Here is a 108,585-nt window from a genome sequence, read left to right as displayed (position 1 = left end):
CCCCCGTTAGCATAAGCAGGAGTAACGGTAATGGTAGCCGTAACCGGTGCAGTACCGGTATTGACAGCAGTAAAAGAAGCAATATTGCCTGAGCCACTGGCAGCAAGGCCGATGGAAGGAGCATTGTTCATCCAGTTATAAGTGATAGCTCCCCCTGTTGTCGGACTGGCAAAGTTTACCGCTGTTGTCAAAGCATTATTACAAACCACCTGGTTAGGAACAGCCGTCACGGTAGCGGTCGGGTTCACGGTTACCACATAATTAAAAGCAGTACCCGTACAACCATTGGCTGACGGAGTAATGATATAGGTTACATTCACAGGTGAAGTAGTAGTATTGATCAAAGTTTCTGTGATGCTGTTAGCTGTCTGTCCTGTTACCGCAGCATTACTGACTCCGGTTACTGCAGCTCTGCTCCAGGTATAGGTTGTTCCGGTCACCCCGCTCGTGATATTATAGTTTTGTGCAACACCGCTACATTGAATGTTAGTTGCTGCACTGGTAACAGTTGGGGTAGCTGACGCAACTACTGTTACCGTTTTTGTAACAGGAGAGCAATTTGTATTATCGGAAACAGAGACTGTATACAAGCCTGCTGTAGCTACAGTAGGTGATTGTAAGGATGACGTGAAACCATTTGGACCAGTCCAACTATATGTATAAGAAGGATTGCCACCTGTTGGCGTTGCTGTTAAGGTAACACTAGTTGGGCCACCCGAACAAATAGTAGGATTGGAAGGTGTTATAGCAAGGTTTAAAGATGGATAAGAGTAAACTCTTATTGTATCAGATACAGATCCTGAAGAGCAGCCATTAACTGAGCCAGTAACCTTATAATCGATATAAGAGGGAGCTCCGGGAGCCGTAGTAACAGAAACGGTATCGCAACCTGTAGTGCAACTTAGATAGGAGTTATAAGCACCCGTTGTTCCGGGATAAATGGATGTCCAGGTAACTGAACTTTTCTGCATGCCTTGCACACCCATCTTCCCGGCACAGTTTCCATCTGCTCTTATTGCAATATCAGCAGATCCCGAATATCCCCGGCTGGCTGACAAAGTATAAATCGGTTGATCATTGCCGGTTTTGCAAAAGGTGATGGAAAAAGTCGGCACCCCGGAAACACAAAGTTTAGTGCCTAGGGATGTAGCAGGACCACAATTAACCTGGTAAAAAGCTGAATTGCCTGTTGGAGCAGGATTTGCAACATCAAATCCAAGTTGGGTAGAAAGGGGATTAACAGTAACATCAAACTTAATACAATTTGATGAATTACAGAAAGCTCCATTTCTCGAAATATTGGTAATATTCCAATTGGTATCGGGTTTAGCAGAAAGGTCAACAGCAAAAACGGAAGTTTGAGCTTTCGATCCATTGGTAAAGAAGGCAAGTAAAAGAATGCAGAAAAGCAATAGATAATTAACTTGCCTCATGAGTGGTATTGCCAGAATTTTTTCAATACAGACAAAGGCTTTCAAGCTTTGCTAATAATAAGAACAAAGTTTAGCTTGTCTTTATGTAAGGGTTTTTATAAATCATTTTTAATTAATGTGTGGCGCAAGCACACAGTACTTTTATTGTGATATAACGAAATTTCAATGAAAAAAGTATAATCGAATCAAAGTATATTTAAAACATTTTAAAAAGAAAGAAAGCTTTTATTTGAATCGTTTGCAAGAGTTGCTAGTGATTTATGAGGAATATTTTGAAAGGAAATTATTGCAATTTGCAGTTTTGATTAAAGCTAAAGCAGGGAAATGATGATGTAGATTTATGAAGAAATAGAAGTCGGGCACTAGTGATAATAGGTTAGCAATTATACTGAAACTATACGTACTTATTATTTACTGTGTACACTTGCCATAGCATAGCTTTAATTCTTTTTTTTAATAAAACTTTTTAATTTTTCACTTTAATCGATTGTAGTTAATTAAGTTTTTAGAAATACTATAACTTGAGAAGAAAGCAGATATCTGACAAGGCTTAAAATCGTTTTAATAACAAAGAGAGTATTTTCAAAAGCTTTTATTTTTCAAACGCAAAATGCAAGGTTAGTCAATAGACAAAAGAATGATTTCAGCAATTTTTTCAATTTCTTCCACCGTGATAATAAGGGGGGGAGCAATACGCATACAATTTGGTGCAAACAAAAACCAGTCGCTCACCACTCCTCTTTCAATGCAACGGTTAATGGTTCTATGACAGATTTCAAGATTATCAAATTCAAGTGCAAGCCATAGACCTGCAGAACGAACAGTATTTATTTTTTTATGTTTAAGCAATCTAAGAAATAACTGTTCTTTGTTCTTAACTTCTTCGATCCAGTTATTTTGCAGTAGGACTTTCATAGCCGCCATACCTGCAGCACAACTTACGGGGTGACCGCCAAAAGTTGTAATATGACCAAGAACCGGATTGGTGGTTAAAGAATTCATTAATTGAATATCAGCAATAAAAGCACCAAGCGGCATTCCTCCGCCCAAGGCCTTACCAAGTAGCAAAATATCCGGCACTACATCGTATTGTTCAAAAGCCCACAGACTTCCTGTTCTTCCAAAACCTGCCTGTATTTCATCAAAAATTAGTAAAGCACCGTGTTCTGCACATTTTTTTTGCACGCATTTTATCCATTCAGGTATCGGCTTGTTTACCCCGCTTTCTGCCTGTACAGTTTCTACTATTACACATGCGGTATTATCATCAACAGCATTTATTAATGTATCGCTATTATAATCATAATGAAAAATATCTGGTAATAAAGGCCTGAAAGCATTTCTCCAATACTCATCTCCCATTACGCTTAGTGCACCTTGGGTGCTGCCGTGATACGCTTTGTTGCATGCAATAATTTTTGACCGGCCCGTTACTCTTTTAGCCAGCTTCATTGCACCTTCTGTTGCTTCAGCACCGCTATTGGTAAAGTAAACACTGTTTAAAGAAGCAGGGAGATGGTCAGTAAGCATTTTTGCATATGCAACCTGTGGCGTTTCAATAAATTCTCCATAAACTATTAAATGCATGTACTGATCTACCTGGTCTTTTACAGCCTTAATAACCTTGGGATTGCTATGACCAATATTGCAAACGCTAAAACCAGAGATGAGGTCTATATATTCTTTACCATTTACATCCCACATTTTTATGCCCGCAGCCTTTACAATTTCCAAACCTATTGGAGCAGGAGATGTTTGTGCTACATGACTTAAAAATAACTGCCTGTTGTTCATAAAAAGTTGAAGATGTACAATGATGTTTCCATCACAATATAGGCAAATGTATGTAGAGGAATTGTTTTGTTGACAAATCGAAGTATGGACGTTGATGGAAGGTTAACAGAGTTCGGTACAATTTATTATCTTCGATTAGATATGTTGATATTCAGTATTATCGTATCAATTCAATAATTACCAGGACGGTCTAACAAGAGTCAACCTTCAACTTCTGTTTATGGCTTTAATTCTTTCTGTAAATGATAAAATGCCTGAACTTGGTTCCGGATGTTTTGTAGCGCCTAATGCCACTATAATAGGAGACGTAATCATGGGCGATGGATGCAGCGTATGGTTTAATGCAGTTATACGTGGCGACGTAAACAGCATAAGAATGGGTGATAAAGTAAATGTTCAGGATGGTGCGGTCATACATTGTACATATCAAAAGAACCCTACAAATATCGGTAACAACGTCTCTATCGGACACAATGCTATTGTGCATGGGTGCACTGTAAGTGATAATGTGCTGATAGGAATGGGAGCTATAGTAATGGATCGTTGCGTTATAAACAGTAATACGATTATAGCTGCAGGAGCAGTGCTTCTCGAAGGTACAATTGCAGAGCCGGGAAGTATTTATGCCGGTGTGCCGGCTAAAAAAGTTAAAGACATTTCCGAGGAAAAAATCAGTGGCGAGATTGACCGTATTGCCAACAATTACATTAGATACGCTTCCTGGTTTGAAAGATACAATGCCTGCAACGAACATAATAATTCCGATACTTTTTTATAAAATCGATTTTTAAATTTTTCCTGAATTTGTCTTTTTATCACTATGGTAGAATTATCGCAAATACAAGCAAATCCCTGGAAAAAGCTAGTAGTAAAGATTTATGAAAAGATAAGTCCGCTGTTTTCAATCGTGTCGTGTTGCAGGATATTGGATGCAGGGTAGGAAAGGATTTTGAGCGAGATCGACAGGATTTTAAAGTCATCAAAAAAAGAAGAAAAATTTCAAAATTGACCTAAAACTTGTATCGATATTCGAAAGTGATTTTCAATAACTTTTGTCTTCCATTGTATCTAGGATCGTGAGGTAACTTACGTATCTATCTACGTGAATTTGTCCTTTATCTAAAGCATCTTTTATCGCGCAGCCCGGTTCATTTATATGCATACAATTATTAAATTGGCAATTATTTAATCGTTTTCTCATCTCTGGAAAATAATGCGAAAGCTCCTGCTTCTTTATATCAACAAGTCCAAACTCCCTCAGTCCCGGTGTATCTATCACCTTACCTCCAAACGGCAGATCAAACATTTCGGCAAAAGTAGTAGTGTGCATTCCTTTGCCACTCCAGTCACTAACTTCTTTTGTTCGTAAACTCAACTCTGGGAAAATTGCGTTTATTAGCGAAGATTTTCCTACCCCGCTATGGCCGCTTAGTAATGTTATTTTATCAAATAAAAGATTTTTTACCTCATCTATGCCCTGGTGGTTTACTATGCTGGTAAGAAGAACTTTATAACCAATATTTTCATAAATGCTTTTTAATTCCTCAAACTTTTCAAATTCCTTTTTACGATAAACATCTGCTTTATTAAAAACAATAACTGCAGGCAGATGATAAGATTCACAAGAAACAAGGAATCTGTCAATAAATCCCTGAGATGTTTTAGGGTCTCTTAAGGTTGCAAACAAAAGGCTCTGGTCAAGATTTGAAGCAACAATGTGGTGTTGGTTTTTGTTGTGCGGGGAAACCCGGGCGATATAATTTTTACGGTCATAAATTTTGGTAATGGTTGCAGTACTCTCCAGCTCATTTTCCAGTTCCATTTCTACAATGTCACCTACAGCAATAGGGTTTGTAGACGTTAATCCGCTGATTTTTAAAACACCTTTTATCCTTGCATTAAATAGCCGTCCGTCCTCATTTTTTGCTATATACCAGCTTCCGGTTGATTTATAAATAAGCGCCTTCATGTAATCGAAGTTAAGGCAAGAGGAAATGGTTTTTCACCAAAAAGGCGACTTTTTGGTTTTTAGCAATTAATACTATTTCCGAAAACTTTATTCTTTTGTGAAGGAAACCAAGAGAAGCAGACTAGCAAAATGGATAAAATATTAAGTTCTTTCCGATGATATTACCCCTCTTTCGAGCCCACATATCGACGTTGAAAAGATAAACTAAAATGCCCAACTAAAAAGCCGGGCATTAAAAATATTTCTTTTGATGGTATTAGAAATCGAGGCCTAAAGCAAAGTACCACATAGGTTTTCCATTAAATATTCCATCCATTGGCCAGGCTGCATCTACCTTTAAAAAATATCCTAATATGGTGCTCCTTGCTCCAAAACCATATCCGCCTGCAAATGGCCCAATGCCACCAGCCTTTGTCTTTAGGGTTATAGGATTATTGGCATCTCCGGTTGTGTATGTAACACCTGGTCTTGCCCACTTATCATATTTGCCATTCCATGCAGTACCTAAATCAAGGAACTGGATCAGTTGAAAATTTCTAAGGAAAGCATTATTTATAGGTTTATTAATCAGTGTTGAAAAGACAGGGAGGCGAAGTTCACTGTTCATCACGAAAGCATTGTTACCGTTGGCAACGTTTTGCTTAAAGCCCCTAAGATTAACAGCCAGGGTTTGGAATGCATAATTTTGATCAGGAGCTGGCCGGTTTGCATTATTAAATTTCGGGCTTAGCCATCCATCTACGCCGCCTAAATAATAGATAAGTTTGCGATCTCCCCAACTAAAATCTGCAGCAGCACGAACTGCCCAGATAAAGTTTCGGTAAATGGGTAAATAATGCCTGGCATCGAAACCAAAGTTGTATGTATAGCCGGCGTGAACACTGTCATTAACAGGCATATTGATATCCATATACACTTTGTAGCGCAACCCATGCCATATATTCTGTGTAGGATTAATGGTGTTATCATGAACATACTCAATTCTTCCTAACGCATACTGTGTAAGGATATCAGGATAGGCAAGACCATATTGGTCAGGTACTCCTTCCCCTCCTCCAAAATAATGAAAAGGCTTTACTATCGTTCTGTCACGGCGGTAAGCGATTGTTGCACGTAAACTTTTTACTTCATTCAACGGGTAGCTACCATTAAACTGGTAAATATTTGTATTGAACTGTGCATTGTAACCTTCGCTCGGATTTGAGCTTAAACCCACTCCTCCGTGATTGATTGTTCTGTAGTAGGTTAAGCCCCAGTCGAAGCGTTTTCGATAATTCTGAAATCCAAAAAGGTATTCATTATCCCTCAAATTGGTACCCAGCCTAAAACCGCCTATAAATTTAATGTCTTCCATCAGGTCACTTACACTTGCTCTGAATGTGAAGTTTAAATTTGAACCATTGCCTAATTGTATTGGGCCACTACCTCCTGCATAAGGCTGATAGCGGTTTATGAGAATGTTATTGGAAACTCCGCTAACTATGTAGTCATTACTAAATTTAAGCCTGTAATCAAATAGCCTGGAGCGTTGCAAAACAGTTTGCTTTGGTACTTCGTACACTTTATATGCGGAAGCAGCAGAATCTTTCTTTTCATTTTCAAATTCACTTTGAAAAACAGGGCTGGTGTTTGCAGCAGTTGTATCTGTACTGTTATAGATAGTGGCCTTTCCTTCTTCTGCTCTCCTCTCAGCTATTATTTTTTTGAGGTATTCGGTAGGCCGTGCATTTACATTTCTTTTTCGTAATGCAATAGAATCTACTTTCAGCTTATATAAAAATTTAGTATCTCCCTGCCGCGTTACTTCGCTTACCTGCCCTCTGTCTCCTGCAATTCTTGTCTCAAGAAGGCTGCTCTGGTAGTTTGTAATTGGAAAGGTATACGTAGAGTCTTTAGTAACCTGGAACATGCTAATGCTATCGGGCTCATTTTTCTGCCACGCAACCAGTGTCGAATCAAGATCTTTATCAGAAGGATTGTGTAGAACTTCATCACCTATATAGAACAATGTATCAAGACCTTCTCTCTGAGTCGAGAAAAAGCCCGCCCACCGGTTGCCCACGCCATTTTCATCTGAAACAAACGTAAAATGGTTCACATTGTATTGCATGGGGTATCGGGCATTGCCATACTTTAAATTCGTTAACTGGGTTATCTGTTTCTTAGTCAGATAGTCAAGAAGAAATATATTATAACGGTTGTTGCTGGGCAATACTGTGTCGCTGCTGGGTGCATCAGGCCCAGGACGATTACTGGCGAAGATGATTCCTGTTTTGTTTGGAAATGATACGAACGATGCATCAAGATCGTCATAAACGTCATTAGTAAGCTGTTCTAGTTTGTTTGCTTCTATTTTATACGTGAATATATCGGTATGACCATTTTTAACAGCCGTTAATAGAAGAGTATTTTTGTCAAGCATAAACTGAACATCGAGAATCTGATCAAGGCCCTCTATCTCCTGTTTGTAGTTCTTGTAATTGGCAATAACATCATAGACAAACATTTTTATTTTTCCATTTTCCCAATATATTACTGCTACTCTTGTTCCCTTGCCGTCCCACGCCATTAAAGGGTAATTGGGGTTTATTTCTGTTTTTTGTGTTCTTACACCGTATTTAAGTAGCGTCTTAGCCAACTCGTAATTTTCATAATAACCCACAGAGTAGATGCCCTTGTTGTACTGTGCCACTACATAATTAAAACTGCGGGGATTTGGATTTGCCTGGAAGCGAAAAAAATCTTTTCGGTTGTTTACATCTTCGGTTACTGCAATCGTTCCTTTAGGCACATTTCTCCGTTGACGGATATCTTTAAAATATTTGTCCTGCTCGTAGCTCATAAAGTCAGAGAGAAGTTCTTTAAACTTCTTTTTCGCTATTCGTTGTGATGCACTGTTGAGACTTTTATAAATGCGTGTGAGGTATAAAAAGTAACCGACATTCTCCTTTTTGTATTTTTCATCCACATAGTACCAAAATGCAGCTCCTGCCAGTAAAGGCTTATCAAAAGCGAACTGGTAAAAGTTTTTGTAACTGTCTCCAAGCATTGCGCTTTTCAAATCATTATCTTTTCGAGTGCTCCATCTCTCGGCAATGTAACTTACATAACCGTCCGTTAGCCATTGCGGCAGGTCAAGCAAGGCGTGATTACTTGCAAATTCTCCTATATCTTCTCCAAATAGTTGGTTCTCAAGTAAAGTACGGGCAATTCCTTCTCTTATCTGCCGTTTAAGATCAGCATGATTACCATTAAAATAAATGACCATTTTATTATTAACCAGCTTAGTCATGCCGCCTCCCTCTACATTCATGAGGTCAGTACCAAGACCAATATTAGTGCTCCGATAATCATTGTAATTGTTGTAAACTACAATATTTATGCTTCGCTGAAGAGAGTATTCGACCTGAGTCTCAATTCCCGGCAGTTCCTGCTCCGCTACCTGCAAAACGTATTTGCCCAGTTCAAGGCCTCCCTGATTAAAATAAGTGTTGAAATTAGGCGATTGATAAAATTTCCAAATAAATTTTTTGTGCTGTATCCTGTTCTTGCCAAATTCGACTGCATTTACCTGTGACATTGCGGTAAAAGAAAAAAGACAAAAACCAATTAAAGCGATTATTCTACTGCTCATACTATTAACTTGCATCTCCAATTTTTAAAGTTTTAAAATTAGATAAAAACATTGTAATCTTCCTTAAATTACATTTATGTTAACCGTTAAGATTTTTACTTTTAATCCGACTGCAGAAAACACATATATAATTTTTAATGAAGTAAAGGAAGCAATAATTATTGATCCCGGATGCTATTTTGATGAGGAAAAGCAAAAGGTAAAAAATTTTATCCAAAGAAGTGGTTTGCAACCTGTTCAGCTCTTAAACACCCATTGCCATTTAGATCACGTTTTTGGCAATAAGTGGATTTTTGAAACCTATGGTCTTGAATTATTCATACATCCAAACGAAGAGCTTGTTCTGAATTTTGCTCCGCAGTCAGGACAGATGTGGGGATTGCCGTTCGAAAATTACGATGGCCCTCTTCATTTTCTTGAAGATGGTGATATTATAACACTCGGTGATCATGAACTGCAGGTTTTGCTTGCTCCGGGGCATTCACCCGGAAGTATTTGTTTTTACGACGAAGAAGACAAATTTGTAATAGGAGGCGATGTATTGTTTAAAGAAAGTATTGGTCGTACAGACCTTCCCGGCGGCAATCATGCAGCCCTGCTCGAAAGCATACGAAATCAATTATTTGTTTTACCGGATAACGTAAAAGTATATCCAGGCCATGGGGAAGCTACAACCATAGGATACGAAAAAACGCATAACCCTTTTTTACATAGCTAGAGAAATATTACCATGCTTTTTCCAAGATTGTAAAACCAGCAATAGAATATGTGATAGAAAAATGAGATTACAGAAAAAGCCTGGTAAAGGTTTTTGGGGGCAGTAAGTGACAACAGCTTTCAACAGATGCCTAAGCCCAGACCCTTAAAAAGCAATAGTGAACAATTTTTACATAAAATTCGGTTATTCTATTTTCTCAATTCATTGGCAATTAAAAGATTTTTATTTGCCCTACATTCGCTTGTAAGTTTTTTGTAGTAAATTCTATATGCATGAAGAAATTTCTTCTCTTTACGGGTGTATGTATTTTTTCTTTCTTTTCTGTTAAAGCCCAGGTATTAGATTCTATGATAAAGGTGTACGCTGACCAGGTTCCTGAACAAAAAGCGTATGTGCATTTTGATAAAGACCTATACATGGCCGGCGAAACCATTTGGTTTAAGGCGTACTTGTTTTCTGGTTTTAGCCTAGCGGTAAACAGTAAAAATTTTTATGCTGAACTTGTAAATGATAAGGGAATAGTTTTGCAGCGAAAAGTGTACCCGATAACCGAGTCGGCAACTGCAGGAAATTTTGATCTTCCTGATTCCTTGCCGGCAGGAAACCTTATCTATCGCGGCTATACCACCTGGATGCTCAATTTTGATACAGCATTTATTTTTCAAAAAACTATTCCCATAGTTGATAGGAAAGGATTAGCTGATAATCACAAATCTATCACTCCTGCTGCAAAGACAACATTATTGCAGTTTTTTCCCGAAGGCGGTAATTTGGTCAATACACTAGAATCGGTGGTCGCTTTTAAGGCTAATGATGAATATGGTATGCCAATTTTTGTAAGAGGAAATATAGTAAATAGTAAAGGCACTGTAATCACTTCGTTTTCTGCAGAGCATGATGGTATGGGGAGTTTTGCTTTTACGCCTCAGGCTAATGAGAATTATAAGGCTACATGGACTGATGCTGCCGGAACCCAGCAAACAACACCTTTGCCTCAGGCAAAACCACAGGGATGTGTATTAAAAATGTCGGGGCTGGGAAAGAAGAAAGTTTTTACTATAAACCGCACACAGGATGTGCCGGCAGAATGGAAAAATGTAAATATAGTAGCATTGCTAGGACAGCAAAGGGTGTACAAAGCTAAAGCGAACCTCGAAACCACCTTGGCTACAAGCGGTGCTATTCCTGTCGGAGACTTTCCATCAGGAATATTACAGGTTACTGTTTTTTCAGAAAGCTGGGAGCCAATAGCTGAGCGGATAATTATGATTAATAACGACAACTATAAATTTGATGCAAAGCTCAACACCCCCGAGTTAAATACAAATTTCAGGGCAAAAAATACTTTTGAAATTGCAGTAGACGATACACTTCTTTCAAATCTTTCTCTCGCAGTGACAGATGCCGCGATAGGTAGGCAAACGTATGCCGATAACATTTATTCGCGAATATTACTTACGGGCGATATTAAAGGATATGTAAATAATCCCGCTTATTATTTTTCTGATACTTCTGATAGTGTAAGCGCTCACCTTGATCTCGTAATGCTTACACACGGCTGGCGAAGGTATAACTGGAGCAACCTTGCCGGAGGCCGGAAACCTGCTTTAAAATATCCAAACGAATCATTTTTATCTTTGGAAGCCAGAGTGTTTGGGGTAACAACTGCCTCTCCTCTCAGGAGTGATGAGGAGATACTTATTTTTCTGCAGCAAAAAGATTCTTCCACCCAGTTGTTGCAGTTGCCAAAAGTAGGTGTTGATAAATTTTCAATTCCTGACATTATTTTTTATGATACTGCTACCGTCCACTACCAGTTTATGAAAGATAAAAAAGCGGAACAGGAAATGAGTGTTGCTTTTGCAAATAACCTGTATAAGGGGGCGAAAAAAATAAATGTTGCCAACAGGCCTGTAAGTATTCAATTAGATACTTCGATTCTGTCAAGAACAAAATTTCTTGCAGACAAGCTTGCAAAATATGGTAGTAAGTTTAACGCAGGCGGAACTGTATTGCAAACGGTAACTGTAAAAACAAAAGTGAAAACGAGACTGCAGGAGCTGGAAGATAAATACACAAGTGGTTTGTTTGAAGGCGGTGATGGCTATTCCTTTGACCTTGCAAACGAACCCGTAAGCGGGATGTATGATATATTTACTTATTTGCAGGGAAAAGTTGCAGGTCTTCAGATAACCGGAACAGGTGCTAATGCTACTGTTAGCTGGCGCGGTAGTGCAACTTCGCTTTTTTTAAATGAAATGCCGGGTGATCCAAGTATGCTTTCTTCGGTTAATATTAATGACATAGCATACATAAAAGTTTTGCGCCCTCCTTTTATGGGAAGTTTTGGTGGTGGTGGTGCCGGTGGCGCTATCGCTGTGTATACCAAAAAGGGTAGTGATGTAAAACCAACCCCCGGAAAAGGCTTAGCAAAAACTATTGTAACTGGTTACTCTTCTGCAAAAGAATTTTATTCGCCTGATTATAAAGACTTGTCTGCCTCAGCCGATGTTGCGGCGGATTATCGTTCTACCCTTTATTGGAATCCTGCAATTTTAACTGATAGTACCAGGAAAAAAGTAAGAGTTGAATTTTACAATAATGATATAACAAAAGCATACAGGGTTGTACTGGAGGGTGTAAATGAAGTTGGCAAAATGGTTAGGATAGAAAAGGTTATACAACAGGGAAAATAACACCAAATAAACGCTGCAATGTCTACAATACTTATAACGGGTGGTACAGGATTAATTGGTTCTGCTCTTACTGACATGCTTACAGCAAAAGGGCATAAGGTTATTATCTTAACAAGAACTGAAAAAACTTCTAAAAGCAACAATATAACTTTTGCAACATGGGATGTAAAATCGCAAAAAATAGATGAGAGCGCTATTTCATCCGCTGATTATATCGTACATCTTGCGGGTGCAGGTGTAGCAGATAAAAGATGGACTAGCGACAGAAAAAAAGAAATAGTAGAAAGTCGCACGCAAAGCGGAGCTTTATTGGTAAAAGCGTTGCAACAGGTACCTAATAAAGTAAAAGCAGTTATCTGTGCATCGGCAATAGGTTGGTATGGGAAAGATGAAAACCGCTCACCTAAGAAAAAGGCTTTCACCGAAGACATGCGTGCGGATAAAGAATTTTTAGGTGAGACATGTCGGCTGTGGGAAGAAAGTGTCGAGCCTATAAAAGAAGTTGGTAAGCGTCTTGTAAAATTGCGTATAGGGATTGTGCTAAGTAATGAAGGAGGTGCGCTTCCCGAATTTAAAAAACCCGTGAAGTTTGGAATAGCAGGTGTACTTGGCAGCGGAAAGCAGGTTGTAAGCTGGATACATATAGAAGACTTGTGTCGAACGTTTATATATGCAATTGAAAATGAAAACTTAGAAGGCGTTTACAATGCAGTAGCACCTACACCGGTAACCAACAAAGAACTAACCTTGCTGCTGGCGCAAAAAATGAAAGGAAGATTTTTTGTGCACCTCCATGTGCCGGTATTTGTTTTAAAAGTATTGCTTGGAGAATTGAGTGTTGAAGTGCTAAAAAGCGCAACGGTAAGTTCAGAAAAAATAAGATCGGCTGGTTTTACTTTTCTTTATCCTTCAATCGAAAGTGCTTTGGATAATCTTATTCGATAAATTCTATTTTCAAATATTAAATTAATTCTTTTTCAACTTCAATGTGAAAGACCCACCTCCGAACCATGAAAAACGCACCTCCAAACCGCGAAAGACTCATAAAGAAATTTTTCGGTCTTTTTTCCGAAATGTGACGTTATCCTTCTTCTGATTTACACTTACTAGATATTAAAAAGGTTATCTCACTATTGAAATAACCTTTTTAATATCGCTGTTTCAAAACCGTTTGGTCTTATTCTACTTTTGCGTAAATCTTTCCTTCGTTGATCGTCACTTTTTGACCTGCACCATTTACTGCTGTTCCACTAAATGTACCGGTTATAATTTTAGTTACCGGATCATACGTTTTGATGTTTATCTGAATATTTACTGCCGGTGTTACTGTGTAATCCGCTTTAAAGTAAGGTGCTTTAGTTGTGTCAGTACTGTACAAGTAGAAATCAGCATTCGCGGAATCCGTATTATAAGTTCCCGTTTGAATGGTACCGCCCGGAAGTAAAATATCCATTTGGAATAATGAATCAGGGCCCGGATAAGAGAATCCATAAAAACTTAGTGCAGTTGCATTATTAAGTTGGGGAACTGTGTGTGTAAAGGCTGAGTCGATAAAACCGTGATAAAAGTTTAGTCCATCGCTAAACTGCCATGCAGAGTCTTCGCCAGGAGGCGTGGCAGATTTTACAGGAACAGTAAAGTTGCACGAGTTGCCTCCTCCATTTAAAGGAACATCGGTATTGCCTGCATTAATTGGAGTTCCTGAACCTTGCAGGACAACTGTTTGCACTCCCGTTGAAGTAAATACTCCTTGTCCGCTAAAGTTCATTCCATTACTGGTCACGGTAGATATAGAATAAGTTCCCACACTGTCTACATTTACCTGTATCGATACCAGGTTTGTTGAATTTAGAACTACCCCTTCTTCATAATCTCCTTGTACATCTGCATTTGAACAAGTATTTGGAGCGCCGGCCAGTGTATAAATTGCCGTTTCTCCACTGTTAGTGCCAGTTGTAACTGGAATCTGAAAAGTACAAACGCTCGAGTCAAAAGAAACTGAAAAATTTGTTAGCTGAGAAGCAATCGGTTTTCCTATGCCTGTTAGTTTAATAGTCTGAATGCCCACATCTTTTACAGATCCTGTAGCAGAAAAAGAAAAGCCATTTGAGGTATCTGTAGATATTGTATAAGTGCCGGGTGCGGAAAATCGAACCTGTACCATCACAAAATTGCTGTCTGCGAGCGTACTGTCAACGTAATAGCTACCATTAACGGTAACAGGCAGGCAATTGCCTGTTGTATCCTTTAAAGAGCCGGCAGCAGGACTTCCAGTTTCAAAGCTGAATTCTTTCTGACATGCTGCGAAAAGAAGGATACCACCCATCAATATTATTAAATACCTTACTACTTTCATAAAACAAATAAAAAGTTTTTTACTTAAAGTTTCTTCGTGATCAATTATTTACAATAGTAAGAATAAATGTAGCAGTTCACTAACCTTACCTCTTTCTAAATATTGCTCCCCAAATATATTTATAAGTATTCCAATTAATGGAATCGAGCTGACAATTCCTTAAAACAATTTATTTTTTATGATCCGACACAAAAACCTGATGCAAGGCCGGCAATAACTCAGGTAAGGCCGATTGTAACTTAAAAAAATTTCTTGTTTCTTAAACTAGAATATCTCCCACCTTTTGGCGTAAATAATATCATTGTTTCCCAGATCTATTTTTATTAAACCAATATTCTTTGCATAGAAATAATTAATAGCTCCCTGGCTTTGATAAATACCGGTTTGGTCAGAAGCAAACATATACTCCCGTTGCACCTGTATTACGCTGTCAACTGTTACAGAACCCATTGTTAGTGTGCTGTTAACAGCTTCTATGGTGAACTTTATTTTTGATTTTCCGGTAATTGTTCCTGAGGTTACAATTTTTTCAGGAGATTCCCAGGTGCCGTTTACCGGTAAGCTGTCATTTAGGAAAGCATAATCAACTTTTTTATCCCCTGCCTGAGGGCCGTTTATTTGAAAAAGAAGGTCGGGATATCCGTATTCGAAGTATTCCACACCCTTTTTTCTATAATACGAAGTATCGCTGTCAAGTGAGCCGTAGTTGTTAATAAACATGCGATAATTATTAGCCAGCCAATGTCTGTCCTTTTCATTGGATCTTACATTAATTGTGTCAGAAGTTTTACTATTGGCATACGTCCAGTTACTATAATCAGTAGTAGGAAAATAATCTCTTGTTTCTACCGGGGCAGCTGTTGTTGAATCAGTAACGTTTATCGAAAACATACAAACAGAAGTATCAAAAGTAACTGCAAAATTGGTTTGTTGCATAAGAGCAGGGTTTCCTGTTCCTTTTAACGTAATGCTTTGCAATCCTGAGTCTTGCATGACACCTGAACCTTCAAAAGAAAAACCATTTGAGGTATCGGTAGATATTTTATAGGAGCCAGGCGAAGAAAAATTAACCTGAACTACCACAAAATCACTATCGGTTAAAACGCTGCCTTTTACATAGTTACCCATAATGGTCGCAGGAAGACAATTACTCGAATTGTCTTTTAAAGAACCACTGGCTACACCTTGAAAGCCTATATTTTCTATACTCAGTTCTTTTTGGCACCCTGCAAAAAGATACACACTTCCCACTATTACTGCTAATCGTTTTACTGCTTTCATAAAATATTGTATTTGTACTTATGCATTTGATGTTATCAAATGCTATTGGATTAATTGATGTGAGAAAAGGTATACTAAATTCTAAAAAAGGCGAATATTAAATAAAATAAGTTGCCATATGCTCTTTATATAAAAAAGAGTTTGCGGCCGTGTTTGTCACAAACTCTTTTTTATATTAGTTATAGTTACTATTAATAATAAATCTCCCACCTGGAAATGTAAAGTGTAACAGGAGACGGGTCTGATGTTTCAGCTTTAATGAAACCAATATTTTTTGCATAGTAAAAATTGGCGGTAGCTGCTGTTTGATATACTCCTGTTGCTGACGGAGCAAACATATATTCCTGCTTAACTTGTATAACGCTATCAATAGTGGTGTTGCCAATGGTAGTTTGTATGTCTTTCCCTTCAATAGTAAACGTGATTTTTGCATTTCCCGGTGTAGAAGCGAGGGTGGCATTTATTTCAGGAGACTCCCATGTAGTGCTGACAGGAACATTATCTTTTAAGAAAATATAATCTGCTTTACTATCTACAGTATCGTAAATCTTAAACTGATTAAAATTGCCATAGGTATAATACAAACCATCCCCTTTTCTATAATAACTTGTATCAATAACTCCAGCCTGCTGAGAAATGAAAGTTCGATAAGTATTGCCTGCAATAGTCGCATCAGTTCCGAAAACAGCTGTGTGAATACTATCGGATGAGGTACTGCCGTTTTGAAACTGGTAGGTCCAATTGCTGCTATCTGAAGTAGGAAAATAATCTGCGGACGTTACAGGAGTAACTATGGGGGGAGGGAGAGTATCGGTAACATTTATTGAGAACATACAAACACTGGTGTCAAAAGCAACTGAAAAATTGGTCTGTTGAACAAAGATAGGTTTACCCGTACCTTTTAGCCTGACACTTTGCAAACCGGTAGTGAATGCATAACCTGAATCTAGAAAAGAAAATCCGTTTGAGGTATCTGTAGAAATTTTGTATTTACCTGTTGCAGAAAAATTAACCTGTACCTCAACATAATTACTGTCGGTCAATATACTGTCTTTAACGTAACTCCCTTTAATAGTAACCGGCTGGCAATTGCCAGACTCGCTTTTTAAAGTACCAGTGGCAGATCCCAGAGGTAATCCATTTTCAAAGCTTAATTCTTTTTTACATGCTACAAAAAGAAAAATACCTCCTAATACTATTGCTAAATATTTTACTGCTTTCATAAAACGAAGAAAAAAGTTTTTTTTCAAAAGATTTTTCTAAGCTATAATATTTATAACATTGATAACAAAACCAGGCTGTTAATATAAATGCATAATTTAGATTACTAAGCCGCTATTGTTTTTTTGATCATCGCCTTTTGCAATAGAACTAATATTTGATAGAGTAGTTACAGCAATTTTAGTAAGGGCCTCGCGGGTAAAAAAGCCCTGGTGAGCGGTAATCAAAACATTTGGAAAACTTATTAAAAGGGATATAACATCATCATCAATGATTCCGGCTGATAAATCTCTGAAGAACAATTTTTCTTCCTGCTCATACACGTCTATTCCTAGATAACCCAGCTTACCAGATTTTAGCCCTGCTATTGCAGCCTTTGTATCAACAAGGCCCCCGCGGCTTGTATTAATAAGCATAACACCAGGTTTCATCAAATCAATCGTTTCGTTATTGATTAGATTATATGTCTGTTCATTAAGAGGAGAGTGGAGAGAAATAATGTCACTTTCTGCAAGTAAATCCGTCAGAGGCAGATATTGAACTCCTGCTTCTTCGAGTTCTTTATTAGCAATAAGATCAAAAGCAAGAACGCGGCAACCAAAGCCCATCATAATTTTACAGAACGCCTTCCCGATATTTCCGGTACCTATTACTCCTATGGTTTTGCCATGGATGTCAAAGCCTAATAAACCATTTAGCGAAAAGTTTTGTTCACGTACGCGATTGTAAGCTTTATGGGTTTTTCGATTTAATGTAAGAATCATGGCAACAGCATGTTCTGCAACTGCCTCCGGTGAATAGGCTGGTACGCGGCAAACTTTTATATTGTTTTCTTTAGCGGCATTTAGATCCACATTATTAAAACCTGCGCACCGCAATGCTATTATATGAACCCCTTTTGAGGCAAGAGATTCAATTACATTTTTTGTCACCTTGTCGTTTACAAATACACAAACGGCTTCACTTTTCTTTACAATATCAACTGTAGATTCGTCTAAACCAGCTTCAATGAATTCAAGTTCAAAACCAAAATCCTTATTGTATTTAATAAAAAAATCTTTATCGTAGGGCTGGGTTGAAAAGAATGTTATTTTCATGCTAACGATATAAAAAGATGAGTACTCTGACACTCGTTCTTTAGTAAATCAAAATATTACTAATGGTGAATCAAGTACAAAAGATTGCTTAACAATTATCACTGGGTACGCACAGAAACGATAACTGTTAAGAAATTATTTGAAGAAAAAGGTTTTATAACAGCAACAATAGCAAAAAAAGATTAACGATTTACAAGAGAATCTGCTTGTGGTGCAACTTGTTTTTCCTTTGCTTCCTGCTCTTCTTTTTTTGCCTTCTTTTTAAAAAAGCCTTTTAATAAAAAATTATGCTGCAAAGCTTCCAGGTTATCATCCAGCTTTTGACTGCCTGTTTGTAGGTTTCTCAGTGTGACTCTTATGTCTGCTGCTGCATCTTCATCATGGAGTAACATGCCTACCGGCGTATTCCTGTTGTTTAAGCTATTGTTAAGACCGTTAGTTGCGTTGTTTAAATTATTTACCACGCTATTGGCAGTTGCCGATACTTCCTGCATTTGATCGGCTGTTGTTTTTAGCCTGTTAAAAACTGTGGTATCTGTTACTAAATCGTTTGCAAGTGTACCTTTTTTGTGAAGGCTGGCAGCATAATCAGCAACGGACGAACTAATTCTTTGAGCATTAGACGAAGCTTTTTTTAATAGCACCATTGACGCCTGAAGGTCATCAATTAACTTGTCATCTGTTAGCAATCTTCCTGCTGTTCCCTTTCCTTCTGCAATTCCTCTGCTGACAACTTTAAAGTCATTTGTAATCTCGAGCAAGTTTTTGTTATTCGACTGCAGTGTACTCATCATTTCATCCGGATTAGGTGCTTTTTCTACTCCCAGCATATCGCCATTTTCGACAGGCGGCGATTTCGAGACCCCGGGATAGATTACTATTATTTTATTTCCAATCAATCCATCTGAGCTAATTCTTGCCTTCGCATTTTTACGAATATATTCCTGAGCTGTTTCTTCTATATTCATATCTACCTCTACCTGGGCATTTCCGTAAAAAGATATTTTCTTTACCGTTCCTATTTTTACGCCTGAAAACCAGATATTGTTTCCTTTTTGCAAACCATTTATATCATCAAAAATGGCCCTTACAGTTATTGATTTGTCAAATGTTTTGTGTTGGCCGCCAAGTGTAAGAATAGTTATCACAAATATTACAACTCCCAGCAGTACAAAAATACCAACTATAACTGCTCTCGTATTTTTTGTTGATTTCATTTTTTATTCAATAAAATTATAATTATAAAAACTTTTTATTCTTTCCTCATTACTGTTAAACACTTCATCAAAAGTTCCCTGTTTTATAAATTTTCCATCAAGCAACATAGCTACTCGGTCGCCGGTAGCTTTGGCACAGGTCAGGTCATGTGTAATGATAATAGAACTTGTTTTAAATTCTTCCTGTACTTTATTAATCAGGTTGTTGATCTCTATACACGTTATCGGATCTAAACCCGCGGTCGGTTCATCATATAACATAATTTCCGGACGTAAAATAAGCGTACGTGCGATTCCGATGCGTTTTCTTTGCCCCCCCGAAAGTTCAGAAGGCATTTGATGTTTTGTCTGAATAAGGCCTACTGCATCCAACACCCTGTCTATCGCATCCTCCACTTCTTTTCTTGATAGATGTTTTTGGTTTCGCACAAGTGGAAATTCAAGATTTTCTCTAACCGTCATGCTATCATACAAAGCGCTGCTTTGAAAAGAAAATCCCAGTTTCAGCCGCAATTCCTGCAATTGACGATCGTTCAACCTGTCTACTTCCTGTCCCAACACTTTTACTGTGCCACTGTCCTGTTTCAACAAACCAGAAATAATTTTAATTAAAACGGATTTTCCTGTGCCTGAGCGGCCAAGTACCACCACGTTTTCTCCTCTATAAAGATCAAGGTCTATGCCGCGTAATACATGGTTGTTTCCAAATGATTTGTAAACGTTTCTTATTACAATTACTGCTTCTTTTTCGTTAATCCTGTCTGTAGCTGGCTTCTCCATTTACTTTACTGTCATTTTATAGAGTTAGCTATTTGCACAATAAGTATCTCTTCCACAAAAATTAAAAACATAGAAATAACTACAGATGAGTTGGCCGCCCTTCCCACCCCTTCAGTTCCTGATGTTGCGTGGTAACCTTTATAGCAACCGACAATGCCAATGGTAAAACCATACACAATAGATTTTGTCAAAGAAGCAAAAATATCGAGAAAGGAAATTTTTTGAAATGCCTGTTCAAAAAATGAAACAAAGCTTGTCATTTCGTTTACATGAACATTAAGGTACGAACCAAACATTGCCACACCTCCCGTATAACACATAAGCACAGGGATCATAAATGTAGTGGCAAGCACCCGGCTGACCACCAAAAATTTAAATGGATTGACAGCTGAAACTTCCATTGCATCTATCTGCTCTGTTACTTTCATCGAACCTATTTCAGCTCCAATATTTGATCCCACTTTTCCTGCAGCGATCAATGCAGTTACAAGTGGAGCAAGCGCCTTTATAATGGCTATTGCCACAAGGGATGGTAACCATGAAGTAGCGCCAAACTCAGCAAGAGACGGCCGTGATTGTTTGGTAAAAACCAGGCCGGTAATAAAACCGGTTAATGAAATCAGCGGAAGAGAATTGTACCCTATCTCATAGCATTGCCGGATGATTTCTCTTCCCTCGTAAGGAGGCTGTAAAACTTCTTTAAAAAATCTCAGGACAAATTTTGAGGCGTCATAAAGATTGATAAAAAAGGTATCCATCCGTCGCGTAATCACATATTCTCTTGGTGGCTTTACATTCATATCCTTTATATGTTATACTTTATCAGATTGCGAAAGTAACGTATCGGTTTTATCTTTTGTACTATCATTGATTACGGTAACTGCAAATTCCACTTAAGTAAGGCGATTTTTAAATATTGATACAACTTTTTGTACTTTGGTTAAACATGATTGCGTCGCATTTCTTTCACCTGCAAACACTACCACCAGGCTTTTTTCAGCCATATTTGCTGTTACGTGGATTCTGTAGTAAAAAAAGAGAGCCGTAAATGAATAAAAGTATTTAAAATTAAAAATTGAGCTATTTTATGTTATAATCTCTTTTCTGTAAATATTTCAAACAATTGTAAAGCAAGATTGTAGTAAAACTTCCACATTACATAGAGCAATTTTCTTTTGCACCTTGATCTTTTTCTTTCATTTAGACATCTGATATAATTTTTTTATAATGTTGTCTAAAGTGTAATGAGGTGGCCAAAAGATAACCATAGCAGAAAGTTTTGTAGTATTCGCCACAGAAATATTAAAAATTCATATCTTCTCAGCAAAAAAAATAATTATCTTGTTCTGGAAGGAACTAAAGGTTGAAGATCCAAAGTTATAACGGCGAAAAAAAACTTATAAATTTTGTTGGCTAAAGCAATAATATGAATAAAGAAGAAATTGTTCAATACGTAAAAGATCACCCGTCAGGAAAAGTAAAAATCGCCGTTACAGACATTGATGGTATCCTGCGGGGAAAATATATTTCCGTAGAAAAGTTTCTCTCAGTAATCGATTCAAATACCGGCTTTTGCGATGTTGTTTTTGGGTGGGATGCCGCAGATGTTGCTTATGACAATGTAGAATTTACTGGCTGGCATTCTGGTTATCCTGATGCTCTTGCAAAATTAGATTTGTCTACTTTTAGAAAAATTCCCTGGGAAAATGATATTCCGTTTTTTTTAGCGGAAATAATTGATAAAAGTGATCAGCCCTCTTACGTTTGCCCAAGACAATTATTAAAAAGAGTGTTGAGTGATGCGAAAAACGCCGGCTACACACCTTTTTTTTCCCAGGAATTTGAATGGTTCAATTTTGCGGAAACACCACGAAGTGCTAACGAAAAACAATTCAGAAATCTCACTCCGCTTACTCCTGGCATGTTTGGATATTCCATTTTGCGCAGCACCTTGCAAAATCCTTTTTTTACCGACATTTTTCAATTACTAAAGAAGTTTGATGTGCCGTTAGAGGGGTTGCATACAGAGACAGGCCCCGGCACTATTGAGGCGGCTATTGTCTATTCTGAAATTACAGAGGCAGCAGACAGGGCGGTATTATTTAAAACTGCTGTAAAAGAAATTGCTTATAAGCATGCTATAATGGCAACATTCATGGCAAAGATTAACGAAAATCTTCCGGGTTGCGGAGGGCACGTACATCAAAGCCTTTGGGATGATACAGGTAAGACAAATCTTTTTTATGATGAGAAGGATAATATGAAAATGAGCGAAATAATGAAATATTATATCGCCGGGCAACTGCATTGTCTTCCTTATATTCTTCCTATGTTCGCTCCCGTCATAAATAGTTTTAAAAGGCTGGTAGAAGGAGCCTGGGCGCCGACTACTCTTACCTGGGGTGTGGATAACCGAACGGTTGCTTTGCGGGCATTGCCAGGCAGTAGCAAATCATGCAGGTTGGAAACTCGAGTGATTGGCTCAGACGTAAATCCGTACCTGGCAATGGCCGCAGCGCTGGCATCGGGCTTATACGGAATTAGAAATAAACTTGATCTTAAACAGGCTGCTACTACGGGAAATGGCTATAAAGATTTTTCTAATGGAACTCTTCCCAAGACGCTTGATGAGGCTACACAAATGATGAAACATTCAAAACTTGCAAAAGAAATATTGGGAGAAAGTTTTGTTCGCCATTTTGTTCAAACGCGCGAATGGGAATGGAAACAGCATCTGAAAGCAGTTACAGATTGGGAGTATAAAAGATATTTCGAGATTATTTAAAATAAGTAGAAGGTTTAGGTATACGAGAAAAAAACTTTTTATCAAACACCTCAACCTCACAACTCACCCCACAGTCAAACTACTGTATCATGATCTTCGATAAAATTTATCAGTACAATTTCCCGACAACAATTCTGTTTGGTGCCGGAGCGAGCAAAGAATTGGGAGATTATTTATTGAAAAATAATTTATTAAAACCCCTTATCATAACAGATAAGACCATAGCACAATTTGATTTTTTTAAAGAAATTATCTATGGGCTGAAAAGGAAGAATATATCTGTAGAAGTATTTGATGACATTCATAAAAATCCGGTAAAGTCTGACGTATATAAAGGAACAGATGTATATGATATTTCTCGGCGAGACTGCATTATAGGAATTGGTGGAGGTGCTGCGCTGGATGTTGCAAGAGCAGTTGTACTGCGGGTAAACCACCGTGAAGATCTCTTTAAATATGATGATCTCATTGGCGGAGATGTATATGTAACGAATGATGTTCCACATTTTATCACTATTCCAACTACAGCCGGCACTGGCAGCGAAGTCGGCAGAAGCGCCATCATTGCGGATGATGAAACGCACCAAAAGAAAATCCTTTTTTCACCAAAATTATTAGCCAAAATCGTATTTGCCGATCCTTTATTAACATTAGACTTGCCACCATTTATTACTGCTGCTACAGGTATGGATGCCTTGACCCATAATATGGAAGCATACCTTGCCAAAATGCCTCATCCTTTGTGCGAAGGAATTGCATTGGAAGGCATTTCGTTAATCAGCCAATCTTTAGAAAATGCGGTAAACAGGCCTGACTTAGAATCGAGAAGCAAAATGCTCATTGCGTCTATTATGGGTGCGGTTGCTTTTCAAAAAGGACTTGGAGTTGTTCATTCGCTTGCTCATCCACTTTCATCTCTTCTTGATACTCATCACGGCCTTGCCAATGCTGTAAACCTTCCATACGGAATGGAATTTAACATAGAGGGCTCTGAGTACAAGTTTAGGAAAATAGCAAGGACGTTGGAATTAAAAGATGAAACGGGAAAAGCTGTAGTAGAATATTTGTTTGATCTTAATGCAACAATAGGCATACCTCATAAGCTAACAGATATTGGTGTAAAGCAAGAACATATAGAAATGCTGGCTGACCTTGCCGTGGCCGATTTTGCTCACCCCAACAATCCCAAACCGGTAACAAGGGAAGATTTCAGGCAACTGTATAGTCGGGCTTTATAAGGAATGATTATATGCTATCTTATAGCGAATTAGTTTTCCTGAAGGCGTTGTTGAGAAAATTGGTTAAACATGCGGTTACCTTTCTAATCCATACTTACTAATGAAAAAGAAAATCGGCATCAGTTTCACTGAAATGAATTTTAAACGTTATTGGAATTGGTTTGATCAAGAAGATTTACAAAATGATGTAGAACTGGTTGAGTTGTCATTTGAAAAAAATAATACAGAAGATATTTATACCTGCGATGGATTTATATTGACAGGAGGTGTTGATGTGCATCCAGAGTTTTATTCTGGTTCGATGGAATATGATAACAAGCCAGATGAATTTTTACAAAGAAGGGACAAGTTTGAAGAAAAGATCTACAAATATTCTCAGGCGGGTATTAAGCCATTATTAGGAATATGCAGAGGTTTGCAATTGGTAAATGTTTTACAGGGAGGAAAGCTGATTCAAGACCTGGAACTAAGAGGAAATGAAAAACATCGCCGTGAAGCAGATACAGATAAACAACACGCTATAAGAATTGAAAGCGGTTCCCTGCTTTATGGCATCACTCACGCTCGCGTTTGTAATGTAAACAGTGCACATCACCAGGTTGCAGATCCTGGGGCTTTAGGCGATAACCTCATGGCAAACGCATATGATTTTGATGAAAAAATAATAGAAGGATTGGAATTTAAAGATAAAAAAAATAAGGCTTATATGTTGTGTGTACAATGGCACCCCGAGCGAATGGATGACCAGGAAAGTGTTATGTCTAAAAACATAAAAGAAAGTTTTTTAGAAGCAGTAAAAAACAGTATTTAAACAACTATTATGCAAATCATTAACCCGGCGACAGAAGAAATTATAAAAGAAGTAAAAGAAGATACAAAGGAAAGTTTATTCGAAAAGCTTGAATTATTAAGAGGTAATCAACCGGAATGGCAAAAAGTACCAATTGCCGAAAGGGTTAAAGTCCTCAAAAAGTTTTCTGACCTAATAGAAAAAAATATTGAAGATCTTGCTTTGACTTTAACAACTGAAGTCGGAAAACCATTGCAGCAATCACGCAATGAAATAAATGGCGCCAGGAAGCGTATAAAGTGGCTTGCAGAAAATGCAGAAAAATATTTATCTGCCGAAACAATGACTTTCGAAGAAGGAATGGAGGAAAAAATCGTTTATGAACCACTAGGTGTCGTCTGCAATATTTCTGCATGGAACTACCCTTATCTTGTTGGTATAAATGTATTTGTTCCGGCACTGCTTGCCGGGAATGCGGTCATGTACAAACCTTCGGAGTACGCAACGTTAACCGGACTAAAAATTGAAAAACTTTTAAAAGAAGCCGGCGTTCCGGAAAAAAGCTTCCAGGTAGCGGTCGGCGGGAGAGAGGTGGGCGAACAATTGTTGGATCTGCCCTTTGACGGATATTTTTTTACCGGCTCTTATAAAACGGGCAAATATATTTATGAAAGAGTCGCCCCTAAAATGGTTGTATGCCAGTGCGAATTAGGTGGCAAAGATCCGCTGTACGTAGCAGACGATATAACGGATATAAAAGCCGTTGCAGCAGGCACTGCTGACGGCGCTTTTTATAATAACGGCCAAAGTTGCTGCGCGGTTGAACGTATTTATATCCATGAAAAAGTGTATGATAAATATGTTGAGGAATTTACAAAAGAAGTGAATTCATGGAAAGTAGGATTGCCAACTGAAGAAGGAATTTATATTGGTCCACTTACCCGGAAGGGTCAAATTGATTTACTTACACAACAGATCGAAGATGCATTGAGACAAGGGGCAACTCTTGAAACAGGGGGGAAACGTATTGATAGAGGTGGATATTATTTTGAGCCGACCGTTCTTACAAATGTTAATCACGACATGGCTGTTATGAAAGATGAATCATTTGGACCGGTTATTGGCATTATGAAAGTGCAAAATGATGAAGAGGCAATTCGCTTTATGCAGGATACAGAATATGGATTAACTGCTGCTGTATATAGTTCAGATAAGGCAAGAGCAGAAAAAATATTGGAACAAATAAATGCGGGAACGGGCTATTGGAATTGTTGCGATAGAGTCAGTCCCGCTCTTCCCTGGAGTGGCAGAAAGCACTCGGGGTTTGGAGCTACTCTATCCCATACAGGCTTGCGCACATTTACAAAGCCTAAAGCCTTTCACTTAAGAAGTTAAAGTGAGAGCACAATCCTAGTTTTATCCCCAACGCAGCAACTACTGTTTGATAATAAAGTATGCATTTGCAATTAATTTAACTTACTAAACGCGCTGCAAATGCATACTCGGTTAAAATTTATTGTAAGGTAATCTTAAGGAACTTTTTCGAAACTAGTGCCGTAATCATCCGCTTTATCAAATTTAATCTGCATGTAAGTAGTATTTCCGGAGGTGACCATCGAGTAATAATATTTTTGCGTTAATCCTGGGCTTGCCACTTCCTGGTCTGTTGCATCCCTGTCCACTTTCAGTGTTCCATTTTGCCAGCCTTTGTAATGAGCTTTACAAGCGTGAAAAATAAATGATTCATCATCCAGAAATTCTACGGTACCTATTGCTTTGGTGGCTGTTTTTGCATTTACCCCTGCGTTGGCCAGGTAGTAAAACTCAGCGTTTTTGCCATCATTTTCAAAATGAAATAACTTGCCGCTCTGAAATGCATTGCCAACATATTCACCCGTGTAGGCATCTACTATTTGTGTAGATGAGTTGTATCCATTTGCCCAGTTTCCTACTAGTTCAGCCGGTACTGAAGAACTGGGCAGATTACAGGACACAGTATTGCCCGGACTTTCATCATTTTTTTTGCAACTGGAAAAAAATACTAACACAAGAATACCAATCAATAAAAAATTCGATTTCATGATTTTATAATTTTTTTATTTTTTAATAAATACACCTTCTATTTTTATTTTTTAATTAAAAGGTGAGTGCAAAAAAATAGATAAAAGCAAGGTGTTGAAATAGCATCTTTATGTGGTTGGTACAAGCGGTAAAGTCAGTGAGAAAATAGAGGTAGATTTTAAAGGAAGAGTGGACTAATTACTCTTAAAAGGAATACTAAATTTGAGATAAAAATAATTATGACGAGATAAGGCAATAGCTAAGCCTTTAATTGAACTCACGGAAATGCTGTTGTAAATGGTTAGAGTTGCTGCACTAAAATCTCAGGTGTCTTACCGTCAAGCCATTATTTTGCAACTGCTTTAATGAGTCTATACCAATGTTCAAATGTTTATCTACAAAGGTTTGAGTTACTTCCACATCGCTTTTTTCGGTCTTTACACCTTCAGGTATCATGGGTTGGTCGCTTACCAGTAATAGTGCACCAGTAGGTATTTTATTGTAAAACCCAACGGTAAAAATAGTGGCCGTTTCCATATCTATAGCATAGGCGCGAATGCGCTTAAGATATTCTTTAAATTCGACGTCATGCTCCCATACCCGTCGGTTCATTGTATACACTGTGCCTGTCCAATAATCCACCTCGTATTCGCGTATAGTAGTTGAAATTGCTTTTTGCAAAGCGAATGCAGGTAAAGCAGGCACCTCCGGGGGAAAATAATCATCTGATGTACCTTCTCCTCTTATCGCAGCTATTGGCAATATCAGGTCGCCTATTTTATTCCTTTTTTTCAGTCCGCCGCATTTGCCTAAAAACAATACCGCTTCAGGTGCAATTGCCGCAAGCAAGTCCATTACAGTTGCTGCACCCGGGCTGCCCATACCAAAATTTATAATGGTAATACCATTAGCTGTTGCGCATTGCATTGGCCTGTCTTCACCTACTACGTGTACATCGTGCAAAAAGGCAAACATTTTTACATAGTTAGAGAAGTTAGTAAGCAGAATATACTTTCCAAAATTTTCAAGCTTTTCACCTGTATATCGGGGTAACCAGTTTTTTACAATTTCTTCTTTTGTATTCATATTTGTTCTTTTCGTTTCTTAATTCCACACCGCAACAGGATTTAGTAAATTTAGCAAATACTTTTGTTAGATGATTAACATACAGTTTCCCCCACATGCTTTTAAAATAAAAAAAGAAAAAGGGAAGGAAATAATTTTTGATGAATGTAGAAAACAGTGGGTTTTACTTACTCCGGAAGAATGGGTACGCCAAAATTTTTTGCAGTATTTGATGCAGGAAAAATCATATCCTGCTTCGATGATTGCTGTTGAGCGAGAAATTATGCTGGGTGATGTGAAGAAGCGTTTCGATATTGTTGTCTTTAAAAATACTAAACCCTGGCTGATTGTTGAATGCAAGGAAATGCAGGTAAAATTAAATGAAGATGTTATAAGACAAATACTTAATTATAATATTACTTTACAGGTAGAATATCTTGTTATCACCAATGGGACCTCAACTTTTGCCTTACATGTGCAACAGGGAACATTTGAATGGTTGCACAAACTTCCGGATTTTTAAAAAATGAAAATATGGCTGACATAGAACGCCAAATAGAAGAACTGACAAAGCAGTTGGCTGAGCTTCGAAACCGGCAATTGCAGCTGAATGATGAATTCGTTTTGTTAGAGAAACAATTAGAAAGCCTCAAAAATCTTGTACAGCCCCATCCTCAGCCTCAAAGTGTAATTGAAAAACCTGCTGATGAAATATTCGCTTCTTCAGAATCTCAAAAACCATATATTGATAAATTTCGGCGAGACGTTCAGAATAAGCCGTCTCATCAACAAAACCAGGTATTTCACATAAATACCCAAATGGAGGATTTTATAGGAACAAATGTGATAAGTAAAATTGGTATACTGGTTACAATAATCGGCGTTTTTATAGGGGCTAAATATGCAATTGATAATGAACTAGTCAGTCCGTTTATAAGGATTATGGCGGGTTATTGTATGGCTGCTGCATTAGTAATTGTTGCAGTTCGCCTCAAAAAAAAATACGAATATTTTAGTTCGGTATTGACTGCAGGCGGATTAGCGGTTGCCTATTTTATTACCTACATAGCTTTTAGTTTTTACGGTTTATTGCCTATGTGGCTGGCATTTGTTGCAATGATTATAATAACAGGGGCATCAGTAGGTATTGCGCTATGGTATAACCAAAAAGTGATCGCTTTAATAGGTCAGGTTGCTGCCTACGCCATTCCGTTCTTGTTGGGAAATAAAAGCGGTAATGTGTTTGGTTTATTTGCTTATATATCTTTGATTAATATCGGTCTTTTGGTTTTATCTTTTAAAAAAGAGTGGAAGCTTTTATATCATATTGCCTTTTTTCTTACCTGGTCAATTTACCTTTTTTGGTTATTTACCGGAACACAGGTGAGTAAAAAATTTTCAGCAGGACTGTTTTTCTTAACCGCCACTTTTTTTACTTTTTACATAACTTTCCTTTCATATAAAATTTTTAAGAAAGAACAATACAGGTTAGGCGAAATAGGCATTTTGCTATTAAATGCGTTATTTTATTTCTTTCTCGGTGTCTTTTTAATTGAAGAAAATTTTCAGAATATTCATTTTCTCACTTGGTTTACCATTGCAAATGCATTTCTTCATTTTGCAGCAGGCTATTGCATATACCGTTTGAAGCTTGCCGATACTTCTGTATTTCAATTTGTAACAGGCCTCGGTCTTTTATTTTTTACCATCGCAATCCCAATTGAGTTAGATGGAAGTTGGGTCACGCTACTTTGGACAGTCGAAGCAACTACTTTGTTTTATATAGCCACCGCTAACCACCGCCATGTATATTTAGAAATTGCTTTTCCGCTTGTTATTATTGCTGTATTGAGCCTCATCCAGGATTGGTCAGATAATTATTCCTATCTCTCAATACCTAATGTTGTTTCCGGCTTTTCTTCGACACCTTTTGCAAACGTAGGCTTCTGGCTTTCTATGTTTGTTTGTGGTTGCATTGGTTACATGGCTTTCAGTGCCCAAAAAACTTTTTCAGGCATAAAACCCTTTATAGCCATCTTTTTTAATAAGGTCGTTCCTTTGACCTTTTTGTTCCTTGTTTATTTTGCTTTTTATAATGAAATAGATTTTGCCTGGCACAATTCAATAACCCGTCACGAGCTTAAGCACGTTACTTACCGTACAAAACAGATGGAAGTTTACCGCTCTCTTACATTAATCATATTTTCATGTTTGTATTTTGCAACATGGTTATTTATAAATGAACGATGGGTTAAAAAGGAAAGTCTTCATCATTTGCTGTTACTTATGGCAGCGATTGTAAATGTGATATTTCTTGCAAGAGGTTTATATTTAGCCGGAGAGTTACGTGAAAATTATTTAAAGGCTGCTTCTGGCAACTTCGGTACCATTCTTTTTGTTCGATATCTGTCCTTTGCCGGTTTAGCTTTTCTTTGGTTAAGCATATATTCATCCATGACAGCTTTCAGAGCTGCTTACTCGTTACAGGTTGCCTTTTCTTCTTTCTTCAACCTTACTTTCCTTACTGTTATTTCAAATGAATTTATACAGTGGATGGATTTTGCCGGCTACCAAAATCAATATAAGTTAGGGTTAAGTCTTATTTGTGGAGCTTATGCATTAACACTCATTTTTTTCGGTATTATTAAAAAGAAAAAGCATTTACGTATATCCGCTATGGTTCTTTTTGGCATCACTTTACTTAAATTGTTTTTTTATGACCTTGCATCTTTATCCACTATTTCTAAAACAATCGTGTTGGTGTTGTTAGGAATACTTCTTTTATTTGCTTCGTTTTTGTATAACAAGTACAAAGATTTTCTTTCAGGAAAGGAGGAAGTTTAGAAAAAGTGATAATACGTTTACAGCAAAAGATGTAGTGCTTTAGCAGTTAGTTTTTATAGCTTTATCGTGGTTACCTTGCTTAGTATAGGTTTCAAAACTTTCTGGTTAACTTTAGTTTTTCGAGTTTTTTATGTGAAAAATCTCGAAAATGTTAGCTTAGATACTTTTTTCTTCTAAATTTCGTTTATAGAAGCAGCTTTATGATTTTATATGTACTCTATTATTAGCCGGAATTTTTTGTGGATTCCAGTAATCGTAGCCAGGTTATTTATACTGTTATATAAGTCATAAAAATTATTTGATAATCAACATAAAGTCGTTAGTATGTAATAAAATGTTACTCAAAACATTTTAGAATTGTAAAAGAAGCAAAAGAATATCAAGACATTAATATCTGCCAAAAGCATTTTTAGTCTGACTTTAAAATATTCTGCTATTTTTACAGCTTAACTTTAAAACGTACTAACGTAAATAAACAAACACCTTGTGTCGATGAAACAACTAACAGTAAAATTTTCTGCTGCTTTATTATTTGCTCTGTCGTTAACCACTCAAGTAAAGTCACAGGATAACAATACCATAAATGTAGTTACTTCTGCTGTTCCGTTTTTGAGGATATCGCCCGATGCCAGGGCTGGTGGAATGGGTGACGTTGGTATTGCAACCGCACCCGACGCCAACGCTTCGTTTTGGAACCTCGGCAAGGTGCCTTTTGCTAAAAGCCGTACCAGCGTTGCTATGACATATACTCCATGGTTAAAAGACCTGGGATTAACCGATGTATACCTTGCATCGCTAGCCGGTTATCACCAAATTGATGAGGAGCAGGGGATATCCGGCTCCATTCGTTACTTTAGTCTTGGTAATATACAGTTTACCGATTTTGCCGGAAATGACCTGCAATCATTTAGGCCACGCGAGTATTCTATTGATCTCGGATACAGCCGTAAACTAAGTGAGTATTTAGGTGCTGGTATTTCTCTAAAGTATATTAACAGTAATCTCGCCGGCGGACAAGCAGTGAACGGTGTGCAATATAAGTCAGGTAAAGCAGTGGCTGCAGATCTGTCAATATTTCATTCAGGAGTAAATGCTGACGGTCAGGGTTTAAACTGGGGAATTGCACTGAGTAATCTCGGTTCAAAAATTTCTTATACAAGCGACGCGCAACAAAAAGATTATATTCCTGCCAATTTAGGATTAGGGGTTGCCTATACCTGGGTGTTTGATGAAACCAGTAAATTTACAGGAGGGCTTGATATCAATAAATTAATGGTTCCCACTCCTCCGGCTTTGACAGACGATTCAACTTTGTCAGATTATAGGAATAAAAGTGTAATAAGCAGCTGGTTCAGCAGCTTTGGAGATGCGGGTAGTTTCAGTAATGAACTGAAAGAATACCAGGTTTCCGTTGGAGGTGAGTATGTATATAATGACCAGTTTGCTTTACGGGCAGGTTACTTCTACGAAGATAAACTGAAGGGTAACCGTAAGTATTTCACACTAGGCGCAGGTTTAAAATACAATGTTTTCGGTCTAAATTTCTCTTACCTGGTTCCTTCGGGTAATGGTGTTACTCGTAATCCATTATCAAATACATTGCGCTTTAGCCTTGTATTCGATCTTGATAATAATAATTCAAACGGCTTAGGTTCAACCGCTCCATAAACGGTTTATATAATTTGATTACGCAAAAAAAGCGAAGGAACACTACCTTCGCTTTTTTTGTATAAATGTTACAGCAAAATTTAATATATGTTTAGAATAGGTTCAGGAGTTGATTTTCATCAATTGGTCGAAGGTAGAGAGCTGTGGATAGGAGGAGTGTTGATACCCCATACTAAAGGAGCTTTGGGTCACAGTGATGCAGATGTGTTATTACACGCCATTTGTGATGCACTTCTCGGCGCTTTATCACTCGGAGATATTGGTGCACATTTTCCTGATACTTCATCAGAGTTTAAAAATATCGACAGTAAGATTTTGCTGCAACGTACATATGCATTGGTACAAAACGAAGGTTATAAATTGATTAATGCAGACACTACACTTTGCCTGGAGGCGCCGAAAATAAAACCATTTGCAGTTAAAATGCAACAGGTAATTGCTTCTATTTTGCACGTTTCTGAAAAAGACATTTCTATAAAAGCTACCACTACTGAAGCTATGGGGTTTGTGGGCAGGCAGGAAGGTCTGGTGGCTTATGCTACCGTATTGCTTCAAAAGGTTGTTTTTTAACAATCCCCTGTATAACTTATAAATTTTCTCTTCATCTCAATAATTACATTTGCTGGAATGGATAAACTCGTTGTTAATATCATAAACCGTTCGGTAAACCCGCTTCCATCTTATGCAACCGAAGGCTCATCGGGTATGGATCTAAGGGCGGATATTGAAGCGAGTCTGACACTGCAGCCACTTGAAAGAAGGCTGGTCCCTACAGGATTGTTTATTGAGCTGCCAACAAATTACGAAGCACAGATACGTCCTCGCAGCGGGTTGGCTATAAAACATGGTATTACCTGCCTAAACAGTCCCGGTACCGTTGATGCTGACTATCGTGGCGAATTAAAAGTAGTATTGATAAATCTATCAAATGAGCCGAACATTATTCATCCCGGCGATCGCATTGCTCAAATGGTTATTCAGAAAGTTGAAAAGGTAGTGTTAACGCAGGTAAATGAATTGAATTCTACTATAAGAGGCGAAGGAGGTTTTGGCCATACAGGTAAACAGTAATAAGATGATGAAGATTGCATCCGTATTTATTTTTTTATTAGTAACAATTTCAATGTTTTCATGCAAAACTGCAGGAAAATTGCAAAAAACAACCGGGGTTATTTCAAAGGTTGATACAACTCCTGTTGCTGTCACTGATACGCTGAAAACAGTGGACTCTGCGGAACTTATAAAAGAAGTTTATAACAAGGCTATAAAGAATAAAATTGATTTTAATACGTTTAATGCGAAAGCAAGAGTAGTTTATAACGATAAAGATGGAGGAGATGAAGCAACGGCCTTTATAAGAGTGAAAAAAGATTCTGCTATATGGCTTTCTTTAAGAGGACCTTTAGGGATAGAGGGATTCAGGGTTTTAATAACAACTGACAGCATAAAAGTTATGAACCTTCTAAAGAAGTATGTTCAGTACCGCAGTATCGATTTTTTGCAGCAGCTAACAGGCCTTCCATTAGATTTTACTGCTTTGCAGGATATTGTCGTTGGAAACCCTGTTTTTATTGATAGTAATATAAGCTCCTACATGTCAGACAGTAATCATTTACAAATATTAATGACAGGAAAACTTTTCAAACATCTTGCTACTTTAGATAACAACGATTACAAAATTGTGGAAAGCAAATTAGATGATCTTAACGATGAGAATCGAACATGCGATATTGCCTATAGTGGATATGATAATACCTCAGGTGTTCCATTTTCAACTGAAAGAAAAATATCGCTGGCGGATCAGTCGAAACTTAACATCGATCTTAATTTTAAACAATACGTCTTTAATCAGCCTCTGACATTTCCATTTAACATTTCTGAAAATTATAAAAGGCTGTAATGAAACAAGTTGTTATATTAAATAATTTAATAAATAGCCAGGAATGATTAAAAGAATTATTTTTCTGTTCCTTTTTACCTCATTTGCTTCCTGCCTGTTTGCGCAGGAGACCAAAGAGGAATTGCAGCGTAAACAGCAGGATTTACTGAAGGAAATCAGAGATTTAAATCAAACCCTGAAAAATATTCGCAGCAGCAAAAATAAATCTTTAGCAAACTATAACCTGGTTAAAAGAAAGATTGCCGCACGTGAAGAGTTGATTCAAAATATCAATAAAGATATGCGTTTACTGGACAAGAACATATCTCTTAATACCCAGGAAATTGACAGGCTAAAAAAACAATTAGATACTTTAAAGCAGGAATACAGTAAGAGCCTTGTTTTTGCTTACAAAAACAGAAGCAGTTATGACTATCTCAATTTTATTTTTTCAGCTGCAACCTTTAATGATGCCGTAAAACGAGTAACTTACCTCAGAAGCTACCGGCTTTATCGCGAACAACAGGTGGACAATATCCTGAAAACGCAGGAATTGATAAGCCACAAAATCGCGACTTTAAACAATAGTAAAAATGAAAAAAACCTGGCGTTACAGGATCAGAACAAACAATTAACGGACCTTGAGGAAGATAAAAAAGAACAAAACAATGAGGTAAATAAGTTAAAAAGCCAGGAAAAAGATTTAGCCGCTCAGATAAAAAAGAGAGAGAATGACCGCAGGCAAATGCAAAGCGCTATAAGTGCCATTATTCGACGTGAGTTGGCAGAGGCGAGGAAAAAAGCAGAAGCAGTTGCCCGGGCAAAAAGAGCTGCGGAGGAGGAGAGAAAAAGAAAACTGGCAGAGCAACGCCGTTTGGAAAAACTACAGCAGCAAAAAGAACAGCCAAGCGTAGCCAGCAATACCACCCCTGAAAAACCTTCGCCAGAAGCTACAGCACCGGCTGAAGAGGAAGCTGTAACAGGTGTAGCCACCGGCAAGCCTAAAACCGATAGGGTTTACAGCGATCTTGAGAGTACAGATGAAGGCAGAGCCCAGTCTATTAATTTTGAAAGTGGAAGAGGACGGCTGCCGTGGCCTGTAGATGCAGGTATTCCCACTATACATTTTGGTTCTTACACAATTCCGGGTACTGTGCTTAAAGGGAAAAGTGATGGTTTATATATTTCTGTTCCTGTAGGAGCTTCTGTAAAAGCAATTGCAGACGGTGAGGTTTCTTCCGTGTATGATTTAGGCGGCGAGCAGGCGGTAACTGTAAGACATGGTAAGTATTTTACAACTTACAGTCATTTGGCTTCTGTAAACGTAAATCAAAATCAACAGGTAAGACCAGGTACGGTTGTAGGTCACGCTGCCGCTAACGATGCAGGTGAGGGTGAAGTATTGTTTATGGTAATTAATGATAAAAGTGTTTTTTTGAACCCGGAACAATGGCTTAAGAAAAAGTAAGACTTTCAGTGACCACAATAAAAAAAGAGGTTGACCCTTAGTTTTGGGTCAACCTCTTTTTTTATTGCATCATATGACGAGTATGAGTAAACCTATTCTCACCCATTGATTAAGCATTAATATTGCCTCAGGCAGGCAATTTGCTACAAATCATACTGCAAAAACGGCTGTACAATTTCTCGTAAACAGGAACAATGTTATGTATGTCAAACTTGCACGCCTGCTCATAAGCGTTCTTTTTAAAATCGGAAAGCATTTCATCATTACTAAGAATTGCTATTGCATTTCTGCTCATGTCTTCCACATCACCTATGTTTGATAGGTAACCTGTCTTGCCATGAATGTTTATTTCAGGCAGGCCGCCCGCATTAGTACTTATAACAGGCATTCTTGCTGCCATTGCTTCAAGTGCGGCCAGGCCAAAACTTTCATACTCAGAAGGCAAAACAAATAAGTCACTGACTACCAAAATTTCTTCCATCTGCTCTTGTTTGCCCAAAAAACGTACGTCATCAGTAAGTCCATAATCTTTCACCAAATCTTCCATTGGCGGACGTTCCGGTCCATCACCCACCATCAGCAATTTTGCACCCATTTGTTTCCGCACTTCTGCAAAAATTTTTACTACGTCCTGCACCCTTTTTATTTTTCTGAAGTTAGACGCATGCACCAGAATTTTTTCTCCGTTTGGAGCAATTACCTGCCTGAATGCATCAATGGGTTTTTTGCTAAACCTGGCCACATCTACAAAATTGTGTATTACATCTATTTCTTTTTCTATGGCAAAAGACCTGTAAGTTTCCATTCTCAGGTTATCGCTTACCGCAGTAATCGCATCACTTTCGTTTATACTAAATGTTACTACAGGTGCATACGTTTTGTCTCTCCCAACAAGCGTTATATCCGTACCATGAAGCGTAGTAATAACAGGAATGTTCTTACCCACTTTTGCAACAATTTGCTTTGCCATATATGCGGCAGAGGCATGCGGAATAGCATAATGCACATGCAAAAGGTCGAGATTGTGATGTAATATTACATCCACCATTGTACTTGACAGTGCCACCTCATACGGGGGATAATCGAAGAGGGGATATGTAGGAACACGCACCTCGTGATAATAAATATTAGCACTAAAAACATTTAGCCTGACAGGCTGCTGATATGTAATAAAATGAACAGAATGTCCCTTATCTGCAAGTGCCTTTCCTAATTCTGTGGCGAGAACGCCACTTCCCCCAAAAGTGGGGTAACATACAATACCTATACGCATTTAGAGGTTGATTTTTTAAAGTTACCGGTAGAAGTCGGCTGTTTCCAGATGTTGTACTAATCCTGCCGGATTTTTTTATCCGGCAATAGAATTCCTACCCTGCATCCTTGCGTCGCACACTTGTACCGTAGAATCGATTGCATCAATTTTTATTATATGCAAAAGCCTTTCCACTACAATTATCTGCTAAGTAACAATAAAAATTCATAATAGTTTATATACTTGACCTTAAGCACCAGCAGTCGCAGTTACTAAACCTGCGAATTAAAGTTCTAAATGAAAAATAATTGGTCTCGGTTACCTTAATTTTTTTTATAGCTTAAACCGCAGATTATCATCATGAATGATTTTTTGTGCAATTTATTATTAAAGTGAAAATATTTTAAATATATTCTTGTCTGGCAATAAAATTACCTAAATTAAATGCGTCTATAAATTATATGACAACTGAAAAAATAATTAACAGTGGAGATCGCTATTTAAATAGGATGGCATTACTGTTGTAACACTACTATTATTTTTACGTTATGGGTTATGCATGACCTTGAGCCACGCTGTCATCCACCTCATCATCTACTTTGTTAGACTGGGCAGCTGGTTTTTCGGGAAGAATAACAACAGGCACATGTGTACGGAACATCATTTCCTTAATGTCGCTTTTTACAAAAAGCCTTTCAAAAATATTATGTTCATGCGCAACCATCGCAATCAAATCAACATTATGTTCTTTTACAAATTCATTCATAGCATGTGCAACGTCGTTGTTACTTACAAATTCGAAAGAAGGATGTAATTCCCGACAATGCCATTTTACCCGGGTTGGCCGCATTAACCTTTCGAGAAATTCATCCATTCCTTTTTTTATAACTCTTACTACGTACATGGTCGCGTTGCATTTTATGCCAAACTCTTCTAATGGGTCTATTATACGTACATCAGTCTCATCGCCTATATCGCTTGCAAGAGCAATGCTTTTAGGAGGGGCGAAACGTGCATGTTCGGGTACAATTATTAATGGCACGCAGGGTTTGCGACTTAGTGAAATAGCAGTACTGCCAAATATTTTTCGTGCAATGCCACCACCACCTCTCATGCCGGTCACGATCCACTTTGCCTTAACTCTCTTTGCAACCCATTTAATAGTTTCTGAGGGCAGTCCTTCTTCAACAAAATATTCTACATTAAGCGTTTCTGCACCCTGTAGGTCCTGTATTTCCTTATGCAAAAGCTGGTTACTTTGTTCCTTCAATTCTTCCCCCGTCATTACTACAACCGTATCTGTTGCTGATAATATAGGTTCGCAGACATGAAGAAGTGCCAGTTTTGCCTGAAGAAATTTAGCCAGTTCTACTCCATATACCATTGCATTGTGTGAAGCGGGGGAAAAATCTGTTGCAATTAATATAGTTTCCATTACAGAATGATTTTAATTTCAAAGCTATTATTACCCGACATTTTTTTAACTAACTCCCGTTAGTCCGAAAGCTGATTTAAATCATAAGAACTCATACCACGCATCATAAATACACTAAAAGAGACTTTTTAGCTTTGATTACAATTTAACTTCTCAATTTTTCTTGATATGAAAAAAATAGTATTTGTGTGCGACGTTAATAATTTTCCATCAGGTGCTTTTAAATTTGTAGAAAACTTAAATGAAACTGAGGCTCTTTTATTGACAGGCGCTTTTTTTCACTCCGCCAATTTTGATGTGGTAGCCCCTGCAACTGTTGAATTTGCCCCTGAACCTATACTTGCTTTTACAGATACAGACATTAAAGCTGTCAATAGCAGCATTGAAAAATTTGAACAAAAATGCAAGCAAAATGGAATCGAGTATCGTGTACATGAGGAGAGTGACGTATTTAAACTCGATGACTTTATAAAGGAGACACGATTTGCAGATGCTGTTGTAATGAGTGAACAACTTTTTTTTAGTCATATAGATGTTGATCAGCCAAATAGTTTTATGAAGGATGTTTTGCATTGTTCCGAATGTCCATTGCTGGTAATACCTGAAGATTATAGCCCCGTTACGCATATTACTATTGCTTATGATGGAAAAAAGGAAATTATGTTTGCTATAAAACAGTTTTGTTACCTGTTTCCTCAATATACCCAATTGCCAACTGATATAGTATATTGGGTTGACAAAACAGATGATGAAATACCAGACCTAGACTACCTGGAAGAATTTGCCGGTCGGCATTTCTCAAACCTTAATTTTAAAGAGCTCTTTTTTGACCCGAAACAATATATAGCGGACTGGTCACGCAAAAACAAAAACACCATCTTTATCTCAGGCTCCTACAAAAGGTCTGGTCTGTCGTCGATCTTAAAGAAAAATTTTGTTGAGGATATGATAAAACACCCGTCTGCAATACTATTTATTGCACATAATCGCTAAAACCGTTTATTGTATGATCAAAGTAATAGCCGCCTTAGATGCTCTAAAATTGTCAGAAAGTACAGTTGATTATTCTGTTTACTTCGCTAAAGAATTTAATGCACATATTGTTGCAGCTTTCCTGGAAGAGATGGTATATCATGCAAGACCAGAGGCGGATGAGGATTACGTATTTACTGATTGGTCGCAAATGGATACGCTTGTGAAGAAAGAAGAACAGTTACGGGCTGTGTCTAAAAAAAATGTTCAAACAAGGTTTGAGGCTGAAGGAGTAAATTATAATATTCATCGTGATAAAACATTCGCACTTAAATCTTTACTGCGTGAGAGTCATTATTCTGATATGATATTGATAGATGAAAATGAAAAATTTTCTAACTGGGATTCTTCAAAACCCAGTTTGTTTATGAAAAATCTATTATCAGATGCTGATTGTCCTGTGATTGTTGTTCCTGCAGAGTTTAAACCCATTGAAAAGTTTGTTTTTGCTTATGATGGCAGCCCTTCATCTGTTTACGCTATCAGGCAATTCAGTTATCTTTTTCCGGCTACACCGTTGAAGGAGGTAGAAATACTAATGATTACAGATGATAAGCATTCAAACCATTTTCCAAATCAACATTTGCTAAAAGAATTACTGAAGAGAAAGTATGCTACAGTTCTTCAGTCAATTATTAAAAGCGACCATACCGATGAAGCATTAGTAAAACATCTGCAGGCAGAAAATAAAAACTGCATGCTTATACTCGGCGCTTACCAGCGCAGTTCTTTCTCAAGATGGCTCTACCAGAGTATCGCTGATTTGCTGATAGCAGAAGTTGAAATTCCTTTGTTCATAGCACATAAATAAATTTATTATGAACCCTGCTCAAATACTAATAGCATATTTTATTTCAAACCTTGTTGCTATTACATTTTTTTTCATAAGCCTTAAGTGGAAAGAACTTGCACGGGTTTTATTTGCGGCGTTATTCATTTGGGCTGCCTGGACGAACTGGACCGGTGTTCGCAAAACTCCAGACTTTTATCTTGGCTTTAGCCAATATGCTATAGGATTTTACCGCGATATCATCAACGGCATTTTTTCGAATTACATTACCCCTATTGTATCCTTTATTGCTGTTTGCCAACTCTTTATTGGGCTGGGACTCCTTTCGCGCGGCGTTATCTTTAAAATTGCCTGCTTAGGGGGAGTGATTTTCCTTGTTGCTATTTCCCCACTTGGCATTGCATCCGCTTTTCCAAGTGGTATAATCTGGGCAGCGGGTTTGCTGGTTCTTTACAAATACCCCTTTAATAAAAATATTTTTCATAATAATTGGGTTGTGTAATTGGTGTATATAAAAATCGATTTTGGACGTGGCGATGCAATTATTATTTTGAGCTTTTCTTGCGTCTTACACTTGTACTTTCAAATCTTAGCGCCTCTTTTTTTCCTCACTTCCTTTCTCTTATAGAATCAACGAAAAGCTGACGAATGTCATAAAACATCTTTTTCCGTGTCATAATAAAAAATTGCATGAAACGATAGTTTTGAAGCAAACATTTAAACAATAAAATACAGGTTATGAAAAAGATCCTATTTGTCTGTGATGGTAAAAATTTTTCAAAGGCGGCTTTTCAATTTGTAAGTTCTCTTTCTGAAAATGAACCTTTTTTATTGACCGGAGCTTTTTTTCATTCTCTTAATTATGGTCTTGTCATTCCCAACACCTTTGCTCCTGATGCAGGTCCTTATTTGTCTTATACAGAGGAAGAAAACGATGCATTTCTACAAGGAATAAAAGAATTTAAAGAATACTGTGAAAAAAATCAGATCGAATACAGAATTCATGAGGAAAGTGATACGTGGGATATTTCTGATCTCGTAAAAGAATCGCGGTTTGCCGATTTTATGGTAATAGGTGGCGCAGCATTTTTCTCTAATTTGAGCGACAGTGAAGCAAAATCTGTTCTTCAGCAAACGCTTCATGCAGCAGAGTGTCCGATAATTGTAGTTCCTGATAAGGTGGAACCAATTAATGAAATTGTATTTGCATACGATGGAAAAAAAGACAGTGTTTATGCCCTTAAGCAGTTTATTTATCTTTTTCCACAGTACTGCGAATTAGAAACAACAATTGTATACTTTAATGATGAAGCCGATAAGGAAATACCTGACCTGGAGTACATTGAAGAATTTGCGGCAAGGCATTTTAAACTATTGAATTTTGAACATTTAAACTTTTCAAAGAAGACTTTTTCTTTTTGGATAAATACACATAAAAATGCCATGGTTATTACAGGCGCTTATGACCGGCCTGGTTTATCTATGGCCTTCAAAAAAAGTTTTGCAGACGATATCATTAATAGCCATACTATTCCCATTTTCATTAGTCATCTATAACAATAAAACAGCAAATCTTCCTTTGCTGTAGATGGCAGAATTGTACCAATAACTTACATATATAAACCGAGTTTTTATGATACCTGTAATAAAAACGTTTTCTGAGATTTCAATAAATGATATTGCCTTGGTTGGCGGTAAAAATGCTTCTTTGGGTGAAATGTATAGCAACCTGAGTAGTAAAGGCGTTCATATTCCTGATGGTTTTGCTATTACTGCTGAAGCGTACAGAATTTTTCTTAATGAGAATAATATTCAAAGCCCTCTATCAAAGATTTTCGAAAAACTTGACACCAGGAATTTTTCAAATTTAGCCGAAACAGGAAAGGCTGCGAGGCAATTGATACTTGAAAATCCTCTGCCACATAAACTGGTTGTAGCAATAAAAAATGCCCATTACCAGCTTTGCGGTGAGGATGAAAATATTTCCGTTGCGGTACGAAGCAGTGCGACAGCCGAGGATCTGCCTTCGGCCAGCTTTGCGGGCCAACTTGAAAGCTTTTTAAATATCAGGGGAGAAGATGCGCTGGTAAATGCGGTTCATAAGTGCTTTACTTCATTATTTACCGACAGAGCGATTTATTACAGGCACGAGAATGGCTTTGGAAATGTGGATATTGCAATATCTGTAGGTGTTCAAAAAATGGTGAGGTCAGATCTTTCTTCATCTGGCGTAGCATTTACTCTTGATCCTGATACCGGCTTTGACAATGTGGTAGTGATAAACAGTATTTACGGATTGGGCGAAAATATTGTACAGGGACAATCAACTCCCGATGAGTTTATCCTTTTTAAGCCACATATTGATACTGCTTTCAATCCCATTATCAACAAAAAAATTGGTGGAAAAGAATGGACCATGATTTATCCCTCAGATAGTTCAAATTACAATAAACCCGTTGTAAACATTGCTACTGCCGACGATAAAAGAAAATCGTTTTCGGTAAATGAGAACGATGTAAAAAAACTTGCTTCATGGTGCGTCACAATAGAAAAACACTATGACAAGCCAATGGATATTGAATGGGCAAAAGATGGAATTACCGGCGAGCTGTTTATTGTGCAGGCAAGACCGGAAACAGTACAGGCAAAAAATAAAAACCAGGTTTTTATAAATAATTATGTCATTTTAAAGAAGGGACGAAAGTTAACCGAAGGAATAGCATTAGGCGAAAAAATAAGTGCAGGAAAAGCAAGAATTATAAAATCTCCAAAAGATGCCGATTTATTACAGCAGGGTGAAGTATTGGTAACTGACATAACTACTCCCGACTGGGATCCTATAATGAAAAAGGCAGGCGCAATTATTACCAACAAAGGAGGCAGAACGAGTCATGCAGCTATAGTTGCACGTGAACTTGGCACTGTTGCAGTAGTAGGTTGTGGCAATGCAACTGAGGTAATAAAAGACGGCCAGGAGATAACAGTAAGTTGTGCCGAAGGCGTTACAGGTTTTATTTATGATGGTAAAGCAGAATGGACAGTTTCAAAAGAAAGTATTTCTTATGAAACTATGCCTGATGCCAGCCCTATGTTTATATTAGGAGACCCTTCGCAGGCATTTCATTTATCATTTTTACCTAATAAAGGTGTTGGTTTGTTACGAATGGAATTTCTGATAATGCACGATATTAAAATTCATCCATTGGCTTTAACGCGGTTTGAACAAATTAATGATGAAAAAGTAAAAGGAGAGATTAGTGAACTAACTTTTGGTTATAGCAACAAAAAGGAATATTTTATTGAAAAACTTGCACAGGGAGTTGCTACTATCGCTGCGGCTTTTTATCCGAAAGATGTGATTGTCAGAATGTCTGATTTTAAAACAAATGAATATAGCAACCTAATAGGGGGAAAGCAATTTGAACCTGCTGAGGAAAACCCGATGCTAGGTTTCAGGGGCGCTTCCCGGTATTACAACCCCATGTACAAAGATGGGTTTGAATTGGAATGTGCTGCCATGAAAAAGGTTAGGGAAGAAATGGGATTTACAAACGTAAAACTGATGATACCATTTTGCCGAACAGTAGATGAAGGTAAAAAGGTAATTGCCGTAATGGAAGGTTTTGGGCTTAAGCAAAGAGCAAATGATCTTGAAATATATATGATGGTCGAAATACCAAGTAACGTTTTATTAGCCGACCAGTTTGCAAAAGTTTTCGACGGTTTCTCAATTGGTTCAAATGATCTAACTCAGCTTACACTCGGGCTCGATCGAGACTCCAATTTGGTAAGAGATATATTTTCAGAGAAAGATCCTGCAGTCAAGCAACTTATTTCTAAGGCAATAAAATCAGCAAGAAATAATAAAATTAAAATAGGCCTTTGTGGACAAGCGCCTAGTGACATGCCTGATTTTGCTGAATTTTTAATTGAAGAAGGCATTAACAGTATTTCATTTAATCCCGATGCCCTGCTTACCGGTATTGACAATATGCTGAAGGCAGAAGATAAAATAAATAGAAAGCGAAAAGAAGAGCCTTTATTGCAACCTGTCGGTTTGCATGCTTAAACATTTATTTTCCAAATGCTTTCTTTTAAAAAAGACCTTGATAGTAATGGTACATATAGGGCGTACGTAAGACAAACTAAGCTGCAAAGATCATAAAACAAACGACTTTGTAATATTGATTTTTTAATAGCAGATTCACTCCAAACGCTTTAAACAGAATAATTAAATAATGCCGGCCGGAAGAAGTTTTTTCATGCTGCTTCTTTTAATGAACACAGTCATCATTAATCCATTTCAGATTATAGCTCAAAATACAGTTACAAACTATGCCGGCTATACTATTAGTCTAAGGGACCAACTAAACAAAATAGGTACCAATAACTTTTACCATGGCAAAATGGTATATGAGTTTTATGAGGAAAATGAATTGAAATGGTTTTCCTCCTATTCAAATTCTGCTAACAGAAATAATTTACTTAATCTTCTGGCAAACGCTGACTTATATGCTTTAAATCCCGGTTCTTATCACTATACCTTTTTAGAAGCGAAAAAAGTATTGACCAATATAGAAGATACGATTAATGCAGAATTATTTTATACAGATGCAGCACTTTCTTTTATGCATGACCTTGCGTATGGTGGTGACTATAATTTTGTGCAATACAACGCGGTTAAATATCATCCTGATAACCTTGACCTTATTTCTGCTTTGCGCCTTGCCTTAACCAGTAAAAATTTTGTCGGTAACTTAATAAGAGTTGAACCAACGGGGGATAAGTACAATTGCCTAAAACAGGAATACGTGCGTATGCTTGCCTTGTATAAGCGCCAGGATTTTAAGGATGTTGTGATAAGGAGTAAAGAAGTAAAGTTATCTAACGTAAATCTTGTAATTAAGCTGCGGCAACTTGGTTATCTTAATGAAGCAGACACTACGATTAAAGGTTTAGCGGCTGCTTTAGAAAAATTTCAACGACAATATTTACTTCCGGTACAATCTTCAATTAAAGATTATAGTCTTAAAATTTTAAATGAACCTATCGAGCACAAGCTCGAAGCCCTTAGGTGGAACATACGCTGGTACAGGTGGCTTAATTTGATGAAAGACAGGAAATTCATTTCTATAAACATACCTGCAAACCGTTTAACTTTTTTTGATAGTGGTATTACAAAGCTAGAAAGCAGGATGGTGGTGGGAAAAACGTCTACCCCAACCCCAACCTTAATAAGTGAAATTAAAAACGTTATTTATTACCCCTATTGGAATGTTCCATATAGTATAGCTACAAAGGAAATATTGCCCGTGTTAAAAAGGAATAGGGGCTACCTTCAGGTACTGGACCTTGAAGTATTGTATAAGGGTAATGTTATTGCCAGCAGTGGCATTAACTGGAGCGCATATAGTGTTTCAAATTTTCCTTTTCGATTAAGGCAAAGGCCTGGTTGTAATAATTCCCTGGGCCGTTTAAAATTTGATTTTGACAATCCATATCATGTCTATATTCATGATACGAATGTGAAGCTGGGTTTTCTTGCAAAAAGAAGGTTTTTTAGTCATGGCTGCATGAGAGTTGAAAAGCCATTTGAATTAGCGGTTGCATTAGGTGTGCCGCCTGAAAAAATAGATTTGTCAGAATGCTTGGAAGATAAAAAACCTGAAATAATACCGTTACCAAAGGCCGTTGCCGTGTTCGTGATATACGCCACGATAGACGTCGTTAATGGTGAGCTGCAATGGCATGATGATGAGTATCATAAAATTAGAAAGTTGAAGTGAGAGTACTTGCGGTGTGTTACTGCTCCTGACAACACGGCACCCATTTTTGAATTGATTGACAATTAAAATTGCTAGTAGGAAAATAATAGTTTTAAAAAAAACTTATCTCACCTCAATAAGAGCAAATTGCATAACAGTACCAGATTTGTTTGAAAGTGTAAATGGTTCATCTGGTTCTATCCAAAAAAATGAACCTGGGTCTAATGAAAAACTTTGTTCTGCACCTTTCTTTGTCATCGATATCATTCCTTTATTAATTGCAGTCAATACAAAAGCAGACGGATGTTCTTTGATGGCGACCTTCCCAGACTTTTGTAGTTCTATTTTATACGTTCTTGCCCATGGTTCATCTACTACTAACTTAGCGTAGGGTAGTACTAAAGGTTTTCGCCCAAATCCCGAATCTTCAGATAGGAGCTCAACATCCATAACGTGAAAGGTTGTACTATCATTATTCCAAACCCGGTGAATTTTAGTATGCGGTTCCTTCAGATTTTCAAACCATATACTACCTGCACTTGACGCACCTTCCACCGGCTCTCGATGAATGAGTTGTGATGTTGTATTGGTTTTTGTAAAACAGATAAAAACAGACGGTGTTGAATGTAAATGATATTGCGTGGTGTCCCCGGGCGGCAACAGCACGTTCAACAGTCTAACCTTATCGTTTTCAAACACGACATGGTGGCGCGGCTCTTTGCTTACCGGCACTTGCGCCTTTACATAAAAAGTTAGCAACGGCAAATAAAAGAACAGAATGCATTTTTTCATTCTTGAAGTTAACATTTAACAGAAAGAGTTTTTAGTATTTTATAAGCAAAGGCAGCCAATATTAAATATGTAGGCAAAATGTGTCAAAAAAAGATGAAGCTTACAAGAAACTGAAGAGTTATATTTTTTAAACAGACTGACTTTTTAGTTTAGTGAAAAATTTTTGGACTTATTGCGGGTCAAAGACATCCATCAATCCTGTTGATTGTCTTACTTGCACGAGGCATGAAACAACAAGTTAATATTGGGTTAGTTGGACTGATTAAAAAGAAGAAGGACGTGAAGTGGCAAAATGGTAAAAATGTTTTATTTTCCTTTATCTGTAAAATCCATCCAAAGTATTAATTGTAGTTAGAGTTATCCGGCAAAGCAATAAGCACAGCCTTGTTCTTGTGCCCGGCCTACAGCCCACACACCAGATGGAACTATTTGTATCCCCGGCAATATACCAGCGGTCCATTCTTTTTTAATTTCCGCAGCATTTTGATTCATTTTTTCAGCAAACACTGCGCTATGTACTGTTATCGCCATATCGCAAACGCAAAAAAGAACACCGCTAGCCTGTAATTCATTAATACCTATAGCAACATTGCCAATACCAGGCACTTTAAAATCACCGGGTTTCGGTTTCCAGAATGGATTGCGAACAGAAGATGCCTGAGAAACAGGATCAGTTACTTTAAAAGCATCGCCAAATTTATATTTTGCCCACAGATTATCTTCCATCGCAAAAGGAATAGCATCATGGCGCAAAACCACTACCACACTATTTTCCTTTTCAGGAGTGCCTGTCTTCTCGTTGGTAAGTAAAAAAACTTTCGGCCACGCAAATGGCAACATTTCATTTGGTCTTGTTGCATCAAATACGATCCTGTGTTTTCCTTTTATTTGTTTAAACCACTGATCAGGATCTTCTGCATCATAAAATTCATTAGAAAAAGTTTCTGCCCCGGCGTTGAGTGAAGTGAGAGAAGCCGCACTGATGGCAGCAGCGCCGGTTGCGAGAGTACCAAAAAAATGACGTCGCGATGTTTCCCGCATAACTGCGTCTCGCTTAACAAATTGTTTTTTCATCATAATTTGTTTTGGTTGAGAAAAGTATAAAAGAACTAACGTATAAAAATACAAAAAAATAGGAAATTTATTTCGACATTGCCTAAATAAGTAGCGGCCGGCGGATTATGATTGTTGGTATATTGAAAAAGAAAGTTCTATCGTTTATAAGAAATTAAAAAGTACAACATTGCTACTATCCCTCATAGTCCTTTTCTTGTTATGAAATTATTGTAAAACAGGGCAAAGGTGTGACTATATAAAAGTTAACGCGTTACTACGACTTCTTATGTTTGTCCAAAGGTTAAGACGTAAAATCAATCTTATCAATGTCCTCGTGACTCTCCGCTTCCATAACTTCTGTGTGATGTTCCTGCTCTTCCGCCAGGGGAATTTATAGTTCGTTCGGTTATATGAATTTGCGATGAACTTTCTGTTGGTTCGTTATTATCTGTGCCAGGACCGCTGCTTGTTTCATCAATCAGTTTTGCGTCTTCAGGTATTGCTTCTTTATTGAAGCCTGCAGTAGCTAGGGCTGTAAGCAAATCGTCTGCTTCATATTCTTCGTTAAGCGTCTCACGCAGCAGTTCTGCGGCCTTTGGCATATGTAACTGATGGGCGTAGGCTATGGCTGTACCATAACTACTTATTTCATAGTGCTCCATTTTTTGTATGAAAGCTATTATAGCCCGGTCTGTTACATCTTTTTCAACTCCTGCCTCAAAAGTATTATTAGCTTCCTCAATAAGGCCATTCATTCCTTTACAAACATGTTCCTTGTTTAATTGTACTTGTTGTTCACTATCATTTTTGTTAATGAGTGAGACCACTTTTTCAAGTCGCTCTTTTTGCTCTTTTGTGACCCTTAAATGATGATCAAGTGCATTTTTCAATGAACCATGTTGAGCTTTTTCTATCATAACCGGCAATTCTGTCAACATGTAATTTTCAGATGCATATAAATTTTGCAGCTGATAGATGAACAGATCTTTAAGATTTTGAATCATAACCTCTTTTACTACAAATTATGGAAAAAATTATGCCCGTTATCATAAAGTTCTGGTTTGGCTTGGCAATAATTGATGGGTTGATAAATACAAAAAAAGCTATAAGTTCAAAACTTATAGCTTAACATCATTTTTAAAATTCTCCTGCTTTTTAATTGAAGGAAGCTTAGGTGCAGATCACACATTTTCCTTAACCACTTTCATATTTTCAGGATCCCATGAAATAATTTTCTTTTGGAAATAGCTATCATTACAAGCCAGGGCGGGAGCCGCAGCCCGGAAGCCAAAAACAGCGTCTTCAACAACAGGTTTACCCGTTCTCATAGAGTCGAAAAAGTTGGTAACGTGTGCCAAATGCTCGTTGTAACCTTGAGGTTGTTTGTAATCAATATCGGGTTTGGTGGGTCTTTTCATATCTTCTGCAGACCATTTCTGTTTATAGCGAGCCTCGAGTGCATCCTGCATTGCTTTCGGATAAGTGCCTAGCGCGTCCCATCCGCCAATGCCAGGTGCCTTTGACATAATACTGTGATGAACCTTTAGTCCATCATTTGTCAATTCCATTGTTCCTTCTTCACCGACCAGTTTAATCATTTCCTGTCCGCCTGTTCCGCTTACAAAATTTACCTGCAAGGTTAGCTGAAAGGCTGGATGAGTTGTTGTTTCAGGATATTGGAGTATGCCAGTCATAACATCAGGCACATCGCGTCCGTCTTTCCAGTAAGAGAGCTGGCCCGATGAAAAGATTTTTGTTGGTCCCAGAGAATCTGTAATAACATGAGTGCCTGAGAGCAGGTGTACAAAAAGATCACCTGCAACACCGGTTCCAAAATCGCGATAGTTGCGCCACCAGAAGAACTTTTTAGGATCGTACGGAATTTTATGCATACCTGCTATATATCGATCCCAGTCTACAGTTTCAGGAGATTCATCCAATGGCATTGTGTACTCCCACGCACCGAGTGCGCTCTGCCGGTCATACACTGCATTCACCATATTCAGCTTTCCTATTTCACCTGCTTTATATAATTCATGCGCTTTTGCATATACAATGCTGCTTACCCTCTGGCTGCCAACCTGCATTGTTTTTTTGCTTGCACGTTGTGCTTCCACGACCTCTAAACCTTCGCTAATCTTGTGCACCATCGGCTTTTCACAATATACTGCCTTACCTTTTTGCAGCGCATCCTTTGTTATGCGTGCGTGCCAGTTATCTGATGTGGCAATAATGACTGCATCTATATCTTTTCTGCCGAGAAGATCGCGGTATTCTTTGGTGGTATAAATGTCTTTTCCATACAATTCTTTTGCATTTTCCAGCCTGCCACTGTAAAGGTCACAAACTCCCGCCAATTCAACTCCCGGAACCTGCAAAGCAGAGTTTACATCTGCATGTCCCTGGATGCCAAAGCCAATAACACCGACCCTTATCTTGTCATTAGGCGATATTGTTTTATCATATAAAAGAATTCTTTCTTCTGCCTTTTCTGCTGAGGCAAGGGCTGCCAGCGGTCCTGCTGTAAATAATAAACCTGTACTTCCGATTTGTTGTAAAAATTTTCTTCTCGAGGATAAACTTTTGTTAGCCATGCATGTTCGTTTGACAAGTGATGTTGATTATTATTATTAATTTTTTTCGTTAGAAATTTGAAAGTTAAGAATAACAGTGAGTGAAAAAGCGAAAACGGTAAAAATAATTAGTTTTAACAAAATTGTTTTTATTGCATAAACCTTTTAAGTGGTAAGAAAATTATGTGATCAAATGTTCATCAAATCCTGCTTCAACAAGTTGCTTGTACGCTTCCCATACGTCTGAAGGAATTTCTTGGTAAACCTGGAAGCCCTTATCCGCATACAACTTAATTCTCTGCAGGTCTCCTACCATTATATTAATAACCTGTTCTTGTGGTATTTCATTGGTTGCATAATCTTCAAAAGATATTTGCGGAGAAGTGACGATCAGCTTTTTATCAGGCCAGTGCTTTTTAAAAGTTGCAAAACTTCGTCGTTCCATATAAGGCTTCTGTACAACAATAAAAGAATCAGGATGAAGATTATTCTTTTGAAGAAGTTGTTGGGTAAATAAAATATTTTCTCCTGTATTGGTTGATTTATTTTCGATCAGGATATCTTTTTTCGGAACACCTTTTTTTATAGCAATTCCGGCAAACAAGTCTGCCTCAGTTTCGCTCCACAGCCCTTCTGTTAACCGACCCAGGCCTCCTGAAAAAATTATCCTGGGAGCCCACCCTTCAAGATATAATTCTGCTGCCCGTTCTGCCACTCTCGTATCATGGCTGCCTAGTACAAGTATGCAATCTGCTTTTTCTATTGTATTATTTACGTGATGATAATTCCATAATTTTTTGGCTAAAGCAAGTGTTTCTTTTGTTGTCATATGTACTTTCATGTGAAATAAAAAGTTATTGAGTAATAGATAATTTTAATTGTTTTATTGCGTTTAGTTTATAAAAAAATGATGAACAGTTTAAAGTGGTAAGGTATGATGTATGCATTATTTTAACAGTTTTAATATAACAAAAACCTAAAAGAGGGACTATTATAACAATTTGAATATAAAACATTGTAAATTAAAGCCGATTTTGCACTCAAAATTTTGAACCCCGTGATGTACAAACTTATTTCCTTTCTGCTTCTTGTATTTGTCTTACAAAATCTGTTAGCACAAACCAATAAAGATAAAGATATAGAACAGATAAAAGCAGCCAGAAAAGCATCTAATGAGGCAATTCAAAAGCATGACCTGGCCGGGATTGCCCATCCGATGATTGAAGACATGGTATGCATTTTCGGAAATGGTCATACGTATATTGGAAAAGACAGTACTATTTCTATTTTGAAACAACGTTTTGACACTATGCCGGATCTTGTTTTTGTACGCAATCCTTTTGTTATACGAATAAGCAATAATGATACGCTTGCCTGGGAAAAAGGAACCTGGAAGGGTTTCAGAACTGATCGTAAAATACGCAGTTCTTCCGGTGGAAATTATGCCGCCATGTGGTGTAAGCGGAACGGTGTCTGGAAAACAAGATCGGAACTATTTGTTGCACTTACTTCTAATTATCCTTTTTAATAATTGACGAAGAAATTCTTTCAGGAGATTATGCTTTTGATAAATACCTAAAAAAGGTTCTTTCAACAAGCTTTATTGTTTTACATTCATTTTATTATAAAAATACTTTTTTTCTTTTTGGAAAGGCAGTGCTTTGCCAGTTTAGAGTTTTGGAGGTGCCGGTTTAAACGGTTTATCAAAGGCATTTGCTCCATGCACTTTTAGTTTTCTGCGGTAAACCTTTTGGCCACATGATACATACATCGTATCAAAATCAGTTCCGCCAAAGCAAAGATTAGAAGCTTGACCTGAAGGCACAGGTAAAATAGCGTTCACCCTTCCCATCTGATCAAGTACTTGTATGCCTAACCGCGAGGCAACATATACTCGTCCTTCCCTGTCACACTTAACACCATCACCCCAGGCGTTTACTTCAATATCTGAAGGGTGAAGCCAGCCGTACCGTTGCTTATTTACCAGCATGCCATCAGGCTGTACCTGGTAAACCCACACCCAGTGAGTTGCAGACTCTGTAACATATAATTGTGTTTGATCAGGTGAAAGGGCAATGCCATTAGCAAATTTTAATCCTGCATCCACTTCTTTTTTGGGTTCATTTGGCTTTATTAAGTATAGCTTAGATGGCTTTTCAGATCCATCAGGTGCTGTAACATAAATGTTTCCATTATTGGCAACAACAAGATCATTCCCGCTTATGTCGTCTGTCACCACGTGTTCCTTTCCCGCTGCATCGTAGCTAAGGATTTGTTTCGTTTCACCTGCGACAACATACCGCCTTCCATCCCCGCCGAATGCTGTTCCACTTGCTTTTTTAGCATTAAGAGGTAATGCAGTCAATTTTCCATTCAAACCAATTTTGTAAGTTTTTGAATTGGGAATATCGTGGTAAAAGACTTCACCTGCTGCATTTGTTGCTGTGCCTTCCGTAAAAGTATATCCCTGGCCTACAAGTTCCCAATCATTGCCAGGAATTAAAATGTCGTTTAAAAATTGATTTTTAGAATTTCCCGCATTAACAGGTTTTGGCCAGTCTTTCCACAACCACCGCATGGCCGAAGGAAAAATTGCCGTGCCGTGCTTCCCGTTGTGTTGCCCTTCACCCCACACATGTTGTACCTCGTAACCTGAAAATGATAAAGCCCGCTCCATTGTCTCATTCGCTTTCCACCAATCTCCGCCATAAATATTCAGATCATTTTTGCCATCCTGCAAAAATACTCTTACTGGTTTTGGTGCATATTTTCGAATAAGCGTAGGGTAATCATTTGCTCCACGTAGTCCTACATACGTTCCTATTGCACTGAAAACTCTTGAGAACTCAGTTGGCCGTTCCCATGCTGCAGTAAAGGCACAAACGGCTCCACTGCTAGATCCACCGATTGCCCTGTCATTCCCACTTTTAGAAAGTTTTATTACCCGGCCATCGCTTGCTTTTTGTTTTTCGACTTCTGGTAAGATTTCCTCTAACACAAAACGGGCGTAAGAATCGCCCAATCCATCGTATTCAAAACTGCGGTTAAAACGATCCGGTGCAGTTGAAGAGTCTAAAGCTTTTACTATGCCGGGATTTATAAAGACACCGATAGTTACCGGCATCTCTTTATTATAAATGAGATTATCAAACACTACAGGAGCTTTCCACTGCACACCATCCTGGTTTATATAAACACAAGCAGGTTTTTCGGGCCGGTATTGTGCAGGAATATACACCCAATAGTCACGTGATGTACCCGGAAAAATTTTTGAATTGGAGAATGTAAACTGCAGCACTTCACCCTTTGGAACACCGGCATGTTCCACTGACGCAGAGTCTTCGGGATAGGTTTCCGAGGATGTTTGTGCAAAGGTTGTAATTTTAGCAAGGAGTAAAATTATCAGCAACGCATTTTTCATTGTAGTTGATTCTTTATGTTTTCGTCAGGGTTAGATAAAACGGATTAATAAATATAATGCTTGCACCTCTAATTAAAGTTTTTTTTAATCCCGATCTATTTTCTGATTTTTCTTTATAGAAATAATATTTTTCGGAATAGAATTTGTGTTCTTGCTGAATTAGAGAAAATCTCCAACTCCTGTGATGGCAATAGCTGTTTTTAAAAATAGCATTCAATATTTCTGATATTAGCCCGAACTTCTATATTAACCAAAAGTCTGATGATTTTTTGCCGGCCTGTCCCTCTATGGGAGAGTTAGCCCGAGCATTGATATTTTAAGAAAAACTTTATCAAAACGTTGATAAACAAAAATAACCGGAGAAATATTTTAGAATATATTTGAAGCCTTATGAAAAAACAACACCGCTATTCAATTATTTCAACAATTCCATTTTTAATTTCACTATTTGCTTCCTGCATCCAGGCACGTTCAGGCGAAGAGAAAAAAGCGCTTATTAGTAATGATAGTGCTATCGTAAAAAGTGAACCGGTAAAAAAAGTACTTGACACGGCTGCTTACGATAAAATTATCAATGCATTGGCCAACAGTGACACTACTGGTAAATGGCCAGTTAAAGCTCCTTACCCGTTGCCCGGCGCAATTTTGCCTTATAACCGGATTGTCGCTTTTTATGGCAATCTTTATTCGAAAAAAATGGGCATTTTGGGCGAGTTACCTAAAAAAGAAATGCTAAAAAAACTACAGGGAGAAGTTGCCAAATGGCAGGCGGCTGATACTTCACTTCCCGTTATTCCGGCGTTGCATTATATAGCCGTTACCGCACAGGGAAGTGGTGGCAAAGATGGCAAATATCGCTACCGTATGCCTTTTAATCAAATAGATACGATAGTAAATTGGGCAAAGGAAATAAATGCATTGGTATTTGTAGACATACAAGTTGCACATAGCACTATAAAGGAAGAGGTGCCACAATTAGAAAAATATTTACAGATGCCAAATGTAAATCTTGGAATCGACCCCGAATTTTCATTGAAGAACGGGGAAGTGCCAGGAACTAAGATCGGAACATTTAACGCTGATGATATAAATCACGCTGTTGATTACCTGGCTGATATAGTAAGGAAAAATAACCTTCCACCAAAAATTTTAATTGTCCATCGCTTTACCCAGGGAATGGTCAGAGGGTATGAAAATATAAAAAAATTACCAGAAGTGCAGGTAGTGATGGATATGGATGGTTGGGGCGATAAAATATTAAAAAGGTCAACCTATCTCCGTTATATCTATAAAGAACCAGTTCAGTTTACCGGGTTTAAATTGTTTTATCATAACGATACTAAAACAGGTGCTGATCAACTATATACACCGCAAGAACTATTGAAATTTACCCCAAAACCTATTTATATACAATATCAATAAATTTTGAAATCTTTCTTATAAAACGTAATAAGAATTTATCGACATTATTTGAGAAAGAGATGCTAACAAAAAGCATCTCTTTTTTTGTAGATGCCTCAATAATAATTTTCTTGCCCAATTCAATTGCTTTATATAACTCTTCAAAAAGAGATGATTAAAACTTTCTGTACTGTAAAAAAGTTATAGCTATTTTTCTTTTTTCTTATCATTTTATTATTCCAGGAACTTATTTAATTATACATTTTTTGGATTCAACCATTACACGCGCATTTAGCTTTTGTTGGGACGCTCCGTTTTGACGTAAGTAATTCTCCCGAGCATTGGAAAACCACTTTATAACTTTGCAATGTATCTTTAGATTACTCCTATTTAAATTTCGTCAATGAAAAACATATCAGTAGTCGGCGCTGGCACTATGGGTAATGGTATTGCTCATGTTTTTGCTCAAAATGGTTTTAAAGTAAATCTTGCAGATATTTCGCAGGCGCAATTAGATAAAGCTTTATCAACGATAAGCAAAAACCTTGACAGGCAGATAGCGAAAGGTGCACTTTCTGAAGAGGCAAAAAGTTTCACTCTTACTAATCTTACTACTACAACTTCCATAGTCGAAGGGGTAAAAGATGCAGAACTCGTAGTAGAAGCGGCAACAGAGAACCTTGGATTAAAACTCGATATTTTTCGGCAATTAGACCAAGCTGCACCTGCTGACTGCATTCTCGCGACAAACACTTCATCAATTTCCATCACCGCCATTGCCGCAGCAACGCGACGGCCAGAATTAGTGATCGGAATGCACTTTATGAATCCAGTTCCCGTAATGAAGCTGGTTGAAATCATAAGCGGATATACAACTAAACCAGAAGTGACAGCGAATATTGTTGAATTAAGTAAATCCCTCGGCAAGGTTGCGTGCGTGGTGAACGATTATCCCGGGTTTATTGCCAACCGAATATTAATGCCTATGGTAAACGAAGCAGTTTATAGTTTGTATGAAGGCGTTGCGGGAGTGGAAGAAATAGACACAGTAATGAAATTGGGAATGGCACATCCGATGGGCCCGTTGCAGCTAGCGGATTTTATTGGTCTTGATGTTTGTCTGAGTATTCTCAATGTTTTATACAAGGGGTTTGGAAATCAGAAATATGCTCCCTGCCCGCTGCTTGTAAATATGGTTGCTGCCGGCTACAAAGGCATGAAGTCAGGCGAAGGGTTTTATAAATACTCCCAGGGAAGCAAAGACCTGGTAGTGAGCAAACGATTTACATAAACATTGTTTTGACTTCTCTATATAGGTCATGACAGCGGCCATTAATAATAACGGGACAACCCAAAGGAATTCTGTTAGTTTTTACCTACATTCTATAATTTCTTCATTAAGTATCGCTTCGTAACCTCGGCGACCAATGCATATGTTAATGCTATGCCCGTAATAGTTATAAACACCCTTGCAGGTAAGGGCTGCAGGTCAAAAACAGATGCAAATGGCATGTAAGGCATTAACGCTGCTATAATTAACATAGTCGTTGTTGCTGCTAATAAATATTTTGAGGGTTTGCTTTTAAAGAATGGCCTTTGTGTACGAATGATTAAAAGAATAAGCGTTTCGGTAAAAAGGCTTTCCATAAACCAGCCGGAACGAAATTGCTCGGGACCGGAGTGAAAAACATGTAGCAATACTACAAATGTAATTACGTCAAACACCGAACTTTGTAAGCCGAAAATAATCATAAAACGCCTGATGTACTTGAGGTCCCATTTCTTAGGTGCAGTTGTTAACTCTGCATCTACGTGGTCTGTAGCTATTGTAAGCGCGGGTACATCAGATAAGAAATTATTAAGCAAAACCTGTGTAGCAAGCAATGGCAAAAAAGGTAACATTGTTGATGCGATAGCCATGCTGAACATGTTTCCAAAGTTAGCGCTCGTACTGACAAATATGTATTTCATTGTATTCATAAATGTATTTCGGCCTTCCTGCACTCCTTCACTAATAACGTTTAAGTTGTTTTCTAATAACACTATGTCGGCAGCTTCTTTGGCAACATCTACTGCGTTGTCAATAGAAATGCCGACATCTGCGGCATGCAGCGCATTGGCATCATTTATTCCATCGCCAAGGTATCCTACCGCATAACCTGCTTTTTGTAATGCTTTTATGATACGCTCTTTCTGGGAAGGTTCTACCTCTGCATACACATCTACTGAAGTTACTTTGCGTGAAAGCGCTTCATTTGACATTTTAAGCATTTGTGCTCCTGTAAGTATCTCTGTTACATTAAGGCCAATTTGAGTAGAGAGGTGTTTTACAATAAGGCTATTATCCCCGCTAATTATCTTTAATGTTATCCCAAGATTTCTTAATGCTGAAATAGAAGGGATAATGCCCTTTTTAGGTGGATCGGATAAAAGAATGAAACCTAAGAATGTCATACCTGTTTCATCGTCTTTTGTTATAACAGGGTCGCTGGTTACATCTTTATAAGCAACAGCAATGGTTCTGAACCCCTGGCTGCTATATTTTTCAAAATTGCTGTCAATGTTTTCTTTTACTGTAATAATATCAATAATGGTTTCACTGTTTTTTTCTGCATTTACACACACTTCCAATATATTTTTTACAGCTCCTTTTGTAATCATAATGTGCCTGCCATTTTTGTTTACAACAATACTTAGCCGCTTACGGATAAAGTCATAAGGAACCTCATCTACTTTAGCATAACCACTGATGTCTGCCGTTGTTACGTTTCTCAATGCGTCATCTATGATATTAAAAAAACCTGTTTCAAAAACAGCATTTAGTCGGGCAAATAATAACACTCTATCCGAAGGTGTTCCTTCAATACCCAAAGCGTTGTTTATTTTTACTACTCCCTCTGTTAAAGTACCTGTTTTGTCGGAGCAGAAGACGGTCATTTCTCCCAGGTTTTGAATAGCGCTTAGCTTTTTTACAATGACCTTTTTTGCAGCTAGCCGTTTTGCGCCTGCTGCCAAAGTAATGGTAACAATGGGTGGAAGTAATTCGGGTGTTAAGCCAACAGCCAAAGCAAGGGAAAATAAAAGAGAATCTATTAATGGTTTATGAAACAGGATGTTGAAAATAAGAATCAGGATAACGAAGACTATGCTCAGGCGCAGCAGTAAGTAACCGAACTTTTTAATACCTTTTTCAAAAGATGTTTCATTAACTGTATGAGCCAGAGAAGTGGCTATTTTGCCAAGTTCTGTATTGTCACCGGTATTTACAGCAAGCACGGTAGCCGAGCCGTTGATAACATTGGTACCTTTAAAAACCGAATTGTTTACTTCTGCTAACGTAACATCTGCTTTGCATCGGCCCGCAAATTTTTCCGCAGGAAATGATTCTCCTGTTAATGCAGATTCATTTACATGCAGGTCATTTTCATTGAGGATAAGCGAATCTGCCGGAATAATGTCACCGGCATTCAACACAATAATATCTCCGGGAACTACTTCTTCTATCTTTATTTCCTTTTCAATGTTGTCTCGTTTTACAATTGACTTGCTATGTACCAGTTCTTTTAATTTCTCTACCGCATGGCCTGCATTTCGTTCCTGAATAAAACCAAATATGCCTGTAAGAAAAAGTATTGAAAGTACAATGAAACTATCGGAGTATTCACCTAATATAAGAGAAAGAATAACCGCAAATATGAGCAGTAAAACAAGGGGATTTTTATACTGGGCTAATAATAGTAAAATATCCTTTTGCCATGGATAAATATTGAAAGTTTTTTGTTGTTGTTGCCGCAATCGAATTAATGCCTCTTTATTGGTTAGGCCATCTGGTGTCGTATTTAGTTGTGGCAGTAATTTGCCCTTTTCTATACTCCAGAATTTTTCTATTGGTTGTAGTAACACAATATTTGTTTAGCTGATATTTAAACTACTCCTGCATTACTTGCTCACAAATCCACCAGCACCGATACTGACTGACAGGTAAAAGCAATTATTTGAATAAAAAGGCTTGTTATATAATCTTACCCAATCATCATTTCTCCAGTTATTACTGCTGTAAGAAGTTCGATAGCCTGCTCTTATTCCAAGTATTAAACCTCCATATCTTTTTTCATTGGGGTTTACTTTTGTAACAATAATATCTTCGTTAATTCCTATATCCAGCGTTGGGCTAAGCAATATCTGATTTATAGTATTTAGAGATTTTCCATTAACTTTATTATAGGTCGCCAACACAATTCCTGTAGCTCCCATCCCAATAGAAGGATAAACCCAGTATTGTTTGTTTTCCTTCACTATCCGGCCCAATCTGATATGGGTCGACCCTATAAAAGGTTCTGCGTAAGAATTGGTTGCAAAAGAATAATCAGGCTGCTCGCCTGAATATCCGTCCCAGCCAAGAATAAGATTACCTGTGCGGTAATATGCTTCTACACCCATTATCAAGTAATTGTTGTTGAAATGAGGTGTGCCACCGAGGGCTATTTTTTTAAAAATGTTTGAAGACCGTGGGGCATATAGATAACCTGTTTTAAAAAAAGCTGCACCACCTTTAATTTGTGCATCTGTTATAGTAATTGACATTGCTATAATTAATAAAAAAGTAATAATCTTTTTCATAACAATAATTTTAGAGGAGACTTGATTCCTTTATGACTGCCGTGAAACGAATATTTTTGTATTTGGAAAAGCTTATTCATAATTCTTGATTATTCGTAATATTTTTATCTAAGGTTGTAATAAACAGGCAGTAAAAAAATGACTAACAGCACACAAGAAGATGATGTACATCATCGGGGATTCAATCGCCTAAACCTAGTTTAGCCTACAAATTTTTCTCCTGCACGCCGTTGCTTTAGAGGCTATATTAGCTAATACTTTCAGTATGCAAAATGTCTACGATTTCAAAGGATTGCGATCAGAAGAAGTGAGTGCTTCGAGAATAAAGAATGGAAAAAACGTTCTTGAGTTAAGTGAGGATAGGGTTTTTTTGCATGTAATAAAGGAAGTGGTGCTGGAACCAATGTTTATTTTGCTCGTTGTTTCATGTACTGTTTACTTCATGTTGCATGAGCAGCGTGAAGGGTTGATTATGCTTACTTCCATCTTCATTGTTGCCGGCATTTCTTTTTTCCAGGAGTATCGTAGTCGCAATGCTATACACGCATTAAGAAAGCTTTCTTCTCCAAAAGCAACTGTGATAAGAGACGGAGGACAGATGCAAATCGTGATTGAAGAAATTGTGGTGGATGATGTATTGCTGGCTGAAGAAGGCGAAGTGATACCTGCAGACGGGGTTATTTTATCTTCTAATGATTTTTCGGTAAATGAATCTATTATTACCGGGGAATCTCTTTCTGTTTATAAAAGTAATGATGGCAGCAACAATGTTTACAAAGGCACCCTGGTTACAAGTGGCTCCGCTTACATCAGAGTTTTGGCGGTTGGAATTGCCACCACGTTTGGAAAGATAGGCTTATCATTAGAGCAAATCGAAGTGGAAAAAACACCGCTACAGGTTCAGATAAAATCATTTGTTAAGTACATGGTTTGGATTGGAGCGGTAGCGTTCTTACTGGTCGTAACTTACAACACAATCGAATCAAAAAGTTTACTGCACGGGTTAGTACATGGTCTTACGTTGGCCATGTCTATATTGCCGGAAGAAATACCTGTTGCATTTAGTACATTCCAGGCGCTTGGGGCCTTCCGTCTATTAAAAAAAAATATTATTGTAAAGCAACCTCAATATGTTGAAACTCTAGGTTCAGCAACTGTTATTTGTGTTGATAAAACAGGTACGCTTACCGAAAACAGAATGGAGATTGCCTTTATTTATGATGCGGATACTAAGGCTTCTTATGACTTAAGTTCTGCCACTGTATTTCCTAATCGTGTACTTGAGTATGCCATGTGGGCAAGCGAAACGCAACCATTTGACCCGATGGAAAAAGAGATTCATAATTATTATGAAAAAATGTTTTCGATAGATAAACGACCTGAGTATCAGCAGGTGCACGAGTATTCGCTGGAAGGCACGCCTCCCATAATGACCCATATTTTTAAAAACAAGCACGAGGACGTTATAATTGCTTGTAAAGGTGCTCCTGAAGGCATTTTAAGACAGTCAACATTGTTGGAAGATGATAGGGAATTAATTGCAAACCAGGCTAAACTGTATGCAGAACAAGGTTTTCGTGTATTGGGAGTGGGGAAAGGCATTTTTAAGGATAACAATCTTCCTTTGACCCAGGAAGAGTTTAGGTATGAATTTTTGGGTCTGATTGCTTTTTATGATCCGCCTAAGGAAAATATAAAAGAGACACTCGATATATTCTATAAAGCAGGCATAAAAGTAAAAATGATAACAGGCGACTATGCGGCAACAGCACAGGCTATAGCTCGTCAGGTCCATTTTCAGGGATATGAAAATTGTTTAACAGGACAAGAAATTGTAAGCTTTTCTGCTGATGAACTTCGGGAAAAAGTAAAGACAGTTAATATCTTAGCGCGTATGTTTCCCGAAGCCAAGCTGAAAATAATTGAGGCATTAAAAAGCAATGGTGAAGTGGTGGCAATGACAGGTGATGGAGTAAACGATGCACCTGCTCTAAAGGCCTCTCAAATTGGAATTGCGATGGGAAAGCATGGCAGTGAAGTAGCACGCGGAGCTGCTTCGCTTATCATTACAGATGATGATCTTTTTCACATGACGGAAGCAGTTGCCTTAGGCAGAAAAATTTATGATAATCTTCATAAGGCTATACAATACATTGTTTCCATTCATATCCCTATCATACTTATTGTAACAGCACCATTGATTTTAATGTGGAAGTATCCTAATATTTTTACACCTGTACATGTTATATTTTTAGAAATTATTATGGGCCCTACCTGTTCCATTATTTATGAAAATGAAGAAATGGAGAAAGGTATTATGTTTCGTCCGCCAAGAAAGCTTACGTCAGTATTCTTATCTTTCAGGCAGCTTTCGATGAGTATTATACAGGGATTGGTAATAGCTGCAGGTTGCCTCTTTATCGGCTATTATTTTATGCGGCAAAGTGATGAAACGACAGTACGCACAGTGGTTTTTATTACCTTGTTGTTCAGCAATATTTTTCTTACACTTGTTAACCGGTCTTTTTATTTTTCTATAATAACTACTGTCAGGTATAAAAATAACCTCGTTCCGGTAATCATTATCTTAACTGTATTGCTGATTGCATCTTCGCTTTATCTTCCGTTTGGAAGAGAATTATTTAATTTACATCCATTATCAATAGAAAACCTGGCCGCATGTGTAATGGTTGCGTTATTTTCTACCTGCTGGGTCGAAATATTTAAATGGACAAGGAGAAGAAATAAACAGCCTCTTTAGCTTTTATAAAATAAATAATAGAAATGGTTTTTCAGAAATGAATCGCTTTGGCAGGTAGTCAGTTGTCTTCTATTCTCCTTTCGCTACCTGGTTGTTTATAAATTCCAGTACTTCCTGTCGTATATCTTTAAAATTGTCTTCAAATGATTGCAAATGTTGAAAGAAGTTTTCTCCATTTTTTATTCCATTTGTTTCATTTTTATTTTTTCGATCTTGTTTACCCGTTAAAACTATTTCATCCAAATCGAAATTTTTACGAAACTCAGCCAGGTTTTGCTCTTGATGGTTAAGCTGGTGTTTCAAATGCTCCACTTTCTTTTTTATCTCAGGAGAAGCAGACGTTATCGCCACTTCATCCAGGTTATGCTGCATTATCATTATTTCGTTATTATAAAAATCAAGATTTACAAGGTCTCTTCTCTCATTTTCATGTGACAGTGAACTTTTTCGTTCAAGGGAATGCTCTTTCATGATTTTGAAATTTTATCAAAAGTATATTTCATTCCAAATGTTCGCCTATGACATAGGTCATACAACAGGTTGATACTCCTCACAGGATTTTGCTTGAAAGAAAAAGGATTGAAAAAAATTAAGAAGAAGGATGAAAAATATGAATTTGTTGTTTTTCCTTTAAGATAAGACCAATTGCTGCAAGCGAAGACAGTGGCAAACTTATATCTTCTGTAAATCCAAAATGAATGCTGGCAGTAAATCCGATTATTGACCAAATGAAGGGTATAATTAACAGGTAAAGAGGAAAATGATTTTTAATCACAAGAAAACAACCGAAAGTAAAAATGGTAAGTGGGCAGGGTAAGCCAAAAGTGGGAGTTTGAGGATAAATATGACCTGAATAATAACTAAGTACAGGATAAATTATTAATGCAAATGCCATCATGCAAACTGCAATCACTCTAGCCATTGCCTCGTCTGTTTTAAATGACAAATTATTTTTTATAACTCCGGCTATTAGAAATAAGAATCCTTGTAATATAAATAAGCCCCCAAATAAATACGCGGCCTTATTAATTGCTGTAAAGAAAACGATATGATAAATGAGTCCTGATCAGATCCACAAAAAGGAAAGGATAACGGATACAATTTTACCCGGCATTTCTTCTTTTGCTCAATAATAAAAAGACTAATACAGTTGCTAAAAGGTATAAAACAATCTGCATTGGCCATACCTGTTTGTTGTATTTTTCAAACACTTCTAAAAACTCCTGCAATGAAAATGGGATTTTCATAAACTTTTTTTGTAAGCCGGTTTTGTAATTCAATTACTATAGCAAGGGGTAATGCTTAATCAATTTTTGCTTTTACCCAGTCAGCCACTACCCAGTTTTTCCCTTTTTGTATTATATCGTGTCCTTCTTGCTCTAGCAGCATTGCTTGCTTTTCTAGGCCTCCCGGGTATTTTTCATTTATTATACCACCTTCTTTTAACGTTCTCCAATAAGGAGTAACTTTTTGCCCCGCCTTCAAATCTTCCTGGGCAGCATTAGCTGCGATCCAGGAAAAAATGCCGGTCGTAATAGGACATCCTATTGTAGCATCATGAGCTTTGGCTATTCGGTCTCGTATTTGATTAATAGTGATGACTTTTCCTTTTGGAACTGTTTTCATTATTGAATCCACTTCCAATGGAGAAGGAATAGCGATGGTTCCTTTGCCCCATCGCTTTTCCTGTTTTTCCGTTATTGCTTTTACTTTCGGAAGGTCTTTGCTATCCAATAATTTTTCCTTCCATGTTCTTTTGGTTTTCATTTTATAAAAAGCTTTTTAAAATTTCTATAAAAGGATAAAGGTTTTATGAAAACAAAAAGTGTTTTAGCAGATTCAAGAATCGTTACAACAAAAAGTGCAAAAGGATATTTTTGGATTGAAAAAATATCCTTAATTCCTTTTTTTTGTACTACGCCTTTAATCCTTTGTATTGTTCTTTTCTTCTTTTTCTCCGGCCCATCCAGCGGCCTGTTACAAACGCAAGTGCGGCCATGGTAAGTAACTGTTTTGTTGCATTTGCAGGTATAAAACGTGTGCATTTATCTGTTACTTCATATACACCTTTTGCTGTAGCGTACATGCCGCCGCCAGCACCTGCACCTTCGCCTTGCTTATTATCGTCGGCCCCTGTGCTACTATTTACCATTTGCTTGACTTTGCCATTTTTATGGCCGTAGCCGCCGCCTAGTCCCATGGCAATTTGCGCCACCGGAATAATAGTTTTGCCTTGAGTGGTTATAGGTTCTCCATATACATTTTTAACTGAAGCATTTTGTCCAAAACGCGCAGCAAGCGTTTCTAAAAAAGCATTATTTTCCATTATTTAATAGTTTAAAGTTTAAAAAATAGTTTTTGGTATAAAGCTTAAATTGTTTTTTAATTTTAATGTTGATAAGGAAAGAGCTTAAAAATTTTGGCTACCGCTTTTTGAATAGTTTGTTCGGGTTTCCTCGATACCTGGTCTTCAATTGCTCCGGTTGCCCAGCCTCGCCACACCAACATTTTGGTCCTTGTATCCATGAGATCTATTATAAGAGTTCCTTGTTGATATGGATATGCCTGCGTTCTTTTTAACTGCCAAAACTCAGGGTATACATATCCTCCCGGTTCGGTTGCTATAAAAGTTTTGTCTTCAACAATAATGTGGTAATGCATTTCAAGGGGCTGTTTTTCATTTTGATAGGTAAAGCCTCTGCTTTTCATTTGCTCGTACACCGCGTTTTTTATCCGTTTATCATTCAGCTCATTATAGTAGAGCGGGTTGGTTCCTTTTTTTTCAATCTCTTCTTCTGTCGGCCAACTGTAAGTTTTATAATTAGAAATATTTGCGTCTTTATCATAGTCAGAAAAAACGCGCATGGTGGGGCTGCATGCAGGTAATAGCAGTAACATAAAGGCATACCACAGAATGTTGATTCTCATAATAGGTTTTATTGAGTAAAGTTTGCTTTTAGTAAATAGAAATTTCATGATCTGCACCAGCTGGCATACTGATACTAATCAGGATAAAAAGAGCTCAATGAACACAAATCAAACGTCAAACAAGTTGCACATTTATCGCTATAGGGCGTTTAAAAATATTTAAGAATAAAGGATAAAGCAAAAACCCGGAGCTATTGTTTTTGATGATGTTTATCATACACTCCGGTGAGGAACATCACGATTATCAGCATTAATGGGAGTATCTTTAATAACTATGATTTTAATAGTATTCGGTTTACCTGGTTCGGGTAAAAGCTATTTCGCTTTGAAGTTGGCAAGTATGGTAAACGCTGTTTATATTAATAGTGACAGGGTGAGAAAAGAAATGCTTAGTAAAAGAACTTATTCAGATAAAGAAAAGCTGTCAGTATATGAACAGATGCTTTCAGAGGCTATTAAAGTTATCAAACACAATAATGTTGTATTGGATGCCACTTTTTACAAAAGAGAAATCAGGGAAAATTTTATTAGCAATATTGATCAAAATGAGCTTCTTGCATTTATTGAAGTGGTAGCAGATGAGGCTTTAGTCAGGGAAAGAATGCAAAAAAAGAGAGAAGATAGTGAGGCTGACTTTGAAGTTTATAAAAAAATAAAAGAGGAGTGGGAGCCGATGGATGAACCTCACCTTGTACTTACATCAACTAATGATAACATTGATGAAATGTTGCATAAAACAAGAGAATATCTTCATTTGCAAAAATGACGAGAGAACAGATAAATAAATTGATTGTAAAGGGAAAATTTCCCCAAAACCGTCATCAGCCAGAATTGGTTGAAACACACATTTCATGGGTAATACTGTGTGATGAATTTGTATATAAAATAAAAAAGCCGATTATTTACTCATTTCTCGACTTTTCTACTTTGGAAAAAAGAAAATATTATTGTGAAAGAGAGGTTGAGTTAAATAAGAGGTTGACCGAAGACATATACCTGGATGTGCAAACAGTAAGGGAAACTTCAGGAAGCATTAGCATAGATGGCGAAGAAGGAGATATTGTAGATTATGCTGTTAAGATGCGAAAAATAGACAGGGCGAGGCAGATGGACGTGCTGATAGTAAGTAACCAGGTCACAACTTCTGATATTAAAAATTTAGCTGAAAAAGTAGCAGCTTTTCATAAAACAGCAACTATAATTTATAAAAAAGATTTTTTAGATGTTCAAAATAAATTTAATGACCTCGATGAGGAAAGGGAATATTTGAGGGAAAACGCAGGTAGCGATAGCAGCGGTATTATAATCCGGGCTATTCAGATATCTAATACATTTATTGAGAAAAACAGGGAACTTTTGGCAAATCGGCTAAAGAAAGGTTTTTTTAGAGATTGTCACGGGGACTTGCACTCAAGGAACATTTTTTTATTACCATCTCCTCAGCCTTTTGACTGTATAGAATTTAACGACGATTACCGACAAATCGATGTGCTTAACGAAATTGCCTTTTTATGTATGGATCTTGATGCTTTTGGCAGAAAAGATTTATCTGATTTGTTTCTAACCTTTTACAATAATGTCTTCCCCTCTATAACAACCGAAGACGAGCGATGGCTGTTCGTCTATTATAAAAGTTATCGCTCAAACATACGGGCAAAGGTTAATAGTCTGAGAGCAAGGTCTGCTGCTAATAATGATGAAAGAAAGGGTTTATTGGCTGAGGCTAAAAAGTACTTGTACTTAATGGATAGTTATATAAACATGCTTTATAAGCATCTAATGTAGGAAAAATTTGAAATGAAAAATTTGAAATGAAAAATGTGTTTTATCTGTCTTTTCAAACTCCTTTTAACAAGGTATTAAACAAACAGAAACAATAATATTAAAGATTTTTTACCAATTTAAATAGGTACCTTGTAAGTACAAGACACAAAAATCAAAAGTACAGAACAGATCATTAAAAATCGTTGTAATTGTAATGGCCTGGAATGACGAAAATCATAACGTTTTCTTACTCTGCTCATAAAAATTCGGTCACAAATAACGTCTTTTTGTATTTTTTTAATTAGACCCTTTTTTCAAATCGGCTGATTTTTTGAAAAAACAGTCTTCCCAATCTCATTTATTTCGAGTTATATAAATAAAATGAGAAAAGTATTTCGAATAGTGGCATTAATAAGATTTTGGTAATTATACTTTCATCATAAAATCTATCGTTATGGCGCCTTTAATCCTTCAGCAAAACCCGGCAGTTAAAAACACAATTGCGCTTCCATTTATTACAATCGCTCTTCAAATTGATACAACAAATATTTCAAAAGCTCAAATTGAACAAAAAATCAAATTATCAATTGATAAAGTAGAAAATGATCTTAATTTGATCAATGGTATTCCTGACTACATGGTGAATCCTGCTGTAAATCAGTTGAGAACGATCATGAACACTTTAAATTATAATGCAAATAAGAAAAGTGTTGTCATTTTTTTATCTCCTTTTGTAGAGAAAGTTTTTTATCTCAATTTTCTTATTGAAGAAAAAGTGGTTGTTGGAGAGCCTTTAAATATCCGCGAATTAACACTTACAAAAAGGGAGGAGATGAAATATTTGGTGTTGTCCCTTCATCGCGATCAGTCTTTCATTTACCTGGGTGTAGGAAAAAGACTAAGTCTTATTGTTTTTAATGCTGCAGAACATATAAAATCTCGTTTCAATACCGGTAAAGAAAAATTTTTATTGCATGTTGAGAACGTGCTTACCCATATTTTAAAGACTTATTCTTTACCACTTATTGCTGTTGGTGATGAAGCATTGCTATCACTGTTTAAATCAATCTCAAAAAACAGTAAGGAAATTATACAAACTGTTAATGCAGAAGCCGATGAGGAAAACATGAGTTACGTTCAACAATTGGTAAGGCCATTGATACAGGACTGGGAAAAGATAAAGGAAAAATACCTTCTAATGAAATTAGATAAAGCTTTAAATAATAAAAAAGCAAAAATAGGTATTGATAATGTTTGCAAAGCTGCTAAAGAAAAAAGGGGTAAGATATTAATTGTAGAGAAAGATTTCCAATACCCATTTCGTGTGGCCGACACTACCGAACTAATGTATGCGAACGCTGTTTCGGCAAACGGGTCTTTGTTAATAACCGATCCGGTAGAAGAGGCGATTGAAAGAGTGTTAGGTGAGGGCGGTAATATTGAATTTGTTAGCAGCAATGCTTTAGACAATTACATGCATATTGCCCTGATACTTTAGTTTGAATACACTGCCAAAAGTGATAAGGTGTTTCATAGAAAAAGCCCCGTCAATACTTTTTGACGGGGCTTTCATTTTCTTAAACCACAAGCGCAACAAGTTTTTACTGAATTGCAATATGTTTGGCTTCAGCACTCTTTTTTGCTTCTTCTTTTTTCGGAAGGGATAGTTTCAAAACGCCGTCTTCGTATTTCGCCTGAATTTGTTCCCTGTTAACATCTTCTGGTAAAGTGAAACTGCGGGAGAAAGAAGAATAATTATATTCTTTACGGTTGTATTTGCCTTCTTTCTCTTCTTTTTCTTCTTCTTTTTCCGAACTTATAGTTAGCATATTTCCTTCCAGGTCAATTTTAAAGTCTTCTTTTTTCATTCCTGGCGCCGCTACTGAAACGTTATAATTTTGTTCAGTTTCATTTACGTTTACTGCTGGTACAGTAAGAGTTCTGCCCAAGGGCCGACCACTGTCAAACCACTCATTCCATGGTTTGAAAAAATCATCAAATACTGATGGAAATAATCCTGGTTTCATCAACGCATTTGTAGCCATGTTAACCTCCTTGGTTTTTGTAATTAAATAATATGAATTTCCATCAAAGGTATTCTTGTTTCAGTCGTAATTCTATGATCTTTATCATAAGAATATATATGTATTAATCATCTTCATTATTGGTAGATGAAGCAGAGTATTTAACCTGTTACATGAAAGAAATCAGCTAAAATGTTAGTTTTTTTTATTTTTTATTCTTATTTTATCAATTATTATAATCATTAATGATTTAAAGCATCCTGAAATAAGTTGCGGCAGGATCAGGATGATTTTAAGAATTAGAATCCCTGAAGCGAGTACTTATGATATTGCCTGATATAATGAATGCGATGGTGCTGGAAAAACAAGGTGAAGCTTTATATTATAAGCAGGTGCCATTGCCTTATCCACAGTCTAAACAAGTGTTGGTAAAAGTTGTTGCATGTGGCGTTTGCCGCACCGATCTTCATATTTTAGATGGAGAATTATCAAACCCCAAACTGCCTCTTATACCAGGACATGAAATAATAGGTAGAGTAGTAAGTACAGGAGATGACGTAAGCCTTGTAAAAACAGGTGATTTTATAGGAATTCCATGGCTGGGATATACCTGCGGGAAATGTAAGTATTGTTTGCAAAACAAAGAAAACCTATGCGAGAATGCTCTCTTTACAGGTTATACTTTAAATGGAGGATACGCTGAATATACAGTAGCAGACGAAAGATATTGCTTCGGGCTTTCTTCTGTTTATGCAAACGCTGCAGGTGCGCCTCTTTTATGTGCAGGTCTTATTGGCTACCGCTGCTATAAAATGATGGGTGAAAACATTAGTAATATAGGTCTTTATGGCTTTGGCGCTGCTGCTCATATTGTTATACAAATGGCTGTTTTTCAAAACAAAAAAGTATTTGCATTTACAAGAGAGGGTGATGTGGAAACACAAAAATTTGCAACAAAGCTTGGAGCCGTATGGGCAGGTGCTTCCAATGAAGCACCGCCGTGTATGCTTGATGCAGCCATTATTTTTGCTCCAGCCGGAAATCTTGTACCGGCAGCGTTAAGGAATGTTGACAAGGGTGGAGTTGTGGTGTGTGGAGGCATTCATATGAGTGATATCCCTTCCTTCCCTTATAACTTGCTTTGGGGCGAAAGAATAATTCGTTCGGTGGCTAACCTTACGAGAAAGGATGGAGAAGAGTTTCTCAAACTTGCACCTGCAATACCAGTGAAGACAGAAACGCAGTTATTTAATTTACAGCAAGCAAATGAAGCATTGGAAGCTTTAAGAAAAGGACATATACAGGGTGCCGCAGTATTAATAATGCCCTAATTAAACTGCCGTAATTAAAGTTTCATTCTAAATTTTCTTAAATTTTTTATTGCGCCCATTGCTGCTCCCGCAGGCGCTATAAGTATTCATCTTTTAACTTTTATCCGTTTTTACTTATAGGCCTAGCCTTTTGCGAAACAGTATTTATTTTCTCTTTTATATCACTTTGCACAAATGAATTTTCAACTTCATTTTTACTTATTTCAATGTAAACCCGTTTTGACTATTTTATACATTAAAGGATGTTGATGCATAATTGGTCTCGAATTTACCTGTTTTTTCTCTTAATTTAATTCTATAAAAAACTCCTCCGATTTCATTCGCATGGTTGTAGGAAAATGGCCAGTCGCTTCCCAGATGAGTCATTTCACTGGAGATAATTGGTAGAGACCTGTTTAAAAGTATTTTCAAACCTTTTTCACGTTCTTCGCTTCCCTTTAGTTCTTCAAAAGTGCCCCACGCAATCACACTTTTCCAATTAGCCATATTATTGAGTACATCAACTTCAAAACAAACCTCTGGGTTCTTTCGCATAATATCCACCTTTCTTCCTTCAAGCGAGTGGATATACACATAAGATTCATTATAGGCATAACTTACAGGTACAATATAAGTAATGCCATCCGCATGGCACCCAATACGGCCAATCAGCTGGCTCTGCAATACTTCTTCTACTTCTGTATGATTTAATTCACCAATCATTGTAAATAATTTTATTGATTAAAAGTATCGCAGCGCTTATGCTCTATATGTGCGCAAAATCAGGCTGCATAGTGATTTTGCTCATAAAGCAATAAATGGTAGAGCTTTAATTTTTCACGTTTTATAAAAGATATAGGAAAAGGTAATTAAATCATTTTAAATTTTAAAGACTTATGTCGCTACCAATAGCTTTTATACAGGGTTTAGAAATGCGAAATGGCGGTTCCGTTCTGGCCGGCGATGTAGGTGGCACAAAGACGAACCTTGCCGTTTTCAAAAAGACGGGTAATGAACTGGCAGTTATAAAAGAGGCTTCATTCATGTCGAAAAATTTTACGGGTATAATAGAAATGATGCAAGCGTTTTTAAGTGGAGATACAGTTCCTGACATTATCAGCCTTGGAGTTGCCGGACCGGTGCAAGAGGGAAAAGTAAACATAACCAACCTGTCGCAGCAAATTGATGTACGACAAATCGCTCAACAGTTGAATGTTGAAAAAATTTACCTGATCAATGACCTGGAAGCGACCGCCTACGGGCTGGCAGCACTTAATGATAAAGACCTGTTTGTTTTGCTTGAGGGTGGAAAAAACAGCGTTGGAAATATCGCGATTATTGCGCCGGGCACGGGCTTAGGAGAAGCGGGTATGTTTTGGGACGGAAATCATTTTCATCCTTTTGCTACAGAAGGTGGGCATTGTGATTTTGCAGCGCGGACAGAACCAGACATTTCGCTTTACCGGTATCTTCAAAAGAAATTTGGCCATGTTAGCTGGGAAAGAGTGGTATCAGGTCCGGGCATTATTAATATGTATGAATTTCTTAGAGATGTAATGAAAATAGACGAACCTCAATGGCTTGTAAACAGAAAAAATGATGAAGATTTTGCAGTCACAATTAGTAAGAACGCCTTGAATAAAAAATCCGCGATCTGCACAGAAACAATGAATCTTTTTTTTCGGTACCTGGCTGAAGAAACAGCCAATCTTGTATTAAAATTAAAAGCGACCGGAGGCGTATTTATCGGTGGCGGTATACTGCCGGAAGTCTATGGACTATTACAAAAAGAGTATTTTCTAAAATCCTTTTGTAATAGTGGTCGGATGGACACGCTTTTAAAAGAGGTGCCGGTAAAAATTATTTTAAATGAAAAAACTGCTCTTTTAGGAGCCGCCTCTTATGTAGCTTATGGCAAGTAAAACATTATGGGAAAGCGTTGAAGGTTCTCCTTATCCTTTAGGAGCAACGTATATACAGGAAGAGGACGCCTTTAATTTTGCTATTTACTCAAGAAATGCTACCTCTATATTGTTGCTGATTTATAGCGACAAAAATTTTTCTGTACCAATATTTACATATGATTTTGACTATTTGATTAATAAATCAAACCGCATCTGGCATTGCCGTATAAAAGCAACTGATATTGGTGAAGGTAAATACTATGCATATAAAATAGATGGACCAGGGCCAGTGAGCCAGGTCGAGTGGCATGCATTTGATAAGCAAAAAGTGCTGTTTGATCCTTATGCGAAATCTATTTTCTTTTCGCCCGCATACGATAGAAAGGCAGCATGCCTGCCAGGACCAAATGATGGTAAAGCACCTCTGGGAATAATCATAAAAGAAAATAACCATTTTGATTGGCAAAATGATAAGTATGTGTGCCATGAAAGCGATTTGGTTATCTACGAGCTGCATGTAAAAGGTTTTACTTTTCATTCCAGTTCAGGAACTTCAGAGGGTACAAAGGGAACTTTTTACGGCATAGTTGAAAAAATTCCTTATTTAAAGGAATTAGGCATTACCGCTATAGAGCTAATGCCAGTTCACCAATTTGATATACAGGCCAATGAATATTGGGGATATAATACGCTAAATTTTTTTTCTCCTCATAGTGCTTACGCACGCCGCGTGGATGTTGACGGACAACTGACTGAATTTAAAACAATGGTGAGAGAGTTACATAAAGCCGGCATTGAAGTGATTTTAGATGTAGTATTTAATCATACTGCCGAAGGAAGTCACGAAGGGCCTACATTCAGTTATAAAGGAATCGACAATAGTACTTATTATCTTATTAATAAAGATATTACTGATCCTTATTTCAATTATTCCGGTACGGGAAATACTTTGCATACAAGAAACAGTTATGTACGGAGAATGATTCTTGATAGCCTTCATTACTGGAGGAGTGAAATGCATATCGACGGCTTTCGGTTTGACCTTGCTTCTATATTTTGCCGAAATGAGGATGGTACTATTTCTTATGAAGAGCCTGCCGTTTTGGGCATGATAAGTTCTGACCCTGATTTAGCCACTGCAAGATTTATTGCAGAGCCGTGGGATGCGGTAGGGGCATTTCAGTTAGGGAAAAAATTTCCAGGTGTAAAATGGATGCAGTGGAACAGCTCTTTTCGGGATGATGTAAGACGTTTTGTAAGAGGAGACGAAGGATGTGTTGACAGTCTTATCAGCCGTATTTATGGAAGTGAAGATCTGTTTTCTGATGATTTACAGAATGCTTGTCATGCAAGTGACAGCATAAATTATATTACCTGTCACGATGGATTTACTTTGTATGATCTTGTATCTTATAACCAGAAAAACAATTTCGCTAATGGTAATGATAACACTGATGGAGCAACTGAAAACTATAGCTGGAACTGTGGAAAGGAGGGTGATGAAAATGTGCCTGCCGATATTATGCAATTAAGAAGGCAACAGGCAAAAAACTTTTGCACTTTGCTCTTTATTTCTAACGGAACACCCATGTTTGTAGCAGGAGATGAATTTTTAAGAACACAAAAGGGCAACAACAACCCATATAACCAGGATAATGAAACCAGCTGGATAGATTGGGGGCTACTAAAGGAGAATAATCATTTTTTCCAGTTTTTTAAAAAGATGATTACTTTCCGTAAGGCCCATTCTTCACTATGTCGTAGCCGTTTTTGGAGACAGGATGTAAAATGGTTTGGAGTAAATGGGAACATCGATAATTCTTTCTATTCAAAAGCTGTCTCTTTTTATTTAAATGGGGCGAAAGAAAATGATGATGATATATATGTAATGGTTAATTCTTATTGGGAGAATCTAACCTTTACATTCCAAATACCTGGAAAATGGCATAGGATTATTAATACCGCTCTTTCTCACCCCAACGATTTTGTCGATTTCGGAAAAGATATTATTACAGCAAATGAATATAATGTGAGTTCACGATCTGTATGTGTGTTTCTAAGAGAGAAAGAGGTAGCTTTTTAAGGTTTCTACATTATTTTGTTTTTCTTCAGGTAATAAATCTCCCTATATTTTTTTTCTACGAACAACGTCATCATGTCTCCCCGTTTAGATATTTTTAATAGATTTTTTTGGTAAAGGTATCATTTGAAAAATGCGCTCTTCTGTAAGATTCGACAATAATTTTATAATCAACGTCAATGTTTCGCCTGTTTCAAATCATTTTTTTTCAGCAAGTGCGTTATCTACATTTACACTTGCCTCTTTTAAATTGAAAACGCAGTCTATTTGGGAATAAAGGTGCGAACTGATTTAGACACATAAAATCTCTTTCTATGAGAAATGATGCAGATATTCAAAAAGATGTAATGAACGAGTTGGAATGGGAGCCGTCTTTAAATGCTTCAGAAATCGGTGTAGCGGTAAAAGACGGAATAGTCACACTATCTGGAAGAGTTGACACTTATTCCAGAAAACTTGCAGCCGAAAGGGCAGCAAAAAAGATTGCAGGCGTAAAAGCTGTCGCTCAGGACATCCAGGTAGGCATTTCTTCTGACGATCGCAAAACTGATACAGAAATTGCGGAAGCAGTTGTACAAGCACTTAAATGGCGTGGCTTTACAAATGAAGACAAAATAAAAGTGGAAGTTGAAGATGGTGTTGTTACACTCGAAGGTGAAGTTGAATGGAAATTTCAACGTGAAACTGCAAGAAATGCAATAGAAGGTTTGATTGGAGTTCGGGAGATCTACAACTTTATTAAAATAAAACCTACGCTGGTACCAAAAGACATTAAGCAAAAAATATCAGCAGCTTTTCATCGCAGTGCTACAATTGATGCCCAGAAAGTGAATGTTGAAGTAGAAGGTACTACGGTGATATTAACAGGAACAGTAGACTCTCTGGCCGAAAAGGATGATGCAGAATATGCTGCATGGGCAGGTCCCGGAGTTACTTCGGTTGAAAACAAACTTAAGGTGGTGGGAAAAGAAGTTTACGAGTTTTAACGAATGTAGTTTAAGCCTAAAAAGGGATATAGACTTCTCTTTTTTAAATTCTGATATTGCTTACCTCCAAGTAATTTAAAAGATCATACTATGAAAACAATTGTTCTTGCCTGTGATGGTAAAAATTTTTCAAATGCTGCTTTTGCTTTTATAAAATCATTAAATGAAGCAGAACCAATATTGTTAACCGGAGCTTTTTTTCTTTCTATTGACTATCGAATTCTTATACCATCTTCACTTTATCCAGATCCGGGACCAATAGCAGAACTCGTTGCAAAAGAAAGGGTAAATGCAATGAACAGTGTTGAATTATTTAAACAAAAATGCATTAGCAATGGCATTGAGTACCGGTTACATGAGGAAGGGAAATCTTGGGAGATAAATGATCTTGTGAAGGAGTCGAGGTTTTCAGACTTGTTGGTTATGAGTGAAGAATTGTTTTTTAAAGACTGGGAAGCGCGACAACCTAATCATTTTATGCGCCAGGTAATTCATAATGCTGAATGTCCTGTTATGGTTATTCCCGAAAATTACAAAACTATTGAAAAAATACTGGTTGCTTATGACGGGAAACGTCAATCTTTATTTGCCTTAAAATTATTTTCCTTACTTTTTCCAAACTTTTCAAATCTCGAAATCAACATTGTATATATTGACAATGATGGAAAAGACAGTATACCCGATATTGAGTACCTGGAGGAATATGCCTGCCGACACTATACAAATGTAAACATTGAAAAACTTCACTTTGATACTTCAAACCATTTTGTTGATTGGGTTCATTACAGCAAGAATGCTTTATTAGTTACCGGGGCTTTTAGTCGTTCAGGGTTGTCTAATTTATTCAGGGAAAGTTTTGTTGAAAAACTTATTAAGGATCATTGTATTCCAGTATTTATTGCCCATAATTTATAATCTTTCAGTTTTTGTAAAAACGTTTTTTCAATTACGTGTAGCCAGTAGTTGGATAATGGTTAATTAAGATAGCAATCATACAAGACCTTGACCATCGTCATTGTAAAGTAGATATGAAATATCCAAATTTGTTCTCCTATCTCAGATAACAATTAAATCGCCTTATTATGAAAGGCCTTGAAGATCAAACTTTTTTAGTAGGTTATTTAATCTCAAATGCTTTTGCATTGATATTGCTATTTTTTTCAGTTTTCTTTCCGAAGGTGGCCCGTGTATTGTTTTTTATATTGTTTGCCTCAGCCAGTTATATTAATTGGAAACTTTCCCTTCAATCACCCGAGGATTATGTTCGCACTTCTGAAGCCGCTTTAGGTATATACAGACTGTTTATTACAGGTTGGTTTAGCAAACATGTAGTATTGGTTGTTGGCTCTATTGCAACTGCACAAAGTTTTATTGCTGTCTCGCTGCTACTAAAAGGGTGGTTTTATAAAGCAGGAGTTATTGGCGCCATTGTTTTTCTGGTTGCTATTATGCCATTAGGCATTGCCTCAGCATTTCCAAGCACACTTATTATGGCTTATGCAATGGTTTGGTTATTAAAGGAAAAACCTGATTACGTCTGGAAGAAGCAAACGAAGAGTAATAAGCGTTTCAACATAAGAAAATTTACGTCCCATTCTTTGTATCAAAGTTAAAATAGATCAGCAATGAAGAAGATTATAGGCGCCTTTGATGGTTATAAGTTTTCTGAGAGTACCAGGGATTATACCATTTATCTTGCAAAACATAGTAATGCTCATCTTGTAGGGGTTTTTTTAGACGATATTTTGTACCATAGTTATCGTCTTTCTCAGGTTCGTTTTGACGGCAATGGTAGCCAGGGCAATTTGAAACAACTTGATAAAGAGGACGAGGAAAAGAGGGAGAATGCAGTGCATTTATTTGAAAGTGAAGTACAAAATGCTAAACTAAATTATTCTATTCACCGCGATAAGGATGCAGCTTTTCCTGATTTATTGCACGAAACAATTTATAGTGACTTACTTGTTATTTACAAAAATGAGACTTTTACCCGGTTTGAAGAGCAGGCGCCGTCTCAGTTTATGCGCGAGCTGTTAGCTGAAACACAATGCCCTGTAATGGTAGTCCCGCATACTTTTAAGCCTATAAGTAAAATTATTTTACTGTACAATGGTAAGCCTGCCTCGGTTTATGCAATAAAAATGTTTAGCTATTTGCTTCCTGCCCTTAAATATATAGAAACTGAAGTTCTGTCAATAAACGATGAAAAAGAATCGTATCATTTACCTGACAATAAGTATATGAAGGAGTTTATGCACCGCCATTTTCCGCACGCAACATTTACTGTATTAAAAGGAGACGCTGAACAGGAAATTACTACTTACCTGAAATTACAAAAAGAGAACGCCCTCGTGGTATTGGGTGCTTATCAAAGAAATATGGTATCGCGGTTGTTTAAAAGAAGCCTGGCAGATTGTTTAATAGAAAAAGTGAATCTTCCGCTGTTTATTGCCCATAACCATTAAATAGTCTCTAAAGGAAATTATTTAAAGTCTCTTCGTATGAAATTATTTACTTATAAAATGTACTATTATGATTACCGGGAACTTTCATAAAATATTTTCTCATCGATTAATAGCCTGGGTTGTTGCGGTTTTATTTTATGTAGCAGCTTTTACATTCCTCAAAGATTTTATTGTTTTTATTTTTACAAAAATCTACGGAGTTTTTATACAGCACAATTAAGAAGAATATGATTTTAAGCATCGACGATAATAAAACTACCTCAGAGTTGCAGGATAAATTTAATGAGTGCTTCCCGTTCTTAAAAATAGAGTTTTATGATGTAAGGCATAAATGGCAGGAATCGTCTTTTAGAGAGCATCGAATAATTGCAGACAAAAAAATAGGAGAAATAAGAAAGAACCATAATAGTGGCGCATTAGAAATAAAATCGTGGTATAAAACAGGAAAAGTTGAGCAAGATTTCAGGCATTTTTTTGGGTTGTTTGTACAGATATTTTTCCTGGAAAATGGCGATTGGGTCGAGTCTGTATCTGCTGACGATCTTAGCCTGGCTCACCTGAATGAAATGGGACAAAAGGATATGGCAAAAAAGGCATGAAAAGATCAGAAATATATCTAGTTGCGAATTAGAGGGTTCAAGCTTAAATTTTGACCGTAATTATAGCAATAAGCAAAAGCTGCAATTTTAAACAACTTAAACTACTGGTAAAGGTACAAGTCTGAGACACAACAAGGTCGGTTGCTCAGCCTCAATGTACAATCAAAATGTTTTATAGTAATTATTTTTTATATTTGGTTAGGGCATAGCCTACTCTTACCATGACCCCAAAAAGACGAAAAACTTTATTTGCACCTTCCCGCATTGTATTTTATATTTTGTCTTTTATTGTTTTCTACCTCGCTGTTCATTACGTTGGCAAACTGGAAGATATAGAAGCTCTCTTGCTACAACTAAGTCCGGGATGGTTGTTGGTTGCCCTTGGTTCACAGATCGCCACTTATGTGCTTAACTCGCTTATACTTCACACATTGCTGCCACAGCAGCGTGGTACAATAAATTTTGGTTTACTCTTTAAAATTTCAGTTGTTATTATGTTTGTTAACCAGGCGCTGCCTACAGGTGGTGTTAGTGGCAATGGTTATGTATTTAATCAACTTGTAAAAAGGGGAGTTTCTGCGTCACGAGCATTTACAGCACTGGTATTAGAAAGTATTTGTTATTATATAGCATTTCTCATGCTGCTGTTAATTTTTTATTGCTGGTACCTTCATTATTCTCTGCATGCTAATCATGTTATTATTTACACCGCTATTGCTGGCTTTGTGTTTTACATTTTTCTCGGTATTGTTATGATTGTTATAAGCAGCACAGAGACAATATCTTTTGTACTTAATAAGTTGGGCCGCTTCGGCAGTATCAAGCGGTACATAGAGAAAGCAAACCTTCCTTCTCTTAAAAATGAGCATGAAGCAAGCATGAAAGAGTTTGTGCGAAATAAAAAAGCGACAGTGCTTGCAATACTCCTTCAGCTTTCTATTATCTTTTGTGATGTTATTACCGCCTATGCACTTTTGAAAGGCTTTCATGTAGGTTTGGCTTTTTCCCGCATTATACTTGGATTATTACTGTCGCTTGTAATAGGTGCCCTGCCCCTATCTCCCGGATCTCTTATAGCCTATGAAAGTGCAATGACCTATTTTTATACTACGTTAGGCGTACCATTACACGCTGCTTTAATTGTAACCTTGCTTTATCGCTTTTTTACGTTTTGGTTGCCTATACCTGTGGGATTGCTGCTTTATAGAAACTTACAGCGCAAATAGTGAGAAATAGTGAAATCAATCGTGTGAGCGGGTTAGCATAGGGGTCTGTTGTGTTAATATAATGAACTACTCTAAGTCTTAATTTAGTAATTCCTTATGTTGTACCTGATAGTAGCCAGACTTCCTTTAAAGTAGTCTAAGTCGCCCTTTTCTGTGTTCCATGTTGCTCTAAAATATGCAGGGCACCTTATTCCGTTTGTTTCGTGATATATATCTACTGTTGCTGTCCACTTTATTTTTTTGTAATCTTTTCCTGTTGTTGAATAATAACGGTCGGTTGTTTCAAATCGTTCGAATTCTCCTTTGTCATTAAAGAAGAATATCCCGCTTACTTCACATTCTTTCCACGTAAGTGTTGCCTTTGCAGATTTTATATCAATCGGTGTCCATTTAATATATTTCTGTAAAGCATATCCCGGAACCAACAACGCTTCTGCCAGGACAGTTACTAAAGCGGATGCATCCATTTCTTTTCCTTTTGCATCAGCGATGGTGAACATTCTCAGTAGTTTTATCAACATATTGCCGTGTCCGTGTTGACATTTGTCACGTCCCTCGAAAGGAATCATTCGCAAAATTTTTGCTTTCATAAAAACAATGCGGGTAGGCTCCGCTACAGAGTTGAACTGTGAGCAATACATACTCATCCACTTTTCATTAAAACCTCTTTTTAAATAAACATCTTTCCATTCAATTTTTGCATTCATCATCTTGTTTTTACCAATAAGACCACAGTAGCGAAAATATTTTTTTACAGGTTCGGGCAGATGTTCAATATCTTTTTCTGTAATTATACCTGGTGCTTCAACAGGAAATCTCGATAGTTCCTCATTAATCTCCGATACAAAAAGCTTTTGTAAATCTTTATACTTAATAAACATGACTTATAGATTTTATCCTGTTTTCTACAGAAATGCTTGTTTTGCCTTTTCGGCCTAAAAATGCTGCTATTACAATTATCCAGAGAACTATAACAAATGCTGCATACCATACAATTGATTCAGTTGGATTCAATGCTGAGGGACTAAACATTAACTGGCTGCCGGTGAAACTTGCATGTGTTAATTGGGCCAAAAGAAGACTGCCTGTATTGTTATAAATCCAACTGGCAACAAGACGGAAAGCTGTCAGGCAAAGTATCCAAAGAAAAAAATGTATCTCGTATAATTCTTTATAGAAAATTACCCCACCCCACAAATCGCCCAATAAATGCCAAAAAGCATGTACTACTCCCAGTATGATGCCTGCTTTTAAAGGGGTGTATATTAACTGTAGCTTTGGCAAAGCAAATCCTGTCCATCCAATCTCCTCAAAAAATCCCCCGATCAGACCGGCAGCTAAGCCTATCGTTATCATGGTTGAAGGATAAAATTTAGATGAAAAAACTGAAAATGAAGCTAAAATAAAAAGCAGCACAACCGGGAATATAAAAAGTGCAAATGCATACCATTTAATTTCAACTTTCCAAATTGATATAGATGCAAGCAAATGCCTTACGCCCTTTTTGCCATCTGTAATAGCAGTGAGCAAAATGCCTGCAATAGAAGGCCCTGCCAGCATTGCTATCCATACATACAAAAACTTTTGATCAATACTTCCTGATAATACACCCTCGCCCTGGTAAAGTTTAAATCCCTCGCTTCCAAAAGAATAAAGTATGCCTCCCCATGCGATCGCATAAGCTACAATGAAGTAAAAAATAACCGCAGAATATATATTCAACTTTCTCATAACCGTATTTTTTATTGAAGAATATTCCAAGGCCGCTTGTGCATTTAAAGGCGCACTTAAGTTATAAACAGGGCTTATAAAAAAAATTTACAAAATGTCTATGATACTTCTGCCCGCACAACAGTACGTTTATAAGATATTTAAAATGAAAAGGCATTTAGTTTTTCTCATAGCCTTTACTTTTAAGTAAAACTATGTTTTCATTAACGGCATTTTTATGACGGTAAGCAGGTAAGAGTATGATTTGGGAGAAGTGTAAAAAGGCGTGTAAAACTAGGTGCAATAAGAATGTATGTTACTGGCGACAGACAATCTTTTTCAGGAGTTACTACTTTTGTTAATGGCCGGCTGAGGAACCGCAAACAAGAAGTAAAGAATAACTACAACCGTTATAGCAGACGTTGTAATAAAAGTTGTGGAAGCTCCCCATGTATACCAGATAATTCCTGCTAATGAACTTGCAAACAGGGCACATATGCTTTGGAATCCGGCAAAGAGACCTATAGCGGTTGCAGTATCTTTCCGGTCTGTTATATTGCTTATCCATGCTTTTGAAATACCCTCGGTAGAAGCCGCATATAGTCCATATAGAAAAAACAGAAAGATATAAATATAAATACCGGCATTTAAAGACATACCAAAGTATACAGCGGCAAACAAACAAAGGCCGGTTATGAAAATTGTCTTTAAGCCTATTTTGTCTGCAACGATGCCAACCGGAAGTGAAAACAAGGCGTACACAAGATTGTAAAATATGTATACTCCGATAACCAATGTATCACTCAATCCGGATTGCTTTGCCCTTAGCAAAAGAAATACGTCAGAACTATTAAAAAGTGTAAAAACCAGCAGTCCCGTTACAACTTTTCTATAAAGAGAAGGACTTTCCTTCCAATAATTCATAAAAGCAAAAAGTGATGCAGAAGTTTTAGGAGGGGGTTCTTTTATTTTTTCTTTAAGAAACAGCGATGCGAATACGGCAGCAAGTCCTGGAAAAAATGCGATAAAAAATAATGTTTTATATTGAAGCGGATAAAAATAGAGATAGAGCAAAGCTAAAGACGGTCCTACTACTGCGCCTAATGTGTCCATTGCCCGGTGGAAGCCAAAAACCTTTCCTTTGGTTTCCGGTGTTGCTTCATCAGAAAGTATAGCATCTCTTGCACCTGTACGCAATCCTTTGCCACATCGGTCAAGTGTTCTTGCAAAAAATACCCACAAAGGAAAAGTGTAAACTGCCAACATAGGTTTCGATATGCAGCTTAACGCATACCCTGCCCGAACGAATGGAACTCTACGTCCCATATTGTCAGACATCTTACCAAAATATCCCTTGCTTAAACCTGCAGTCGCTTCTGCCAGCCCTTCCAGCAATCCTATAAGTGCAACCGAAAATCCGATGGTTTGTAAATATACAGGCATTACAGGGTAAAGCATTTCGCTGGCCACATCTGTAAACAAACTGACAACTGATAATACAAGAATTGTGCGGGTAATATATTTCAAAAATTGTATTAGTTATTAAAGTGAGAACACCGGAAAAAACGGTAACAAGATAATTCAATTTATTTATTCGATTCATTCGTCCGGTAACTGTTATTCGATTCACACAGCCAATAATTTGTTTTTTTGTCAAAAAGGCTGAAAAACTTTTGAAAGTGATAATTGTTTAAGAAAGTATTGGTTCATTATTTTTCAATATTATTTCTCATAAGCTTTAGTGACTCCTGTCATTCTTTTAAAGGGCTTAAAAATATATCTTTAAAAAAAGACCTTTTTAAAATTTTATGAACTTCCATCTGCTCGATATCAATAAAGTTTTTGAGCTTACAAATTCTTCTGTTTCGGGTTTATCTACTGAAACTGCTGAAGAAAGGCTTTTAGAATTTGGTGCAAATGAATTAGAGGAAAAAAAGAAAAAACCTGCATGGCTGCTATTTATTAACCAGTTTAAAGACTTCATGATATTGGTATTAATCGCAGCTGCTATCATTTCAGGTATTGCCGGCGATGTAACCGATACAATAATTATTCTGGTGATTGTATTGCTAAATGCAGTAGTCGGCTTTGTACAGGAATACAGGGCGGAAAAAGCAATGGAAGCTCTAAAGAAAATGGCAGCCATCCAGGCACATGTCTTACGCAATGGTCATCCTGCTACCATTCCATCAGCACAGCTTGTTCCCGGCGACATTGTTCTTTTAGAGGCTGGCAACGCCGTGCCGGCAGATCTGCGGTTGATAGAAACGCATAGTCTCCGAATTGATGAGTCTGCACTTACAGGAGAATCGGTTCCTGCAGATAAAGCGGAACAAATATTAGAAGGAAAAGACCTTCCTATTGGTGACAGGTTAAATATGGCTTACAAAAGTACGCTGGTAACTAATGGCAGGGCAAGAGGCATTGTAGTGGCGCCAGGCATGAATACGGAAATAGGTCTTATTGCCCGCATGTTACAGCAAGATGAGGCCGTTACTCCTTTGCAAAAAAGAATGGGAGATTTTGGGAAAAGACTTTCTTACCTCATCCTTTTTATATGTATTTTACTTTTTGCAGTAGGATTGTTGCGGGGCGAGGAGCCGATAAAAATGCTGTTACTTTCTATTTCATTAGCAGTCGCGGCGATACCTGAGGCTTTGCCTGCTCTTATAACTATTGCTCTTGCAAAAGGAGCGAGACGGCTGGTAAAGAAAAATGCGCTTATACGAAAATTGCCTGCTGTTGAAACGTTAGGTTCAGTTACTTTTATTTGTTCTGATAAAACCGGTACCCTTACCGAAAATAAAATGAAAGTAGTGCAAGCGGAAGCTTCCGGAGCTCCCGTGTTTTATAAAAATATTTCACCGCTCGACTGTGCAATTGCTCTTAACCACGACGTAAAGAAAACAGAAATAAACACCTTATTGGGTGACCCTACAGAAACGGCGGTTGTCGATTATTTCGGCTTACAGCACTCCTTTCATGAATTAAATGAGTTGGAACAACAATTTCCGCGGGTGGCAGAATTACCCTTCGACTCCGACCGTAAATGCATGTCCACTATTCATCGTTTTAATAATAAATTTCTTATTGTGTCAAAAGGGGCCGTCGAGTCTATTGTTACAACTCTGTCAGATACAGGCAATGTTAATTCAATTTTAGATAAAGCTCATGTTATTGCTGCAAACGGGATGAGGGTATTGGCTTATGCTTATAAAATATCAGACCGGTTGCCCGAATCATTCTCCTATAACAGTATTGAAAAAGACCTGACATTTGCCGGAATCGTTGGTATGATCGACCCACCAAGGGAAGAGGTAAGACTGGCAATTGAAGAGTGTAAAGCTGCAGGTATTCATGTAGTGATGATAACGGGTGACCACCCCGCAACGGCATCAGCAGTGGCGAGACAAATCGGAATACTCTCCGAACATGATTTGGTAATTACAGGAAGCGAATTACAGGCATTATCAAATGAAGAATTTGAAGAGAAAGTCGAAAGAATAAGAGTATATGCCCGTGTATCACCAGAGCAGAAATTAAATATTGTAAAAGCACTACAGCATAAAAATCATTTCGTGTCAATGACTGGCGATGGTGTAAATGATGCTCCTTCATTAAAGTCAGCCAACATAGGTGTCGCAATGGGTATCAATGGTACCGACGTGAGTAAAGAAGCAGCCCACATGATTTTGCTCGACGACAATTTTGCCACTATCGTAAAGGCAGTAAAAGAAGGCAGGCGTATTTATGATAACATCAGGAAATTTGTGAAATATATTATGACCTGCAACGGTGCAGAAATATGGACGATTTTCCTTGCACCAATTATTGGTTTGCCTATCCCGTTATTGCCCATACATATTCTTTGGATAAACCTGGTTACTGATGGACTTCCGGGTTTAGCCTTATCGAGTGAAAAAGCAGAAAAAGATGTAATGAACAGGCCGCCACGTGCTGCCAATGAAAGCCTTTTTGCAGGAGGCATAGGTTTACATATTGTGTGGGTGGGTTTATTAATGGCCGGTGTAACATTAGGAGTTCAGGCCTGGGCTTTACATAACAATGATGTTCATTGGCAAACAATGGTGTTCACTGTTTTATCACTTTCTCAACTGGGCCATGTGCTCGCAATAAGAAGTGAGAAGGAGTTTCTGCTTCGACAAGGATTGTTTTCAAATTTGCCACTGTTAGGTGCCGTATTGCTAACATTCATACTTCAGTTAACAGTTATTTATTTGCCTTATGCTAACCAGCTTTTTAAAACACAACCCTTAAGCCTGGTCGAATTATTTATCTGTGTTGTTGCTTCCGCTATAGTATTTCACGCAGTAGAAATAGAAAAGTGGATCAGGCGAAAGTTAGAAAAGTGATAATAAAGCGAAAGCTCAAATTTCTTTATGCCCACTGGCACTAATTATATTGTATCCTTTCATTCTGCTATATTCAATTCTAAAACTTCATCGTGATAATCTTGTTTTAAAATGCGATCAGGCATTGAAATAGATAAAAGATTTTAAATAAACCATGATCAAAATCATTAGTGCATGTAGCTGTAAACAAGCTGCTATTATTTTCCTGATGGTAATTTAGAAATCTAATTATACAATGAAATTTATTTTTTACCTGGTACTTTTCCTGTCATATTTTGCTGCGTGCAAAGAGAGGGTGGAAAAAGTACAGCCGCTTGTTGAAAGCATTACAGAGTCAGTATACGCGTCTGGTATAGTAAAAAGCAAAAACCAGTATGAGGTATTTTCAACCGTAAGTGGATTAATACAAAAAATAGTAGTGAAGGAAGGCGATGTGGTAAAAAAAGGCGAGCCATTAATTGTACTTGTAAATGAAGCATCTAAGCTAAATGTAGAAAATGCAAAGCTGGCCGCAGAATATTCTGATATAAACACTAACCGTGACAAGTTAAATGAACTTAAAATAAACATTGACCTGGCGAGGTCAAAATTGATGAATGATTCATTGCTGATGGTGAGGCAACGAAATCTTTGGTCTCAGCAAATAGGGACAAAAATAGATTTGGAACAAAGAGAACTTGCCTATATAAATTCAAAAACGGCTCTTGAGTCGTCGGTTCTGAGATATAATGATTTAAAAAAACAATTGAATTTTTCGTCATCACAATCAAAGAAAAATTTGGAGATAACTAGTACGCTGGCCAAAGATTATACAATCCGAAGCGAGGTAAACGGACGGGTTTACAGCATTTTGAAAGAACAGGGGGAGATTGTAACTCCTCAATCACCGGTAGCTGTTATTGGAGATGCCGCCAATTTTATTCTTGAATTGCAGATAGATGAATTTGATATAGCGAAAATAAGAATCGGGCAAAAAATCATGGTAAGCATGGACAGTTATAAAGGAAAAGTTTTTGAAGCCATGGTTCAGAAAATTGACCCGATCATGAATGACAGAACGAGGTCTTTTACCATAGAAGCGGGGTTCATATCAAAGCCTCCTGTACTCTATCCTAATTTGACTGCAGAGGCTAATATAGTTATTCAAACAAAAGAAAAAGCTTTAACCATTCCAAGAGATTATGTAACAGACGATGATTACGTAATTACAAATGATAAGCAAAGAAGAAAAGTTGTTACGGGGTTAAAAGATTATCAGAAAGTAGAAATACTAAGTGGACTCACTGCAGCCGATATTATACGTAAGCCATGAATTACAAACTAATAGCAGGAATAGCGAGAGCACTGTTACTCGCACGGTGGAGGCAGACACTGGTAGCTGCAATAGGGGTAACTTTTAGTATTACCATGTTTATCGCCATGCTTGGTTTTATGACAGGTTTAAATAAACTGCTCGACGGTTTGATTTTAAACAGATTGCCGCATGTAAGGTTGTTTAACGACGTAGAGCCAAATAAAAATCAGCCCATAAATACTGCTAAAGAATATAAACATTTTCACAATTTTATTCAGTCCGTAAAATCCGCGCAGAGCAGGTCTGAGATTCATAACAGCGCAACAATTATTCAAGCCATAAAAGCAGACAATCGTGTTCTTGGGTTTGTGCCTAAAATAAAAACACAGGTTTTTTACAATGATGGCTCAATTGATTTTTCCGGTCTTATAGACGGTATAGACGTAGCGGGAGAAAGCAAATGGTATCATTTTAATGATTATATCACTGCCGGCCGGGCCACAGATCTTAACAATGTAAGTAACAGTATTATTTTAGGAAAAGCAATAGCCCAAAAGTTACTTGCCGACATTGGAGATGTTGTACAGGTGACTTCATCAAAAGGCGACCGCATGTCACTAAAGGTTGTGGGATTTTTTCAATCGGGAATTTTGGATATAGACAAAGTTCAAAGCTACACGTCTATTGCCACTGCACAAAAGTTGCTCGGGAAAACCAATAGTTATATAACCGATATCCAGATTAATCTAAAGGATATAACCCAGGCTCCAGCGGTAGCTAAAGAGTATGTCGCATTGTTTGATACTGATGCCGAAGATATCCAGACGGCTAACTCACAGTTTGAAACAGGCAGCTCAGTAAGAACATTAATTTCTTATGTGGTCGGTATAACTCTTTTAATTGTAGCAGGCTTTGGTATTTATAATATTCTCAACATGATGATCTATGAAAAAATGGATACCATAGCTATTTTAAAAGCTACCGGTTTTTCAGGCAAAGATGTTAACCTGGTATTTATAACCATTGCGCTTAGTATTGGGCTTTTTGGAGGTTTGGCCGGTCTTTTTTTTGGATACCTGTTATCGGTTGGCGTTGACAATATTCCTTTTAATATGAGTGGCCTGCCGGCAGTGAAAACATACCCTGTAAATTACAATCCTGTTTATTATTTTATAGCCATTGCATTTTCATTGTTCACTACTTATTTAGCAGGATTATTTCCGGCACGCAGGGCAAGCAAGGTAGACCCGGTAATTATTATAAGAGGAAAGTAGTATGAACGACACAATTCTCGAAGCAAAGAACATTGGTAAAAGCTTTCGCGATCCTGTAACAGTACAGGTTCTGCAGAATATAACTTTTTCAATAAGAAAGGGAGAGTTTGTGTCGGTGGTGGGAAAGTCTGGCTGCGGCAAGTCTACGTTGCTATATATTTTATCAACAATGGATACTGATTACGAAGGTGAGCTACTGATAGACAATGAATCTATGGTTAGAAAAAATGGAGCACAACTTGCAAAAATCAGAAATGAAAAAATCGGGTTTGTTTTCCAGTTTCATTACCTAATCAATGAGTTTACGGTACTTAAAAATGTGATGTTACCCGGTCTTAAACTGCAGAAATATAGTGAGCAGGAGGTGGAAGAAAGGGCAATGCAGCGGTTGAAAAAGTTAGGAATAGATAGCCAGGCAAATAAAAAGGCAAACCTGCTTTCGGGTGGAGAGAAACAGCGGGTGGCCATTGCACGGGCGTTGATCAATGATCCACTTATAATTATGGGAGATGAGCCGACAGGCAACCTTGATAAAAAAAATAGCGAAATTGTATTTGAGATATTTAAAGAGATATCTGTTGAGTTTAATCAAAGCTTATTAATAGTTACCCACGACCAGGGTTTTGCTGCAAATACAAACAGAATAATTGAAATGGAGGACGGAAGGATTATTAAACAATAACAGCTCACTTTTCCTGAAATCATTAAAAAACCAATTCACGTTTATCTTATACCTGATGCTAAAATTTTATTTCTAGGCAATTGCCAAATCGATCTTTATCAATACTTGAAATAAGAAAACCCTGGTTGTTTTATTAAATTTTCCATTTAGATTTTTACAACTGCGCCTTTCTAAAAAATACCATTGTATAAAAAAGTGATTAAAATCATTAGTTAGCCTGTTATAAGACATACTAAACAAAATACCTGAAAGTTAGCTTTGAGAAAAAGGTCTTAATGAAAACTATTCTTATTGCTACGGACTTTTCTTCTGCAGCGCGAAATGCGACAATTTACGGATTTGAACTTGCACGATTAATTAGGGCAAAAGTTATTTTGTTTACCGCCTTCACAATGCCAGCAGCTTTACCTGAAAGTTCGCTTTATCTGACTTCTAAAGAACTGGAGAGAAACAGTTACAAGCAATTGCTGGATGAGGCTGAAACGATTGATCCGCGCAGAACAATTGCATTAGAGACCCAAAGCAGGCAGGGGCCTGTCAGTAGTTCTATTCTTTCCGCCGCTCTGGAATACAAAGCCTCTTACATCATTGTAGGAATGAAAGAACGGGGAAAGGAAATAAGAAAATATTTTGGAAGTGCTGTTACTGATTTGTGTAAACACTCCCAGGTTCCCTTAATTGTTGTTCCGGCAGATGCTGTATTTTCTATTCCAAAAACAATTGCTCTTGCCAGCGACATTACCGATGATACGGATATACAGATTTTAGAGCCTTTGAAGAAGATCGTAGAGAAATTTGAATCCAGGCTTTTTGTTGTAAGAGTGATTAAAAATTCTATGGATGAGGTGGCATCAAGGGTTATAAAGTCAAAAAAATTAATTTGGTTTCTAACAAGCTTGTATCCTTCTTATGTTTTTCCAAAAGCAAGAAATGTGGCTAAAGCTATGATTGCGTTTGTAAAACAATATGCCGTAGATTTGGTAGCTGTTATTCCCCACGAACACACATTGTTTGAACGGCTATTTACAAAAAGTGTAACAAAAAACATGATTTTTCGTACACCGGTACCTTTGCTAATACTTCCTGAAAAAAAGGATACGATTAAGGAAGAACCCGGGAAAGAAATTGACGGTTCGGAAGTTATATCGGCTGCCTGAGAAATGCTGCTATGGAAACCTTTATTTGAACCGAGCGTGGCAACAGAAGATGCAAATTTTTCCTCCTGTTGGCTGCCAAAAAACAATATTCTTTAAAAAATACTGAAGCTTGCTTATTAGCATGTAGAAAAATTGTACCAGACCAATTTAGGATACGATTTATAATATTTGACTAACCGTTATTGATAAAGACTTGCTTAATTTTATAAAATTTAATTTTTAGCAGAAAAAAGAAGGCCTAAGTAATAGTAATAGTTGTGAAACGTAAACGATAAATGATGTCTGTAAATATAGCAGGTAGGGAGCAAAAACAGGTAAGTAATATCGAGCAGTTTGAAGCTCTATTCAATTACGCTACTATAGGTATTATAGTAACAAACAGCGAAGGGAGAATTATAAATTTCAACAAATTTGCAGAAAAACAGTTTGGATTTTCTAAGGATGAAGTGCTTGAAAAGACCGTTGAAGTGCTCATCCCGCCTTCGGCTCGCGAAAAACATGTACAATACCGCCAGGATTACAACTCCAGCCCGGAAGTAAGGGCTATGGGCCATGGAAGAGATCTTTTTGGCCAGAAAAAAGATGGAAGCACTTTTCCGGTTGAGGTAAGCCTCAGCAATTATACTATTAATGGTCACAATTTTGTAATTGCGTTTGTAGTTGATATAACTGTAAGAAAAAAGCAGGAAGAAGTTGTTTTAGAACAAAAGCAGGAACTTGAAATTGTGACTGGTGAAATTAAAAGTATGAATAGTGAGTTGGAACAGAAGGTCAGTGATCGTACAAAAATGCTGCGCGAAGCATTAGCCGAATTGGAGAAGTCTAAAGAGGAACTGAGCGAAGCTTTTGAAAATGAAAAAGAGCTGAGCGAGTTGAAATCGAGGTTTGTTACAATGGCTTCACATGAATTCAGAACTCCTTTAAGCACTATTCTTTCGTCAGCCTACCTGATGGAAAAATACAACCAGGCTAACCCAAACGAGAAGTTTGAAAAACACATTCATCGCATAAAAGGAGCGGTAGGTGTAATGAAGGGAATACTTGAAGATTTTCTATCTCTTGGTAAACTGGAAGAGGGATTGGTGCAGACAAAAATGGAAACGATCAGCACCAGTGCATTCCTGGAAGACATACATGCCTTACTTCAGGAAATGGATGCATTATTAAGACCAGGTCAAAAAATACATTTTAATAATACTATAAATACACCGGTTTGGGTTGATAGAAATTTACTTAAAAACGTTTTAATAAATTTAATTTCAAATTCGATAAAATTTACAAACGAAAATTCGACGATTACCGTTTCTGCCTATCTTACAAATGACAATTTGGTTATTGCTGTTATAGATAATGGCATTGGCATATCGCAAGAGGACCAGCAACATTTGTTCGAGCGCTTCTTCCGTGCCAAAAATGCAAGTAATATACAGGGAACAGGTTTGGGTTTGCACATTGTAAGTAAATACCTGGAATTAATGAACGGAAGAATAGAACTGAGAAGTAAACTTAATGAAGGTACTACGGTGACAATTCACATTCCACAGAACAATCATCTTAAAGAAATTTATGAAAAAAATATTGATAATAGAAGATAATTTAGAAGTCAGAGAAAATACAGCCGAAATAATTGAACTTTCAAATTATAAAGTAATTACCGCAGAAAACGGCAAAGTCGGTGTAGAGCTTGCTATAAAAGAGCGACCTGATCTTATTGTTTGCGATATTATGATGCCTGTACTTGACGGTTATGGGGTATGCCACCTGTTAAGCAAGCATAAAGAAACTGCTTCGATTCCATTTATTTTTTTAACGGCAAAATCAGAAAAATCAGACTTTAGAAAAGGAATGGAAATGGGTGCAGATGATTATATAACAAAACCATTTGATGGTATTGAGCTGTTAAATGCTATTGAAGTTAGATTGAAAAAAACCGATTTGCTAAAACAGCAATATACAGGTCACGAAGCGATCAATGAATTTATCGCAAATGCTCAACAAACCGGTAAAGTTCAATTAACATCAGATGAAAGAGACATTTATACTTATAATAAAAAACATGTTTTATACAAAGAAGGCCAACGGCCAAGAGTCGTATATCATGTAATAAGTGGTAAAGTAAAAATATCGAAGACTAACCAGGATGGTAAAGAACTTATCACCAACATTTTCGGTCCCGGGGATTTTTTTGGTTATACTGCCATTTTAGAAGATGTAAATTATAAAGAAGAAGCCCAGGTATTAGAAGAAACCCAACTAATGCTGATACCCCGGGACGATTTTATGCAACTGCTATCAAACGATATGCAAATAGCACAAAGTTTCATTAAGATAATAACCCAAAATATTATTGAAAAAGAAGAAAGTCTTGTCAATCTTGCTTATAATTCTTTGCGTAGAAAAGTAGCTTACGGGCTTATTCAGTTGTATGATAAATACAAATTAAAAGAAGACGAAAAACCTATTTTGAATTTGTCAAGAGAGAATATGGCGCAATCAATCGGAATTGCAACGGAGTCGCTTATAAGAACCCTGGGAGATTTTAAAGATGAAAAGCTTATAGATATTCAAACGGGTAAGGTGATTATTTTAGATGAAAAGAAATTGAGAAATTTACCTTATTAATAGTTATTTTATTGCTTCTGGGCTACTTGTGCGTTGGACGTTAATTATCAGTTTTATATAATTTACAAAAAGTAAGTTTTTTTGGTTTAAATATTCTGTTGCAATTCATGTATAAGATGTATTGTAAATTGCTATAGAATATTAAATTTCTATTCCTTATAACTTGCCTGCTCTAAATTTGCCTTGTTCTGTATTTGAAAGTTTATAACCAGCATTAAATGAATGTACAGTTGGCTTTCTCGCAGCAATAAATAATAGTATTGCCCCTGCAACTAAAATAAAAGTATTTGCAAAAAGAAGGATGTTCAGTTTTGGTAAAAACAAATTGTGGATTGCCGCAAAGCCTTGTATCGCCAATAATAGTTCATTTAAAATAATTCCTGCTGCAAAAGTTATTAGCCCCATTGGAGTCACGTTATAATTAAGGGAAAGAATTTTCTTATCGGTCATCAGCCCCAGTAAAAACATGCTGATAAACGCCAGAAAAATCAAATGCAGGTAACCTATAATAATTGGACGGAAACCAAAGGATAGTTGTGTCACTGCCGGATGAACAGAGAAGAACTGCAGTAAAACTTTTAAAATAAATGCACTGATTGCCAACGAGTATAACCATCGGCAAATAGCAGGCAGGTTTGAATAAACATTTTTCATGTTTTTATAAAGCAACTTCCACAAAAAATATAAAGCAGCTGTTTGAAGAATGGCGGTAATTACAATGATTATTGTAATGCTAAAGGGTCTGTGCTGCCACAACGAAGTAAATAAGTATGAAGGGATACACGTTCCGGCGAGGAGGATATAAAAAATACGTGCATCCTTTACATTAAACAAGGCACTCGTTTCCAGTTTTTTAAACAGGAAAGCCAGCACAGCAAAGGTGAACCAGCCGTTGTACTGAAAGTGAAGAAAGAAAAACAATGCGTTATGAGACCAGTAAGGATGTGTTATTTTTGTTGCCATTATTATCCCCAGTGCATAAGGCCCAAGAGAAGATACCAACAGGAAAAATAAAGAAGCTTTTACAAAAAGAGTACTTATTTGCCTATTTTTAAAAGGGTGAAGAGCTTTATAGATTTTATAAGCAAAAACATAAGAAAGCCATAAAGCGATAGTAGACAAAATAATAGATATACCGGCATAGCCTACCCATGCAAAGCTGACTATCATTGCATAATTAACAATGGTAGATACCATAAAAAAGCCGTTCCAAAACTTTGCTGATTTTTTATAATCACCGGTAAATTCATCAAGAATAAGTAGCTGTAATAAAAAGCCTATCCACCCATTAAAGGCAAAGTGGGAGTGAGCGTGCAGTAAATTCTCCTGTTCAATAAAGGGTAAAGCAAAGTTTATTTTATACCTGAGTATTAAGCCTAACAGGGCTAAAATAGCAAGGTTGAATAACGCAATTACGTACCAGTTTTTTAATGAACGAGCTGAAAGTTTTGCATTCATAATATTTTAAAATTTGAAGCCTTCGCAGCTTTTTTTCTTGTAAGGACATTCATAATAGCAAAAGTTTAAAAAAGCTGAATGCGGAAACTAACAGTACAAGTGAGTGACGCAACGATGTTGAAGAAAGTTATTTTGTTGCCTCAAAAAGTTTATAAGAGAGTTGTCACTTCTTTTCTGATTACAATTAAAACTCTCAACATTTTAATACATTAACTGTAAATTTCTCTGTAACCTGTTTTTATAATTTCCTTCCAGTAACTTCTGAATTTATTGCAAAGTTTTTTGATACACTCGTTGGAATAAATGACTAAAACCTCTTTAAAGTATGATTTAAATCATGTATTACCTATTATTTTCAGTCTAATCTTGCATAACACCAAGTTGGTTGTTTACTAAAAAAATCTTCGCTACATGAAAAAATTATTTGTATTATTTGCACTTGCCGGTACTTTGTTCATTTATTCTTGTGGTGGTGGTGGCCAAAAGCCGGCTTCGACTACAGATGAAGCAACACCTTCACAAAGTTCAGACGCTTCCGCCCAAAATCCTTCTTATGATCCTGAGAGAGGTACCGGAAAATTTACCCATGTCGATATCCCTAATCAGCTTGATGCGACCAAGGCATCTGCAGGGGAAAAAATATATAACTTAAAATGTTCTTCCTGCCATAAGACAACCGGAGAGAAATTGGTTGGTCCGGGATGGAAAGGCGTAACACAACGCCACAAGCCTGAATGGATAATGAATTTTGTTACTAATACAGACGAAATGATTACAAAAGACCCCAAAGCACAGGCTCAATTAGAAATATGTATGGTGCGAATGCCTAATCAAAATCTTAGTGATGACGATGCCCGCAATGTCTACGAATTTATGCGTAAGAACGATGGGGTTAAATAAATAAAAATTTAAAAAAAGTATAGAATGAAAAATTTAAATGTTAATTTGTTGACAGTGGCAGCGCTTTGTCTCATACTGAGCATGGCCGCCTGCAAGCCCAAAAATGCGGGTAATGCTGTCAGCTCAGATGCCGCGCAGAAAGCTTACGTAGCTCCCGGCAAATACGATGAATTTTACAATTTCGTTTCAGGTGGTTTTAGCGGCCAAATGAGTGTGTATGGTTTACCCTCAGGCCGTTTGCTAAGAGTTATTCCTGTATTTTCCCAGGATCCACAGGATGGATACGGATATAGTGAAGAAACAAAAGGAATGCTGAATACTTCACATGGTTTTATACCCTGGGATGATTTGCACCATATCGAAGCATCGCAGACAAACGGAGAAATAGATGGACGGTGGACTTTTGCTAATGGCAATAACACACCTCGGCTTGCACGTATTGATTTAAAAACTTTTCGCACTGCCGAAATACTTGAAATACCAAACAGCGCCGGAAATCACTCTTCACCTTTTATAACCGAAAACACAGAATACGTTATTGCCGGTACACGCTTTAGTGTCCCTTTAGACAATAGCAATGGAGATGTTCCTATCAATACTTATAAAAAGAACTTTAAAGGAACCTTAAGCTTTGTAAAAGTTGACCCTAACAGCGGTAATATGAGCATTGCTTTCCAGATAAAAACGCCAGGTGTAGACTTTGACTTAAGCCATGCTGGTAAAGGTCCAAGCCATGGTTGGTTCTTCTTCAGTTGCTATAATTCTGAGCAGGCTAATACTCTGCTTGAGGTAAATGCATCACAACGTGATAAAGATTTTATCATGGCTGTTAACTGGAAAAAAGTAGAAGAATATATTAAACAAGGCAAGGGTAAAAAGGAAAGTGTAAAATATGCTCATAATACTTATAGCGATGTTACACACTCTTCCACTTCCACTATGGAAAATGAAGTTACTACCATTGATGTGAAAGATGTTCCTGATGCTGTTTATATGATACCTTGCCCTAAATCACCACATGGTTGTGATGTTGACCCAACAGGTGAATATATAGTAGGCAGCGGAAAACTGGCAGCGCTGATTCCTGTATTCTCTTATACTAAAATGCTTAAAGCCATACAGGATAAAACCTTTGATGGCGACTACGATGGTATTCCTGTCATAAAATATGAAGCAGCATTATACGGCGAAGTTAAAAAGCCAGGCCTTGGACCATTGCATACAGAGTTTGATGGTAAAGGAAATGCTTACACTTCTTTCTTCATTTCTTCTGAAGTTGTAAAATGGAATATTAAAGATTTAAAAGTATTGGATCGTGTTCCAACTTATTATTCAATCGGACACTTAAGCATTCCCGGCGGTGATAGCAGAAAGCCTTATGGTAAGTACATGGTGGCTTATAATAAGATAACCAAAGACCGCTACCTGCCTACGGGCCCCGAGCTTGCACAAAGCGCTCAGTTATTTGATATTAGTGGAGATAAAATGCAATTGATACTTGACTATCCAACCATTGGCGAGCCTCACTATGCTCAGTCTATCCCGGCAAGTTTAATATCAAAAAACTCTTTAAAAATCTTCAACATTGAACAAAACAAAAGTGCGCATGTAACCATGGGACAAGGCGCGGCAAAAGTAGTGCGAGAAGGCAATAAAGTGCATGTATATATGACTGCCATTCGCTCTCACTTAGCTCCTGATAATATTGAAGGAGTAAGAATGGGCGATGAAGTTTATTTTCATGTAACTAATCTTGAGCAGGATTGGGATATACCCCACGGATTTGCAATAAAAGGTGCAAATAATGCAGAGCTTATAGTCTTACCTGGAGAAACCCAAACTTTAAAGTGGATACCAAACCGCGTAGGAATAGTGCCAATTTATTGTACTGATTTTTGCAGTGCCCTGCACCAGGAAATGCAAGGGTATGTAAGGGTTTCCCCTTCTGGCTCAAACGTGCCCTTAACATTTTCTATAGGTACAAATAACGGAGCAACCAATAATCCTTCAGGGGCCGACTCCGGTGCTGCCGGCGGCGGACCTGGAAAGGCGAAAAGATAATGTAATTTAAAAAGTATGGTGAAAAGTGAAACGACGGTTTCCTATTGGTCTTTCACTTTTCACCATTCACGTTTGAAGTTTTTTTCGGCTTAGAATTCGGTGTTTATTAGACTTCCGTTGCTTCCAACTCTTGTACTGAAACAACTTCAAACTTCTTAAAAGTTTTTAATTATGAAATACGATTATAAATGGCCACGGCTTTTAGTAGTACTTGCAGCATTGCTGCTTGCAGGTGCAATATTTCTGCCGATATGGCAAATAGAGTTAAGTGCTCCTCAATATCCGGAAGGATTGATGCTGAAGATTTTTGCAAAAGGACTTGCAGGAGATGTTGATGTGGTAAATGGCTTGAACCATTACATTGGTATGCACACCTTGCATTCACAGGATTTTATGGAATTTACACTGTTGCCTTATATTATCAGCACCCTTGTCATTTTGGGATTAGTAACCGCAATTGTTAACAAGAAAAACATTTACTATACCTATACAGCATTGTTTATGTTCGTGGCTATCATCTCAATGGTAGACTTTTACCGTTGGGAATATAACTACGGGCACAACCTCGATCCTAATGCTGCTATACAAGTTCCTGGAATGTTTTACCAGCCGCCTTTATTAGGCTACAAACAATTATTGAATTTTGGCGCTTTTTCAATTCCTGACCTGGGTGGTTGGTTGTTTATTGTTGCAGGTACCTTATTGCTTTTTGCTTACCTTCTTCTCTTAAAGCCAAAATGGATTGTTTTAAAAAAGAACAAAATTGCAATTGCCGTTTTTATGTTACTAGCGTTGCAGTCATGCTCTGCAGGTCCCCAGCCTATTAGGTATGGAAGAGAGTCTTGTGACTTTTGCAAAATGACGATTATGCAAAAAAAGTTTGCAAATGAATGGGTAACCGATAAAGGAAAAGTATATCACTTTGATGATGTTCATTGCTTGTTAAACTTTAGAAAAACAGATAAGAGTAATGGAACTGCTTATATAAATGACTTTACAGAAAAGAAAGAACTTCTAACAGCAGGGGATTTGTTTTTTGTAAAAAGTCTGGAGTTAAATGCGCCCATGGGAGGTCACTTCGCTGCTTTTGAAAGTAAAGCCAGTGCAGACGATTTTTTAAAGAATAATAAAGGCGAAATTTTATCCTGGCAGGAAGTTGAAGGTAAAACTACAAACCTATAAAAGGACTTAATAAAAAAGTGCTGTTATAAAAATCAATTAAGCGAAAGTGAAAGTATTTCTCGCAATAACTCTATTATTAATGCAGCTATTTGCAACGGCATCTGTTATTGAAGTTGGTGCAGGCAAACAATATAAATCAATTAAAAGTGCAATAGCTGCAGCAAAAGATGGTGACATCATTCTTATAAATAAAGGAGTTTATGCAGAAGGTGAAATTGTAATTGACAAAGCTGTAAGCGTAAGGGGAGTTGGTTACCCGGTAATAGATGGAAAAAGTAAATCGCAAGTAATTAGGGTTGAAGCAAGTGGAGTAGTGTTGGAAGGATTGGAGGTATGTAATGCCGGTTATTCCAGTTCTTATGACTGGGCAGCTATAAAGATTTTGAACAGTAAGAATGTGATTGTTCGTAACAACAGGTTGCTGAATAATTCAGCAGGTGTATATCTTCAAAATACCAGTTATAGTGAAATAAGCAATAACACCATGCAGGGTAACAGTACAGACGAGGTTGAGTCAGGCAACGCTATTCACTGCTGGAAAAGCAACAACTTACGCATACTTAACAATAGTCTTACAAGGCATAGAGATGGCTTGTACTTCGAGTTTGTAACCGCTTCTTTGATTCAAAATAATACCAGCTTCAAAAATCTTCGTTATGGCATTCACTTTATGTTTTCAAATGATGACACTTATATCCATAACACATTTAGAACCAATGGCTCTGGTGTAGCAGTTATGTTTTCGAAAAACGTGGTGATGAGATATAACACTTTCGAAGAAAACTGGGGTAGTGCTGCTTATGGTATTTTATTAAAAGAAATTCAGGGCGGTGCAGTTGAAGGAAACACTTTTTTAAGAAATACCGTGGGCATTTATATGGAAGGAACGAGCAGGATATTGCTTTCTAATAACACGTTTAAATCGAACGGCTGGGCCATGCGGGTGCAGGCAAGTTGCGAGGCCAATACTATTACCAAAAACAATTATTTCGGCAATACATTTGATGTAGGTACAAATGGTACGATGCAGTTGAATATATTTAATGAGAACTATTGGGACAAGTACGAAGGCTACGATTTAAATAAAGATGGCATAGGCGATATACATTATCAGCCTGTGAGTTTATATAGTATGATAGTTGAAAAAATGCCTTCTGCCTCTATTTTGCTTAGAAGTTTTATGGTAAGTATAATGGATAAAGCGGAACGATTGATGCCAAGTATTACACCTGTAGAATTGAAAGATGATAAACCATTAATGAAACCGTTATCTCTATGATACTTGCGACGAACGTAACAAAAAAATTTGGAAAGCTAACAGCTTTAGATTCTATAAATCTATCGTGCAACAAAGGTGAAAGCATTGCCTTGATTGGACCTAATGGTTCAGGTAAAACCACTTTTATAAAATGCCTGCTTGGCATGGTAGTGCCAGACAGCGGCTTTATTACTTTTAATAAACAAAACATAAAGCATGACTGGGAGTACAGGAGCAAAATTGGTTACATGCCACAGATTGGGCGCTTTCCGGAGAATATGCGAATAGCACAGGTGATAGATATGATGAAAGACATTCGTAAGTCTTTCACGACTCATTTAGATGAAGAACTTATCTGGCAGTTTGGGCTCGATAAGATTATGGATAAACGAATGAGAACTTTATCAGGAGGCACAAGGCAAAAAGTAGGGGCAAGCCTGGCTTTTATGTTTCAACCTGATGTATTGATACTTGATGAGCCTACTGCCGGTCTTGACCCGGTGTCAACGGAGATATTAAAAGCAAAGATTAGCAAAGAAAAAGCGAATGGAAAACTTATCATGATAACCTCGCATGTATTGAGCGAGCTGGACGAAATAATTACACAAGTAATATATATGCAGGATGGAAAATTAAAGTTCCATAAGTCGTTTGAGCAGTTAAAACACGATACAGGAGAAGTGCAATTGAGTAAGGCGATGGCACAGATAATGAAAAACATTTAAGATGAAGAAGCTGATTAAATATGTAATGATAGATATTCTCCGAAACAAGGTTGTGCTGGGATATACCCTGTTTTTGCTTGCTGTATCGATGAGCGTTTTTAGCCTTGACGATAATAGCTCAAAAGGATTATTGAGCCTGTTGAACATTGTGCTGATTATTGTACCCTTACTAAGTGTTATTTTTTCAACAATTTATGTGTATAATTCGTCAGAGTTTATCGAGCTGCTGGTTTCGCAGCCTATAAAAAGAACAACTTTGTTAACCAGTATTTATGCAGGACTTGCGAGTTCTTTAATGCTTGCAGTAATAATTGGCATAGGATTGCCTGTATTATTATATGACCGTTCTGATGTTGGGCTAACCCTTGTACTTGCCGCTGTAATGCTTACTGCTGTATTTACCGGCTTAGCTATTCTTGCCAGTGTTATTACAAGAGACAAAGCCAAAGGAATTGGTGTGGCTATTTTACTTTGGTTCTACTTTGCGATCATCTTTGACGGATTGATTTTGTTTCTTCTTTTCCAATTTGCGGATTATCCTTTAGAAAAAATATCAATTGGGTTGACTGCGCTTAACCCTATTGATCTAAGTAGAATTCTTGTATTGCTTAAGATGGATATTTCTGCAATGATGGGCTATACAGGTGCTGTTTTCAAAGAGTTTTTCGAAGGCATGACCGGCTATTTTTTTATAATCCTGGTTATGCTCGCCTGGATATGTTCACCCATTATGCTGGCAATTAAAAGATTCAATAAAAAAGACCTGTAAATATTTTTAAAGGACAGTAGTATGAAAAGGAAAATAGGAACTAATATAGCAGGCAGCTTATCAAATAGTTCTAAATTGAATCGGAGGTCATAGAAGAAGAACGTGTGTGGTATCAAATAATTATAAATAAAGAAACAGAAATATGAAAAGATCTCTCTTAATTGCCGGTATTGTATTCACTCTTGAGGCTTGAAGCAATAATATGAAGGCGCTGCAAATAATGAGAATCCAAATAAGGTACATCCAGTTTCAGAAACAATTCCTGACAGGTGAAACTGGTAAAAGCCTCTACTCTCGTAATAGTTCTGTGGGAACAAATGATGCTTCATCGCGGAAGCAATCAAAAACCAAGTGATTTTATTCAACAGCCGCTATACTTCTATCCTTTGTATAAGGAACTGAGTATAAGCAGCAGGAAGTAAATATTTGAAGGCAGGACAACAATTTGATTGAAAGGTATTTTGGGGGCGTTATACTAATTAATATCCCTGCTTAAGCAATTTAAATCTTTTGGCAAACTGATTTACGAAGCAGCAGACATTTCTGTACTTATAAACTCTCCTGCCTTATTCTGGCTTTCCAGGGTCCATCCGTCAGTAAGCGAGATGACATTCCACACATTTCCTGATTTTCGAAATACTTGTATAGATAGTCCTAAGAGTTCTCGGCATTCTTTTTCAATCTCAGCTACAGTTCTGTCTTCATCAACATTTAATTTTAAAGTACTGGTAAGGTTAGTTATTTTACCAATACTGTTTTGAGGATTAATGGAATGTTTCTTTAAAGAAAGGACTCCCTTTGGGCTTGTGGAAAATTCAATTTTAAGATAGGGATAGAACAAGTTAAATGCTTTTTGTATATCAACAACAATACTGTCCCTGGTTATTATTATTTCCTTACTATTATTGTCCATAGTGATTGTTATAAATAATTATTTGTTACCCATTATTGTTAAAGCCGACATTGTTGTTATTAACATGAATCTGGAATATTTATTCAAAAGTATTATAGCCAGCAAGCCAAAAGCAATTATATGCGTCATTTAAAAAGATGATTGTTGTCAGGAAAAGTGAATTCCGTGTTCGCATTTTAATAGAAGGAGATGATAAACTATATCGCGTTACTAAACAATGGGTTCAGCAGGCTGGTTTTATTTCTTTGTATGTTTAAGTCAAAAGCACTGCAAATGTTGCGGATAAAAAAAAGGCCTTTTCCTGTCAATTTGCATCCCCGGGTATCATATTCTACCAAACCATCTGCTGCCAATAATTCCAATTCTGGAAATGAATATTTTTGAAGCAACGGCAATTGTTCTGCATGAAATGATGTAAACCCTTTACAACTTATATCAAGAATATTTTTTCGAAATTGTATCTCTTCTTTGTTTAGTATGTGTCCTTTTTTAACAGGTAGGCGCCCTTCATTTACTGCAGCATAATAATCATGAATTGTCTTTTCATTTTGAGCATAAGCACTTCCTGCGTCACTGATGGCTGATACTCCCAGCCCTATCAGCATTCCTGTATTCTGGGTTGTATATCCCATAAAGTTCCGATGCAGCTTTCCATTCCGCCGGGCTTTATACAACTCATCCTGGGGTAAAGCAAAGTGGTCCATGCCAATATCCGCATAGCCTTTATTTAAAAGTATTTCCTTGCCTTTTAAATATAAAGCTATTTTTTCTTCGGCCGCAGGCAGGTCACTTTCATCAAACAACCTTTGAGATTTACTGGTCCAGGGCACATGAGCGTAACTGTAAAAAGCTATTCTATCTGGCATTAGTTCTGTAACCTGGTGTATGGTTCTTTCAATACTCTCTAGAGTTTGTAATGGCAAGCCATAAATGAGGTCAAAATTAACAGAGGTGAAACCTGTCTGTCTTGCATTTGTGGTGGCTTTTTTTACATTTTCTAAAGGCTGTATCCTGTTAATTATTCTTTGCACCTTTGGGTCATTATCCTGCACGCCGTAACTAATACGGCGAAAGCCAAAAGTATATAATACCTGCAATTGCTCAAGAGTGGTATTATTAGGATGACCTTCGATACTGAATTGATGCAATGGATGAATAGTGCTATTGGTAAGAATGATATTAAGTAGCTTTTCAAGATTTTGGGGAGAAAAGAATGTGGGTGTGCCCCCACCTAAATGAATTTCCCTGATAACAGGAGGTTCAGACATTAGGTTTGTATACAGCTTCCACTCTTTTTCGATGGCTGAAATATATTCGTCTTCTACCTTATGGTTGGTTGTAATCTTTTTATTGCATCCGCAATAAGTGCATAAGCTTTCACAAAAAGGAAGATGAATATATAAACTGATCCCCCTGGTACTATTATTATTTGCAAATTCATTTTGAATTATTTCCTCCCAGCTTTCAACCGGTAATTCTTCTTTCCAATAAGGAACCGTTGGATAACTTGTATACCTGGGGACGGGTTGGTTATACTTATTAATGAGCACGCTGTCAACATTAAAACTGTGTATCATTGTGCAAAAGTAGAAGGCGGGTTTCTCTTAAAATATGACATTCGTTAGGTCTGCTTTGCATTTTCATTTTTTCCCTTTTGCCTGTTTTTATAGTTTCCTGATTGTTGTCATGTTTTTCTGTGAACTGTATCATTTGTTGTTTTTTTTCGCTCAAATACTTTTGACCCCTAAAATCAGGCGGACGACTAAGTCGCAAGTAATTAATTAAATAAAGCAGACAGAGCCTTACTAAAGCAATAAACTGACTCATGAAGAATCAATCTATACACGAACAGGTAATTTGTTTTCATTGTGGTGAAGATTGTGGTAAAAATCCTGTAATTGCCGGGGAAAAGCAATTTTGCTGCGAGGGCTGCAAAATGGTTTACGAAATTTTGAACCAGGGAGGGCTATGCGATTATTACGAAATTTCTAAAAATCCTGGTATTAGCCGGAAAATTGGAGTCAGGAAAGATAAATTCGCGTTTCTGGATGATGAGAAAATAAAGCAATCATTAATCGCTTATAAAGATGAAGCACAAACACATGTTTCTTTTTATTTGCCTCAAATGCATTGCAGTAGTTGTTTGTGGCTGCTCGAAAACCTGCATCGTCTAGATGAAAATATTATTAGCAGCAAAGTAAACTTTACAAGAAAAGAAGCAGATATTATATTTAACCATCAAAAAGTTTCTTTTCGCCAGGTAGCCGAATTGCTGACCAGTATTGGCTATGAACCTCATATCAGCTTCAATGATATGAAACAGGTTAAACCAAAGCTGAATAAATCAAAAATTTATAAGCTCGGCGTTGTCGGATTTTGCTTTGCCAACATAATGTTGCTGAGCTTTCCTGAGTACCTGGGAATTGATGTAAAGGAGCAAAACCTGGTTAATTTGTTTCGTTACCTAAACCTGTTTCTTAGCCTGCCTGTTTTCTTTTACAGCGCTTCCGAATTCTATGTTAGCGCATGGAAAAGTCTTCAACATAAATTTCTAAATATTGATGCGCCGATTGTGCTTGCTGTTTGGGTAACCTTTGGCAGAAGTCTGTATGAAGTACTGACTTCATCCGGTAGCGGTTATTTCGACAGCATGTCGGGTATTGTTTTTTTTATGCTTATTGGCAGAGTGCTTCAGGATAAAACCTATGAGCAGTTAAGTTTCGACAGAGATTATACTTCTTACTTTCCCATTGCTGTCGTGCGTTTAAATAAAGAAGTGGAAGAAACTGTTGCTTTGCCGGACATTAAGCTAAATGATACATTATTAATACATAATGAAGAACTGATACCTGCAGATGGTATATTGACAAGGGGAAGCGCCCTGATAGATTACAGTTTTGTAACAGGCGAAAGCCTGCCTGTACAAAAAGAAATGGGTGAAATTGTATATGCAGGAGGCAAGCAAACAGGTAGTAATATAGAGATACTGGTAATAAAAGAAGTGGCGCAAAGTTACCTTACCAAATTATGGAACCGCGATGAATTAAAACAAAACAAGAATTATAACCAACGCTCTTTTGTTCATTTAATCAGCCGGTATTTTACATGGGGCGTTTTTGCTATAGCTGCAATAACTGCCTTGTACTGGTATTTTAATGACGCTTCTAAAATCTGGAACAGTCTGACTGCTGTAATGATAATTGCTTGTCCTTGTGCGTTGCTGCTAAGCAATACATTTACTAACGGAAACATTTTAAGAATACTAAGTCGCAACAAGCTATATCTGCGAAATGCACAAACTATCGAAGATCTCGCTAATGCAAATCACATTGTTTTTGATAAGACAGGAACATTGACAACCGGAGCATATTATGATATAGAATATAATGGTGAACATTTAAACATTAAAAACAAAAAGAAGATTGCCCTGCTTGCCGCACAATCTACGCATCCTATGAGTAAGGCAATAACATCATTTCTGGCAATAAAATCTGATTCTAAAGTTATGGGTTTTGAAGAAAAACCGGGAAAGGGAATTGAAGGGATTGTAGATGGTGACCTTGTTGCCATAGGGTCAAAAAAGTTTGTGGTGGGAGGTGAGGACTTTGAAGAAGAAACCGCTGTTTATGTTTCAATAGAAGAAAGAGTGCTTGGAAAATTTGTTTTTAAAAATCACTACAGGAAAGATGTGGTCTTACTAGCGAATGAATTAAAGAAGCAATATCCTCTTTCGGTTTTAAGTGGAGATAATGGAGGGGAAAAGAATTTTTTGAAAAAGATATTCGGTAATAAGTCAGATGTCCGGTTTCATCAAAAACCTGATGATAAACTGGAGATGATCAAGCAATTGCAAAATAAAGGGAAAAAAGTAATAATGTTAGGTGACGGGTTAAATGATGCAGGTGCTTTAAAACAAGCTGATGTGGGAATTGCTGTCAGCGAGAATTGTAACAATTTTACTCCTGCAAGCGATGCAATTATTGAAGCAGATAAATTGCCTTTATTATATAAATTTATCAGGCTGTGTAAAATAAACAGGAGTATTATTGTTGCCAGCTTTATTATATCAATTATATACAATCTCGTAGGTATTTACTTTTCTGTCCAGGGAAATTTATCTCCAATGATTGCCGCAATCCTAATGCCTTCGAGCAGTTTAAGCATTTTATTGATAACTTTTGGTGCAAGTAATTTAGCAGCACGCCAGATGGGATTGAAGTAGATGGAGTAATAAACTTTACTTGATTTCATATATCTCCTGAAGGGTTTTTCTTCTTTACTCTTTCTGTGCCCGCCCTTAGTACTTTGTTCTGTAAAAAAGTTCACCCTCTTATTACCAGAGCTATCGTTGTTATCTTATGATTCCTGCCCGCATTGCGAGTGCCAGATAGTCAATGACTTTATGTAAGAGTTATTAAAGGAATATCTGCATGGTTCAATCAATTCTAAAAACTGATAACAATCATATTTACCCTTGAGTACAGTCAATATCTCCACATTACCCGCATTCTACTTTTGAACCCTCATAACAAAAATCATGAGTGTCATAATTCTCTTATTAATAGCAAGTATAACTGTAGCAGCGATATTTCTCATTGCCTTTTTATGGAGTGTAAAAAAAGGACAGTTCGACGATGAAATGAGTCCTCCGGTTAGAATATTATTTGATGATGCCCCCAATTCAAAAAAACAATAATAAACATTTGATTACATGTTAGACATTACGACAACAGAATTTGAAGAACTGCCGAAACCCCGGGAAAAAAAGACAGCCATTAAGGTTGACAGGTTTTATTACGACAACGACATTGTAAAGATGTTTGCTTATGCTACCATTATCTGGGGAGTTGTTGGTATGCTTGCAGGCTTACTTGCTTCCATCCAGCTTTTCTTTCCGTCAGCTAATTTTGACCATGCGCCTACTACCTTTGGAAGGGTAAGGCCCGTACACACCAATGCCGTTATTTTTGCGTTTGTTGGCAATGGCATTTTTATGGGCGTTTACTACTCCCTGCAGCGCTTGTGTAAAGCCCGCATGTTCAACGACAAGCTAAGTAAGTTTCACTTCTGGGGATGGCAGTTGATCATCGTTGCTGCGGCAATTACATTACTTGCGGGTTATACAACCGGCAAAGAATATGCAGAACTGGAGTGGCCTATTGACATTGCTATCACAGTTGTTTGGGTTGCTTTTGGTGTCAATATGTTCGGTACTATTATCAAACGCCGCGAAAGTCATTTATATGTTGCCATTTGGTTTTACATTGCTACCTGGGTTACCGTTGCCATGCTGCATATCGTAAACTCTTTCGAAATACCCTTTACTTTCTTAAAAAGCTATAGCTGGTACGCAGGTGTACAGGATGCTTTGGTGCAGTGGTGGTACGGGCATAATGCTGTTGCATTTTTCCTTACTACGCCTTACCTCGGTTTGATGTATTACTTTTTGCCTAAGGCGGCCAACAGGCCGGTATATAGTTATCGTTTATCTATCATTCACTTTTGGGCGTTGATATTTATTTATATCTGGGCAGGTCCTCACCACTTGTTGTATACTGCGTTACCCGATTGGGCTCAGAGCCTTGGTGTTGTGTTTAGCGTTATGCTCATTGCACCTAGCTGGGGTGGTATGCTAAATGGTTTGTTCACTTTAAGGGGTGCATGGGATAAGGTAAGAGAAGATCCTATCTTAAAATTTATGGTAGTGGCCGTAACATGTTATGGTATGGCAACTTTTGAAGGCCCGCTGCTAAGTCTTAAAAATGTAAATGCTGTTGCCCACTATACAGACTGGATTATTGCTCACGTACACATAGGTGCTTTAGGTTGGAATGGATTCTTAACATTCGGAGTTATTTACTGGATTATTCCAAAAATATTCAAAACCAATATTTACTCTAAAAAACTTGCAAATACACATTTCTGGGTCGGAACTATCGGTATTGTTTTATATGCTGTTCCATTGTACTGGGCCGGGTTTACACAAAGCATGATGTGGAAAACATTTACTGAAGAAGGACAACTAAAGT

General features: G+C 37.3%; 92 protein-coding genes (1 of these 92 running past the window's edge). 54 read left to right on the top strand and 38 right to left on the bottom strand.

The window, feature by feature from the left end; translation table 11 throughout:
• Nucleotides 1-1,433: PKD-like domain-containing protein (locus B154_RS0127230; protein ID WP_026260482.1), on the bottom strand; the 1,433-nt coding region annotated here is incomplete at its 3' end.
• A 618-nt stretch (nt 1,434-2,051) separates the two neighbouring features.
• Entirely contained in the window at nt 2,052-3,227 is a 1,176-nt protein-coding gene (locus tag B154_RS0127225; RefSeq protein WP_018617540.1) for an aspartate aminotransferase family protein, read from the bottom strand.
• Nucleotides 3,228-3,447: 220 nt separating this feature from the next.
• Between B154_RS0127225 and B154_RS0127220 the strand changes: the two genes are divergently transcribed.
• Nucleotides 3,448-4,005, top strand: a complete 558-nt coding sequence (locus B154_RS0127220; RefSeq protein ID WP_018617539.1) for a gamma carbonic anhydrase family protein — start codon at nt 3,448-3,450, stop codon at nt 4,003-4,005.
• Nucleotides 4,006-4,269: 264 nt separating this feature from the next.
• On the opposite strand, the gene rsgA is transcribed toward B154_RS0127220, so the two are convergent.
• Nucleotides 4,270-5,196 carry a ribosome small subunit-dependent GTPase A gene (rsgA, locus tag B154_RS0127215; protein ID WP_018617538.1) on the bottom strand — a complete coding sequence of 309 codons (927 nt, stop codon included), beginning with the start codon at nt 5,194-5,196 and terminating at the stop codon, nt 4,270-4,272.
• A 256-nt stretch (nt 5,197-5,452) separates the two neighbouring features.
• Nucleotides 5,453-8,845, bottom strand: coding sequence for a hypothetical protein (locus B154_RS0127210; protein WP_169337701.1), 3,393 nt, complete (start codon nt 8,843-8,845; stop codon nt 5,453-5,455).
• 61 nt (nt 8,846-8,906) lie between these two features.
• Between B154_RS0127210 and B154_RS0127205 the strand changes: the two genes are divergently transcribed.
• From B154_RS0127205 to B154_RS0127195, 3 genes are all read left to right on the top strand, one after another.
• Complete coding sequence (locus B154_RS0127205) at nt 8,907-9,548, top strand: MBL fold metallo-hydrolase (RefSeq protein ID WP_018617536.1); 642 nt, start codon at nt 8,907-8,909, stop codon at nt 9,546-9,548.
• Nucleotides 9,549-9,820: 272 nt separating this feature from the next.
• Nucleotides 9,821-12,244 carry a hypothetical protein gene (locus tag B154_RS0127200; RefSeq protein ID WP_018617535.1) on the top strand — a complete coding sequence of 808 codons (2,424 nt, stop codon included), beginning with the start codon at nt 9,821-9,823 and terminating at the stop codon, nt 12,242-12,244.
• Between the two features lie 18 nt (nt 12,245-12,262).
• Entirely contained in the window at nt 12,263-13,189 is a 927-nt protein-coding gene (locus B154_RS0127195) for a TIGR01777 family oxidoreductase (RefSeq protein ID WP_018617534.1), read from the top strand.
• Nucleotides 13,190-13,421: 232 nt separating this feature from the next.
• On the opposite strand, the gene B154_RS0127190 is transcribed toward B154_RS0127195, so the two are convergent.
• The 7 genes from B154_RS0127190 to B154_RS0127155 all read right to left on the bottom strand — a co-directional run bounded on the left by B154_RS0127190 (nt 13,422) and on the right by B154_RS0127155 (nt 20,996).
• Nucleotides 13,422-14,600, bottom strand: a complete 1,179-nt coding sequence (locus tag B154_RS0127190) for a hypothetical protein (RefSeq protein ID WP_018617533.1) — start codon at nt 14,598-14,600, stop codon at nt 13,422-13,424.
• Between the two features lie 264 nt (nt 14,601-14,864).
• Nucleotides 14,865-15,881, bottom strand: a complete 1,017-nt coding sequence (locus tag B154_RS0127185) for a hypothetical protein (RefSeq protein WP_018617532.1) — start codon at nt 15,879-15,881, stop codon at nt 14,865-14,867.
• Between the two features lie 191 nt (nt 15,882-16,072).
• Entirely contained in the window at nt 16,073-17,104 is a 1,032-nt protein-coding gene (locus B154_RS0127180) for a hypothetical protein (RefSeq protein ID WP_018617530.1), read from the bottom strand.
• Between the two features lie 96 nt (nt 17,105-17,200).
• The gene (locus B154_RS0127175; RefSeq protein ID WP_018617528.1) at nt 17,201-18,199 is read right to left on the bottom strand and encodes a 2-hydroxyacid dehydrogenase; all 999 of its coding nucleotides are present in this window, start codon (nt 18,197-18,199) and stop codon (nt 17,201-17,203) included.
• Nucleotides 18,200-18,381: 182 nt separating this feature from the next.
• Nucleotides 18,382-19,416, bottom strand: a complete 1,035-nt coding sequence (locus tag B154_RS0127165) for an MlaD family protein (protein ID WP_018617526.1) — start codon at nt 19,414-19,416, stop codon at nt 18,382-18,384.
• A gap of 3 nt (nt 19,417-19,419) precedes the next feature.
• Nucleotides 19,420-20,196, bottom strand: coding sequence for an ABC transporter ATP-binding protein (locus B154_RS0127160; RefSeq protein ID WP_018617524.1), 777 nt, complete (start codon nt 20,194-20,196; stop codon nt 19,420-19,422).
• An 11-nt stretch (nt 20,197-20,207) separates the two neighbouring features.
• A complete protein-coding gene (locus B154_RS0127155) occupies nt 20,208-20,996 on the bottom strand; it encodes an MlaE family ABC transporter permease (protein WP_026260481.1) in 789 nt (262 codons plus the stop codon).
• Nucleotides 20,997-21,622: 626 nt separating this feature from the next.
• On the opposite strand from B154_RS0127155, the gene B154_RS0127145 reads away from it, so the two are divergent.
• The 4 genes from B154_RS0127145 (at nt 21,623) to B154_RS0127130 (ending at nt 26,404) form a co-directional block, all read left to right on the top strand.
• Nucleotides 21,623-22,981: a glutamine synthetase family protein gene (locus tag B154_RS0127145; protein WP_018617519.1), complete on the top strand. Its 1,359-nt coding sequence runs from the start codon at nt 21,623-21,625 to the stop codon at nt 22,979-22,981.
• Nucleotides 22,982-23,070: 89 nt separating this feature from the next.
• Nucleotides 23,071-24,219 carry an iron-containing alcohol dehydrogenase gene (locus tag B154_RS0127140; RefSeq protein ID WP_018617517.1) on the top strand — a complete coding sequence of 383 codons (1,149 nt, stop codon included), beginning with the start codon at nt 23,071-23,073 and terminating at the stop codon, nt 24,217-24,219.
• 100 nt (nt 24,220-24,319) lie between these two features.
• On the top strand, nt 24,320-25,030 hold the full coding sequence (locus tag B154_RS0127135) for a gamma-glutamyl-gamma-aminobutyrate hydrolase family protein (RefSeq protein WP_018617516.1): 711 nt from the start codon (nt 24,320-24,322) through the stop codon (nt 25,028-25,030).
• Between the two features lie 9 nt (nt 25,031-25,039).
• Nucleotides 25,040-26,404 (top strand): aldehyde dehydrogenase family protein, encoded by a 1,365-nt coding sequence (locus tag B154_RS0127130; protein WP_018617513.1) that lies wholly within the window; start codon nt 25,040-25,042, stop codon nt 26,402-26,404.
• A gap of 134 nt (nt 26,405-26,538) precedes the next feature.
• Here the strand turns inward: B154_RS0127130 and B154_RS0127125 are convergent, their stop codons facing one another.
• Complete coding sequence (locus tag B154_RS0127125) at nt 26,539-27,090, bottom strand: hypothetical protein (RefSeq protein WP_018617512.1); 552 nt, start codon at nt 27,088-27,090, stop codon at nt 26,539-26,541.
• A gap of 295 nt (nt 27,091-27,385) precedes the next feature.
• Nucleotides 27,386-28,156 (bottom strand): AMP nucleosidase, encoded by a 771-nt coding sequence (locus B154_RS0127120; protein ID WP_018617510.1) that lies wholly within the window; start codon nt 28,154-28,156, stop codon nt 27,386-27,388.
• A 70-nt stretch (nt 28,157-28,226) separates the two neighbouring features.
• On the opposite strand from B154_RS0127120, the gene B154_RS0127115 reads away from it, so the two are divergent.
• The 7 genes from B154_RS0127115 to B154_RS0127085 all read left to right on the top strand — a co-directional run bounded on the left by B154_RS0127115 (nt 28,227) and on the right by B154_RS0127085 (nt 35,994).
• On the top strand, nt 28,227-28,658 hold the full coding sequence (locus B154_RS0127115) for a type I restriction enzyme HsdR N-terminal domain-containing protein (protein WP_018617509.1): 432 nt from the start codon (nt 28,227-28,229) through the stop codon (nt 28,656-28,658).
• 11 nt (nt 28,659-28,669) lie between these two features.
• Nucleotides 28,670-30,979, top strand: coding sequence for a DUF2339 domain-containing protein (locus tag B154_RS0127110; RefSeq protein WP_026260480.1), 2,310 nt, complete (start codon nt 28,670-28,672; stop codon nt 30,977-30,979).
• A gap of 492 nt (nt 30,980-31,471) precedes the next feature.
• A complete protein-coding gene (gene porV, locus B154_RS0127105) occupies nt 31,472-32,647 on the top strand; it encodes a type IX secretion system outer membrane channel protein PorV (RefSeq protein WP_018617506.1) in 1,176 nt (391 codons plus the stop codon).
• Between the two features lie 87 nt (nt 32,648-32,734).
• Nucleotides 32,735-33,217, top strand: a complete 483-nt coding sequence (ispF, locus tag B154_RS0127100) for a 2-C-methyl-D-erythritol 2,4-cyclodiphosphate synthase (protein ID WP_018617505.1) — start codon at nt 32,735-32,737, stop codon at nt 33,215-33,217.
• 57 nt (nt 33,218-33,274) lie between these two features.
• Complete coding sequence (dut, locus tag B154_RS0127095) at nt 33,275-33,718, top strand: dUTP diphosphatase (protein ID WP_018617504.1); 444 nt, start codon at nt 33,275-33,277, stop codon at nt 33,716-33,718.
• 4 nt (nt 33,719-33,722) lie between these two features.
• Nucleotides 33,723-34,547 (top strand): lipoprotein insertase outer membrane protein LolB1, encoded by an 825-nt coding sequence (lolB1, locus tag B154_RS0127090; RefSeq protein ID WP_018617503.1) that lies wholly within the window; start codon nt 33,723-33,725, stop codon nt 34,545-34,547.
• A gap of 43 nt (nt 34,548-34,590) precedes the next feature.
• A complete protein-coding gene (locus tag B154_RS0127085; RefSeq protein WP_018617502.1) occupies nt 34,591-35,994 on the top strand; it encodes a murein hydrolase activator EnvC family protein in 1,404 nt (467 codons plus the stop codon).
• A gap of 127 nt (nt 35,995-36,121) precedes the next feature.
• Here the strand turns inward: B154_RS0127085 and bshA are convergent, their stop codons facing one another.
• Together bshA and B154_RS0127075 are read right to left on the bottom strand one after the other, a co-directional pair.
• Nucleotides 36,122-37,267, bottom strand: coding sequence for an N-acetyl-alpha-D-glucosaminyl L-malate synthase BshA (gene bshA, locus B154_RS0127080; RefSeq protein WP_018617501.1), 1,146 nt, complete (start codon nt 37,265-37,267; stop codon nt 36,122-36,124).
• 532 nt (nt 37,268-37,799) lie between these two features.
• Nucleotides 37,800-38,681 (bottom strand): universal stress protein, encoded by an 882-nt coding sequence (locus B154_RS0127075; RefSeq protein WP_018617500.1) that lies wholly within the window; start codon nt 38,679-38,681, stop codon nt 37,800-37,802.
• A 168-nt stretch (nt 38,682-38,849) separates the two neighbouring features.
• Between B154_RS0127075 and B154_RS0127070 the strand changes: the two genes are divergently transcribed.
• The 6 genes from B154_RS0127070 (at nt 38,850) to B154_RS31185 (ending at nt 46,289) form a co-directional block, all read left to right on the top strand.
• Entirely contained in the window at nt 38,850-39,674 is an 825-nt protein-coding gene (locus tag B154_RS0127070) for a hypothetical protein (RefSeq protein WP_018617499.1), read from the top strand.
• Nucleotides 39,675-39,687: 13 nt separating this feature from the next.
• Nucleotides 39,688-40,524 carry a universal stress protein gene (locus B154_RS0127065; protein WP_018617498.1) on the top strand — a complete coding sequence of 279 codons (837 nt, stop codon included), beginning with the start codon at nt 39,688-39,690 and terminating at the stop codon, nt 40,522-40,524.
• 7 nt (nt 40,525-40,531) lie between these two features.
• Entirely contained in the window at nt 40,532-41,005 is a 474-nt protein-coding gene (locus tag B154_RS29955; protein ID WP_018617496.1) for a hypothetical protein, read from the top strand.
• A 236-nt stretch (nt 41,006-41,241) separates the two neighbouring features.
• Entirely contained in the window at nt 41,242-42,060 is an 819-nt protein-coding gene (locus tag B154_RS0127055; protein WP_018617495.1) for a hypothetical protein, read from the top strand.
• Between the two features lie 76 nt (nt 42,061-42,136).
• Nucleotides 42,137-44,572, top strand: a complete 2,436-nt coding sequence (gene ppsA / locus B154_RS0127050) for a phosphoenolpyruvate synthase (RefSeq protein ID WP_018617494.1) — start codon at nt 42,137-42,139, stop codon at nt 44,570-44,572.
• Between the two features lie 169 nt (nt 44,573-44,741).
• Nucleotides 44,742-46,289 carry a L,D-transpeptidase family protein gene (locus B154_RS31185; protein ID WP_018617493.1) on the top strand — a complete coding sequence of 516 codons (1,548 nt, stop codon included), beginning with the start codon at nt 44,742-44,744 and terminating at the stop codon, nt 46,287-46,289.
• 102 nt (nt 46,290-46,391) lie between these two features.
• On the opposite strand, the gene B154_RS0127040 is transcribed toward B154_RS31185, so the two are convergent.
• The 5 genes from B154_RS0127040 to B154_RS0127015 form a co-directional block, all read right to left on the bottom strand.
• Nucleotides 46,392-47,060: a hypothetical protein gene (locus tag B154_RS0127040; RefSeq protein ID WP_157580984.1), complete on the bottom strand. Its 669-nt coding sequence runs from the start codon at nt 47,058-47,060 to the stop codon at nt 46,392-46,394.
• A gap of 357 nt (nt 47,061-47,417) precedes the next feature.
• Nucleotides 47,418-48,137, bottom strand: coding sequence for a hypothetical protein (locus B154_RS0127035; RefSeq protein WP_245542659.1), 720 nt, complete (start codon nt 48,135-48,137; stop codon nt 47,418-47,420).
• Nucleotides 48,138-48,439: 302 nt separating this feature from the next.
• Nucleotides 48,440-49,120 carry a YciE/YciF ferroxidase family protein gene (locus B154_RS29945; RefSeq protein ID WP_018617490.1) on the bottom strand — a complete coding sequence of 227 codons (681 nt, stop codon included), beginning with the start codon at nt 49,118-49,120 and terminating at the stop codon, nt 48,440-48,442.
• Between the two features lie 177 nt (nt 49,121-49,297).
• Nucleotides 49,298-50,710, bottom strand: coding sequence for a Gfo/Idh/MocA family protein (locus tag B154_RS0127020; protein ID WP_018617488.1), 1,413 nt, complete (start codon nt 50,708-50,710; stop codon nt 49,298-49,300).
• 160 nt (nt 50,711-50,870) lie between these two features.
• The gene (locus B154_RS0127015) at nt 50,871-51,530 is read right to left on the bottom strand and encodes a YdcF family protein (RefSeq protein ID WP_018617487.1); all 660 of its coding nucleotides are present in this window, start codon (nt 51,528-51,530) and stop codon (nt 50,871-50,873) included.
• A 219-nt stretch (nt 51,531-51,749) separates the two neighbouring features.
• Here B154_RS0127015 and B154_RS31180 point away from each other — a divergent pair, with 219 nt between their 5' ends.
• Nucleotides 51,750-52,217, top strand: coding sequence for a YybH family protein (locus B154_RS31180; RefSeq protein ID WP_018617486.1), 468 nt, complete (start codon nt 51,750-51,752; stop codon nt 52,215-52,217).
• Nucleotides 52,218-52,358: 141 nt separating this feature from the next.
• Here the strand turns inward: B154_RS31180 and B154_RS0127005 are convergent, their stop codons facing one another.
• On the bottom strand, nt 52,359-54,110 hold the full coding sequence (locus tag B154_RS0127005; RefSeq protein ID WP_018617485.1) for an SMP-30/gluconolactonase/LRE family protein: 1,752 nt from the start codon (nt 54,108-54,110) through the stop codon (nt 52,359-52,361).
• Nucleotides 54,111-54,500: 390 nt separating this feature from the next.
• Between B154_RS0127005 and B154_RS0127000 the strand changes: the two genes are divergently transcribed.
• Both B154_RS0127000 and B154_RS0126990 read left to right on the top strand, forming a co-directional pair.
• Complete coding sequence (locus B154_RS0127000) at nt 54,501-55,532, top strand: hypothetical protein (RefSeq protein WP_018617484.1); 1,032 nt, start codon at nt 54,501-54,503, stop codon at nt 55,530-55,532.
• 382 nt (nt 55,533-55,914) lie between these two features.
• Entirely contained in the window at nt 55,915-56,802 is an 888-nt protein-coding gene (locus B154_RS0126990; RefSeq protein WP_018617483.1) for a 3-hydroxyacyl-CoA dehydrogenase family protein, read from the top strand.
• Nucleotides 56,803-56,894: 92 nt separating this feature from the next.
• Here the strand turns inward: B154_RS0126990 and mgtA are convergent, their stop codons facing one another.
• Complete coding sequence (gene mgtA / locus B154_RS0126985; protein WP_018617482.1) at nt 56,895-59,414, bottom strand: magnesium-translocating P-type ATPase; 2,520 nt, start codon at nt 59,412-59,414, stop codon at nt 56,895-56,897.
• A 36-nt stretch (nt 59,415-59,450) separates the two neighbouring features.
• Nucleotides 59,451-60,131, bottom strand: coding sequence for a hypothetical protein (locus B154_RS0126980; protein ID WP_018617481.1), 681 nt, complete (start codon nt 60,129-60,131; stop codon nt 59,451-59,453).
• Nucleotides 60,132-60,396: 265 nt separating this feature from the next.
• Between B154_RS0126980 and B154_RS0126975 the strand changes: the two genes are divergently transcribed.
• Nucleotides 60,397-62,892 carry a cation-translocating P-type ATPase gene (locus tag B154_RS0126975; protein WP_018617480.1) on the top strand — a complete coding sequence of 832 codons (2,496 nt, stop codon included), beginning with the start codon at nt 60,397-60,399 and terminating at the stop codon, nt 62,890-62,892.
• Nucleotides 62,893-62,961: 69 nt separating this feature from the next.
• Here the strand turns inward: B154_RS0126975 and B154_RS0126970 are convergent, their stop codons facing one another.
• The 6 genes from B154_RS0126970 to B154_RS0126950 all read right to left on the bottom strand — a co-directional run bounded on the left by B154_RS0126970 (nt 62,962) and on the right by B154_RS0126950 (nt 65,820).
• Nucleotides 62,962-63,363 carry a hypothetical protein gene (locus B154_RS0126970; protein WP_018617479.1) on the bottom strand — a complete coding sequence of 134 codons (402 nt, stop codon included), beginning with the start codon at nt 63,361-63,363 and terminating at the stop codon, nt 62,962-62,964.
• Between the two features lie 118 nt (nt 63,364-63,481).
• Nucleotides 63,482-63,949, bottom strand: coding sequence for a DUF6064 family protein (locus tag B154_RS33540; protein ID WP_281166917.1), 468 nt, complete (start codon nt 63,947-63,949; stop codon nt 63,482-63,484).
• Between the two features lie 46 nt (nt 63,950-63,995).
• Nucleotides 63,996-64,139: a DUF6064 family protein gene (locus tag B154_RS33685; RefSeq protein ID WP_157580981.1), complete on the bottom strand. Its 144-nt coding sequence runs from the start codon at nt 64,137-64,139 to the stop codon at nt 63,996-63,998.
• Between the two features lie 55 nt (nt 64,140-64,194).
• The gene (locus B154_RS0126960) at nt 64,195-64,659 is read right to left on the bottom strand and encodes an MGMT family protein (protein WP_018617477.1); all 465 of its coding nucleotides are present in this window, start codon (nt 64,657-64,659) and stop codon (nt 64,195-64,197) included.
• Between the two features lie 148 nt (nt 64,660-64,807).
• Nucleotides 64,808-65,218, bottom strand: coding sequence for a GerW family sporulation protein (locus B154_RS31170; RefSeq protein ID WP_018617476.1), 411 nt, complete (start codon nt 65,216-65,218; stop codon nt 64,808-64,810).
• Nucleotides 65,219-65,280: 62 nt separating this feature from the next.
• Entirely contained in the window at nt 65,281-65,820 is a 540-nt protein-coding gene (locus tag B154_RS0126950) for a DUF4136 domain-containing protein (RefSeq protein ID WP_018617475.1), read from the bottom strand.
• A 274-nt stretch (nt 65,821-66,094) separates the two neighbouring features.
• On the opposite strand from B154_RS0126950, the gene B154_RS0126945 reads away from it, so the two are divergent.
• The 3 genes from B154_RS0126945 (at nt 66,095) to B154_RS0126935 (ending at nt 69,082) form a co-directional block, all read left to right on the top strand.
• A complete protein-coding gene (locus tag B154_RS0126945) occupies nt 66,095-66,586 on the top strand; it encodes a P-loop nucleotide/nucleoside kinase family protein (protein WP_018617474.1) in 492 nt (163 codons plus the stop codon).
• A complete protein-coding gene (locus B154_RS0126940; protein WP_018617473.1) occupies nt 66,583-67,605 on the top strand; it encodes a hypothetical protein in 1,023 nt (340 codons plus the stop codon). Before B154_RS0126945 ends, B154_RS0126940 begins: the two co-directional genes overlap by 4 nt.
• A 433-nt stretch (nt 67,606-68,038) precedes the next feature.
• Entirely contained in the window at nt 68,039-69,082 is a 1,044-nt protein-coding gene (locus tag B154_RS0126935; RefSeq protein WP_018617472.1) for a baeRF3 domain-containing protein, read from the top strand.
• A 103-nt stretch (nt 69,083-69,185) separates the two neighbouring features.
• Here the strand turns inward: B154_RS0126935 and B154_RS0126930 are convergent, their stop codons facing one another.
• A complete protein-coding gene (locus B154_RS0126930) occupies nt 69,186-69,629 on the bottom strand; it encodes an Hsp20/alpha crystallin family protein (RefSeq protein ID WP_018617471.1) in 444 nt (147 codons plus the stop codon).
• A 302-nt stretch (nt 69,630-69,931) separates the two neighbouring features.
• Between B154_RS0126930 and B154_RS0126925 the strand changes: the two genes are divergently transcribed.
• Entirely contained in the window at nt 69,932-70,939 is a 1,008-nt protein-coding gene (locus tag B154_RS0126925; protein WP_018617470.1) for a zinc-dependent alcohol dehydrogenase family protein, read from the top strand.
• 228 nt (nt 70,940-71,167) lie between these two features.
• Here B154_RS0126925 and B154_RS0126920 read toward each other — a convergent pair whose 3' ends face one another.
• Complete coding sequence (locus B154_RS0126920; RefSeq protein WP_018617469.1) at nt 71,168-71,641, bottom strand: pyridoxamine 5'-phosphate oxidase family protein; 474 nt, start codon at nt 71,639-71,641, stop codon at nt 71,168-71,170.
• 173 nt (nt 71,642-71,814) lie between these two features.
• On the opposite strand from B154_RS0126920, the gene glk reads away from it, so the two are divergent.
• The 8 genes from glk to B154_RS0126875 all read left to right on the top strand — a co-directional run bounded on the left by glk (nt 71,815) and on the right by B154_RS0126875 (nt 80,178).
• The gene (glk, locus tag B154_RS0126915) at nt 71,815-72,840 is read left to right on the top strand and encodes a glucokinase (protein ID WP_018617468.1); all 1,026 of its coding nucleotides are present in this window, start codon (nt 71,815-71,817) and stop codon (nt 72,838-72,840) included.
• A complete protein-coding gene (locus B154_RS0126910) occupies nt 72,830-74,905 on the top strand; it encodes a glycogen debranching protein (protein WP_018617467.1) in 2,076 nt (691 codons plus the stop codon). Before glk ends, B154_RS0126910 begins: the two co-directional genes overlap by 11 nt.
• A gap of 311 nt (nt 74,906-75,216) precedes the next feature.
• On the top strand, nt 75,217-75,888 hold the full coding sequence (locus B154_RS0126905; RefSeq protein ID WP_018617466.1) for a BON domain-containing protein: 672 nt from the start codon (nt 75,217-75,219) through the stop codon (nt 75,886-75,888).
• Between the two features lie 90 nt (nt 75,889-75,978).
• Nucleotides 75,979-76,803 (top strand): universal stress protein, encoded by an 825-nt coding sequence (locus B154_RS0126900; protein ID WP_018617465.1) that lies wholly within the window; start codon nt 75,979-75,981, stop codon nt 76,801-76,803.
• 167 nt (nt 76,804-76,970) lie between these two features.
• Nucleotides 76,971-77,501 carry a hypothetical protein gene (locus B154_RS29925; RefSeq protein ID WP_018617464.1) on the top strand — a complete coding sequence of 177 codons (531 nt, stop codon included), beginning with the start codon at nt 76,971-76,973 and terminating at the stop codon, nt 77,499-77,501.
• A 12-nt stretch (nt 77,502-77,513) separates the two neighbouring features.
• The gene (locus B154_RS0126890; RefSeq protein ID WP_018617463.1) at nt 77,514-78,353 is read left to right on the top strand and encodes a universal stress protein; all 840 of its coding nucleotides are present in this window, start codon (nt 77,514-77,516) and stop codon (nt 78,351-78,353) included.
• Nucleotides 78,354-78,580: 227 nt separating this feature from the next.
• Nucleotides 78,581-78,952, top strand: coding sequence for a hypothetical protein (locus B154_RS0126880; RefSeq protein WP_018617461.1), 372 nt, complete (start codon nt 78,581-78,583; stop codon nt 78,950-78,952).
• 221 nt (nt 78,953-79,173) lie between these two features.
• A complete protein-coding gene (locus tag B154_RS0126875; RefSeq protein WP_018617460.1) occupies nt 79,174-80,178 on the top strand; it encodes a lysylphosphatidylglycerol synthase transmembrane domain-containing protein in 1,005 nt (334 codons plus the stop codon).
• 83 nt (nt 80,179-80,261) lie between these two features.
• Here the strand turns inward: B154_RS0126875 and B154_RS29920 are convergent, their stop codons facing one another.
• The 3 genes from B154_RS29920 to B154_RS0126860 form a co-directional block, all read right to left on the bottom strand.
• Nucleotides 80,262-81,059, bottom strand: coding sequence for a DUF6544 family protein (locus B154_RS29920; RefSeq protein WP_018617459.1), 798 nt, complete (start codon nt 81,057-81,059; stop codon nt 80,262-80,264).
• On the bottom strand, nt 81,049-81,909 hold the full coding sequence (locus B154_RS0126865; protein WP_018617458.1) for a CPBP family intramembrane glutamic endopeptidase: 861 nt from the start codon (nt 81,907-81,909) through the stop codon (nt 81,049-81,051). The genes B154_RS29920 and B154_RS0126865 overlap by 11 nt, the downstream gene beginning before the upstream one ends.
• Nucleotides 81,910-82,227: 318 nt before the next feature.
• Nucleotides 82,228-83,415 (bottom strand): MFS transporter, encoded by a 1,188-nt coding sequence (locus tag B154_RS0126860; RefSeq protein ID WP_018617457.1) that lies wholly within the window; start codon nt 83,413-83,415, stop codon nt 82,228-82,230.
• Between the two features lie 281 nt (nt 83,416-83,696).
• Between B154_RS0126860 and B154_RS0126855 the strand changes: the two genes are divergently transcribed.
• From B154_RS0126855 to B154_RS0126825, 7 genes are all read left to right on the top strand, one after another.
• The gene (locus tag B154_RS0126855; protein WP_018617456.1) at nt 83,697-86,261 is read left to right on the top strand and encodes a cation-translocating P-type ATPase; all 2,565 of its coding nucleotides are present in this window, start codon (nt 83,697-83,699) and stop codon (nt 86,259-86,261) included.
• Between the two features lie 235 nt (nt 86,262-86,496).
• Nucleotides 86,497-87,573, top strand: coding sequence for an efflux RND transporter periplasmic adaptor subunit (locus B154_RS0126850; protein ID WP_018617455.1), 1,077 nt, complete (start codon nt 86,497-86,499; stop codon nt 87,571-87,573).
• Complete coding sequence (locus B154_RS0126845) at nt 87,570-88,829, top strand: ABC transporter permease (protein ID WP_018617454.1); 1,260 nt, start codon at nt 87,570-87,572, stop codon at nt 88,827-88,829. Before B154_RS0126850 ends, B154_RS0126845 begins: the two co-directional genes overlap by 4 nt.
• 1 nt (nt 88,830) lies before the next feature.
• Nucleotides 88,831-89,511 (top strand): ABC transporter ATP-binding protein, encoded by a 681-nt coding sequence (locus B154_RS0126840; protein WP_018617453.1) that lies wholly within the window; start codon nt 88,831-88,833, stop codon nt 89,509-89,511.
• A gap of 275 nt (nt 89,512-89,786) precedes the next feature.
• Nucleotides 89,787-90,668 carry a universal stress protein gene (locus B154_RS0126835; RefSeq protein ID WP_018617452.1) on the top strand — a complete coding sequence of 294 codons (882 nt, stop codon included), beginning with the start codon at nt 89,787-89,789 and terminating at the stop codon, nt 90,666-90,668.
• Between the two features lie 275 nt (nt 90,669-90,943).
• On the top strand, nt 90,944-92,263 hold the full coding sequence (locus tag B154_RS0126830) for a sensor histidine kinase (RefSeq protein ID WP_245542658.1): 1,320 nt from the start codon (nt 90,944-90,946) through the stop codon (nt 92,261-92,263).
• Nucleotides 92,235-93,290: a response regulator gene (locus B154_RS0126825; RefSeq protein WP_018617450.1), complete on the top strand. Its 1,056-nt coding sequence runs from the start codon at nt 92,235-92,237 to the stop codon at nt 93,288-93,290. The genes B154_RS0126830 and B154_RS0126825 overlap by 29 nt, the downstream gene beginning before the upstream one ends.
• A gap of 156 nt (nt 93,291-93,446) precedes the next feature.
• On the opposite strand, the gene B154_RS0126820 is transcribed toward B154_RS0126825, so the two are convergent.
• Nucleotides 93,447-94,748, bottom strand: a complete 1,302-nt coding sequence (locus B154_RS0126820; RefSeq protein WP_018617449.1) for a hypothetical protein — start codon at nt 94,746-94,748, stop codon at nt 93,447-93,449.
• Between the two features lie 411 nt (nt 94,749-95,159).
• Here B154_RS0126820 and B154_RS0126815 point away from each other — a divergent pair, with 411 nt between their 5' ends.
• The 7 genes from B154_RS0126815 (at nt 95,160) to B154_RS32670 (ending at nt 102,065) form a co-directional block, all read left to right on the top strand.
• Entirely contained in the window at nt 95,160-95,648 is a 489-nt protein-coding gene (locus B154_RS0126815; RefSeq protein ID WP_018617448.1) for a c-type cytochrome, read from the top strand.
• 24 nt (nt 95,649-95,672) lie between these two features.
• Complete coding sequence (gene nosZ / locus B154_RS0126810; protein WP_018617447.1) at nt 95,673-97,709, top strand: Sec-dependent nitrous-oxide reductase; 2,037 nt, start codon at nt 95,673-95,675, stop codon at nt 97,707-97,709.
• A 171-nt stretch (nt 97,710-97,880) separates the two neighbouring features.
• Nucleotides 97,881-98,891 (top strand): nitrous oxide reductase accessory protein NosL, encoded by a 1,011-nt coding sequence (locus B154_RS31715; protein WP_018617446.1) that lies wholly within the window; start codon nt 97,881-97,883, stop codon nt 98,889-98,891.
• A gap of 46 nt (nt 98,892-98,937) precedes the next feature.
• Nucleotides 98,938-100,170, top strand: a complete 1,233-nt coding sequence (locus tag B154_RS0126800) for a nitrous oxide reductase family maturation protein NosD (protein ID WP_026260476.1) — start codon at nt 98,938-98,940, stop codon at nt 100,168-100,170.
• Nucleotides 100,167-100,874 carry an ABC transporter ATP-binding protein gene (locus tag B154_RS0126795; RefSeq protein ID WP_018617444.1) on the top strand — a complete coding sequence of 236 codons (708 nt, stop codon included), beginning with the start codon at nt 100,167-100,169 and terminating at the stop codon, nt 100,872-100,874. Before B154_RS0126800 ends, B154_RS0126795 begins: the two co-directional genes overlap by 4 nt.
• 1 nt (nt 100,875) lies before the next feature.
• The gene (locus tag B154_RS0126790) at nt 100,876-101,643 is read left to right on the top strand and encodes an ABC transporter permease subunit (RefSeq protein ID WP_018617443.1); all 768 of its coding nucleotides are present in this window, start codon (nt 100,876-100,878) and stop codon (nt 101,641-101,643) included.
• Nucleotides 101,644-101,912: 269 nt separating this feature from the next.
• Complete coding sequence (locus B154_RS32670) at nt 101,913-102,065, top strand: hypothetical protein (protein ID WP_157580979.1); 153 nt, start codon at nt 101,913-101,915, stop codon at nt 102,063-102,065.
• A 101-nt stretch (nt 102,066-102,166) separates the two neighbouring features.
• On the opposite strand, the gene B154_RS0126785 is transcribed toward B154_RS32670, so the two are convergent.
• The 3 genes from B154_RS0126785 to B154_RS32665 form a co-directional block, all read right to left on the bottom strand.
• Nucleotides 102,167-102,556, bottom strand: a complete 390-nt coding sequence (locus B154_RS0126785) for a hypothetical protein (protein WP_018617442.1) — start codon at nt 102,554-102,556, stop codon at nt 102,167-102,169.
• 197 nt (nt 102,557-102,753) lie between these two features.
• On the bottom strand, nt 102,754-104,133 hold the full coding sequence (gene hemN / locus B154_RS0126780; protein ID WP_018617441.1) for an oxygen-independent coproporphyrinogen III oxidase: 1,380 nt from the start codon (nt 104,131-104,133) through the stop codon (nt 102,754-102,756).
• Complete coding sequence (locus tag B154_RS32665; protein WP_157580978.1) at nt 104,117-104,266, bottom strand: hypothetical protein; 150 nt, start codon at nt 104,264-104,266, stop codon at nt 104,117-104,119. The genes hemN and B154_RS32665 overlap by 17 nt, the downstream gene beginning before the upstream one ends.
• A gap of 115 nt (nt 104,267-104,381) precedes the next feature.
• On the opposite strand from B154_RS32665, the gene B154_RS0126770 reads away from it, so the two are divergent.
• The 3 genes from B154_RS0126770 to ccoN form a co-directional block, all read left to right on the top strand.
• Nucleotides 104,382-106,778, top strand: a complete 2,397-nt coding sequence (locus B154_RS0126770) for a heavy metal translocating P-type ATPase (protein ID WP_018617439.1) — start codon at nt 104,382-104,384, stop codon at nt 106,776-106,778.
• A gap of 315 nt (nt 106,779-107,093) precedes the next feature.
• A complete protein-coding gene (ccoS, locus tag B154_RS0126765) occupies nt 107,094-107,252 on the top strand; it encodes a cbb3-type cytochrome oxidase assembly protein CcoS (protein ID WP_018617438.1) in 159 nt (52 codons plus the stop codon).
• Nucleotides 107,253-107,267: 15 nt separating this feature from the next.
• Nucleotides 107,268-108,585, top strand: the 5' portion of a protein-coding gene (gene ccoN, locus B154_RS0126760; protein ID WP_018617437.1) for a cytochrome-c oxidase, cbb3-type subunit I. The gene runs 881 nt beyond the window's last position; only the first 1,318 of its 2,199 coding nucleotides appear in the window; it begins with the start codon at nt 107,268-107,270; its stop codon lies off the right edge, out of view.

This window comes from Segetibacter koreensis DSM 18137 (assembly GCF_000374045.1).
GTDB classification, from domain to species: Bacteria; Bacteroidota; Bacteroidia; order Chitinophagales; family Chitinophagaceae; genus Segetibacter; species Segetibacter koreensis.
Note: the sequence above shows the minus strand (reverse complement) of the source record. Positions and strands in the feature narration are given on the sequence as shown.

Coding starts and splice junctions, on each gene's coding strand:
- B154_RS0127225 (WP_018617540.1), bottom strand. CDS start 3,227: ATGAACAACAGGCAGTTATTTTTAAGTCATGTAGCACAAACATCTCCT.
- B154_RS0127220 (WP_018617539.1), top strand. CDS start 3,448: ATGGCTTTAATTCTTTCTGTAAATGATAAAATGCCTGAACTTGGTTCC.
- rsgA (WP_018617538.1), bottom strand. CDS start 5,196: ATGAAGGCGCTTATTTATAAATCAACCGGAAGCTGGTATATAGCAAAA.
- B154_RS0127210 (WP_169337701.1), bottom strand. CDS start 8,845: ATGCAAGTTAATAGTATGAGCAGTAGAATAATCGCTTTAATTGGTTTT.
- B154_RS0127205 (WP_018617536.1), top strand. CDS start 8,907: ATGTTAACCGTTAAGATTTTTACTTTTAATCCGACTGCAGAAAACACA.
- B154_RS0127200 (WP_018617535.1), top strand. CDS start 9,821: ATGAAGAAATTTCTTCTCTTTACGGGTGTATGTATTTTTTCTTTCTTT.
- B154_RS0127195 (WP_018617534.1), top strand. CDS start 12,263: ATGTCTACAATACTTATAACGGGTGGTACAGGATTAATTGGTTCTGCT.
- B154_RS0127190 (WP_018617533.1), bottom strand. CDS start 14,600: ATGAAAGTAGTAAGGTATTTAATAATATTGATGGGTGGTATCCTTCTT.
- B154_RS0127185 (WP_018617532.1), bottom strand. CDS start 15,881: ATGAAAGCAGTAAAACGATTAGCAGTAATAGTGGGAAGTGTGTATCTT.
- B154_RS0127180 (WP_018617530.1), bottom strand. CDS start 17,104: ATGAAAGCAGTAAAATATTTAGCAATAGTATTAGGAGGTATTTTTCTT.
- B154_RS0127175 (WP_018617528.1), bottom strand. CDS start 18,199: ATGAAAATAACATTCTTTTCAACCCAGCCCTACGATAAAGATTTTTTT.
- B154_RS0127165 (WP_018617526.1), bottom strand. CDS start 19,416: ATGAAATCAACAAAAAATACGAGAGCAGTTATAGTTGGTATTTTTGTA.
- B154_RS0127160 (WP_018617524.1), bottom strand. CDS start 20,196: ATGGAGAAGCCAGCTACAGACAGGATTAACGAAAAAGAAGCAGTAATT.
- B154_RS0127155 (WP_026260481.1), bottom strand. CDS start 20,996: ATGAATGTAAAGCCACCAAGAGAATATGTGATTACGCGACGGATGGAT.
- B154_RS0127145 (WP_018617519.1), top strand. CDS start 21,623: ATGAATAAAGAAGAAATTGTTCAATACGTAAAAGATCACCCGTCAGGA.
- B154_RS0127140 (WP_018617517.1), top strand. CDS start 23,071: ATGATCTTCGATAAAATTTATCAGTACAATTTCCCGACAACAATTCTG.
- B154_RS0127135 (WP_018617516.1), top strand. CDS start 24,320: ATGAAAAAGAAAATCGGCATCAGTTTCACTGAAATGAATTTTAAACGT.
- B154_RS0127130 (WP_018617513.1), top strand. CDS start 25,040: ATGCAAATCATTAACCCGGCGACAGAAGAAATTATAAAAGAAGTAAAA.
- B154_RS0127125 (WP_018617512.1), bottom strand. CDS start 27,090: ATGAAATCGAATTTTTTATTGATTGGTATTCTTGTGTTAGTATTTTTT.
- B154_RS0127120 (WP_018617510.1), bottom strand. CDS start 28,156: ATGAATACAAAAGAAGAAATTGTAAAAAACTGGTTACCCCGATATACA.
- B154_RS0127115 (WP_018617509.1), top strand. CDS start 28,227: ATGATTAACATACAGTTTCCCCCACATGCTTTTAAAATAAAAAAAGAA.
- B154_RS0127110 (WP_026260480.1), top strand. CDS start 28,670: ATGGCTGACATAGAACGCCAAATAGAAGAACTGACAAAGCAGTTGGCT.
- porV (WP_018617506.1), top strand. CDS start 31,472: ATGAAACAACTAACAGTAAAATTTTCTGCTGCTTTATTATTTGCTCTG.
- ispF (WP_018617505.1), top strand. CDS start 32,735: ATGTTTAGAATAGGTTCAGGAGTTGATTTTCATCAATTGGTCGAAGGT.
- dut (WP_018617504.1), top strand. CDS start 33,275: ATGGATAAACTCGTTGTTAATATCATAAACCGTTCGGTAAACCCGCTT.
- lolB1 (WP_018617503.1), top strand. CDS start 33,723: ATGATGAAGATTGCATCCGTATTTATTTTTTTATTAGTAACAATTTCA.
- B154_RS0127085 (WP_018617502.1), top strand. CDS start 34,591: ATGATTAAAAGAATTATTTTTCTGTTCCTTTTTACCTCATTTGCTTCC.
- bshA (WP_018617501.1), bottom strand. CDS start 37,267: ATGCGTATAGGTATTGTATGTTACCCCACTTTTGGGGGAAGTGGCGTT.
- B154_RS0127075 (WP_018617500.1), bottom strand. CDS start 38,681: ATGGAAACTATATTAATTGCAACAGATTTTTCCCCCGCTTCACACAAT.
- B154_RS0127070 (WP_018617499.1), top strand. CDS start 38,850: ATGAAAAAAATAGTATTTGTGTGCGACGTTAATAATTTTCCATCAGGT.
- B154_RS0127065 (WP_018617498.1), top strand. CDS start 39,688: ATGATCAAAGTAATAGCCGCCTTAGATGCTCTAAAATTGTCAGAAAGT.
- B154_RS29955 (WP_018617496.1), top strand. CDS start 40,532: ATGAACCCTGCTCAAATACTAATAGCATATTTTATTTCAAACCTTGTT.
- B154_RS0127055 (WP_018617495.1), top strand. CDS start 41,242: ATGAAAAAGATCCTATTTGTCTGTGATGGTAAAAATTTTTCAAAGGCG.
- ppsA (WP_018617494.1), top strand. CDS start 42,137: ATGATACCTGTAATAAAAACGTTTTCTGAGATTTCAATAAATGATATT.
- B154_RS31185 (WP_018617493.1), top strand. CDS start 44,742: ATGCCGGCCGGAAGAAGTTTTTTCATGCTGCTTCTTTTAATGAACACA.
- B154_RS0127040 (WP_157580984.1), bottom strand. CDS start 47,060: ATGAAAAAATGCATTCTGTTCTTTTATTTGCCGTTGCTAACTTTTTAT.
- B154_RS0127035 (WP_245542659.1), bottom strand. CDS start 48,137: ATGATGAAAAAACAATTTGTTAAGCGAGACGCAGTTATGCGGGAAACA.
- B154_RS29945 (WP_018617490.1), bottom strand. CDS start 49,120: ATGATTCAAAATCTTAAAGATCTGTTCATCTATCAGCTGCAAAATTTA.
- B154_RS0127020 (WP_018617488.1), bottom strand. CDS start 50,710: ATGGCTAACAAAAGTTTATCCTCGAGAAGAAAATTTTTACAACAAATC.
- B154_RS0127015 (WP_018617487.1), bottom strand. CDS start 51,530: ATGAAAGTACATATGACAACAAAAGAAACACTTGCTTTAGCCAAAAAA.
- B154_RS31180 (WP_018617486.1), top strand. CDS start 51,750: ATGTACAAACTTATTTCCTTTCTGCTTCTTGTATTTGTCTTACAAAAT.
- B154_RS0127005 (WP_018617485.1), bottom strand. CDS start 54,110: ATGAAAAATGCGTTGCTGATAATTTTACTCCTTGCTAAAATTACAACC.
- B154_RS0127000 (WP_018617484.1), top strand. CDS start 54,501: ATGAAAAAACAACACCGCTATTCAATTATTTCAACAATTCCATTTTTA.
- B154_RS0126990 (WP_018617483.1), top strand. CDS start 55,915: ATGAAAAACATATCAGTAGTCGGCGCTGGCACTATGGGTAATGGTATT.
- B154_RS0126980 (WP_018617481.1), bottom strand. CDS start 60,131: ATGAAAAAGATTATTACTTTTTTATTAATTATAGCAATGTCAATTACT.
- B154_RS0126975 (WP_018617480.1), top strand. CDS start 60,397: ATGCAAAATGTCTACGATTTCAAAGGATTGCGATCAGAAGAAGTGAGT.
- B154_RS0126970 (WP_018617479.1), bottom strand. CDS start 63,363: ATGAAAGAGCATTCCCTTGAACGAAAAAGTTCACTGTCACATGAAAAT.
- B154_RS33685 (WP_157580981.1), bottom strand. CDS start 64,139: ATGAAAATCCCATTTTCATTGCAGGAGTTTTTAGAAGTGTTTGAAAAA.
- B154_RS0126960 (WP_018617477.1), bottom strand. CDS start 64,659: ATGAAAACCAAAAGAACATGGAAGGAAAAATTATTGGATAGCAAAGAC.
- B154_RS31170 (WP_018617476.1), bottom strand. CDS start 65,218: ATGGAAAATAATGCTTTTTTAGAAACGCTTGCTGCGCGTTTTGGACAA.
- B154_RS0126950 (WP_018617475.1), bottom strand. CDS start 65,820: ATGAGAATCAACATTCTGTGGTATGCCTTTATGTTACTGCTATTACCT.
- B154_RS0126945 (WP_018617474.1), top strand. CDS start 66,095: ATGATTTTAATAGTATTCGGTTTACCTGGTTCGGGTAAAAGCTATTTC.
- B154_RS0126940 (WP_018617473.1), top strand. CDS start 66,583: ATGACGAGAGAACAGATAAATAAATTGATTGTAAAGGGAAAATTTCCC.
- B154_RS0126935 (WP_018617472.1), top strand. CDS start 68,039: ATGGCGCCTTTAATCCTTCAGCAAAACCCGGCAGTTAAAAACACAATT.
- B154_RS0126930 (WP_018617471.1), bottom strand. CDS start 69,629: ATGGCTACAAATGCGTTGATGAAACCAGGATTATTTCCATCAGTATTT.
- B154_RS0126925 (WP_018617470.1), top strand. CDS start 69,932: ATGATATTGCCTGATATAATGAATGCGATGGTGCTGGAAAAACAAGGT.
- B154_RS0126920 (WP_018617469.1), bottom strand. CDS start 71,641: ATGATTGGTGAATTAAATCATACAGAAGTAGAAGAAGTATTGCAGAGC.
- glk (WP_018617468.1), top strand. CDS start 71,815: ATGTCGCTACCAATAGCTTTTATACAGGGTTTAGAAATGCGAAATGGC.
- B154_RS0126910 (WP_018617467.1), top strand. CDS start 72,830: ATGGCAAGTAAAACATTATGGGAAAGCGTTGAAGGTTCTCCTTATCCT.
- B154_RS0126905 (WP_018617466.1), top strand. CDS start 75,217: ATGAGAAATGATGCAGATATTCAAAAAGATGTAATGAACGAGTTGGAA.
- B154_RS0126900 (WP_018617465.1), top strand. CDS start 75,979: ATGAAAACAATTGTTCTTGCCTGTGATGGTAAAAATTTTTCAAATGCT.
- B154_RS29925 (WP_018617464.1), top strand. CDS start 76,971: ATGAAAGGCCTTGAAGATCAAACTTTTTTAGTAGGTTATTTAATCTCA.
- B154_RS0126890 (WP_018617463.1), top strand. CDS start 77,514: ATGAAGAAGATTATAGGCGCCTTTGATGGTTATAAGTTTTCTGAGAGT.
- B154_RS0126880 (WP_018617461.1), top strand. CDS start 78,581: ATGATTTTAAGCATCGACGATAATAAAACTACCTCAGAGTTGCAGGAT.
- B154_RS0126875 (WP_018617460.1), top strand. CDS start 79,174: ATGACCCCAAAAAGACGAAAAACTTTATTTGCACCTTCCCGCATTGTA.
- B154_RS29920 (WP_018617459.1), bottom strand. CDS start 81,059: ATGTTTATTAAGTATAAAGATTTACAAAAGCTTTTTGTATCGGAGATT.
- B154_RS0126865 (WP_018617458.1), bottom strand. CDS start 81,909: ATGAGAAAGTTGAATATATATTCTGCGGTTATTTTTTACTTCATTGTA.
- B154_RS0126855 (WP_018617456.1), top strand. CDS start 83,697: ATGAACTTCCATCTGCTCGATATCAATAAAGTTTTTGAGCTTACAAAT.
- B154_RS0126850 (WP_018617455.1), top strand. CDS start 86,497: ATGAAATTTATTTTTTACCTGGTACTTTTCCTGTCATATTTTGCTGCG.
- B154_RS0126845 (WP_018617454.1), top strand. CDS start 87,570: ATGAATTACAAACTAATAGCAGGAATAGCGAGAGCACTGTTACTCGCA.
- B154_RS0126840 (WP_018617453.1), top strand. CDS start 88,831: ATGAACGACACAATTCTCGAAGCAAAGAACATTGGTAAAAGCTTTCGC.
- B154_RS0126835 (WP_018617452.1), top strand. CDS start 89,787: ATGAAAACTATTCTTATTGCTACGGACTTTTCTTCTGCAGCGCGAAAT.
- B154_RS0126830 (WP_245542658.1), top strand. CDS start 90,944: ATGATGTCTGTAAATATAGCAGGTAGGGAGCAAAAACAGGTAAGTAAT.
- B154_RS0126825 (WP_018617450.1), top strand. CDS start 92,235: ATGAAAAAAATATTGATAATAGAAGATAATTTAGAAGTCAGAGAAAAT.
- B154_RS0126820 (WP_018617449.1), bottom strand. CDS start 94,748: ATGAATGCAAAACTTTCAGCTCGTTCATTAAAAAACTGGTACGTAATT.
- B154_RS0126815 (WP_018617448.1), top strand. CDS start 95,160: ATGAAAAAATTATTTGTATTATTTGCACTTGCCGGTACTTTGTTCATT.
- nosZ (WP_018617447.1), top strand. CDS start 95,673: ATGAAAAATTTAAATGTTAATTTGTTGACAGTGGCAGCGCTTTGTCTC.
- B154_RS31715 (WP_018617446.1), top strand. CDS start 97,881: ATGAAATACGATTATAAATGGCCACGGCTTTTAGTAGTACTTGCAGCA.
- B154_RS0126795 (WP_018617444.1), top strand. CDS start 100,167: ATGATACTTGCGACGAACGTAACAAAAAAATTTGGAAAGCTAACAGCT.
- B154_RS0126790 (WP_018617443.1), top strand. CDS start 100,876: ATGAAGAAGCTGATTAAATATGTAATGATAGATATTCTCCGAAACAAG.
- B154_RS0126785 (WP_018617442.1), bottom strand. CDS start 102,556: ATGGACAATAATAGTAAGGAAATAATAATAACCAGGGACAGTATTGTT.
- hemN (WP_018617441.1), bottom strand. CDS start 104,133: ATGATACACAGTTTTAATGTTGACAGCGTGCTCATTAATAAGTATAAC.
- B154_RS32665 (WP_157580978.1), bottom strand. CDS start 104,266: ATGATACAGTTCACAGAAAAACATGACAACAATCAGGAAACTATAAAA.
- B154_RS0126770 (WP_018617439.1), top strand. CDS start 104,382: ATGAAGAATCAATCTATACACGAACAGGTAATTTGTTTTCATTGTGGT.
- ccoS (WP_018617438.1), top strand. CDS start 107,094: ATGAGTGTCATAATTCTCTTATTAATAGCAAGTATAACTGTAGCAGCG.